We start from the raw sequence: 115,343 nt of genomic DNA on the forward strand, positions 1-115,343 counted from the left end.
TATCGACCCCTCCGGAGAGGCCGACAACTACTCTTGGTCTTTCTTTCATACGCTGTAATAAGTAATGGATTCAAGGTCCATTAGGTTACAATGAGGGCAGAACAACATTTAATTAGAAAATGGTTCTGATTGGGACAAAGTTAAGGGAAATCTATTGTTGTGTAATTTGTTTAAAGTACTCAAATAAAAAAGTCGTTCGTGATGACACGAACGACGGCAAGAGAAATCTAATGAGCAAAGATTTTATTTCGATCCTGATGACATGAACGGTGGCTTAGCTGATTTTAATTAGAGGCGGTAGGCTGATATTTTCCATAAACCGCATCTTTGAACTTCTTGTGAAGCTTAATCTGGTCGTATGGGAAAAGCTGAACAAAGAGAACGGCTGTAATTTCATTGACCGGATCCACCCAGAAAAGTGTACTGGCAGCTCCATCCCAAAAGAACTCACCCACTATTCCATTCATTTCTTCAGCACTTGCTGGAGGAGCTACTCGAACTGCGAAATCAATCCCAAATCCAACATTCCCTTTACTAGGTAGCCAAGACCTCTCCGCCACCGAGTCAGGAAGTTGATTGGTACTCATTAGTTCAACTGTCTCAGGTTTTAAAACACGTACGCCATCAAATTCCCCTTTCTGAACCAGCATTCTTGCAAAAGTCATGTAATCGTCCAAAGTCGAAGTAAATCCAAATCCACCCGGAGTCAATGGCCACTCGTTGATATTGAACCGGTGTGCTTCCTCATTTGGCATTTGCTCGAGTTGACCTTCTCCTGTTCTTCGGTAGGAAGCAGACATTCTTGCTCTTTCACTTTCTGGGACAAAATACCTTGTATCCGTCATTTTAAGTGGATCGAGTACATGTTCTTGTACATATTGCTTGTAAGGAACTCCAGAGATTCTCTCTACTAAAAAAGCTTGAACGTCAACGGATTGTCCGTATTCCCATTGGGTGCCAGGCTGAAACCAAAGCGGAATTTCTCCAATTCTTTTTGCCATTTCTGTCAAATCAAAATCATAGCTTCTAGGGTCTTTTTCCGCTAGAATATCACTTAAGCCAGGAATATCAGCTCTGTTTGGAAAGCCAGCGGTATGCCGGGTTATATCTCGAATAGTAACTGGTCTGTCCGCATCAACGAGTTGGATATCTCCATTTTCATCTATACCATCATAGACTTTCATGTCTGCAAACTCAGGTGCATATTTTGAAAGTGGATCATCCAGCTGGAATTTCCCATCTTCATAAAGCGTCATAAGTGCCGTGCCTGTGATCGGTTTAGTCATTGAGTAGATCTGCACGATGGTATTTCTATCCATCTTCACTTGATTTTCCAGATCAGCATAGCCAAAAGCATTGTAATAGACTTCCCGATCCTTTTCATAAATCAATGCTGAGACTCCTGCAAGATTTCCGCTTTCTACAAAGCTTGAAAGAGTAGAGTCAATTCTTGCCCGGACTTGCTCATTTACCAGTAGTGTTTCAGTGTTGTCTTCTGCCTGCCTTTTTTCACAACTTGAAAAAATAAGGATGGCAAAGGCATAAAGGAATAGGTGTTTCATAGGTATAGGTTATTGGGAACTAGGGTGAATTGAAGTCTACGAAAAATGAAGAGGCTGGTAAAGTAGGATTTAGAGCTTAAAATCCTCTTCCCAGAACTTGAATCCGCCTGTGAAAGCATTTTGATTTGTGCCTAATCTGCAACCTTCAGGTATTTCCGAAAGTAATTTCGAGTTTCCACCACCGAGTAGAATGTCATCAGGCTGGAAAGTGGCACGGAAGATCTCAACAGTTTTCTGTACGTTTTTCTCCCATCTCTTTGATCCGCTTTTGGTCAGATACTCCTTATTCACATATTCTTCAAAAGTCTTTTTCTTAAAAGGTAGGTGTCCGCCTTCTAGTGGAACAATGACATTGTGGATTACCATAGCTGTTCCAAGTCCAGTTCCTAAACCAAGAAAAAGCAATTTTTTACCCTCATATCCACCAAGTGCCTGCATAGCAGCGTCATTTATTATTTTAACTGGGCAATTGAAAGCTGCATGAAAATCAAATTTATTCCATCCTTCGCCAAGGTTTACAGGCTCGGAAACAATTCTGTTTTCTTTGACCATACCTGGGAAACCCATGGTAATCATGTCATAGTCCCATTGAGCGGCATTTTCTTTGACTAATTCGACCATCTCTTCAGGCTTGAAATCAGCCCCAGATGGGATTTTAATTCTTTCTTCAGCACCTGTAGCCAGGATTTTTACATTTGAACCCCCTATGTCGATTACGAGGATTTTCTTTTTCTTTTTTTCCATCCATTGAAACTAAATAGAAATGTTTACTTACAGAAGAAGAAATTGATTCAATTCTCAATTTTGAGAAAAAATAGTAGGGAGTTAATACAAAAGTAATTTCTCCTTTATATGATTTTTCTAGTGCCAAATGCAGAAATCTCCCTTTTCTTACTTTAAATTACAAGTATTACGAGCAGCCCAGATAATCTAAATCGTTTGTAAATATTAAATGATTTGATCTTTTTGAAGTAAAATTTTCAACCTAGCCTATGTCTATCAAAGTTGCCATCCGGCACTATACAAAGTACGAGTACGATCGTCACATTACCCTGAGTCCACAAGTAATTAGGCTGCGGCCTGCACCTCATTCACGAACTCATATTAAGGGATATTCACTGAATATTAAGCCGGAAAATCATTTTATCAATTGGCAGCAAGACCCATTTGGTAATTATTTGGCCAGAGTAGTTTTTCCTGAGAAAGTCAAGTTTTTTGAAATTGACGTGGAAGTGATAGCTGATATGGTGGTGATCAATCCCTTTGATTTTTTTGTGGAGGATTACGCAGGAAATTTCCCTTTTGAGTATGATGAAAATGTAAAAAGACAGCTAGGACCTTATTTGGAGATCAAAGAGTCAGATCCACTTCTGATGAAATTAGTAGAAAAGGCGAAAGCTTTAATTACTAAAGATATTGTCACAGTGGATTATCTAGTTGCGATAAATTCTATGATTAATCAGGAGCTCCGTTATAATTTAAGAATGGAGCCAGGTGTTCAATCTTGTGAAGAAACACTAACATTAGGATCTGGTTCTTGTAGAGACTTTGCTTGGCTGATGGTTCTGGTTTTACGACATGTTGGCTTAGCTTCTAGATTTGCCTCTGGCTATTTGGTACAATTGAAATCAGACGAGAAATCTCTTGACGGCCCATCTGGTCCAGAGGAGGATTTTACTGATTTACATGCTTGGACAGAAGTTTACGTACCAGGAGCTGGTTGGATAGGATTGGATTCCACCTCCGGTTTATTTGCAGGAGAGGGACATATTCCACTTGCCTGTACGCCAAGCCCGCAGGATGCAGCACCAATCACCGGGATGTCAGAACCTGCTGAGACGGAGTTTTTCTTCAAAAATGAAGTAACTAGAATTGAAGAGACTCCTCGAGTGACCAAGCCATACTCTGAGGAACAATGGGAGAAAATATTGGCAGTTGGAGATAGAGTAGATGAAGATTTGGACGCAAATGATGTGCGGTTAACAATGGGAGGGGAACCAACTTTTGTTTCTGTCGATAATCAGGATGCTCCTGAATGGAATACTGACGCTGATGGAGAACACAAGCGCAGTCTATCTAATATTCTTTTTCATAAACTCAAAGGTGAATTTGGAACTGGCGCTTTGATGCAATATGGTCAGGGCAAATGGTATCCTGGAGAGCCTTTACCTAGATGGAAATTAGCGTGTTTCTGGAGAAAAGATGGAGAACCAATGTGGCATAATGATGCCTTAATGGCTGATCTTTCTGTTGATTATAAACTTACCAGTAAGAAAGCTAAAAGTTTTATGAATACGCTGGTCAAGGAAATAAGTGTTGATCCGTTAAATGTGACACCACTTTATGAAGATCCATTTTATTTCATTTGGCAGGAAGGAAAAGTCCCTGTCAATATCAATCCTGCGAAATACAATCTAAAATCTTCCTTAGAGCGTCAAAAGCTTGCGAAGCTCCTCAAAAAAGGACTTGGTAAACCCGTTGGGTATTCGGTTCCTTTGGAATGGGAATATGAAAAAGAAATGTGGCAAAGTTGTCGTTGGAAGTTCCGTAATAAGGATTTGTATTTGGTTCCTGGGAATTCTCCCGCAGGCTTGCGATTGCCATTGGACTCTATTGAGTTTACGCCTCCAGAGGACGAGCCTCTCAAGCCTGAGAATGACTTATTCGCAGAAGTGCAAGCGCTTTCTTCTGGTAAAAAAGCGAAGCGTGTCAAACGAAATCCAATTAATTCCAAGCGAATTTTCAAGACATCGTTGGTAGTGGAAATTCGTGAGGGGAAACTCTTTGTGTTTTTCCCACCAGTCTCTTTCATTGAGCACTATTTGGATTTAGTGCGTGCGGTGGAGCGAACTGCACAAAAACTCAAAGTGCCAATCCTCATTGAAGGTTATGATCCGCCGTCAGATAAGCGAATAGAAAAGATGATGATAACTCCAGACCCTGGAGTGATTGAGGTAAACGTGCAGCCAGCGAAAAGCTGGAAGGAGGTAACTCATAATTATGCGGTGCTTTACGAAAAGGCCCGTGAATCCCGTTTGATCTCTGAGAAATTCAATGTAGATGGAAAGCATACCGGTACAGGTGGGGGAAACCATATTACACTTGGTGGCTCATCTCCAGAAAACAGTCCGTTGTTGAGAAGACCAGATGTATTAAAAAGTTTTATTACTTATTGGCAACATCATCCAGCCCTGTCTTACTTGTTTTCCACACAATTTATAGGACCGACAAGTCAGGCTCCGCGAGTGGATGAGGGTAGAGACGACATGCTTTATGAATTGGAGCTAGCTTTTCAGCAGGTTCCAAATGGAAAAGAGAATGAGATTCCATTTTGGATGGTAGATCGGGTTTTTAGGAATTTACTTGTAGATATTACTGGTAACACTCATAGAGCTGAGTTTTGTATTGACAAACTGTATTCACCGGACTCCAGTAGCGGACGCTTAGGGATTTTGGAATTCCGAGGCTTTGATATGCCACCTCATTACAGAATGAGTATGGTGCAACTTTTACTGATTCGGGCGCTGATGAGCTGGTTTTGGAGAGAGCCGTATGATCATAAATTGGTGCGATGGGGCACTTCTCTTCACGATAAGTTTTTACTTCCTCACTACTGCGAAAAAGATATGCTAGAAGTGGTAAATGACTTGAAAGGAGCAGGCTATGACTTTGATTTGTCCTGGTTTGACCCATTCTTTTCATTCCGTTTTCCATTTATTGGAGAGCTTCAAGTGGATGATATCCATGTGGACTTGAAAATGGCCATTGAACCTTGGCATGTGTTAGGAGAGGAAATGTCTAGCTCGGGAACAGCTCGATATGTAGATTCTTCTTTAGAGCGACTTCAGGTGAAAATCTCAGGATTGACTGAATCCCGCTATCACTTGCTATGCAATGGTCATAGAATTCCTTTGAAAAATACAGGAGTTCAAGGAGAATTCGTAGCAGGAATTCGATATAGAGCTTGGCAACCATATTCTGCCTTGCATCCTACCATTGGAATTGATACACCTCTAGTGATAGATTTGTATGATACCTGGACTAAGAAATCTATTGCTGCCTGCCAATACCATGTAGTGCACCCGGGAGGCAGGAGTTATGATAATTTCCCTATCAATAGCAATGAAGCTGAGTCGAGGAGAATATCTAGGTTTTTTGACTTTGGTCATACGATTAATCCATCTCCAGATGCACCTTTGACTGTTCAGGATGATCAGAAGTCTGGCAGATATATCACTAAACTCGATTTGAAAACAACCTATGATCCTTCACCTGAAATTGTCAATCCAGAATTCCCTTATACGATGGATTTAAGGCGATATAAAAAACGATGATTTTATATTATTTCAGGGTTAATAAGTTCATTTTTGAGGCATGATTGAGTCTTATCTTATTGACAAAATGTTCAATAATGAGCCGTTTCTGGATGAAATGGCCACCGACCAAGGTAAAATACATCCACATTGGGAAAGAATAGCCAAATACTATGAGCAAATAGGCTCGGGTCGTATGGGGCAATTCCACGAGGAAGTTGGTCGTCAACTCCGTGAAAATGGCGTAACATACAATGTTTACGGTGATCCAAATGGGATGAACAGACCTTGGATATTGGACCCAGTTCCGATGGTTTTCAGCAGCGAGGAATGGGAGGGAATAGAGAAAGGCTTACTTCAACGTACAGAGTTACTTAACCTGATTTTAGGTGATTTGTATGGGGATCAGACATTGATCAAAGAGGGAAAGATTCCATTTGAGTTAATATATAATCATGGGGGATTCCTCAGGCAAGCGCACCACATAAAGCTAGGCGGAGAGCAACAGCTCATACAGTATTCATCCGATTTGGCGAGAGGCCCCAATGGAAAGATGTGGGTGCTTCATGATCGCACCGATGCTCCTTCAGGTGCGGGATATACTTTTGAGAATAGAGCTGCAATGACGCGGGTTTTCCCGGATTTGATCCGTGAAAATCATGCGAGAAAAATCACATCTTATTACCAAACATTCAAAAACACACTTACAAACCTTACAAATAACAAGGAAAACCCACGGGTGGTGTTACTGTCACCTGGTCCGACGAATGAAACATTTTTCGAACATGCCTACATATCCTCTTTTATGGGATTTACGCTGGCTTTTGGTGAAGACCTTACAGTAAGTGATGGCTATGTATGGCTAAAAACGATCAAGGGACTCGAGAAAGTTGATGTAATTATCCGCCGTGTTGACGATGTTTTTTGTGATCCTTTGGAATATAAAAGCAACTCCCATCTGGGAGTTGTCGGGCTAATGGAAGCTGTAAGGCAACGCAAAGTATTAGTCATTAATCCATTGGGGTGTAGGGTGTTAGAGAACCCAGGCTTAATGGCATTCTTACCGAAAATCAGTAAACATCTATTAGGTGAAGACTTGATTTTACCTTCTGTAGCTACATGGTGGTGCGGGCAACCAACCGAGATGAAATATGTCTTTGAGCATATAGAATCCTTGGTAATTCGAAATATCTATAGAGGCACACACAAGAAATCTGTTTTTGGTGGCAACCTCAGCAAGGAGGAAATAGAAAAGTTAAAGCGGGAAATCAGACGCAGTCCATACATGTATGTTGGGCAGGAAATGGTTGATTTTTCTACTACGCCATCTTGGATAAATAATAAGCTGGTTGCTAGAAATGCTGTTTTTCGAAGTTATGTAGTCGCAGACACTGAAAATAAAAACTATAAAGTAATGCCTGGAGGGTTGTCCAGAAGCTCTCCAGAGAAGGGGGCATTTTTAGTTTCAAATCAAACAGGCGGAATTAGCAAGGATACTTGGGTTTTAGGTAAAGGAAAAGAAGTTGCAACGCCAGTCGCTAAGGCAATTAAAATTCAGCCTTTGGTTCGAAATGTCCTCCCAAGTCGTACTGGCGAGCGGTTATTTTGGCTTGGTAGGTATTTGGAGCGCGCTGCATATTCTGTACGTTTGATGAGAATGACGCTTCTTTCTTACAATGAAGCGGATGAAGATATTCATGTTCATGATAATCCAGTACTTAGCACTTTGCTGCAAACACTCACCGTAATGACCGGGACATTACCTGGCTTTACGGTAAAAAAGAATCTCAAAAATCCAGAGGTTCAGCTTTTATCTTTAGTTCATGATGTGAAAAAGATGGGGAGTTTGGCCTATTCAATTCAGTCTTTTCTTACGAATGCATATTCCGTACGGGACAGATTGAGCTTGGATACATGGAGGATTCTGGATAGCATTTCTGAAGAACTCGCCAAAATGCGAAATGCAGATACCACCCTGATGCAAGCTTATCAAAGCTTAGATAATATGGTGGTGAAGTTGATGGCCTTTTACGGGTTGAATATTGATAATATGACCCGTGAACCGACTTGGCACTTATTGAACATTGGAAGATTTATAGAATCGGCATCAAACAACTGTTTGATCCTTAAGGGAATGCTGACCAAATCTTTTGATTCTGAATCAAATAAAGAGCTGATGGAGGATACTTTGCGCTGCAATGAAAGTTTGGTGACGTATCGCTATCGATACCGATCTAATTTGGAAATGCATGGGGTGTTGAGCTTGTTGATTCTGCATGAAGACAACCCAAGGTCCTTGATTTTCCAGTTATTAGAAATTGATAATCATTTGAGTACACTGCCAAATCAAGATGAAAAGGAGCTATTTAGCATAGAGCGTAAGAAACTGCTTCAGGCTATCACTAAAATCAGATTGTGCGATATAGACGAAATTTCTATTCCAAATGTAGTAACCCAAGAATTTGTAGAGTTGCGTGTGCTTCTGGATGAGATCATTGGCCTATTGCATGAAACTTCCGATTCTATTTATGAGAAATACTTTAGTCATACAGATACCAGGTATAGTATGATTCAATCTTCTGTTATTCCTGAGATATGAGGTATAAGGTCACACATATCACAAATTATATTTACGATTTTCCTGCGGTGCTCTGTCACAATTTGATGTTCCAGATTCCGCCAGATCTTCCTTTTCAGAATGTTGAAGAATACCTTTGCGAGATCAGTCCAAAGCCAAGTACCGAGATTGAGCGGGTTGATTTTTTCGGAAATAAGTACCTTTATTTTTCTGTGGAAAGATCACACAAGAATCTCACCGTGACCTCTAAAAGTGTTGTTGAGCTCTCTTCTCCATCTTGGGTTTCGGTCAAGCCGGATGAAACAATGCCTTGGGAAAAAGTGGTCGCGTTGCTTCATACCACAAAGACCTCGACAGATGTTCGACAATATTACTTGGAGTCAAAGCATGTGAATTTCATAGATGGGATAGGTGACTATGCTTTAGAATCTTTTACTCCGGGACGGCCGATCATGGAAGCAATGCTAGACTTGAATACACGAATATTCAATGACTTTGCTTTTACACCTGGATTCTCTGATATCAGTACGCCACTGGAGAAAGTGTTCAAGCACAAAAAAGGGGTTTGTCAGGATTTTGCCCATTTTTCCTTAGCGTGCTTAAGAGTGCTAGGTTTGTCCGCACGCTATGTCAGCGGCTATCTTGAGACTTTACCGCCTCCAGGCAAGCCGAAAATGATAGGAGCAGATGCTTCGCATGCTTGGATTGCCGTATATATTCCTGGACATAACTGGGTAGAGTTTGATGCTACTAATAATCTATTGGTAAATGATAAGCATATCCGAGTGGCTGTAGGTCGTGATTTTGCAGATGTCACACCTCTCAAAGGAATTGTCTATAGTGGAAGTAAACAGGAGATGAAGGTGAGTGTGGATGTGAGGAATTTGGAAGAGGTGGAGTAATCTAAGGAGGATTATCCTCCTGACTTCTTTGCCTTGTATCCTGCTGACTGAAGCACTTGAACTACTTTATCCCGATGATCTCCCTGAATGAGGATTTCTCCGTCTTTAGCTGAACCGCCGACGCCACATTTGTTTTTCAGCATTTTTCCCAACTCTTTCAAGTCGTCATCACTTCCTAAGAACCCTTCTATGAGAGTGACTTTCTTGCCTGCGCGGGCTTTTTTATCAAGTAATACTTTCAAATTCTGTTGATTTGGGGCAAGTGTTTCTTCACTTCCTGCATCCTCAGTTTGAAACTCAAAATCATCGCTAGTTGAATAAACAACTCCATCTCGCTTTTTCCAATCGTTATTTTTTTTCGCCATATCAAATGAAAATACCCACCCCGAAGAGTAGGTATTCTTTAATTAATTCTTGTTTTATTTTACTTTAAATGTCCATACTGGTCGCTTGGCGTGATTTACCACATCTTCTGCGATAGATCCTGTAAATAAATGAATAAGGCCGGTACGACCGTGAGTAGCCATTGCAATCAGATCTGCATCTATATCTTCCGCAAACTCCACAATTCCTTCTTCCTCGGAATTTGAATTGTAAATCTCTGCAACAGCATGTCTGATTTCATATTTATTTACGAACATCTTGATTCGTGATGCTGATCTTCGAGTCGTTTCAAAATTCCCAGGAGTATTGATAACCACAAGATAAAGATTTGCATCAAACCATTTTTGAAGGGTTTTTAGCCGAGCTGCCAGCTCATCTTGATTTTCTTTGAAGTCACTTGCAAATACGATCTTCTTAAATTTAGTTGGATCAGTAGCAGCTTTGACAGTAACCACCGGACAGTGGGCTGTTCTCACCACTTTTTCCGTATTGCTTCCAATCAATATTTCCTCAAGCCCACTACTTCCTTTTGACCCCATGATGACCAAGTCTGGATCTTCTTCAATGATAGACGAGGAAATATTTTTAAAAGCATTTCCTAAAACGATTTTAGTGGAAAATGAAAAGCTGCTCTCTTTATATTTTTGCTCCAACTCTTTGAACTGCTCTTTGCGCCGATTTATCAGCTCTATGAAAAAAATCTGATTTTCCATTTCAGGCATCATTTCCCCTCCACCCATTGTACCCATGCCAGATCCGGAAGGGACTTCTACTACATTTAAAATAGAAATTTCTACACTATCGAATTTGCTGGCTATGGCAGTCGAGAAATCAAGCGCATTCTGGGCTTGTTCTGAGAAATCGAAAGGGACGAGTATTTTAGTCATGGTCAAGTTAAATTGGTTAACCCCAAATTACCTTTATTTAAAAGAATAGAAAAGGACTTTGTTTACCTTTTTCCTAAAAAAACTAAACCAATTCCGAATAATATCACCCAAACCAAGGTGCTGAGTGCCATTTTTTTCAAGTTGGGATCAATCGACTGCGAATCTTTACCTTTTTGCACATTAATACCAATGCGGATCATTAGTGGGAAAAGTGCCAATGCCAATAAAGAAGTCCATTCTTTGGTGATAAAGGCAAATACCAACAAGCAATAGTTACCCCCCAAAATCAAAATCCAATTGTAAATATTGGCAGCTTTTCTACCTATTCTCACGGGAATAGATTTTTTTCCTGCTGTAGTGTCTGATTCTATATCCCGGATATTATTTATGTTCAGGACAGCTGTGCTGAAAAGTCCCAATGCGATTCCTATCCAAATTATGGAGTTGTCCCAATCCAAACTATGGAGGAAAAAGGTGCCAAAAACACCCAGCAATCCAAAGAATATAAACACCGAAATGTCTCCAAATCCTGCATAGCCGTATGGATTATTTCCTGAAGTATATGAAATAGCCGCCCAAATAGCGACCAAACCTAATCCTAAGAATATCCCGAAAAGTACCCAATCCTGAATCGCAAAATAGAGTAAAAGTAAACCTGATGCTAAGGCTAATATCCCAAAAAGATACATTGCCTTTTTCATTTCAGGTAAAGAAATTAAACCAGATTGGACCGCACGCATAGGGCCCTGACGTTCTTGATGGTCAGCCCCATGAATGGTGTCTCCATAGTCATTGGAAAGATTTGAGAGTATTTGCAAAAATATGGTGGTCAATGAAGCTAGTAATAAGATCTCCCAGCGGAAAACTTGCTTATATACTGCCAAAAATGAACCTGCAAAGATGCTAGCTAGGGCTAGTGGTAATGTACGAAGCCTGACCGCATGGAGCCAGGCTTCTTTTTTTGTTTGAATGGCTTGTTTCACTCAGTCCGAAATCTTCTTATTAAGCGTTGATTAGATCTAGAATTTCCTGATCCAATGGTGATACTTTGGAAGGAAAATAGTTGATAAGTTCGCCTTTTTCATTTAGGATGTACTTGCAGAAATTCCAGCTTGGCTCTTCGTTGTTCCAGCCATTTAAATTTGCGTCTGTTAGCCATCTGTAAATTGGATGTTTATCGAATCCTTTCACTGAAACTTTCTCAAACATGGGGAATGTAACGCCATAATTCTCAGAGCAGAAAGATTTAATTTCCTCGTTGGACCCTGGTTCTTGACCTCCAAAATTGTTTGCAGGAAAGCCTAAAATGACGATTTTGTCACTATGCTTGGCATAAAGTTTCTGTAATTCTTCGTATTGAGGTGTGTAGCCACATTTAGAAGCGACATTGACTACCATCACTTTCTTTCCTTTGAAGTTGCTAAAATCAACGACATCTCCATTCAAGTCTTTCATGGTGAATTCATAAAATGATGGTGCCATAGTTTCTTTGGTTATAGAGGTGTTTTTAGCTTTTAAAACATGAGTTTTGCTGATAGAGTAGGCACTCATTAGCAATAAAAAACAGCCTAGGAATAATAAATTTTTCATGTGGGTATATTTTGATTTTTTAGGGTCACCCCGAATATTCGGGGCTGGCTATGGAATCTCGCATGGTCTAAAACCGAATAAATTTGTGACTTTGGAGTCATGTTTGATTTCATAATTACATTCGGTCAGGTACAGTGATTCCAAGCAACTGCATTCCTTTTTTCAGTGTCTTTGCAGTATGACCTGAGAGTGCTACTCGGAAAGCAAGAATTGATGAGTCATTTTCAAGAAATATAGGCAGATCTGCATAGAATCTATTGTATTCTTTAGCTAAATCGAAAAGGTATTGTGCTAAAATTGCTGGAGAATAATCCAACCCAGCTTGGGAAATTTTCTTTTCAAAATCATTAAGCAGATAAATTAAGCTCGATTCTGAATCTTCAATTTTACTAACTAAAGAGAAGTCCGCTTGTTTGTAATCAACACCAATTTGTTCGGCCTTTCTTAGGATAGATGCTATTCGAGCATGTGAATACTGAATAAAAGGACCAGTATTTCCTTGAAATTCTATAGACTCCTGAGGGTTGAAAAGCATGCGTTTCTTAGGATCGACTTTCAGCAAGAAGTATTTCAAAGCTCCCATTCCAAGTGTTTCATAAAGTTCAGTGGCTTGAGCCTCATTGAAGCCATCGATTTTACCTAACTCCTTTGTGTGCTGTGCGGCTGTATCGACCATTTCCTGCATCAGGTCGTCGGCATCTACCACAGTTCCCTCGCGGGACTTCATTTTGCCTGTTGGCAGATCTACCATTCCATAGGACAAATGATACAAACCTTCGCCGTATGGTCTGCCTAATTTTCGCATGATCTTAAACAATACATCAAAGTGGTAATCCTGCTCATTACCAACAACATATACAGACTTGCTAATTCCAAAATCATCATATTTCAGATCAGCCGTTCCCATATCTTGGGTGATGTAAACAGAAGTTCCGTCTCCACGGAGAACCAGCTTTTCGTCCAGTCCTTCATCAGTTAAGTCCACCCATACTGAGCCATTCTCCTTTTTGAAAAATACGCCTTTTTCCAAGCCTTCAATTACTATGTCCTTTCCTAAAAGGTAGGTGTCTGACTCGTAATAATACTTGTCAAAGCTAACCCCCATCCGTTGGTAAGTCTTTTCGAAACCTGCATATACCCAGGTATTCATTTGCTTCCAAAGCGAAACAACTTCCTGATCATTTGCTTCCCATTTGCGAAGCATATCCTGTGCTTCTAAGAAGAGCGGTGCATTCTTTTTTGCTTCATCTTCGGATTGTCCTTTCTCCGTGAGTTCAGCGATTTGTTCTTTGTACTTCTGGTCAAAGATCACATAATACTTTCCTGCCAAGTGATCGCCCTTCAATCCAGAGGATTCAGGCGTTTCTCCCTTACCAAAATGCTGATAGGCCACCATGGACTTACAAATATGAATTCCGCGGTCATTTACCAAATTGGCTTTGATGACTTCGTACCCATTTGCCTCCAGAATGTATGCTACAGAAAAGCCCAAAAAGTTATTTCTTAGGTGACCCAGGTGAAGCGGTTTATTGGTGTTCGGGGAAGAGTATTCCACCATTACTTTTTGACCATTTGCAGGGAGTTGGCCTATGTTTTCATTAGCAAAAAGCTTTTGGAAAACATCCACCCAAATCATGTTGTTGAGTTCCAGATTCAGGAAGCCTTTCACCACATTGAAACCGGCAACTTCCGCCACGTTTTCTTTCAGATAGTCACCGATCAGATTGGCTGTTGCTTCAGGAGTTGCTTTGGATACTTTCAGGTAAGGGAAAACTACGAAGGTATAAGTTCCTTCAAATTCCTTCCGCGTAGGAGCGAGGCTGATCTGCTCCAAAGGCAAGTCGTGGTTGAAAATATTCTGAAAGGCAAGCTGAATGCCGTTATGTATTGATTCTTGTATGTTCATGTTTTTTTATCTGAGCCACAAAGAGCACGAAGCTTCGCAAAGGGTAAAATTAAAAAGATCTTGGACCTTTAGTGTTGATTACTCTTTTGATACCGTATCTTAATTTTGAAACATTAAAGTTTATGATTAGACCTAATTTATATTTACCCATTTTTAAATAATTAATTGCCTGGGCAACATGTACATCGGAATTCCCTTAACTGATTTTAATTCAATGACCAGTTTTTCTTCAACTAGTAAGTCGATTTTATAACCCAGGTCAATTGAAACTCCATCAATCATAATTGGCATTGTCTTTTCCACTTCTACATGCAAACCTAAGTTTTGTAGTTTTATTGCTAAAACTTTTTTGTAAACATTTTCAAGTAAGCCTGGATCAAGTTGAGTATGAACATCAATTGCCGCACCTAATAAGATGTTTGATAATTCGTCTTCATTGAGATCTTTCTTCAGCTCCATCTTAGTGTCACCTTGTGCTCTTTGTGGCTATATTATTCAAAAATTATCTACCAAACTTTTCGTAGTCGCTTCGAGGACTTCAAAAGCGTTTTCGGCCATCACATTCTCAGAGTCTAGCGTAGGATTCACTTCTACTATTTCCCAGCAACAGACACGCTTATCCTGAATCAATTTTACATTCAATTCTATAGCCTCTTGTACAGTCAGTCCATCTGGAACTGGAGTTCCAGTTCCCACAGAAATTGAGCTGTCTAAGCTGTCCACGTCAAAGGAAATATAGATTTGATCGCATCCTTTCAAGGTTTCCAGTGCTTCAGCAGCGATTTGATCAATTCCCTTCGATCGAACTTCCTGAGTACTGAAGTTTTTGATGCCGTAGTTTTTGATCAAATGATCTTCCGGTGCTTCAGTATCACGAACTGTGATGAAAACAATATCACTGGGATTTATTTTAGGAGATTCTCCACCTATGGTTTTTATACGTTTCCAAAATGCCAAAGTCTCTTCAGATGGTTCATTCACTTGACAATCCATGTTATCCAGCTGTGCCACCATCGCCAATGGCATTCCATGCATATTTCCAGAAGGAGTCGTGAAAGGCGTGTGTAAATCAGCATGCGCATCGATCCAAATAACCCCTAAACGCTTATCAGGATCTGCGGCTTTTATACCCATGATCGTTCCTGCCGCAGTACTATGATCTCCAGCCAAAACGATAGGGAATTTCTTTTCCATCCTTAGTGACTCGATGGTGGAATAGACATTTTTCAATACCTGATAAACGCCATCGATGTATTTAGCATAAGGGAAATTGTTTCCCTTCCACAAGTAATTATTCGCATCAGGAACGTTGATCGGATCAAACTGTGTGAAAAAATCAGACTTCTTGTCCAGGCTGGCAATTTTCAAAGCATCAATCCCCAAACTGGCTCCGCGGGTTCCTGCGGCAATCTCTGATCGTACTTCTACTAGGGTTATATCACGCATTTTTAGCAGTAGTTAAAGTTATTTTGGGTTGGCTAAAGCGAGTCAAAAGTAGTTAAAAATGCCTTTAAATGATCACTATTCAAAGTTCAATTGACAATAGACAGTGGTCAAGTTTGAAAATTATGGTAGGTGGTTTTATATAATTCTCCGCTTTTTTCCCGCAGATTCTCGCTGATAAGGTTCGCAGATTCCCGCAGATCTATTAGTCAGATAGGTAAGAACTTTTTATCGAAAAAATCCGCGTAAGTCAGCGCTATTTTTCTGCGCAAATCTGCGGGAAATGAAATTACTCAAAAAATACTAACTCAAAATCAATAGTTTTGACCTATGCCTATTTCATCCAAACTGCCCAATGTAGGGACGACGATTTTTACTGTAATGTCCAAGCTTGCTTCTGATTGTGGAGCAATTAACCTTTCCCAAGGATTTCCTGGATTTGATTGTGACCATGAATTGTTGGATTTGGTGACCAAATACATGAAGGCAGGACATAATCAGTACGCTCCTATGAGCGGGATCCCTATTTTTCGTGATAGAATAGCTGAAAAAACTAAGTTGGTTTACGGAGTTGAACTGGATTCAGAAACTGAGGTAACTGTTGTTTCTGGAGCGACTGAGGCTCTTTATGCTGCAGTGTCTGCAGTGGTGAAGCTTGGGGATGAGGTCATTTTATTTGATCCTGCGTATGATTCTTATGCTCCAGCTGTAGAGTTGAATGGGGGGAAACCTGTCTTTGTACCGTTGGAAATGCCAGATTTTTCAGTGAATTGGAATAGGGTAAAATCAGCAATCACGGATAGGACTAGGTTGATTATGGTCAATACTCCTCACAATCCAAGTGGCTATGTATGGACAACCAAAGATCTTGATACACTTGCTGAATTGATTCAGGATAAAGATATATATGTCGTAAGTGACGAGGTTTATGAGCACATCACTTTTGATGGAAGAAAACACTTATCGCTTTTGACTAATTCGCTTTTGAGGGAAAGAACATTTGTTTGCGGTTCTTTTGGCAAGACTTTTCATGTGACTGGGTGGAAAATCGGCTACTGTTTGGCCCCGCCGCAACTCACAGATGAATTTAGAAAAGTCCACCAGTTTTTGACCTTTAGTACAGCAACTCCTCTACAATATGCTTTAGCAGATTTTTTGGCTGAGCCATCACGGTATTTGACCTTGCCTGATTTTTATCAAGAAAAACGGGATTTATTCTGTGAAGGATTGAAGGAAACCTCCTTTAAATTTACTCCGGCTCAAGGAAGCTTTTTTCAAATGGTATCGTATGGCCATCTTTCTCAGGAATATGACTACGATTTAGCAGTTAGGTTAACCAAAGAAATTGGTGTAGCTAGCATTCCTATATCAGTGTTTTTTTCAGATAAGAAGGACCATAAAATTCTTCGTTTTTGCTTCGCAAAGGAAAATAAAGACCTTCTTATAGCTTTGGACAAATTACAGAACATAAAATTCTAATCTTTCTAGCTGAAATATCCCATACTCGATCAAGAGTTTTTATAAACCCTATAAAAATTATAGGGAATGTAGGATAATAAGAAAAACCCTTTTACATTTGAAGCGTAATAGAACTTTAAACTTGCAACAATGAGCGCATTACCACAAACTAGCCCAATTCCAGAAGAGCAATTGATTAGCTTTTCCAACGGTATTTCCAGCATTTCAGTAAATCAACAGGAAATCGTGAAGATTTTTAGTCAAAAATCAGGTTTGATGATGCAGGGTATTTGCAGGTTTGAGTCTCCCTTTGAAATCCTCTTCCCACTTTTCAAAGGCCTTAGCGAGTCGGGGAAGCCAAAAAGTTTGAATTTGAGATTTTCTTCAGAGGAAAAAACAGCTTTTTTTTATTATCCTGAAGCCAATCACGTAGCAGTATCGCAGTTCTTTTCGGAATTGGTTTTACTTCTGCAAAAGGAAGTAAAGTTCAAGAAAGTACTCAAGGAGGTAATTATCAATAGAAACCGATTCAGGTCTGAGCAGTTTTTACTTCAGCATGCAATGATGGATTGAATGAATAATTAACATATCATTACTATTAACTAATATTGGGACAGTCCGAAGGGATTTGTCCCTTTTTCATTTGAATTCCCCTAATAAAAAGCAATTTTTGCAGGGCTTTAACACCAATTATTTTTGCTAATGAATACTTACAAAGATCTGATTGAGCAGACATTTGACTTTCCTACCAAGGAATTTGAGGTAGAAAACAATGAACTGCATTTCAATGGAGTGAACATGATGGAGATTATAGAAACCTATGGTACTCCGCTTAAACTTACCTATTTACCTAAAATCTCCGAGAGTATTCAGAACGCAAAGACGTATTTTAAGAATGCGATGGAGCAGCATGATTACAAGGGTAAATACACTTATTGTTATTGCACCAAGTCATCTCACTTCAGTTTTGTGCTCAACGAAGCGCTAAAAAATGACATTCATATTGAGACTTCATCGACTTTTGATATTCCATTGGTTCGAAGTCTCTATGCGAAAGGAAAGATCACCAAGAAGACTTTTATAGTCTGTAATGGCTTCAAACGTGAGCTGTACAAGAAATACATCACCGAATTGCTTAACGACGGTTTTGTGAACTGTGTGCCGATTTTGGATAACATCACGGAAATCGACTATTATTTGGAGCATGTTAAAGTTCCTTTCCAAGTTGGAATAAGAATCGCTGCAGACGAGGAGCCAAAGTTTGGTTTCTACACATCTAGACTTGGTGTGAGATACAATGACATCATCAAGCTGTATGAAGATAAAATCAAGGATAATCCGAATGTAAGCCTGAAAATGTTGCATTTCTTTATCAATTCCGGGATTAGAGATACGGCTTATTATTGGTCTGAATTGACGCGATTTATTCAGAAATACGTGGATTTGAAAAAGATCTCTCCTACGTTGGACTCGATGGATATTGGTGGCGGATGGCCGATTAAGACCAATGTCTTTTTCGATTATGACTACCAGTATATGGCTGAGCAAATCGTGAAGAATATCAAGTGGATGTGTGGCAAAAACAATACGGACGAGCCAAATATTTTCACGGAGTTTGGAAGCTATACCGTCGGAGAGAGTGGGGCTGTGCTTTATTCAGTTTTGGAAGAAAAGCTTCAAAATGACAAAGAGCTTTGGTATATGATCGACGGGTCCTTTATCACGCAATTGCCAGATAGCTGGGGGTTGAATCAGAAGTATATTATGCTAGCTGTCAATAATTGGGATGCAGAATATCATAATATCAATCTTGGTGGACTTACCTGTGATAGCATGGATTATTATAACTCTGAGGCTCACCAATACAATATTTACCTCCCAAAACCTGAGAAGACAGTTCAGTATTTGGGCTTTTTCCATACGGGTGCTTATCAGGAATCGCTAGGTGGATACGGCGGAATTCAGCATTGTCTGATCCCTGCTCCAAAGCATGTGCTGATCGATCGAGATAAAGATGGAAATGTGACCCACAGACTTTTCGCAGAAGATCAGACGGAAGAAAGTATGTTAAAGACTCTAGGATATTAAAACAAAAACGGCTGTTAAAATTTTAACAGCCGTTTTTTTCTGAGGATATTTTCACTTACTCTGGCAATCTGCTTCTGAGCATATTGATCTGGCCCATGTGATTTGCCTGGTGCTCCATCACATGAAACCATGCCCAGTGATTATCTGCTTGCCCACCTTTTGCTAATTTTGCAAACCACTCATCGTCTTTATCTTTTAGCATTTCCAAAGTTTTTTGGCGGACTTGTGCCCAAGTGTCCAAGTAGTACTGAATCGGTTTTCCAACATATTCAGCTCTTGCTTCATCCCCAAGATTCAACGCAGTTTCCCATTTCGCTTTTTCCTCCTCGTTAAAGCTTCTTTTTTCAAAAGTGAAAGCTTGGTAATAGACCTCTGTAGCTGCCAAATGCATTATCATAGCACCAATACGATTGGCTTTGTCGTCCAATAAGAAGTCAGTCTGCTCTTGATTGAGATCTGTTGTACTGTAGATGATTCTAGTCCTCAAGTTTTCAAGCATGGAGACCATTGTGCCTATATCATGATCGTACCCTTTAGGAGAGTTCATTGTATTCTGTCCAAAGCTAACAGTACAATTGACCAAGAGTAAGGTTAGAATTACAAGCGATTGGAGTTGTATTTTCATTTTACTAAAAGTTTGTGAATAGGGAAAATGAGAATTAAAATACAGAGTTAGTAGTCAATAATTGTTAATTACTCTCCAGACTTGAAGATTCTCTCCATCAGAACCCATTTTTCTCCAGGCTTTGCCCAGGGAATTGGCTGCTGATATTTCCACATTAAAGCTTCCCATTCCGCAATCTTAGGATTGGTCTGATCGAATTTGGCTTTTGTCGAAAAGTCAAATTCATCTACTGTTTCCAGCAGCATAAACATGCGGTTACCCGTACGAAAGATTTCAATATTCAGAATTCCAGCATCTTTGTCGTGCTGGGTTACTTCTGGCCAAGCAGCTCCAGGAGAATGATGCTGCTCGTATTCTTTGATGGATTCCTCATCATCAATGAGGTCAAGAGTAAGTGCGAAACGTTTCATTTTTTTAGTATCAAGTTGCTAGATGTAAGTATCAAAATATAGATTTAAGATATTAGACTTAAGACATTAGACATAAGATTTTAGAGATTAGAGCCAAGAGTCTAGACAGAAGCAAGTCCTCCTTGGAATTGAAAGCTGCGTGGAATAAGAAATACTTGTAAAAGGGGGGGTGGGGTACCTCATTTTCAATGCGTTTTGGGCTTTACGATGGAGGTTCAAAAATCTCAAATCTCAAATCTCAAATCACCGAAACCATTTCCTAAACTCCCCAATCGTCTGCTCAGCCGCTTCATCAGGACTTGGGAAGGGGAAAGCTTCTGCAGAAACAAAACCGCTGTAGCCAATAGTTTTGATAGATTCAGCAATTTTCTTCATGGATGTATGTCCAAAGCCCATCGGCCTTCTATTGCTATCCGCAAAGTGAATGTGCCCTATGTATTTTCCCCAATTCAAAATACTTTCTTCCAAATTGCCTTCTTCAATATTCATATGAAATAGGTCAGCTAAAAGCTTTACAGACTTGGTTTCCAGCGTATCCAAGAATTTTGACCCAGCTTCAATAGTATTGAGCAGGTTGGTTTCGTAGCGATTTAATGGCTCGTAGATTAGAGAAACACCTTTTGATTCGGCATGCTTTCCAAGTTGATTTAATGCTTTAGCTAGCCAAGACATGGTTTCTTCTCGCCCATTTCCTGGAAGTATATTTCCTTGCATAGAACCTATAATTGCCGGTGCATCGAAAGCAGCCCCAAAGTCCATCATATCTTTGATAAAGGAAATGGCTTTTTTTCTGATTTCTGAATTAGGATCGGTAAGCGTCAAGCCATGAATGACCTTCCCAGCACCGGTTCCCACAGCTGCAAGTTCTAAGTTATATTTTTTTAGAAGTTCTTTTAGTTTTGGAATTTCGATTGCATCTGGAGAAGCTGTGAAAAGCTCAATTGCATCAAAGCCGAGCTTTGATGCTTTTGCCATTCCAGTTTCCAGATCCTCCCAAAATATCCAAGGTCCAGTTTTGATTTGAGGTACTAGAGCTATCGTTACGCAGGATTTTATCATTTTCTTATTTGTCAAAATCTATCATTATTTTAATTATACCCTCTTGATCTTTAGACCAATCCGCGAGAGCTTGCTCTGATTCATCAATGCTCACCACTTTACTGATGACCTCATCTACCGGGAATTTTCCTTGCCCCAAATAGTCAATTACCTCCGGAAATTCGGTGGTGCAATTTCTAGAACCGAGGATTTCAATTTCCTTTTGTACGAAGAGCGAAGTGTTGAATTCTACAGGTGCTTTTGCGTAGCCTATGCACACAACTCGCCCGGTAAAAGCCACTTCTTCTACAGCCTGGCGGTAGGTGATAGGACTTCCAACAGCTTCTATGATCACGTCAGGGCCATCATTGGTAGTCATATCTTGAAGTGCCTGATGAAGATCCACCTTCTTAGGATTGATGGTGTGTTTTACTCCAATCATCTTAGCGATTTCAAGCTTTGCATCGTCCAAATCAATTGCGATCACTTCCGCTCCTTTATTAACTGCTGATGCCACAGCACCTAATCCTACGATTCCACATCCAATTACTGCTACGCGATCTTCAGCACTTACCTTTGCACGGTTTACAGAGTGAAAACCAACGGTAAGTGGCTCTGCCAAAGCTAGCTCGCGAAGAGATAATTTTTCCGATGGAAAAATATCCTGCCAAGGCAAAGTAATATATCGGCACATAGCTCCAGGTCGACGAACTCCCATAGTCTTATTTTCCTTGCAGGCATTACGTGCTCCTTTTCTGCAGGCGATACATTTCCCGCAATTCAAGTAAGGATATACCGTCACTTTCATCCCAACTTTGACGGACTCAGGAACGTCAGTTCCCAGCTCCTCGATAGTTCCTCCAACCTCATGCCCGAGAATATTTGGATATTCTTGCAGGGGAAAAAGTCCTCGATAGCTATTCAGATCACCACCGCAAAAGCCAACCATGCCAACTTTGAGGAGAACTTCACCAGCTTTTGGACTAGGTTTTTCTACTTCCCGGAGTTCTGTTTTGCCGATATCTGTTAGGACTAATGCTTTCATAAGGTTTGAGTTATTTTGTTGAATATTTTACTTCCAAATTTATTTTGTGTTGACTTCGACTTCGCTCAGTCTGACAAGGTCTTAGGGCTTCACTAAATCAAATTGGACTTCGACTTCGCTCATTCTGACTAGATTGTAATGCTGAACGGAGTATGACGTCGCCCTGAGCGAAGTCGAAGGGTTACTTCTTAAAAACAGATTGCTTCACTTCCCGACGAATCGGGACAGGCTCTCTGTCGTTTGCAATGACGCTGTATACTGTAATCTGATCACTGCTACCTGTCTCCTAAATATTATTCTCAGGCTTTCCTTCGTACCACATTTGGTTTTTGATGGGTGCGACGAGGGTTTCTATTTCTTCCAAAAGCCCATCAGGAATTTTGAAATCGAGTACGCTTACGTTTTGGGAAATAGTAGCAAGGTCACACATGCCAACGATAGTCGTAGTGATGTCCTGATGATCCAAAGCATAGCGGATCGCTACATCACTTAGTTTTACATTATATTTGGCACATAGAGAAAGTAACTTCGATTGCATATCCTTCATGGCTTGCGGAGATCTATGCCATTCCGGCAAGGGGGCATCTGAAAGTATTCGCTGCATCAAAGGCGCTGCATTCATCAGACCAAAGCCTTTTTCCTTTGAAAGGGGAACGAGTTCTCGGTTGATTTCATCTTCCAGTAAATTGTAATGAGCCCAAGAAAGTACCGTGTCCACCTCTATATTTCGTGTGATTTCAGCCAAGTAGTTTACCGGTAATCCAGTGATTCCAATAAACCTTGCTTTTCCGGATTCTTTGAGTTTGACTAAAGTTGGCCAGGCTTCATTGAGGATTTGTTCTTTATATACAAACTCAATGTCGTGAAGCTGAAGTAGATCGACGTAATCTGTTTTTAGTCTAACAAGTGATTCATCGACAGATTTAAGAATTCGCTTTTCGGAGAAATCAAATTCCTGCAAATCATATCTTCCACATTTAGTAGCCAGAATCACTTGGTCACGCTTTCCTTCTAGCGCATTTCCCAGTCGCTTTTCCGCTAAAGTAATTCCGTAGAAAGGAGAAACATCGAAAAAATTAACTCCGTGGTCTATTGCATAGTGAACGGCTCGATAGCCATCTTTTTCGTCAGAAACATCAAAAACATCACCCATAGGCGATGCTCCAAATCCAAGATTTGACAAGTCTAAGCCTGTCTTTCCTAATTTTCTGTATTCCATTTCTTGGGTTATTTGTGGGGGAAATGATAATCAAACCAATATATTGAGTATTTCTGGGGGAGACAATTTATCAGATAGATCAATAATACTTTAGGTGGAATTTTAATAAATGAAGTGTTTTCAAAAAATGGCCGAGTCGAAATGGCTAAAGTGAAATAATGTGAAAATACTGCTTTTTGGAATCCTATTCTGCTTTCAAAATCCTTCACTCGTGTATTTATCCCTGTTTTTTACAGCTAAAAATAGTATCATCGCATCTAGAATAAACTTAACCCGAATATATATGAAGCATAAGTTCTTCTTTACCATGGCTGCAGCTTTGGTTACTTCCATTTCTATCTCACATGCTCAGGATAAGCTCAAAAACATGCCTGGCTATGAGCAATACCAAAAAATAGCACCACAAATTAGGTCTTCTGTAATACCTGGAAGTCTAAATGTAAATTGGGCTGAGGATGGCAAATCCTTTGAATACGCAGAAAACGGCAAGCTTCAGTCTTTCTCAGTAAAAACGAAAAAAGTAACAGAAGTTGGAGAAATCCCAACTCCCGAGCGAAGAGCTTGGAATCGTCCTGCGCGAGGTCGCCAGTTTGATTCGGCAGAGTCACCAGATGGTAAATTCAAAGCATACACAAAGGATCGCAATATGTACCTCAGCAATGCTGATGGCAGCAATATGATCGCCATCACTACCGATGGAAATGAAGAAAATCAAATAAAATACGGTATTGCAACTTGGGTTTATGGAGAGGAATTAAGCCAGAATACTGCCATGTGGTGGTCTCCTGATGGAAGTAAAATCGCTTTCTATAGATTTGATGAACAGGATGTAAAGAAATACTACGTCCTGTTGAATCAATTAAGTTTATATGATTCACTTGAGATCGAAGCCTATCCTAAAGTGGGAGAGCCAAATCTTCCCGTGGATCTGATGGTCTATGATCTGGCTACCAAAAAAATGACAGAATTGGATATCAGAGATGGTAAGCCGTACAGCGATGGAGATTTGGGAACATATATTTATGACTTGTCTTGGACTCCGGACGGCAAAGAATTGCTTTATCACAGCACCAATAGACGTCAGAATATTCTTGAACTTCGTGCTGCAAATCCAGAGACTGGCAAAAGCAGAACAGTAATCCGTGAAGAGTGGCTTCCAAGTTTTGTGGAGAATTCTCCAGAAATGGAAGTATTGGCTGACGGTGAGCACTTTATCTGGGCATCAGAAAGATCCGGTTTCAATAACTATTACCTCTATAATTTTGACGGAACACTGGTAAATGCGATTACCACTCATCCTTTCGAAGTTTCCAATATTGTAAAGGTAGATGAAGAGGATAAGACCTTGTATTACATGGCTCGCAGTGGTGAAAATCACATGCTGATGCAGCTACATCGCGTAAATCTTGATGGTACAAAAGACACACGATTAACAGATCCAGCGTTTAATCACTCCGTGACTATTTCTCCTGATGGGAAATACTTTGTAGATATAGCTCAAACTCATGACATTCCTCCATTTACCAATTTGGTGGACGCCAAAGGCAAAGTAGTGGCAGAATTGGCGAAAAGTGATATGAGTAAGTTTGAGGAGTTAGGTCTTAAAAAAGTTGAGGTCTTTACTTTTACTTCAAAAGATGGAGTGACTGAGTTGCACGGAATGATTCATTTCCCGTCAGATTTTGACCCAAGTAAAAAGTACCCTGTAATCCTCAGTAATTATGGTGGGCCCGCTACGAATGCATTTCGTGAGAATTTCACACTTCCAGATCCATTGACTGAATATGGGTTTTTGATATTGAATATTGATGGTAGAAATGTAAAAGGTCGTGGTAAAGAGTTACTTGATCAGTTGTACGGAAATCTAGGTTTGGTAGAAATGGATGATTTTGCCGAAGGCATCAAATCACTTCATGACAGGCCTTATTTTGATAAAGATAGAGTAGGCGTATTTGGAACTTCTTATGGAGGAACTACGGCTGCTTCCATGCTCCTTAGATTTCCAGACTTGGTTCATGCGGCTGTGGCAAACTCTTCAGTAACGGACTGGAGATTATATGACAATATCTACACAGAACGCTTTATGAGTACGCTTGAGAATAATGAAGAAGGCTATAACAGATTTAGTTTGATGAATATGGCGGATCAACTTGAGGGCGAGTTGTTAATATTCTATGGCACAGCCGATAACAATGTGCATCCATCCAATTCATTGATGTTGATCAAAGCGTTTCAAGATGCCGGCAAAAGCATAGAAGTGCAAGTAGCTCCAGATGGGGGTCACACCGCCTTGAACAGAGATAGAATGATGGAGTTTTTCATCGAGCATTTGGTGACAGATTACAAAAAAGACGTTCGTTAATCAGGCATAGATTTCATGCAAAAACCACCCGCTGAGTGATTGGCAGGTGGTTTTTTTGTTTTAGCCGCTAAGTCCACTGAGATTTTGGTAGAGGACTCAGTTGGTATTCTAGATAAAATCTAATAATTACCGTCTTTGTGAGGCACGAAGCAATTTAAACTTCAATAATGGTTAGTACTATCATTTCTATTTAAAGCTAGTCACATCAAGCTTGAATAATTCGGCAGCGTTTTTCCATAGGATCAATTCTTTCTTTTCCTGTGGTAAATCAAGGTTCTTCATGAAATTCAAATAGGATTTCATCGAAGAAATTGGCCAATCTGTTCCATAAAGAAGGTATTTGGGGTTACCTGCATAAGTGATCATTTGTTCCAGTTCGTTCTTCATCCAGCGCTCAAATTTCTCAGAGAAATCACCTAGCACCAGGCCTGAAAAGTCTGCATGAACATTCTTGTTTTTGTAAGTGACCTCCATACAGTCTTTGATCCATGGGTTACCCACGTGACAAATCACAATTTTTAAATCCGGATAATCCACCGCCAAATCATCGTGATGAATAGGATGGGAATATTTTACCCGACCTGTGGGCGCATAGGTATCACCTGAGTGAAACATCACAGGTACATCATACTCTATAGCCATGTCATAAACGACCTTCAGACGTGCATCACTAGGGTAAAAGGGCTCGTAACCAGGATAGAGTTTTAAACCTTTAATTAGGCCGGCTGCGAGATATTCACCGATTTCCCTTAAATCATGATGATTGTAATTTAGGTAGCTGATCCCAGCCACAACACCTAGGTTTTTCCTGTTTTCAATAGCTTCAACCACTTTTTTGGTACTTGGCCTGTGTTCATTGACTTTGTATGAAGTGAGTACCAGAGAATAGTCAACGTGGTTTTCCTCCATGGTTTCAGTCAGTTTATTCAGGCAGTCTTCAAGAGAAACTACGCGATCTTCATGGTAATTATTGATGTGTGTGTGTACGTCTATGATCATGTTTCAAAAATTGGTTTTTGTAAAATGTACCAATAATTTGACCAAGAGAAAAAGGGAAACTATAGTTTAGCGAGGATTTCCAGTTTTGAGCAGATCTATTCTATGAGTTTAATAAGCAGTTTTTCACATACTTTTTCAGATAATGTTTCACTTGAGTGATCTTGATAACTGACAACTATACTTTGATCATAAGCCTCTTTTGATAGGATTTTTAGTTCAGCACCCAAGCTGAGATCTCTACCATTCAGGAATTCCAAAAATTCGGTGGATGAATTTGTCAAAGCCGCGAGGATGACGGTTTGCCCAGCTTTACATTTTGAAAGTGTTAAGTAATTGATCTCTTGAATACGCCCTTGCTTATCAGGAATCGGAGAACCGTGAGGATCGATGGTTGGGAAACCCATCATTTCATCCATTCGTTCGAAAAACTTCGGCGCATGAATATGCTCTACCTGCTCAGCTATCTCGTGGACTTCCTCCCAGCCAAATCCCATTTTATTTACTAGAAACATTTCCGTCAATCTATGCTTGCGGATAATCAGTGCCGCTTCTTTTTTGCCTTTTTGGGTGAGTATAACGGGCTTGTACTTTTCATAAATCAGCCAATCATTCTTCTGGAGAGTTTTCACCATACTATTAACAGTTGGTAGGCTTACCTGCATCTGGGCTGCCAGTTCTGAGATGTTTACCTCATTCTTATCATTTGCGAGATTGAAAAGTGATTTCAGATAGTTCTCTTCTGTCTGTGACGCCATATCCTATTGCTTTAGTGTTCAAATATGATAAAATATTTGTGAAAACAATTTTGTTAGGGTAATCTAACATTTTATATTTGTCGTATCTAATTTGAAATTAACTCCATGTTTATGAGCTATAAGTACCTGCTTCTTTTATTTTTTGGTCTGTTGTCAACTGCATCATTTGGACAAAAATATTTGCTCAGTGGCAAAGTTGTTTTCCAGAATGAGCCGGTAGAATTTGCTAATGTATTCGTGAAAGGATTGGGAATAGGAGCAGTAACCGATGCAAATGGAGGTTTTGAAATTGCAATAACAAAAACAGGAACATTCACTATTCAGGCTTCGATGGTAGGATTTCAAACTGCCCAACAAGTTGTGAAAGTACCGAATGAGAATTCGACAGCATTGGTTTTTACACTTCAGGAAATGGATGGGGGACTGGATGAAGTAGTAGTCAGTGGTACCATGCAGGAAGTGTCCAAATTGGATAGTCCAGTTCCAGTAGAAGTTTATTCTGCCAACTTTTTTCGGGCTAATCCAACGCCATCAATTTTTGAATCCTTACAAAATGTGAACGGTGTACGTCCTCAGATCAACTGTAATGTCTGCAATACCGGCGATATTCATATCAATGGTTTGGAAGGACCGTACACTATGGTGCTCATCGATGGGATGCCAATTGTTAGTGGCTTGGCAACAGTTTATGGTTTGACTGGAATTCCTCAAGCACTGATCGACAGAGTAGAAGTAGTGAAAGGTCCAGCCTCCACACTTTATGGCTCGGAAGCTGTAGGTGGATTGATCAATGTGATCACTAAAAAGCCAGAATCAGCCCCTCTGGTGTCTACAGACTTCTTTGCAACTGGGTGGGGAGAGATGAACTTGGATTTAGGTTTGCGATCTAATTGGGGTAAAAATGTACAGTCTCTTACTGGTATAAATGCTTTTTATTACGATAATCCGATTGACAATAATGGCGATGGATTTACAGATGTGACGCTTTCTAAGCGCATTTCATTTTTCCAAAAAATCAATGTGAAACGACCTGAAAACAGGGTATTCACTATGGCTGGCAGGTATGTATATGAAGATCGATGGGGTGGGGAGATGAACTGGACTAGTGCAGACCGCGGTGGAGATGAAGTGTACGGTGAGAGTATCTATACCAGTCGCTGGGAGACTTTTGGTACCTGGCAATTACCTACCACGGAAACGATGAATTTTCAGTTTTCTTTGAATGGTCATAACCAAAACTCAGTTTATGGAACGACCATTTATACTGCAGAGCAATACATAGGTTTCGGTCAGTTGACTTGGGCGAAATCAGTAGAGAAACATAGTCTATTGCTCGGTACAGCATATAGGTACACCTATTATGATGATAATACTTCGGCTACTTCTGACCTACTGACGGATAAAAACACCCCTTCAGTTATCCATTTGCCGGGAGTTTTTCTGCAAGATGAAATAAAACTGACTCCTAGTCAGAGCTTATTGCTTGGTGCCAGATACGATTATAATTCCATCCATGGTTCCATCTTTTCCCCTCGTGTGAATTACAAACTTTCATCAGCTGACAAGAACACGGTGTTTAGGCTATCTGCAGGAAATGGTTTCCGTGTAGCGAATGTGTTTACAGAAGATCATGCAGCGTTGACAGGAGCTCGGGAGGTCATTTTTACGGAGGAGTTGAAACCAGAGCAAAGTTGGAATGGGAATTTGAATTTGGTGAAGAAAATATATACTGATAAGGGCATTTTCATAGGTCTTGATGGTTCAGCTTTTTACACCTATTTCTCCAATCGGATTATTCCTGATTATGAAACGAATCCCAATCAAATCATTTATTCAAATTTAGAGGGTTCGGCAGTTTCAAAAGGAGTTTCTCTAAATATCGATGCTGCCTGGCCAAACGGATTTACAGTGACGGCTGGAGGAACGCTTATGGATGTGAGTATAGAAGAAGAGGGAGTCAAAACTCGTCAATTACTTACAGAGAGATTTTCGGGAGTCTGGTCTGTAGGGTATGAGTTTTTTCGCTTGGGATTGACAGTGGATTATACAGGAAATGTTTATAGCCCAATGCGACTTCCTTTATTGGGAGAGCTGGACGATAGACCTGCCTTCTCTCCTTGGTATAGCATTCAAAATATTCAGCTTACAAAGAAACTAGGGGATAGATGGGAGATCTATGGAGGAGTGAAAAATCTGTTGAATTTCACTCCCGCAGCAAATTCTATCGCTAGAGCTTTTGATCCTTTTGATCGGGGAGTAGACTTTGCTCCAGATGGTTCTGTGATTCCTACAGCTGGCAATCCTAATGCATTAACATTTGATCCGACCTACGTTTACGCTCCCAATCAGGGTATTAGAGGGTTCTTAGGATTGAGATTTACAATTTCAAATTGATGTAGGGGCGAAAAATCTTTCGCCCCTACACTTGAATTATTTACTAGATTTTTTCAGTGACAGAACCACATGTCATCATTTTGTCCCCGAAGTATGGATTTCTGATTTCTTCAGACAAACTAATCCAATTTGCTCCTTTGTTGCCATTTGCCATAGGGCAATGCTGAAGGAAAAGGTTTCCTGAAGCCAACTCGCTGCTTTTAGCCAATTCAATCATTTGCTCTGAAAGCTCATCAAATGCATCACGCTGAATTGCTGTGTCAGTTGTCCCAGCGATTTTCTGGACCTCTTCTTTCATAGAATTGTACTTTTCGTCAGTCAGAAGTGCTTCTAATTTTTTTGCTTCCTCACTTACTTTTTCACCATTAGTTTCTACCAAGGCATCTTTCAACCCAAAATAGGTATTGAAAATCTGTGTAGTTGACTCTTCTTTAAAAGAAATTATTGTTGCAGGAGTTGAGTCTAATTCATCAGAAGTAGCAGATGACATTTCCTGAGATGTCTCATTTTCCATGTGATCTTCATGAGTAGACTTGCTAGAGCAAGCCATAGATAGTGCTATTAAAACTGAGACTGCAATTGGTAATCTTAGATTTTTCATTGATTTAAGTTTTATTATTTGATTTATTTTTTTTGGGTTTTGTCATAAAGAATAAGGTGAATCCAGAACCTACTGCTGCTAATCCCGCTAGGGAAAATACCCGCAAAAGTAGGTTGTTGAAGTTATCTCTACCAGCGTAATCCATGGTGTGAAACATCCATAAGAAGTCAAACCAACGCCAGGCCCGGTGTCTTACTTTAGTGAATTCACCACTTTTCGCATCTACATAGGCGACTAGATTCTCTGAGTCATCGAAATGCACAGCCCAAACAGGTAGCGCTGAATCTCTATATTCGTGATGAGGTCCAGTTTCGGTGAGGTATTCCATTTCTCTGATTTGCAGATCATCTTTAATGTAGATTTGGGCAATTTCCCGCGCCTCGGTTTCAGAGATTTCCGAATGTAGAACTCCTGACTGTGCATCAAATAATTTGCTCTCATTCACCCAGAAATAAGGTTTATGATTAACAAATCTGAGTTCAAGGGAAGCTATCAAGAGCGTGGAATCCAGTTTTGATAGATCAATCAATTCAGTTGCATTTTCATGCATCATATGATCCGTTCGGAAATGATCTCCATGAATCTCATCGATATCCGTCCAGCTGAAATACAAACCGGAAATGGTCCAAAAGATGAATTGGATACCGATAAAAACGCCCAAGAACCGATGTATTCTCCTAGCGTAGAATTGATTGTTTTTTCTCATTTACTCTGCATTCACGACTTCGAAGCTGATTTTGGTTTTATCCCAAGCCATACTGATTGAAGTGGTTTTTGGGTCTTTTTCTTTCACTTCGAAAGTTAAAGCTTCTACTGTTTCTGACAAGGTTTCAGGCTTTACGGTGAATCGAATCACGTCTTTGCTCTGATCATAGTCGTCAGCAAGATGCATATCCCACACTTGGTTGACGATGACAGTCCACTCATTTTCCCCTGGGATGGTAAAGAAGCCATATTTTCCAATCTCGATTCGTTTTCCGTTGATCATTACCGGCTTGTCAATCTGAATTGAGGTGGCTTTATGCGCACCGGTCACCCATACTTCATTCATGCCAACTAGGCCACCGAAAACTTGCCTTCCTCGGACACTGGGTGAGGAATAATCAATGTGGATATGGTTTCCACCGACCATTGCCATAGCTGCTGTTCGAGGACTTTTGGAAGCCTCTGGTTTTGGAGTATGCATGGAATGGTCCATAGTGGTAGAATCCATGTTATTCATGTCATGATCAGATTGATCCGTTGATTTTTCAGAAGAGCAGGCTACTGCTGCCAAAACGCTGAGTGATAAAAGGTATTTTTTCATTTGTATTGGGTTGGAGTTTATGATTAGTTAAGTTGTTTTTTTAATAACTGTGCATTGAATGCCACAATTACGGTACTCATACTCATAAGCACCGCACCAATGGCTGGGCTGAGAATGATTCCTGCTCCGGCAAAAACGCCTGCAGCCAGTGGGACGGCGACGATATTATATCCGGCAGCCCACCATAAGTTTTGAATGATCTTTTTATAAGTAGCTGTACCGAAAAGGATGAGATTAGAAATATCCTGTGGATTGCTATTGACTAAGATAATGTCTGCCGTCTCTGCGGCTACATCAGTTCCTGAGCCTACAGCGATACCCACGTCTGCCTGAGCCAAAGCCGGAGCATCGTTCACGCCATCACCTGTCATGGCAACGAATTCACCTTTGTCCTGGAGATCCTTTATGATCTTTTGCTTGTCTTCGGGTAAAACTTCTGCGTAATAATCATCCAATCCCAACGATTTGCTGACTGCCTCCGCGACTTGTTTATTGTCACCTGTAGCCATAAGCACCTTGATTCCTTGTTTCTTCAGGGTATCTATGGCGTCTTGGGATTCGGGTCGAATCTTATCCGATAAGGCTAAATACCCAAGGATTTTACCATCCTTAAGCACAAACACCACCGTTTCTGACTCATCCTTGAAAGCTCCTTCCGGTTGCTCAAGATCTTTTTCCTTCAGCATTCCCGGACTTACAATGGAAATTTCATTTCCATTCAATTTAGCCTTTATTCCTTTCCCAGTGATATTTTGAAAATTCGTCGGTTCATCAAGTTTTAACTCCAATTCTTTGGCTTTGAGAAGTATTCCCGCAGCAATGGGGTGTTCAGAATTTCGCTCTAAGGACGCGGCAACTTGTAGCAGCTCATCCTTTGATAAACTTTCATCCAAACTTTCGTAGCGGGTCACGCCAAAATCTCCTTTGGTGAGCGTCCCAGTCTTATCGAATAGAATAGTGGTAATCTTTCTGGAATTTTCAAAGGCAGTTCGATTGCGGATCAGCAAACCTCGTTTTGCGCTTTCGGAAGTTGAAATAGCCACTACCAGAGGAACAGCCAAGCCCAAAGCATGTGGGCATGAAATAATCATGACCGTGACCATCCGCTCTAAAGAATACTCGAAGTCTTTGCCAAGCGAAAGCCAGACAATGAGGGTGATGATACCTGAACCCAAAGCAATATAGAAAAGCCAGCCCGCAGCCTTATTCGCCAGATCCTGAGTTTTGGATTTGCTATCTTGAGCGCCTTTGACCATTCCGATTACTTTGGAGAGGTAATTTTCTTCTCCGGTATGCTTCACTTCGATCTTAAGTGCGCCACTATCATTGACGGATCCACCGATCACTTCCTGACCTTTGGATTTGGACACAGGTTTGGATTCTCCGGTTAGCATGGATTCATTGACATGACTTTCGCCTTCAATGATTTTTCCGTCTGCAGGTATTTTCTCACCCGGTTTGACTAGGATGATATCTCCTCCTTTTAATTCTTCAACAGGAATTTCGGTGCCATTCCCGTTTTCATCGATTACTCTGGCTTCTGAGGGCATCATTTTAGCCAGTTCTTGAAGGGCATTGGAAGCACCCATGACTGACTTCATTTCAATCCAATGACCTAAAAGCATTATGTCGATCAAGCTGACAAGCTCCCAAAAAAAGATCTTTCCCCCTAAACCAAAAATCACTGCCGAGCTGTAAAAATAAGCGACGGAGATTGCTAAAGCGATTAAGGTCATCATTCCAGGTGCCTTCTTCTTGATTTCGTCCGCAAGACCTGTTAGAAAAGGCCAACCTCCATAAAAGAAAACCACGGTAGCCAGTGCAAATTGGATATAACGATCGCCGGTAAAAGTGAATTCATAGCCCAGCAGGTCCTGAATCATCGGGGCTAAAACAATAATAGGCAAGGTGATTACCAGCGAAACCCAAAACCGTTTCTTGAAATCGGCAATCATATGCTGATGATGGTTAGAATGATCCTGATGATCCTTTTTACCTTTCATTGAAGAATGATTGACTTGTTGGTCATTGGAATGATGTTGATGAGAAGAAGAATGATCCATACTTAGTTTATTTGCTTTGTGAAAAATTATCTATTAAAACCGGACTGTCAATCCTCCGCCTGCTCCAAAGCGATTGTCATAGCTTCCCATGACAGAGAAATTTCTCGAGAAAATATAACTGACCCCAGCTGCCCAAGTGGTTTCTCCCTTAAAGTCGGTGTTTTCGCCGGTTTCAGGTAGGGTATTGGTCCAGCCTAAATCCATTTGGTATTCATATACACCGAAAATTGAGGTACGTGGGAAAATCATGATTTCACGATTGATCCGGATTTCAGGTCGCAGCTTGTGATCTAGTCTAACATCAAGGTTAAAGAGGTAAGGAGTCAAGAAGCGAATACCCACAATAGCAGTAGTGCTGATTTCATCCAGGCTTTCAGGTATCTCATTTTCCATATTTACTCCCGCAAAAACCCTGAAATAATCATATAGGTAGCGCTCGTAAGTAAACTCCGCTTCCATATTCTGATTGTAGCCATATTCCATATTCAGATTAAATTGATTCCGAATATTCGAAGACATTAGGTTGATCTCAGTCATGTGCGAGGCGACCTCGGCAGTTCCCCAATTGTAAAAATGATTTCCTTCTTGGAGTAAATTCTTCAAGGGAAATCCTTTTAATCTTGGATCTCTCGGCGTATCGTAGGAGAACACCCGTGCCATTCCACCCATCATATGATAAAGCACATGGCAATGAAAGAACCAATCTCCAGATTCAGTTCCCTCAAACTCGATGGTAATTTTTTGCATCGGAGGGACATTTACGGTATGTTTTAGCGGGGAGTATTCTCCTTTGTCATTAATCACTCGGAAGAAATGGCCATGTAGGTGCATCGGGTGATGCATCATTGTGAGGTTGTTTAGTGTGATTCGAGTGACTTTTCCGCCTTCAATTTTAATCTTGTCTGCTTCAGCAAGCGGCACCCCGTTCATGCTCCAGATATATCGCCACATATTTCCCGTGAGATTTAGGAGTACTTCATTGACCGGGATATCTTCTCCGAAGTTGGTTTTCTCGGTTGATTTCAAGTAATCGTAATTGTATTCTGCAAACATGTCCATTCCTGGCATTTCTCCCCTCGAATCCTTCATTCCCATTTTCTGATCATTAGCCATAGACTTTTCCATACCTGCATCATGATTCATTTTGGAGTGATCCATCTGATTCATGCTACTGTCTGTCTTGGACATTTTCATTTCAGATTTGGACGCTGGTTCCATTTCCATTTTTGAATGATCCATCCCCGCATGATCCATTTTCATCCCTTCCATCTTTCCGTCCATTTTCATACCCCAGTTATCCATCATTTCCTGCGGCTTTTCCTCGGAAGGATTCAATTTCATAGCTGGTGCTCCCATTCGCATATTCATTTCTGCCATTTTCATCATCATCCCGATCTTATCAGGACGTGGCAACACTTCTGCTAAGATTGCATTTCCACTTCCAAGGTATGCTGAGGTAGTACCGGAACCATCTTGAGCCATAGCTCGGATTTCTACTTTTCCAGCAGGGGGAATAGTCACTATAAAATCATAAGTCTCAGCGATTGCAATGAAGGTTTTGTTTCGGGAAATAGGTTCTATATTCAAACCATCTGCAGAAACTAAAAGTGGATCCTCGTCTCCAAACGTCAACCAGAATTGCGAGGAGCCCGAACCGTTGATTATTCGAACCCGAACTTTTTCACCGGGCTTAAATTCGGGGTATTCGCTCGTGATTTGACCGTTATTTAAAAAAGCATTATAATAAATATCTGCGATGTCAGCTCCTTCCATGCGTTGTTTCCAGAAGTTGAGCTGGGCTCCAAGCCCACCTCTACCTATCACCATATTTAAAGGCGTTGCTGTACCTTTTTTGATGTTGTACCATTCATTTCCCCGTTTTAGATTTCGCAAGACGTTCATGGGTTTCTGCTCAGTCCAGTCCGAAAGAACAATGACTAGATCCGAGTCATATTCCAAAGTTTTTTCTTTAGGTTCAATGATTATAGAGCCATATACTCCGCTTTGCTCTTGCAGCATCGTATGCGAATGATACCAATAAGTACCCGATTGGATCAAAGGAAATTCATACTTCTGAGTTTCCCCTGGCATTATGGGAGGAGTGTTGAGGTAAGGAACTCCATCAAAGAAATTTGGCAGCAAGATCCCGTGCCAGTGCACAGAGGTCTCGACATCCATTTCGTTTTTGACGTAGATCACCGCGTATCCTCCTTCCTGAAAAGTCAGAGTAGGTCCGGGAATACCACCATTTACCGTCATTGCCGCAACCGGTTTTCCGGTTTTTGATACCATTTCCTGCTTTAGGGTAATCGTATAAACAGCTGTATCGCTAGGTATCTGTTCTGCTATTACAATCGTATGCACAAAGCACAACCACATAAGCAGCGTAATTTTTCTTAGTAATTTGTCTGTCTTAATGGTCATGGTTTTTTAGTCTTGGTTCTGTAATCTTTCAATCATCGCTTCCATCTGAGCGATTTCCTTTTTCTGAGCTTCGATGATGTCTATAGCTAATTGCTGTGCCTCCGGATCTTGTAAGTGTGCTTTTTGGCTGACCATGATGGCTGAGGAGTGATGTGGAATCATCGCTTTCATCCACTGTACATCAGCGATCAGCGTTTGATTTCTAAGCATGGTAAAAGTGGCTACGAAAATCACCAAGGCTGCAGTGATGATGATATAATTGGCTTTCTTGTTTTCGTACATTCCCCACATAAACAGCATCATGGAAACCGCCATAGGAGCGATCATCAAAATGGTCATATAAGTTCGGGTAGTACTAAGCATGACATGATCGAAAATGTCAGCATTTAAAAACATCACTCCATACATGATGACAAAAGAAACAGCCATCATCAATGCGAATTTTTGATAGGATTTGTTTTTCATGGTTTTGGGGTTTAGTTATTGGTTGTCAGTTCTCTGTTATCGGTTTTCAGTTGTCCGAGGACAGTCAGGCCATCTGCTCACTTCCTACTGTCCACTGCCTACTTTTATCTCAAAACCTTCGAGGTTAAAAAGAAACCTCAAAGGTTGACACTGCTCACTTCTATCTGCTCACTGCCAACTGTTAATGCTTATGTGCTGCAGAATTGGTTGCAGACATAGTGCCAGCAAAATCCATCACCGGCTGACCCTTCAGATAAGTCGTGGTTACTTCCCCGCAAGTCAGCATCGCTTTACCGTAATAAGGGTTGCGGATCTGTTCTGATTCACTTAGCCAATAGGCTCCTTTATTGTCAAAAGCCATTGGACAAAATTCCTTATACACCTTGTCTTTCGTCAACCCAAAGGTTTCTGTCAGATCCAAAAAAGCCTGGGAAAGGGGAGCAAAGTGTATTCGCTGTTTTGCGATATCAGTTTCCTTTGTTATCATTTCTGCAGCTTTTTCGACCTCAGTTCGGATCGACATCCACCGATCGTGAGCGGTGCCTTTGACCAAATTCATGTCCACTTTTGAAAGGCTACTTTTTAGTGAAGCCGCGGCTTTCTGAGTTGCCGCTGCGTCGTCGTTGACCAGACTGTTTTTTACTTTGAAATACTCCTCTGTCAACTGAGTCAATTGGGATTGAAAAGCCGTAGAAACTTCCAGGGTTTTTGTTTCCGGACGATTCATCATGCTGTAGCCTCCAGCCAATTGTGAAGCCGCGTCAATAGCAAATACGCCGTTGGTAACAATCTCCTCTCCAATCTCTAAACCTGACTCAACAGCATACATATCGCCCATTTTCGAACCTATAGTAATCTCTCGCATTTCAAAAGCAGGGTATTCGGAATTCGGAACTTTGACATAAACAATGGAACGCTTGCCCGACCAAAGTAAAGCAGTGCGAGGTATCGCAATCCCTGCATTTTGAGACTTCGTATTCGTTTTCACTTTTGCTGAGACAAACATCTCTGGCAGAAGCTTTCCACCAGGATTATTCATTTCTGCACGCAGGGAGACCGCTCGCGTATTCGGGTTCAAAATCGGATCGATATAAGTGACTTTCGCTTGATAGGTTTGACCGGGAATACCTGAAGCCGTGAATGAAATAGGATTGCCCACAGCTACCATCGATAAATCCGATTCGTAGGCATCGAGCATCACCCATATTTTATCCAGATCTACAATGTTGAAAAGCACTGTACCGGTATTGACATAATCACCCACGGCGATATTCCGCTGGGTCACGACACCGCTATGTTCGGCCAAAACATCAAATTCAGTTTTAGGCGTTCCGGAATTTTCTATAGTCGAGATTTGTGTCTCTGATAATTTCCAAAGCCTTAATTTCTCGCGTGCTGCTTGGTACAATTCTGGGAAAACTTGCCTCGTTTTAGCAGCTTCCAAAAGCTCTTTCTGAGCTGTAACCAACTCTGGCGAATAGACAGCCGCGAGACGCTGACCGGCTTTTACTTTTTCCCCCGTAAAACTCACAAAAAGCTTTTCAATTCTACCTGGAAATTTTGCTGTTACAGAGGTATTCTGGCGTTCATCAGCCTGAATTTTCCCAGTCAATAGCAACTCTCCACTATTATTCATCCCCCCAACAATGGAGGTCTGTACGTTTGCCAATGCAATTGCCTCGGGCGTCATCTCATGAACCATTGGATTGGTAGATTCAGAAGTTTTCGCAGTGGCTACAGGAATCAAATCCATTCCACAGATAGGACAATCTCCCGGTTCATTTAGTTTGATCTGTGGGTGCATAGAGCAGGTCCAGAGTTGATCGGCAAGGGATTCCACGTTGTGATTGTGTTCTGTATCGACAGTTTCTGGTGCAGAAGGACTGATAAGCCAGCCGATTGTGATTCCGAGGACAAACAGCAATCCTCCAAATAGATATAACTTTTTAGTTTTAGTTTCCATGTGATTACTTAGAATAGGGTTGAATCCCAGTAGCTGAAAGCATATCCAGCATGGCTAGGGAAGTGTATTGTCTGGTGATCGCCTTGATTTTTGAAAATTCGTAGTCTAAAATCAGTTGCTGTGCTCTGAGTACTTCTTCGAAATCTTCCCCATTAGTAGCGTAGGCAGTTAGTAATAGGCTGAGGTTTTGGTTTGCCAGCTCTAGTTGTTGTTCGAAGAGTCGGACTTTTCGATTTGCATCTTCGAGATCCCGGAAAGCTTTTGCCCAACCTATCTCCAGTTGATTTAGTGTATTTTCTTTGTTGAATTGTACCGCTTCCTGACGGAGTTCAGCTTCTTTGATCTTGGCAGTAGTCTTCTTTCTATAAATAGGCAAGGTCACCGTCACCATGGGCATAATCATATCTTTGCCACCCATAGACATGCCATCCTCAATTCTAGGCTGAAAGGGCATGTAATTCACCCCGGCACCGAGCATCGGTCTGCCATCCAGTTTTGCCATTTTCTTTTGAGATTCCAGTGCCAAAAGCTCTGCATCATACATCGCTAGCATGGGGTTATTTGCAGAGATGCTATCTAGAATGGCTTGTTTTTCCAGATTCATTAGAAATGGAATTAACGGTTCTGGATTGGAAAGCTGAGCTTCACGAGGGGAATTCATCAGTTTATTTAATTCTACCTGAAGCGGAATTTTATTTGCTTTAAGCAATTCCAACTCATTTTCCAATGTGTTGATTTGTAGTCGAATTCGTAGCACGTCTGTCATGCCCGGCCCAGTGGATCCCATAGCATCCGGAGATGCCATGGCAGAAGATTTTGTTTGGTTTGCCATGCCCTGAGATTGATTCCCCATGGTATTCATTCCTCCTGAACCTGCAGAAACGCTGGAGCTTGAAGAAGAAGCCATAGGAGCGGTACTTGGACTTGCAGATGATGTCGACGCACTTTCGAAGCGGATCAGGGCCATACGCTCGTATTTGCGAAGGATTTCCAGATTTTCTTCGGTGATTCGGATTTCATGTTCCAATTCTGCCAATGCATACCAAGTAGTTTTGACTCGGTAAAACAGGTTGTTTTTGGCATCCAGGAAAAGCTGATAGCGAGCCAATGCCATTTGATTGGCTTCTGACTCTTGAGCTTTCAGCATTCCAAACCAAGGAAACATCTGCATCAAGCGGATATCTGCCTGCTGATTTCCCATAAATCGCTCCATTGGTCGAAAGAAGAATCCAATTTGAAGCTCAGGATTGGGAAGGCTGACTTGATTACCAATTTCAGCTGCAGCCAAATATTCGTTGTAATAGGCTTTCAGCTCAGGATTATTTTCCGCCGCTTTGACCAAATATTCATCGAGATTTTGTGAAAGAGCAAAATGCCCAACACTCGCCCAGAGAATCACTAATGTGAATAGCTTTTTCATGCGTTCGTATTTTTTAATTTTCGCTCAGCCCACCAGCTGAAAAGTACTGGAACTAGGAATAAGGTGATCAACTCAATCGTCATTCCCCCAAAAGAAGGAATCGCCATAGGGATCATGATGTCAGATCCTCTTCCTGAGGAGAAAAGCACCGGAATCAATGCCAACAGGGTAGTGGCAGTGGTCATGAGACATGGCAAAACACGCCTGCTTCCCGCTTCCAAAACTGCTTCTCGAATTTCTTTAACTGTTTCAGGACTGTTGGATTCAAAGCTTTGCTTGAGATAGGAGGCTACTACAACTCCGTCGTCCGTAGCTATTCCGAACAGGGCAATAAAACCTACCCAAACAGCCACAGAGAGATTGTAGCTTTTCATTTGAAATAAGTCACGCATTTCAGTACCGAAGAAGGAGAAATTTAAGAACCAATCCTGTCCATATAACCAAAGCATCAGGAATCCTCCGGAAAAAGCCATTGCTATACCTGAAAACACAAATATTGTGGTAGAAACCGATTTGAACTGAAAGTATAAAATCAGGAAAATTGCTATCAGACAGAGCGGAACTACTATCGCTAAGCGTTGCTCTGCTCGTACCTGATTTTCGTAAGAACCTGAAAAGACGTAACGGACACCGGCAGGAACTATCAATTCACCTGAGTCTATCTTGCTTTTCAGGTAGCGTTGTGCATCTTCTACTACCGTAACTTCTGCAAAACCAGGCATTTTATCCAAAAGCACATAGCCCACCAGAAAACTGTTTTCCGCCCGAATCATATCTGGTCCAGGTCTATAGGTGATATTCGCCAATTGTCCAAGTGGAATATAATTGCCAAGTGGCGTAGGGACTTGGATGTTTTCTATTGCCGATGGATCATCACGGAATTCCCGGGCATAGCGGACCCGGATAGGGAATCGCTCTCTACCTTCTACAGTTGTGCTGACTTTCATTCCGCCAATAGCCGTTTCAATGAAATCCTGCACATCGACCACATTCATTCCATAGCGGGAAATTTGCTCCCGATCAATGTCAAGTTCGAGGTATGGCTTACCTACAATCCGATCTGCAAAGACAGCTTCTTTCTTGACTGATGGCACTTCCTTGAGGTATTGCTCCAGCTTCATCCCAAACTCTTCTATGGTTTGAAGATCAGGTCCATATACTTTGATTCCCATAGGAGCTCTCATGCCAGTTTGAAGCATGACCAGTCGAGTCTCGATTGGTTGAAGCTTAGGCGAGGAGGTTACTCCTGGAATATTGATGACCCCAATTATCTCTTCCCAGATATCGTCAGGAGAAGTGATTTCAGTTCGCCATTGACGAAAGTACTCACCGTCTTCGTCGGGAATCATAGTGGAAGGATTGATTTTACTTGGGGTGTTTAAACTAGGATCGTAAAATTCTCCCGACTGCAATTCATAAAATCCATCCTTATTTGTTTTAAAACGGAGGCGATTCCCATCTGCGTCTGTGGCATATTCTGATTTGTAGTTGATTGTATTTTCAAACATGGAAATAGGAGCAGGGTCAATGGCAGTCTCGGCCCGACCTGCTTTCCCTACAACCAAATCAACTTCAGGAATCGCTGTCACCAGCATATCTAATTGCGCAAGTACCTCTTTGTTCTCAGTGAGACCCGAATGCGGCATGGTAGTCGGCATCAACAGAAAAGAACCCTCATTCAGCGAAGGCATAAACTCCTTTCCTAACCCCGGAAAGTTATGCGTCATACTTGACCAGAATCCTGTCGCACGAAGATTCCAGCCGACTCGGTCTGCGGTGTTGGAGAAAACTCCAAATACCCGATCGAAACCCAACCAGACATTCATACCCAAAAGGAAAATGACTAAAGGCAGGATTAAAAATTTGCCCTTATTATTCAAACACCAAAGGAGAATCCTAGGATAGTAGTGAAGGAATATCGAGAAGGTTCCTAAGACCAACCCGATAATTAAAGCGATAAAGATGAAATTCGTCAAGAGGCTATTGGAAACACCAAGTGGGAGCCATTTGATGGTTAATAACCAGGAAATCGCAATCACTGTGATTCCAACGCGGATATAATCCTGATACTTTCCAACTCGCTCTGGATAATAATTGATGAGCAAATTAGCTACGCCAAATGCGAACAAAACCCAGCCAGCCCAAGCCCAAACTGTAAAAGCGATGATTGGGCCCAAAATCACCAAGGCAAAATTCAGATAAAGCCCTCTTTGCTTGCTAGCGCTTTTCAACGAGAAAATCCAATGAGAAAATGCCGGCATGATCAATAATGTGAAGATCAAGGCCGAAATCAATGCAAAGGATTTGGTGTACGCCAAAGGACCAAAGAGCTTTCCTTCTGCTGCCTGTAGCGTAAATACCGGTAGAAAACTGACGATGGTCGTACTTACTGCTGTAAGTATGGCAGAAGATACCTCTGATGTAGCCAAGTAAACCGTCTTCAACTTTGACTGTCCTGCAGGAGCATCTTCAAGATGGCGGAGGACATTCTCATTGAGAATAATTCCCAAATCCACCATGGTCCCAATCGCTATCGCAATTCCTGATAGTGCTACGATATTAGCATCTACTCCAAAGTATTTCATGAAAATGAAGCACATTAATACTGCCAACGGCAGAAGTGCAGAAATCAGGAATGAGGCTCGGAGATTTGATACCATTACCACGATTACGATAATGGTGATTAGAATTTGCAAAGAAATAGCTTCGTAGAGCGTACCCAAAGTCTCGAAAATCAATCCCGAACGGTCATAGAAAGGAACTATGGTCACTTTGGAAACTCGTCCATCAGCAAGTGTTTTTGATGGTAGACCTTCCGAAAGCTTTTCAATCTCTGCTTTTACACCTTCAATGACTGCCAATGGATTGTCTCCATAGCGTGCGATGACTACGCCACCAACAGCTTCGGCACCAGACTTATCCAGAATGCCGCCCATATTTCTGACTTGCGGACCAATATTTACCTTAGCGACATCCTTGATGCGAATTGGAACATTATCGGTGACTTTAACTACCGCCTGATCCAAATCGGAGAGTTCTTCTACATAACCTAGACCTCGGACGAAGTAGTCCACTTTATTTACCTCAATGGTATTGGCACTGACATCTAGATTACTTTTCCGGACAGCTTGCATCACATCCATCAGTGTGACACCATAGGCTTTTAGAGCCGTTGGATCCACATCTACCTGATATTCTTTCACATAGCCACCTACTGAAGCCACTTCGGAAACTCCTTCGACAGCAGTCAGCGAATATCGGACGTAATAATCCTGGATAGTTCGGAGTTCGTGAAGATCCCAACCACCGACTGGATTTCCATCTGCATCTCTACCTTCCAAGGTGTACCAAAATACCTGACCCAAAGCGGTGGCATCAGGTCCAAGTTTGGGCTGGACGTCCTCAGGTAGCAATCCTGCTGGAAGCGAGTTGAGTTTCTCCAAAACCCTGGATCTACTCCAATAGAATTCAGTATCCTCGTCGAAAATGATGTATATACTGGAAAAGCCAAAAGCAGAGCTACTCCGCACACTTTTCACGCCAGGTAATCCCAGCAGTGAAGTCGTCAGTGGATAGGTAATTTGGTCTTCCACGTCTTGTGGAGATCTCCCCATCCATTCAGTAAAGACGATTTGTTGATTTTCTCCGATATCTGGAATGGCATCCACGGGTACAGGGTCCCTTGGTAGAAATCCAGTGTCCCAGTTGAACGGAGCAGTCACTACTCCCCATGCTATGATCAACAGTAGCAGAAGTACGGTGACTAATTTATTTTCAAGAAAAAACTTGATGATTTTATTAAGCATAATCGTATCCGGTAAGGAAAAAAGAAAGAATCAATTGCCCAAATCAGGCAATCGCTTATTCTCCCAACTCAATTGAATTGGGCTACCGGAAAGATTAAATTAAGAAGGATTGATGAAGTACTTGAAGGTCTTGCCTTAGAACTGGAGGGGGATAATCGTTATAATTTTCGTTTTTCTCAGTCGGAAAAACTGATACCCCGAAGAAGGTATAAACTAAGGAAAGAACGAATTCTGGCGAGTAATCAAGGTTGAGTGATGACTTCTGTAAATCTTGGTCTAAAACGAGCAATTCAAACTTCTCATCACAGCAATCTTTTTCTTCGTGTTTGCTTGATTCTTTTTCAGAATGACAACTGGGCTTCTTTTTAGCCATCTCGCATTCAATATGAGAAGTGGAAAAACCAATTGCGCTCTCCGTCTCTGTACCCATGCAGAGGTGAATAGTCTTAGCTAATCCTACACTACTTAGGAGGATCATCAAAGAAAACGCTATGGAAAGAATCTTTTTCAACAGGACAAACTTACGAAATAAACGGTATAGAGTTTAACTATTTAAAATTACATTTAGCTAACTAGCTATAAATCAGATTTTTTAGGAGTATCTGTTTCAAAATATAAGTGATAATGCTTGCTACATCCAGGGTTGAAAGCAGCAGTGCAATTAGGACAGGTATTGCCGCTTGCTTGGTAAGCTTCGATTGTCAATTCCGAACCACAAACTCCGCAGAGTATAGCTTTCGTATCAAACTCGGACTTTGGCCACACTTCTGGTTTGTGATCAGCTTCCTCTTCATGACAGGAAAAGCAAGGATAGTACTTTTCACAGCACTTGAACTTGATCGCAATTACATCCAAATCCGAATGCCAGTGCTGGCAACGGGTCTGGTTATCAACCGTTTTTCCGTAAATATTGATTCCTTTGATGCTGGATTTCACTAAGGGTAGAACTTCATTTTGTTGTGCCAAAATAGTACCTGAAAGGAATACAAATCCGAAAATGAATGCGAGGCATAGAATTGATTTCATTTGGTGAATTTCTGAAATTATTTTGGTTTGGCGATAAAACCAGCTTTTAATACTGTTTTGAATACTTCATCGGCTGTAATATCCTCAGATTCTACAGTGAGAATTCTTTCATCACTTTTCAAATCCACTTCCCAAGAGTTGATTCTTGGTTCAGCATTGAGAATAGGAGTGACCTTTGCCAAGCAGTTGCCACAATTGATGTTGGTTTTGAATTTTTGAGTTTTCATTAGAATCTAATTGAGATATTGGAAAATTTTAAGATTGGAAAATTAGAGTTTGATGGTTTTAAGGTGGTAAGGTTGTTAAGTAGAATCATTTATTAAATTAATATGGTTTGTAAGGCTGAGCATCCGTTATAGTTATCGGGATCGAAGGCTTTTCCGTAACAGTAGGTCCTCGACTTCGCTCGGACAGACAACTTACTAATAAGTATTAATGTCTAAAATCTAGCTTTTTGATATCAAAGTCTCGATTCTTGGCTCTAGTATCTTGATTCTTGTGTCTTGCTACTAAATTCTTTTTCCTTTCAACCGCAAGCTATTCAATACCACCGATACCGAACTAAAGGCCATCGCAGCACCTGCAATCATGGGATCGAGAAGGAAGCCATTGATGGGATAGAGGACACCTGCAGCAATTGGAATTCCTATCAAATTGTAAATAAATGCCCAAAAGAGGTTTTCTTTGATTCCTCTTACGGTCAAGTCAGATAAATTCAGTGCTTTCGGAATTACTTCAAGATCTGAGGATATAATAGTCATCTTCGCCACATCCATGGCGATATCTGAGCCGTGCCCCATTGCGATGCTGACATCGGCTTGTGCCAAAGCTTCTGAGTCGTTGATACCATCACCGACCATTGCGACGATTTTTCCTTTAGCTTGAAGTTCTTTGACAAAGTCTGATTTGTCAGAAGGCATCACTTCAGCTGTAAAATCAGTCAAACCCACCTGCTTTGCCACTGCGGCCGCAGTTTGCTCATTATCGCCTGTCAGCATGTAGACATCAATTCCTTTTTCTTTGAGTTTACTTATAGCTGATTTCGAACTAGGTTTGATCTCGTCTGAAATTGCAATAATGGAAAGAACAGATTCTTTATTTGCAAAGAAAACAACAGTCTTGGCTTCATTACTCCAAGCTTGTGCGATGTGTTGCATATCCGGATTTAATGAAATTCCTTGTGCTTCGATCAGACTTAAGTTTCCTATATAAAATGATTCGCCAGAATTGTTTTTAGCTTTTACACCTTTTCCGGTCAAGCTTTGGAAGTCTTTAATTGATGCAGCTTTGATATTTTCTTCACTCAATTTTTTATTCACCGCATCTGCTAACGGATGTTCTGACTTGGATTCAATAGCTAATAGGATTGGAGCAAATTTGTTTTTTTGTTCCTCAGTTTCCCAATGAATATTGGATACAGTTGGCTTTCCGGCGGTTATTGTTCCGGTTTTATCCAGTATAACTGCGTTGACTTTATGAGCTATTTCCAAGCTTTCTGCGTCTTTGATCAGAATGTTGTTTTCAGCACCTTTTCCTATTCCGACCATTATTGCCGTCGGCGTAGCCAAACCCAAAGCACAGGGACAGGCAATGACCAAGACAGCCACAGCATTTAATATCGCGTGAGAGAGTGCATCTTCACCACCCACAATCATCCATACCGCGAAGGTTACAATAGAGATTGCAATTACCGTAGGGACAAAGATGGAGGCAATTTTATCCACCAACTTCTGAACTGGCGCTTTAGATCCCTGGGCTTCCTGAACGCGTTTTATGATCTGCGAAAGCAATGTTTCGCTTCCCACTTTTTCAGCTTTGAAATGAAAACTTCCTTTTTGATTGATGGTACCAGCGAAAACGGCATCTTTTTCTGATTTCTCTACAGCAATCGGTTCTCCGCTGATCATACTTTCGTCCACAAAGGAGTTTCCTGAGATCACTTTTCCATCCACCGGGATTTTTTCTCCTGGACGAACGATGATTTCATAGCCTTTTTGAACTTCAGAGATCGGAATTTCTTTCTCCTCTCCATCAATCAGGGCTTTCAAAGTCTTTGGCTGAAGTCCCATGAGGTTTTTGAGTGCAGTGGAAGTTTTTGACTTTGCTTTTTCCTCCAGCATTTTGCCGAAAAGAATGAAGGTAATAATCACCGTAGCTGCCTCGTAATACACATGAGATTCAAAGCCTCTGCTGATCCAAAACTCAGGAAATACGGTGTTGAACAGACTGAAGACAAAAGCAATTCCAGTGCTCAATGCCACAAGCGTGTCCATATTGACACTTCTGTTTTTTGCTTGCTTCCAGGCACTGATAAAGAACCTTCTTCCAAAAACTGCAAGAACTGGGGTCGCCAAAGCCAAAGAAATCCATGCGCCTGGATGCCAGTGCATAAAAAACATACCGATAATAAAAATTGGAAGCGTCAAAATAGCAGCTCCTATGGTATCCCTTTTCAGTTCTTTGTAATGTTCCTTTTGGTTACTAGAGACCTTTTCTTCTACATTTTCTTTCTCTGTGATCAAGCCGTAGCCAATTGCAGTAAGTGCATCATTCAAGCCTTCAGGATTGATTTCATCAGTATATTCTACCAAAACAGTGTTACTGGCAAAGTTTACCTGAGCGGATTTAACCCCGTCGGTATATTCGAGTATTGTTTCCACTGAGGAGGCGCAGGCTGCGCAAGTCATTCCGGTGACGGGAAAAGTTTCTTTATATACGGATTGGGTTGATTCTTTCATAAGTTCTTTTGTCTTTATTCGACTTTACAAACTTAGCAAGATGATAGGAGGGAGTTGTTATGGAATTTTGAGTAAATGTTATGAGATTTTGTGGTCGGGTTTAACCGCAGAGTTAGCAGAGGATGACTCAGACAGCGCAATATCGTATATTGTCCTGCTTCTCCAGAAGCAGGACTTGTTCGTTTGTTCTTGTGGTAGAGATAAATATGGATTGTGGGTAAGCGTTCCATCGGAATGCATGGTAAAGATAAATACACGAATCGTTCCTACGGAGCGAGGATTTCTTTTGGATCTCAATTAGCTATAGATGTGCCGTTCTATGGTACGATCACATGAACTACAATAGCCAAAAAAAAGGCCTAGCGATTTATTTCGCTAAGCCTTTTACATCAAAACTTCTGTTTACAGTTGTCTGTCGACTGTGGACCAAATTTATCTCAATGAATTAATCCACTTGGCAATTTTCATTGCATCTTCTTTGGATACCTGTGCCATCGGAGGCATTGGAGTCGCATAATCTGGCCAGTTTTGAGGCTCTGGATTATAGATCAATTCAACAATTCTTTCGTCAGAATATCTTCTCTTCGCAACATCTTGGTATGCTGGACCAATTACCTTCTTGTCTTTCATGTGACAAGCTGAGCACGTATTTTTTGCCAAAATAGATTTAATCTCTGCATCAGTTGGGATTGCTGAGGCAACAGCTTTTGGGGAAGCTTGTTTAGCTGGAGCAGGTTTTGCCACAACTTCTTTTACCGGATCCGGAGTTGGCGTTTTGATTGCCATTTTTGCTCCAGCAGGAATTTTGTGAAGGGTGTAGTACGCATCTGGATGGACTAAAGAGAAGCTCCCGTCTACAGCTCTTATTCCATTTAGGCTTAGCTTGTGAACATAGTCTTCTCTCAAACCTTCCACGGCAATTCTTGCGGACATACCATCTGCCGCCACTTCAACTCCCAGAACTTTCAATGTTTTATTATCAACTGGTGGACTTCCATATACTGGATAGTACTTGTAAGTGAAGCTTTCAACCGAATAAGAAGTCAAATCCTCAGCAGTTGCTTTATTGACTGGCTTGGTAAACTCAATTAAGAATCCATCTGGCTGAGCTTTAACAGTTCTCATTTCGAAAGGAATGTTATGATTCCAAACTAAGCGCTGCAAACCTTCATTAGCCTCGCCAGCGGAACCCCAACCACGGTTGGTCTCTCCGATGAACAAGGATTTGTCTGCTGCCCAAGCCATTCTTAAGATTCCTGACTGGAAACCAGATCTAAAATCAATCGAAGCACCTTGCATCACACCATCTACTTCTTCAAGAACTACTCGCATGATTTTACTTTGACCTTGGTCACCAATCAAAACTTGTCCCTCAAATGGTCCAAAAGTGCCTTCAGGGATCAAAACTGGTTCGGCGTTGGAAATACCCTGAATACCATGTGGCAACCATACTGCCGGAAGCTTCAAATCAGGAAGTTTCTCTTTGGCTTGAGCCATGGTGAGGTAAGGTGCATCGATTACGTTTTCTGGCTTTAGAAATCCACCGTTACCATTTGGTACTTTTTGTGGATCCACTACTTTGTTGAATTCCTCTGTGGTTAATTTCAAAGGAGAATCTGGGCGTCCAGTCCATACCAACCCGGCTGGATGACCTGTGAAATCGCCTTTTTCGATAAACCAAAGCCCACCTGAACCCATGTAATCACCTTGGTTTTCTGTGTAAACCAACTGATCGCCTAGCATTCCCAATCCAGCTGGAGATCTCATCCCAGTAGCATAAGGCTCCATGCTTCCATCACGGTTTATTTTCATGATCCAGCCTCTCATTGGTTCGCGGCTTTCGCCTCTCCACCATTCCTGATCGCCAAAAGCGACGTTGGCAGAAACGAAGAATGAGCCGTCAGGACCTACTTTAGGACCGAAGCTATATTCATGATAATGTGCGGAAATAGGCCAAGCATAAACTGTTTCATATAAATCAGCAGTTCCGTCTTGGTCTGTATCCACCAATTTGGTCAACTCACCTCTCTGAGCCATGTAGAATGCTCCGTCTTCGTAATGAAGACCTAAGATCTCATGAAGACCGGAGGCGAACTTTCTGAAGAAAGGCTTAGAACTCGTAGGGTTCTCCACTATAAATACGTCGCCTCTACGCGTAGCTACGCCGAGGTCACCATTTGGCAAAACGGTCATGCCACCAACTTCCAGAAGGGTGCCTTCTGGAGCTGTAACTCGCATTATTTTAAAGAAATCCTCTTCTTTTGGAGATTCCTGTGCATCTACTTGCCCTGGAAAAAGCTGAATTGCAGCTGCTATTCCAAAGGCAATTTTTGTGAATTTATTCTTTAGTAGTTTTTTCATCTTTGCGCTGTCTTTGGATTAAAAGAGAAGATTGTAAACGATGTTTCCCTTTGCAGGCAAGAAAATCCCAGCAGTACCATCAACGGAATGGGCCACTGGAGCTCCGAAAGTCGCTTCATCGTATTGCAGGTAGACACCGGTTTCAGGCAATAAATAATAGCCTTTATTGATTTTTTGAATCTCTGTACCCGCAGCTACTTTGTAATAGCCTGTGCCAATTCCAGAGACGGATCTATTGATTCCTTTTCCTGATTCCAGAATTTTTATTTCATCCTTTACAGCTTGACTAGCAAGAAGATATGAGAAAACAATGTCTTCTGAACCATCTATTAACTGATAACCTTTGGTTCGGAATTCTTCTGAAGCGGAGTAGTCGCTTTTTACTGCATTGACTGCTGGTGCGCTCAGGTTAATTACTGCACCACGAGGAACAGAAACACCGTTTCCACGGCTATTCCACATAGGGGTAGCGTCTAGGAATTCACCTCTCCACACTTGAATCAGCGTACCTGTTTCCATATCGTACGCATAGTTTACCAACTCCTCACTGGCAACTGAAACTACGTGACTCAATCTTTTTGAACCAGGATAGTCACGGAAGCTTCGCAAAACTGGAGTTTCGTCAGCGTCTACCAATATCGGATCAGTAGCTTGCGAAGCTCCAACTTCTGAAACCAAAAGATCAGTGCTTCTAAGTCCAGGCCCTGAAATTGAAAGATTGAATCCATCTACTGACCAATTTCTGTTTTTGGAAGCAATAATCTGAATAGGGTTATCTCCAGCTTTTAATTGCTTTCGAACTCGCACTCCTCTATCAGATAGACTAGATATGCTTTCAGCTCCTGCAGCAAAACCAGCAAGTCCGCCTGGAACTTGAAGTGTGATTTGGTATTCACCAGGCTCATCCACATTCAAGTTTGCAGTATACTTTGTCAAGTTCACATCAGAAACTGATGCTGGAACTTCACTTAAAGTAGCAACAGTCCCTTTGGCTACGGCTGTTTTTCCTGCTAGCTCTTCCAGGTTATTGATGGAACCTTGATATGTCTCATAACTTACGTTAGAAACGGTTGGAGTTTTAGCATTGAATGGGATGATTTCAACGTTTCTGAATGCTACAGCACCGTGATCACCTTGGATTCTCAAAGGGCCTTCTGCCACATCTTTGCCAGTCATAGAGCCTCGTGTAGGGCCAAAAACTTCCAGATTTTCGTGAATAATTACGCCATTGAGTCTCACCGAAAGGAAACGTGCGTTTTCGATTTTGCTACCTGATGCGTCGAATTTCGCAGCTTGAAAAGAGACTTCCAGTTTTTGCCAAACACCAGGAGCTTTACTAGCATTTTGTCTTGGAGCATATCCTTGGTAACCTTTTTGGCCTTCAGGCTTGCTTTCGTCCCAGCGCTGATAGATTCCACCGTTGTCACCAGGTTTGGTGGTGGTAGTAGTCCAGCTATCCAGGATTTGAATTTCATAATTTCCTTGAAGGTAAACGCCAGAGTTAGACCCTGGAGCTACCATGTACTCTAATGAAAGATCTAGATCGCCATACTTGTCTTTGGTAACTATGTCGGCTCCTGGATTTTTCTTGGTAGGAAGATTTGCAAAAACTCCGGAGCCATCTGCAGCTTGAAGTTCATTAGGAATAGCCGGGTTAGCCCAGACTTTTCCTACTTCTGTCCAGCTGCCTTTGTTTCCTTCAAAGGAACTCAGGTCAAGCGTGACAGGATTTTGCTGTGCTTGCACAATACCAAGCTGTAAGGCAAGGGCAGTGGCAAACAAGCCTACATGTTTGTTCAAAATCATGTGAATTGGAGGGTTATTTGATAGTATGAGGTTTGATTGGAAAATTGAGAATTATTAAATAATCATTGAATTTTCTTTCAAGTCCAAAGATAAACGCTCAGGTTTTAACTACAAGGCAAACTCGCTCGATTGACTATTAGCTTTCATTCAAAAAATGGCAAAAAATCATCAAATGGGAAGAATTTAGAGTTTAGAAGCAGGATTAGATCTGATCTAGGCTTTTTCTTCCGGATTTTATTTGTTTTCTGAATTCAGAAGGCGTCATCCCAGTCTCTTTCTTAAACTGTGCTGAAAGGTAAGCAACACTACTGTAATTGAGGAGATCAGCGATTTCTGACAGACTTTTTTCATTGTATGAAATCAATTCCTTCACCCGCTCAATTTTTAATTTAGTGATATACTTTTCGATGGTAATGCCTTCTACCTGCGAAAAAAGTTTACTCAAATACGAGTATTCATGATTTAGCTTTTCTGCGATAAAGTTTGAGTAGTTTTCAGCCAAGTATTCCTTTGAATGTTGAATTTGATCAACCAAGAGACTCTTGATCTGAGAAATTAAAGCTGACTTTCCGTCTTCAAGCAGTTCGAAACCATCTGCTTTCAATTTCTCAGCGAATTGTATTTTCTGCGTATCGCTTAGAGGTGATTCCAATAATACTTTACCCAATTCAACAGAGGAATAACAGATTCCCATCTGATCCATTATCTCAGATACCGAGGCGATGCATCGGGGACAAACCATGTTTTTGACGTATAGAAGTGGCATGTTCTTGCAATGTTTAGCTTATAATGGATTGTGCTAATTTAAAGTTCTTTATAAGACTAGGTACTTTTAGCAGGTAAATAGTTTGCTTGTTTAGGATCAAAGCAAAAAGTAAGGCTACTATTAGCGACACCTGCAATTAGGGCTGAAAATTATTTTTAAATTTAAGTTCTGTATTTGCAGAACTAACTGAACTTTGATTATCTTTGTCCCGTTACTAGCCCATAACCCAAATAGAACTAAGATGGTATTGACTGAAAGACATAAAGAACTGATTGAGCGAATTGGGGTTTTCCATGAGCATAAGGGCATGCAGCCTTTGGTGGGAAGAATCATTGGTTTGCTTTTGGTTCATGAAGATGGGGAGGTTTCATTTGATGAGATAGTGGAGCAACTCGGAGTCAGTAAAAGTGCAGTTAGTAATGCATTGACTTTTCTACAAGCAAAAGATAGATGTATCTATTCAACCCGCCCTGGTGATCGTAAAAGGTATTTTGCGCTGAAACTAAGTGATTGGAGAGAAGACTTTGCCAAGGAATTGGAAAACATTGCCGAAATCCAAAAATTCATCGATGAGGTGCTTGAAGTCAGAACTGAAAAGAATCATGAATTCAATTGTAAAATGAAAGATTTTTCTGAGTTCTTGGGCTTCTTCAAAAAGGAAATCCCTGCGCTATTTGAACGATTCAAGCGACAACAAGCATAAAAAAAAATTTGAACAGTAAGTTCATTAAAAACAGAACCAACTATATATTTTATAACTAACTATTATTCAACGACATGTTAAAGAAGTATTTAACCTATGCATTTTTCCTGATGGCTCCAGCTATGGCTATGGGTCAAGAAGCAGCGCAGGATTTCAGCTTGCCAGATACGCTTACTTTGAAAGAAAGTATTCAGATTGGTTTGGAAAATAACCGCACGCTGAAAAAAGCTGTGCTAGATGAGGAAAAGGCAACCTATCAGCGAAACGAAATACGTGGAGCCGGCCTTCCTCAGTTTTCTGCTTACGGGCAATACAACAATTTTCTGGATGTATTTCCTCAGGCAGTACCGGGTGGGATTTTCGGTGGTGACCCAAATGAAATTCAGGTGATTGCGCTTGGCGTGCCGCAGTCATTAAAAGCTGGCTTTGAATTGAACCAGTTGATCTTTAGCAATTCCTATCTCATTGGTTTGAAAGCAGCAAAGACGGGAGAAGAGTTTTACCGCATTCTGTCTGAGCAGTCGGAAGAAAATGTGATCCACGAAATCTCCATGAATTTCTTGGGCGTGATTCAGCTGGAACTTCAGAAAGAAAATCTTCAGGCCAATATAGATCAATTGGAAAGTCTTCAAAGTATTCTACAATCTCAATACGATAATGACCTAGCCAGAAAAGTAGACTTGAATCGTGTGAAAGTAAATTTGACCTCAATTCAAAGCGAACTGGAAAATCTGGAGATAGCTATTTTTCAACGGGAAGGTTACCTGAAGTTACTAATGGGAATACCGATAGATGCTGAGATCAATTTGGATCAATCTGTAGCAGATATGGATGAGAAAATAAAGGATTTTCAGCTGCAGGATTTCAACATTTTCGACAGAAAAGATATTCAGGTTTTGGGCGTACAAGAGAAATTGTATGAATTCGAATACAAGAACATCAAGGCAGCTCATCAGCCTCAGTTGGTTGGTTTCGCTGATTGGAACAAAAATGCTTTTTCTTCTGAATTTGATTTTTTAAGTCAGGGAAGAGTTTGGTATCAGGGGTTTTTAATTGGTTTGAAACTACAGATCCCAATTTTCGATGGGATGCAGACTAAATACAAAGCAGCTCAATCCAAAGTCAGCGCTCAGCAATTGAGTCTAGATCGCTTACAGGCAGAAGACGCAGCTGAGTTGGAATATAAAAATGCGCTGAACAAATACTACAATTCTTTAAATACCCTAGCGTCTCTGGACAGCAATCTGGACCTGGCAAATGATGTTTTTAAGGAAACCACTCTGCTATACAAAGAAGGGTTAAGTCCACTTACAGATTTGCTAGATTCCGAGACAACACAGCGTGAGGCTCAGGCCAACTACAACAATCAAATTATCCAGGTTCGAATTGCCCAATTGGAGATTCTGAATTCTTCTGGGAAAATCAAAAATCTTTTACTCTAATAGAAAACTCATACCAACGAAACGATGAAAAAGTTAATCATTATAGCCTTGCTCCTGGTTGGGGTAGGAGCAGTAGCTTTCACGCTTTACAATAACAAGGAAGAAATGAACGAAGCAGCCACACTTGCCATGAAGTCCAGCGAGTTTATCTCTGTGACTGTGGACAAAGTGGAAGAAAATACTGTCAACAGGAATTTCGAAGCAAATGGGGTTTTTGAACCTTCTCAGGAATTGAAATTAATGTCTGAGACCTCTGGAGCGATTGTGAAAATCCAGAGAAGAAAAGGCGATTACGTGAGAAAAGGAGATTTAATCGTGCAAATCGATGATCGTTTGATCCGATCCGATTATACGATTGCCAAACTAAAAAGAGATCAAGCCGAGAAAGACTTGAAGCGTTTTGAAAATCTGGCTGCGACTGATGCGATCACTAAAAAACAGTTTGAAGAAAGTGAGAATGCATTCAAAATCGCTGATGCACAACTTTCAGCTTTGAAAAAGAGACTGGACGACACGCAGGTGACTGCTCCGATTGCAGGTTTTATCAATGAAGATTATTACGAATTGGGCGCTTTAGTGAGCCCAGGAATGCCTTTGGCAGATATTATCAATAAGTCTCCTCTGAAATTGTCGGTGAACGTCACAGAAAGTGAAATAGCCAAAGTAACTAAAGGCGAAGAGATCGCAGTGAAAGTGAATGCCATTTCCAATCAGGAATTTACAGGTAAAGTACATTTCATATCTGATATGGCAGATGCTTCTTTCAAATACCAAGTTGAATTGATCATGAACAGTAAAAATCAAGATCAAATCAAGCCGGGTATGTTTGGAACGGCTCAATTCAAATTTTCTCAGGATGAGAAAGTGCTGAAAATTGACAGGAAATCCATCTCCGGAAGCTTGAAAAATCCAGGTGTTTACCTCATCAAAGATGGTACAGCTGTTTACCAGCCTGTAAAAATTAATCCTCTAGATGATGGAACAGTAGAGATCTTGGATGGCTTGAAAGCTGGTGACGAAGTGATTGCATCAGGGTTGATCAATGTGAAAGAAGGTACAAAAGTGAAAGTTCAGTAAACTATGCAAATCACTAAAATATCCATACAACGGTCGACCATGGTGGTCGTGCTGTTTACCGTACTGACTTTATTGGGGATTTTTTCCTATACGCAGTTGTCTTACGAGCTTTTACCAAAAATGGAAACTAACGTAGTGACCATTTCCACGGTATATCCTGGCGCAGCGCCTTCTGAAGTGGAGACTTCGGTAACAAAGAAAATTGAGGATGCTGTAGCCTCCTTGGAAGGGATTAAATCTATGAATTCGATTTCTCAAGAGAGCGTTTCTATCATCACTATTGAATTGGAAGCAGGAGCAGACGTGGATTATTCCATGCAAGATGCGCAGCGTAAAATCAATGCGATCTTGGGTGATCTTCCTGAAGATGCAGATCCTCCAAGCTTGGGCAAGTTTGACTTGGATGATTTGCCTATCATGCAATTGGCAGTTTATTCCAGTCTGAATCCGTCTGAGTTTTATGATTTGATCAAAAATAAGATTCAGCCTTCTTTGGCTCAGATCAAAGGTGTGGCTCAGGTCAACATGCTCGGTGGTACAGAGCGTGAGATTAAAGTGAATTTGGATAGAAACAAGCTGGACGGGTATGGTATCTCGCCCATTGCTGTAGCCCAGACGATCAATGCAAGTAACTTGGATTTTCCTACAGGAAGACTGAAGGACAATGAAGGACAGGTTTTAATTCGTCTTGCCGGTAAGTTTCAAAACATTCAGGATATAGAGAATCTGGTAATTGCTTACCGTGACGATGAATCGCCAATACAGCTGAAAGAAGTTGCAGAGGTGGAGGATTCCTATAAAGACGAGGATATTTTGACACGACTAAACGGCAAATCTGCAATTGGCTTGACTATACAAAAACAGTCTGATGCCAATGCCGTGGAGGTTTCTGAGGTTTTGGTAAATGAGCTCAACACCCTAGAGCAGACCTACGCTAAAGAGGGAGTTTCATTCCAAATCTCTCAAAACACTTCTGAGTTTACATTGGAGGCAGCGAATCACGTGATCACAGATTTGATAATTGCGATTGTGCTGGTGGCGTTGATTATGCTTTTGTTCCTGCATAGTATCCGAAATGCGATCATCGTAATGGTGGCTGTGCCGGCATCTATCGTCGCTACATTTACGGTAATGTTTTTAGCTGGTTTTACGCTAAACCTGATGTCTTTACTTGCACTTTCCCTAGTGGTAGGTATTCTGGTGGATGATGCGATTGTAGTCATTGAGAACATTTATCGTCACTTGGAAATGGGCAAGACGATTGCGCAGGCCTCTTATGATGGAATCCGCGAAATCGGCGCAACTGTAGTTTCCATCACCCTGGTAATTATTGTGGTATTTGTACCTCTGGCGATGACTGGAGGGTTGATTGGAGGGATTTTGGCTCAGTTCAGTATTACCGTTGCCACAGCGACTTTGATCAGTTTACTGGTAGCTTTTACCTTGATTCCACTGCTTACATCACGATTTTCCAAGTTGGAGCATTTGGATAAGAATTCCTTTTTTGGAAAAATCGTCTATGGTTTTGAGGCAGGCTTGGATGCTTTTGTGGATTGGCTTGTTGGTATTTTGAGATGGGGATTTGCACATAAAGTTGCTTTGTTGGGGATCACATTTGTACTCTTTATTTCTTCTTTCTTTTTAGTCATACAAGGTTTTATCGGCTCCGAATTCGTATCTGAAGGGGATAGAGGTGAATTTTTGCTTAGACTGGAACTTCCAAAGGATGCAACACTGGAGCAAACTAACTTCAAGACCCGTGAGGTGGAGGATTACTTAAGAACCCTACCGGAAGTCACTGAAGTATTTACCACCGTGGGTGTAGCAAGTGGGCAGTTTACTGGTTCTCAATCTTCTCCATTTACCTCTGAGATTTTGGTGAAACTGGTTGCTCCTGAGTTTAGAGCTATGACTGGACCGGATTATGCCAGAAATCTTGAAAACTACTTGGAGGAGAATATCACTGGAGCTGAATACACAGGTGTTCCGATTTCTATCATGGGTACTGCTAACGATGCACCGATCCAGGTGATTGTTTCCGGTCCGGACAAGGATTCTATTCGGGTAGTTTCCGAAAAAATCGAAGGAATTTTAGCTGGATTGAAAGGCACAAGGAAGATTGAAAGCTCTCTGGAAGATGGTAATCCAGAAATCCGCGTAGAAGTGGATCGTTTTAAAATGAATGAGCTGGGACTTTCCATGGATATGGTGGGGGGAGCGCTTCAGGTGGCATTCAACGGTAATGACGATTCTAAGTACACTGATGGTGATTACGAATATGATATCCTAGTGAAGCTGAATGAGTTTGATAGAAAGTCAATTTCGGATGTTCAGAACCTTACTTTTCTCAATAGAAAAGGTCAGCTGGTGAAGCTTGAGCAATTCGCGACAGTAAATCAGTCGGAAGGCCCGACTAAGTTAGAGCGTAGAGATCGGGTTTCTTCTGTGAAAATCACCTCTCAGGTAGCTGGTGTTCCTTCAGGAACAGTTGGCGCCGAGTTGACAGCAGCTATCGATGCAATTGATCTTCCACAGCAGGTTCAGATCAACTACGATGGTGATATGAAGAATCAAGCAGAAGGTTTTGGTTCCTTGGGGATTGCGTTGTTGGCATCCATCATTTTGATCTATCTGATTATGGTAGCCTTGTATGATTCTTATGTTTATCCATTGGTGGTGATGTTCTCACTGCCGATGGCATTGATCGGTTCCTTGCTTGCTTTGGCACTGACGAAAGGAACGCTAAGTATCTTTTCTATCATGGGTCTGATCATGCTGATGGGGCTTGTAGCTAAGAATGCGATCCTTTTGGTCGATTTCACCAATCAACTTAAAGAAGAAGGAGTTGCCGTGAAGGAAGCCTTGGAGAAAGCTGTGAAGATTCGTTTCCGACCAATTCTGATGACTACCATAGCAATGGTGATCGGTATGATGCCAATTGCCTTGGCAACCGGTGCAGGTGCTGAGTGGAAAAATAGCTTGGCTTGGGTGATCATCGGCGGTTTGCTTTCTTCCATGTTCCTGACTTTAGTCGTGGTTCCGGTGATTTACTATCTGTTTGACAGATTTATGGTGAAAATCGGTAAAGGAGAGAAGAAGCAAATCGAACTCGAGGACACCAATGTGGAAGAGTTTGAATCCGAAGCTGCTGCCTACGTCTAAAAATTGAATAAATAACCCTTGCTGCTCGGCAAGATTAGCAAGGGTTTAAACTACATACTCAATAAAATCGAGCATGTCTTTTTCGATATTAATCGAGATGAGAACGTCATGCGAGATTCTCCCGAATTAAACTCGGGACAGGCTATGTAGCCTTTGAAAAAAAATTAAAGCACATGAAAAATTATACTGATTTACGCAAAATTTCAAAGGTTTTCCATCAATATGGAATTGACCTGACGGGAAAAAGAAAATACGCTTCGTTTGAAAGCGATCTGAGAATGGACAAAGTATTTGTCTCTGGTTTGATTTTCGAATTGGAATATGAATTAAGAAAACAGATTGAGGATGATAAGGTTGAGGGTGTGAAAGCACCCGCCCAGATTATTGAATTGTTGATGAGTTAATTAATGAAAAAGAGTCCCGGATGTCCGGGACTCTTTTTTTATAAGTTCTTTTTTAACCACAGAGTTCGCAGTGGTTTCGCTGAGAGCGCGGTATAGATTTAGGGTTTCAGCGACATAGGAACAGCCAATTTTCTTAAACTATTTTCATACCCTCACAGTAAATGTTTTAAAATCTTCTCCCATCTCATTAGGTTGTTTTTCACACAAAAAAAATGGCTGATCGATAGACCAACCACTATTTTTTTCTGAGAATTGAATTTTTACTCTTCCAATAAGGTGCTATTAAACAACTTCAAAATACGCTTATACTCATCCGTCCATGAACTTGGTTCTACAAATCCGTGATCTTCTACTGGATAGATTGCCATTTCCCAGTTGTCTTTACCAAGCTCAATAAAACGCTGAGATAATCGAACTACATCCTGGAAGTGTACATTCACATCCACCATTCCATGCGCCATTAGTAAGTTTCCTTTCAGGCCTTCCGCAAAGTAAATAGGAGAGGAACGTCGGTAAGCAATTGGATCTTCTTCCGGAGTATTCAGAATGTTGGCTGTATAGCCGTGATTGTAATGTGCCCAATCCGTAACAGATCGAAGCGCTGCACCAGACTTGAAAGTTTCAGAAGCATTGAAAAGTGCCATCAGCGTGATAAATCCACCGTAGCTACCGCCATATAAGCCAACTCGATCTGGGTCAACGCCATGGTTAGCCACGAGGTATTTAACGCCGTCAACTTGATCAGAAAGGTCTTTTCCTCCCATGTGACGATAAATTCCCGTTCTCCAATCCCGTCCATATCCAGCAGATCCTCTGTAATCAATATCCAAGACAGTATAACCTAGATCAGTGAGTAAGTTGTGGAACATATATTCTCTAAAGTAGCTACTCCACCATTTATGAACGTTTTGCAAGTAACCAGCACCATGAACGAAAACTACAGCTGCACCATTCTTTTTGGCTGGATCTGGCTTATATAATCTCGCTGGAACTTGTGCCCCATCTTTAGCTGTGAATCGTATGATTTCAGGATCTTTCCAATTATATGCTTTGAATTCTTCGCTTTGACCTGAAGTCAGTTGTTCGGCTTTGGCGCCAACTTTATTGTCTTGAAGGAAAAGCTCAGCTGGTTTGTTACTGTATGAATAAATTATAGCAAGTTTTTTCTCATCTGGAGAGAGAGCCACCTCATTATTACCAGTCATTGAGGTAAGCTTTTCCATTTTTCCACCCATCACTGGCATCTTGTAGAAATGTCGCTCTCCCGGATCTACTTCTGAAGTGGTTAAATACCATGATTTTTTGTCCTTGGAAAGGAATGGGTCGAATACTTCATAGTTTCCTGAGGTTAAAGCTTTCTTTTCATTGGTAGTTACATCCAATAAATAGAGGTGAGAATAGCCACTTTCCTCGGATTGGAAAAAAATATGGGTACTGTTAGGAAGCCATCCCAAAGTGCCACCGAAGAATGATCTTCCTATTCCAGGGCCAGCAATCCAAGCCTCATCACGCTGTCTATCTAGGGTATTCAGCTTTCCAGTTTGCAAATCGATCGCCGCAATCCATCGGTCTTTATTGTCTACAGATCCTATATTGACAATTGCCTTTTTTCCATCAGGAGAGAAATAAGGACTAGAAATCATGACATCTCTTTCCTTTTCTCCCCAGGTTTTGTCAGGATAGTCAGTGACGTAATCTGGTAAATCCTTAATACCAGGTAGATCTGAGGAACTGATAAAATAGACTGTGTCGCGATTAAGATCGTAGATTCCGACCTCCATTTTTGTAGGCGTTGTACCTACCTTAGATCGCGTGTTGAGGTCTGTTGTATAGCCTGATGCGTCCACATAGTCAGGAACTATGGTATTCTTGTTACTTGAAGAAGTGTAAATGGAAAATGTAGCGTAATTACCGTCTGGAGACAGTTGAAGATTCACTGGACTTTTACCTTCAGTATAATAAGTGAATTCCTCTTCCCCAGCATCGCGAAAAGCTTCACGATATTCTCGGCGCATTTTATCATTTTCTTTACGCTCTTTTACTACGTCTAGGAGTTCCAGGTTTTCGGATTCCAACCTAGCTACTTTTCCATCTTCAGTATTGGACTTATCCTTTGGTTTTGATTCTGTGGAGATATTAGTGACTTTTCTGGTCGTTTTGGAAGTTCTGTTGAGGACATAAAGATTGTTCTTTGATGCAAAGGAGATCTCATTTTCATTTGCCATGAATTTGGCATTTGAGAAGTTTTCAGGCCACTCAATTAATGTGGTTGATATGCCTGTCGCCATCACTTCTAGCATTAGTTTTTTGTCTTTCTGATATAATCTGAGTGATTTGTCTGAATTGAATTCTTCTCCACTACGTTCGTTGGCTCTCATTTCTGCCCAACTTAATTTTGAAATATCCCCTTTTTTAGACAGTGCAAGTTTATATAAGGAATCTGCAGGATCATTTGCTTGATTGTAACGGAAGTAGATCGTTTGAGAGTCATCACTCCATGATGCCGAAGATGGGAAAGTCCCCATCCACAAGGGATCTCGCATGATGTACTCTACACTTAAAGTGGACTGTGCCTGAGCTTGCAAAAAAGCAATGCAAAGCAAAGGCAGAAACAGTAGTTTTCGCTGAATTTTCATTAGGGTTTTTTATTCTGTGATTTAATTTAGAGACTCTAGAAACTCATTAAGCTCCTTTTCTATTGCAGATAATTGAGTTTGTAGGTTGACATTCAGTACTAGGAAATCATTAGGGTTATTCTCCATTTCTTCTAATAATTTACGAGTTTTTTGAGCTCCTATATAGCTCATGCTAGGTTTAGCTTTGTGACATCGTTTTTTAATTGTAGGGAAATCATTCAGATTGTAAAATTTATCCAACTCGGTTAAATCTTTGATGTTGGTTTCTAAAATGATCTCAATCATCTCCTTTATCATTTCTGGCTCATCTTCGCCAAAGAACTGGTAAATTGATTGCTCGCTAATGGATTGATACATGATTGGGTGAAAAGGGATATTAAAGTAAAAAGTACATTCGTCACTCTCTTCATAAAATTAAACACAATTTTGAAAAAGTATACTTTTCCGACTGGTTCATTCAATATTTCATGAACAATGGTCTGAGATTTCTTATGATTGGTTAATTTTGTGTCCAATCGAATTAAATTTAAATGCAAATGCAGCGGAATAAGAAGATCTTTTTAATCCTATTTGTGATTTTCATGTTAATCATGTGTTGGATCGGATATGATATTTCTCAGAGAACAACTTTCCCTGGATCGAAAGGGAATCTAGAACAACGCATAGGAGACGACCTTGAAAAAGATTCAAAGTAAGTAACCTAACTCCAGCGTTTTTATTTGCATAGACTTATACAGCAATCCCGCTGTGATAAAATCAACCTAATGGATAATTTAATGACCCGCCAACTTGACCTTATTTTACGTGAGGGAGAGGTGGATTTTGAGCGGGATTTTGATTTGAAAATAGAACCAAAATACTTAGATTCTAAAGGTCGAACTTGGCTTACTGAAATCTATTCTGAGCTTGGTGGCACTGGAGAAATTCCTTTGTTGCAAAAGCTCAAGTTTGATTTTAAAATTGGAAGAAATCTTTTCGTTTATGATGAGGAATTGCACTTTAATAGATATCGACTAATTACTTTTAGATCAGATCTTTATTCTGAATTGAATTATCCTTTTGTAGAAACTCAAAAAAGGCTTTGCAGAACTTATGAGAAGGAATGCCTGAAAGTTGGTCTGCAGGAAAGAATATGGAATGGTGCACCAGTGGCAAAGCATTGTTTTGGCGCGGCAAGTGAGCCTGGGGACTTTTCTGGAAATGGAGCAATAGGATGGAAGCTGACAGCTTATAACGATGCTCAGTTTGACTTACAAACAAGAATTCACGGGTATAAACTCTTTAGAATTACTCCCTTTGAAACCTTGATGACAGGTGGATCACTCAAGCGTTTGGATCAGTTACTTATAAATCCAAAAGAAGAACAACGGGTTATGCTTTTGAATTGGTTTAATCGGAAATATCAATCTTAAACTAAAAAGAGTCGGTGGTTGCACCGACTCTTTTTAGTTACTTATAGAAGTAATCGAACTAGGAAAACAACCCAAAAATCTCTCGCTCCACTTTTTCCACCACATATGAGAAGTCAGCTGGATTTTCTACAAAATCAAGGTTGTTGACATCAATTATCAACAGGTTGCCTTCAGTATACCCAGCAATCCATTCTTCATAATGCGTATTCAGATTTTTAAGGTAATCTATGCGCATAGTTGTCTCATAGCTTCTTCCTCGTTTTTCTATTTGTCCTACCAATTTTGGAATATCCGCTTTAAGATAAATCAACAAATCAGGAGCTTTCACATGAGAAATCATACTTGAAAACAAGCTCTGGTAGTTCTCATAATCCCGCTCAGTCAAAAGCTGACTTTTATAAAGATTAGCTGCGAAAATGTATGCATCCTCATAGATAGTTCTATCCTGAATAGTAGGGATATCACTCTCCTGAATCTTCTTAATTTGATTGAATCGAGAATTGAGAAAATATACCTGTAAGTGAAAAGCCCATCGTTTCATATCTTCATAAAAATCAGGGAGATAGGGGTTGTTATCTACAGCTTCAAATTCAGCCTTCCATCCATAATGTTTGGCCAGTTTTTCGGTAAGGGTAGTTTTTCCGCTACCTATATTTCCGGATACAGCAATGTGCATTTTTTCTTATTTTGAGAATCGTGGCGACACAATAGAATCCTTACTTCCCGGGGTGTATTTGTAAAAACCCTCACCAGATTTCACGCCTTTGTAACCAGCTTGAACCATATTAACTAATAAAGGGCAAGGAGCGTATTTTGGATTGCCAAATCCGTCATGAAGGACTTTGAGAATAGAAAGACACACGTCTAAACCAATGAAATCGGCAAGTTGCAGCGGCCCCATAGGATGAGCCATTCCGAGTTTCATTACCGTATCAATTTCATTTACGCCTGCCACACCTTCAAATAGGGAGTAGATCGCCTCATTGATCATCGGCATTAGTATTCTGTTTGCTACAAAGCCAGGGTAGTCATTTACTTCCACAGGATCTTTGGAAAGGTTGGTCGATAAGGTCATGATTTTAGCAGTGACCTCATCTGAAGTGGCGTATCCTCGAATAACTTCTACCAACTTCATCACCGGCACTGGATTCATAAAGTGCATTCCTATTACTTGCTCTGGTCTTTTAGTAGCGGCAGCGATTTTGGTAATGGAAATAGAAGAAGTATTACTTGCTAGGATGGCAGAATCAGGGCTGAACTGATCGATTTGTCTAAAAAGATCCAATTTAATGTCCATATTTTCGGTGGCAGCTTCCACTACCAAATCAGCTGTATTCACTCCCTTTTCCAAAACTGTAAATGTTTGGATTCTAGCTAAAGCTGCGCTTTTATCTTCTTCGGAAATCAGCCCTTTTCCTACTTGTCTATCTAGGTTTTTGGTGATGGTTGCCAATGATTTGTCTAAGAATTCCTGCTTGATATCTATCAAGCTGACGTCATAGCCATGCTGCGCAAAAACATGCGCAATGCCATTTCCCATGGTACCGGAACCAATAACTGAGATATTTTTCATATTAATGTGATTAAAAATTAAAGTTAGAATTTGGGTTTGGAATCAACGGTATTTATCTGTTGAAGAGTTCAAAGCTACTCCTGCCATGTAGTAAATCCAATTTTTTAACTTTCGATCTCCGACTTTGTTTGTCACAAAAGTTAAGATTCAAACTGCGATTATTAGCTACCTTTGCCACATGCAAGAACTAGGTCTAATTTCAAAATTACCCATCAATAGATTTACAGATTTCGGAGCTTACTTAGCCTTGAGCTCTGGGGAAGAACTTTTACTGCCGAAAGGATACCTTAAAGGTGAAGAAAAGGAAGGAGATGAAATCGAAGTATTTGTATATACAGATAGTGAAGATCGTCCAGTAGCAGTAACTCAAAAGCCCTTGGCACTTCTTGACGAATTTGCTGTTTTGGAAGCTAAAGAAGTAACTTCATTTGGTGCATTTGTGGACTGGGGCTTGCCAAAAGATCTTTTTGTGCCCAAATCAGAAATGGGTAAAAATATGGAAGTTGGCCAGAAATACTTGGTCAAGGTTTGTGTTGACTTTAAGACCAATAGATTGATTGGGGTAAATAAGTATAGAGATTTTCTACGTTTAGCTCCTTTTGATTGGGAAGAAGGGAAAGAGCTTGACGGAGTAATTTTCGAGGAAACCGATTTAGGATTCAAAGTACTTATCGACAATGAATATGAAGGCTTACTTTTTAAAAATGAAGTTTTCCAGCCTTTGGAGCTTGGTGAAAAACGGAAGGTTTATATCAAAAAGAATCGTGAGGATGGGAAGCTGGATTTGCAGCTATTGCCTCCTGGTCGAGTAAAATACGACGAGGGCTCGGAAAAAATCCTTGCCATATTAGAGGCTAAAGGTTTCTTGCCATTGCATGATAAATCTGCTCCTGAGGAAATTCAGCAGCAATTGGGAATGAGCAAAAAGCATTTCAAACAATGCATAGGTCAATTGTATAAAGCCAGAATGATTCAGATCGAACCAGATGGCATTAGACTAAATGCATCGAATTAAGCTTTAAAATATCTGTTGGAGTAGTACACAAAATTGCCCTGTTACGAAGTGTGGCAATTGGTGCCTTGATGAGGTTGGGAGATTTGATTAAGATATTTAGCCAGCTTTCATCATCCCAGTTCTTTCCAGCGATGAATCGTTGATAGTCCGGATGAGCTCGGTTAAGTAAGTCCTTCGCCCTTAAGTTTAATTTAGTCAAAAGACTGTGCCATTGGGTGGCTGTGAGTCTTTCTTTAGTTAGGTCTATTGAGTTGACAAATTTGGAAATCGATTTGGCATAAGCTAAGGTTTGCTTATCCACCGGCTGCGCCGGAGAATGGTAGAAGTACAGTTCAGAAGGATGTGTTTTCATGGCGTTTCAGAGTTTATTTACCTTTTAAGATACTGAAAATCTATGTTTTATAAAAGAATTAATTTTCTCAAAGTGAATACTTTCATAAGTTAACTTTTCTAAATTTTGGAAATAGACCTTAAAAATTTTAATAAAGAGAGTAAATCAGAATATTCTTCTAATCAAAAATTGAAGGCTAGACTTAAGAAAGTAAAGCCTAAAGTATTGGATGAAAAATTCGAAGAACTGCATCAAGAAGCATTTCGAGAAATAGATTGTTTGGACTGTGCAAATTGCTGTAAAACAACAAGCCCGATTTTTTTGAATACAGACATTGACCGGTTGGCGAGAGTATTTCGAATGAAAAGTAGCGCCTTCATTGACGAATATTTACACCGGGATGAGGATGGAGATTTTGTATTAAATTCTTCGCCTTGCACTTTTTTGGGTGCAGATAATAAGTGTTTGGTTTATGAAGATCGGCCCAAGGCATGCCGGGAGTATCCACATACCGATCGTAAAAAAATGCATGGTATTTTGGACCTTTCACTTAAAAATACACTCGTTTGTCCTGCAGTTTTCAAAATTTTCCAGCAGATTGGGAAGGATTATAGGAAGTAATACTTTTCTTTTGCTTTTTTGAAACCATAAACCTATAGATAATATCATGCAAAATCAGGAAGCACATTTCCTTGGAGTGGACGTGGGGGGAACTCACTTGAAAATCGGCCTTGTTGACAGAGAGGGCAATATTTTAGACTTTGTAAAGGAAGACACCACTTCATATCGTGACCATCCTGAAGGTTTTGGGCCAGCGTTTATAGCAGGTTTGGGCAAATATTTCACCAAATATCCACAAGTTAAAGAGGTAGGAATTGGCTTGCCTGGAATGATATCAAAAGACAGAACTACACCTTTGGAGATCCCGGCTATTCCTAGTTTAAATGGGTTTGACCTTAAAGGAAACCTACTAGCGAAATACCCAAAATATTCCTTTGCTCTAGAAAATGATGCTGCTGCTGCTGCCATTGGGGAATTTTATTTTGGAAAGGATGATCCTCCTCAAAATTTCCTTTTTATCACTATGGGAACAGGAATAGGAAGCGCCTTGGTTTTAGATGGACAAGTGTTCAAAGGCTCCAGAGGCAACGCCATGGAAATGGGGCATATGCTTTCAAAAGGTGCAGCCAGACTTGAAACTCTCATAGGAAGACAAGGCATATTGAATATCATGGCTCGACTGATCGATGCGTATCCGGAAAAAGCCGGTGTCTTGGTAGGTGCGGAGCTAGGGACGCATTTGCTGGTGGATACTGCCAAAGCTGGAAACCCAGTTTCTCTGATGGTTTTTGAAGAAGTAGCTCGGATTCTTGGAGAAGCAATTGTATCTGCAATCAGAATATTAGATGTGACGGATGTTTACTTTGGAGGAGGAATTTCTGCAGGTTTAGAATTCATGATGCCTACACTTGACCGTACGATCAAGCAATATTTAACGCAATATTATGGTAAGGATTTGGTCTTGAAAAAAGCCACTTTGGAAAACAATGCAGGAACTCTGGGCGCCGCAGCGCTTTGTTTTATGGGTTCAGGGTTGTAATAGTAACTTCCGAAACTTTACTTATAGCATTCAGGCGAAAAAGAACTCTTAGGGGTTCTTTTTCTATTTCTACCCCTTCGCAAGCATTGCTTGGCTCTAGAAAGTAGAAGAAAAAAGTCTGACTTTTGTCCACCAACTCTACCCGGTCTGGTCGTCCAAAAGTTTTGATCAAGGCTTGATTGTCAACTCCCAAAAATGAATTTTTGAGTCGCTCCAGTTCTTCCAAATCCTGTATTCTTAATCCTTTGCATCCATAATGATCTGCTTTCCAGTTTTCCATATTCATACTGCCTGTGTCTCTTTTTGAGCTACAGGATAAAGAAATGGATAGAATGAGTACTGAAAAAAGAAAAAGTGATTTAGTCATAATCTACAGGGAGATAGAAGGTATTTGTGATTTAAGCTGCTGATTTTTCCAGAGCCAAAATAAGGAAGCAAGCGAATAAGCACTTAAAATTCCAATTAGAATCGGCAAAGGTAGGAGAGATTGAATTAGGAAAAAGACAACTCCAGCAAAAGCTAATATTCTTATCAGCTCCTGAGGTAAATACCAGTTTCTTTTTTCAAAAACCCCAGAAAAACTTACCGTAGTCCAAATGATTAAGACACTGACAAGCACTTTTGGAATCCAAGTGAAAGATTCAACTTTGAACAGGAAAAAACCTGTCAGTAGTAAAACGAAAATGTACTGGGTAAATACATACCAATTTAATGACGGGGGCACTACGGTGTCGAACTTTTGATAATCATCCTCAACCTCCATGGGAGCCCGATATCCACCCATATAATCTGGCAACCAACCAGGTTTATTGAAAAGATATTTCAATCGATCTGACCAATTTGGGATCATTTTGAGCTCCTCCTTCATATTAGAATAGTGTGCCAAATTTACCCAAACAGGATTCCAGCTTTTGACTGGAGTGGTAATGCCGTAAGTAGGTCTTTCTTCCTCTTCCTGAAAAGTGCCAAACCATTTATCGAATATGATGAATGTACCTGCGTGATTTTTATCAATATACTTAGGATTTCGACCATGATGCACACGATGATGTGATGGGGTATTCATGAATTTTTCCAAGAAACCCATTCTATCAATTGCCTCCGTATGAATCCAGAATTGGTACAATAGATTAATCCCCGAGGCCAAAACCAACATAACCGGATCAAAACCCAACAGGGCAAGCGGAAAATAAAAGAAGAATGTCCAAATAGTTTGTGTGCTACTTTGCCGAAGTGCAACTGATAGATTGTACTCCTCGCTGGAGTGATGCACTACGTGGCCTCCCCAGAATAAATTGACCTCATGACTCATTCGATGTGCCCAATAGTAGCAAAAGTCATATAAGAAGAAGAGTAAGAAAAATGTCCAAACGTTATTAGGGATTTGAAAGAATGCAAAGTGCTGATAAATCAAGGTGTAAATTCCGATGGAAAGGATTTTGATAAATACACCTGTGACTTGTGAGATTACCCCACAATTGATGTTCGTAACGGCATCATTGAGTCTATATCCGGGATGTTTTTGAAATCTGAGTGCAATCATTTCTATTGCCATCAAGATGAAATACATCGGGATCGCGATCACTACTGGACTGAGGTTCATTATTTTGGGTGTTTTTCTGAAGCTACTTGTCAAAGATAATGATAAAAGGAACATCGAGAAGTCGAATTCTGTTTGCTCAAATCCTTTATATTAGCACATTCAATTCCCCTCAATTATGTATTACCGATTCGGAAAAGCCTTTTATTTCCTTAGTGTCACCCTCTTCATTTTCTTCCTGCTTTATTTCTATTCTGCGTTGCCTGAAAATGTCAGCTATAGTTACGATGAAAACGGGTTATCGCCTGAAAAGCTTGAAAAGGGCGTGTTTTTCTATGGAATGATTGCCATTTTTATAATTATGAATGTGGTGGTCTTGCTTCCTCCAAAGTTGCTAGAAACCAAAAATCACAAAGGATTGATCCGTGTTTTCCCAATTGGCGATAGGTTTCGCGATTATTATTTGGCTTGGTTTTATTCCTTTGGTGGCATTCTAAATCTGAGTTTAGGATTGTTGGTGTTTTACACCCACGCTATCAACAATCAGGAAGTAATCGCAGCAAGTCAATTTAATTTCTTTTTCTACCTCATTCCAGGCCTTTTTGTGCTCTGGGTATTAGGGTTGTTTGGTATTCTAGTGGGAAAATTCAATCAGGTAAAAAATAATTCTTGAGCAGAATAAGCGTCAATAAAATTATGGCTGGAGAAGTAAAATATACAGAAGACAGTATTAAATCCCTTGATTGGAGGGAGCACATCCGACTAAGACCGGGTATGTATATCGGTAAATTAGGTGACGGAAGTGCCCAGGATGACGGTATCTATGTATTGGTAAAAGAAGTACTTGATAATTCCATTGATGAACACATGATGGGATATGGAAGAACCATTGACGTCAAAATCTCGGAGCATAAAGTGGAAGTTCGTGATTATGGTCGAGGTATTCCACTAGGAAAAGTGATAGACTGCGTATCAAAAATCAATACCGGTGGTAAATATGATTCAGGTGCATTTCAAAAGTCGGTAGGACTAAATGGTGTTGGTACAAAAGCTGTCAACGCACTTTCTGATTTTTTTAAAGTTCAGGCTTATCGTGAAGGAGAAACCAAAGTTGCTGAATTCGAAAAAGGGATTTTGGTCAATGACGCACCAATTGGAAAGTCATCAGATCGGAACGGGACCAAAGTGGTTTTTTCACCGGACGCAAGCATTTTCAAAAACTATCATTTCATTCCCGAATACTTAGAAAATCAAATCTGGAATTACGCTTACCTTAATGCTGGTCTCACGATTAATTATAATGGTAAAAAGTACTTTTCAGATCGAGGACTTTTCGACCTTCTTTCCAATAAAATAGATGAAGAAAGCCAGCGCTACCCGATCATTCACCTGAAAGGGAATGATATAGAAATGGCACTAACTCACTCCAATCAGTATGGAGAAGAGTATTATTCCTTCGTTAATGGGCAATACACCACGCAAGGTGGAACGCACTTGGCAGCTTTCCGTGAGGCTGTTGTTAAGACGGTGAGAGAATTCTTTAAGAAGGATTATGATGCCTCTGATATTCGTCAAAGTGTCGTTGCTGCTATTTCCATTCGTGTTCAAGAACCAGTTTTCGAATCTCAAACTAAGACTAAACTTGGTTCTCAATCTGTTGGACCAGATGGGCCCACTGTCCGCACGTTTATTAACGATTTCTTAAAAACAGAGCTAGATAATTACCTTCATAAAAATCCGGCAGTTGCAGATGCACTCTTGAAGAGAATCCTTCAATCTGAACGAGAACGAAAGGAGATTTCCGGCATTAAGAAATTGGCGAATGAGCGAGCCAAAAAAGCCAATCTTCATAATAAAAAGCTCAGAGATTGCCGAGTTCATTACGATGATCCAAAGGCAAATGAAGACGTGAAAGCGAATACTATGCTTTTCCTCACAGAGGGGGATTCTGCCTCCGGGTCTATTACCAAATCCCGTGATGTGCAGACTCAGGCTGTTTTTTCTCTTAGAGGGAAACCGTTGAATTGCTTCGGTATGACCAAAAAAGTAGTGTATGAAAATGAGGAATTCAACTTGCTCCAGCATGCTTTGAATATTGAAGACGGAATCGAAAACCTTCGCTATAGAAAGATTGTAATCGCTACTGATGCGGATGTGGATGGCATGCACATTCGCTTGCTAATCATGACTTACTTCTTGCAGTTTTTCCCTGACTTGGTGAAAAACGGCCATTTATTCATTTTGGAAACACCTCTTTTCCGGGTTAGAAATAAGAAGGAAACCATTTACTGCTACACCGACGAAGAAAGACAGCGAGCTATTCATAAACTTGGAAATAAGCCAGAGATTACCAGATTTAAAGGGTTAGGGGAGATTTCTCCGGAGGAATTTGGTGGGTTTATCGGAGAAGACATTCGCTTGGAGCCGATCATTCTCAATAAAGAAACTAAGATTGCTGACTTGCTTACTTTCTACATGGGCAAAAACACACCAAACCGCCAGAACTTTATCATCAAAAACTTGAAGATAGAGAAGGATTTGGCTCTGGAAGATCCTAAAAAAGAGGAAGAGCCTGAAGAGGACAATGAAGCAGCCTAACTGACAATCAGCTAATAGTGGATTTACAATTAATGACTTAGATTTTGAGTTGAATGGTTCTATACCCATCAGCTTAAAAAATACTGTACAACAATATGAGTGACGAAAACAATTTACCTACGAACGGAGACGACTCCCTGCACACATCAGTCCCGGTGACGGGAATGTATAAGGAATGGTTTTTGGATTATGCTTCCTATGTAATTCTAGAACGGGCTGTTCCGGCAATCGAAGATGGATTGAAACCTGTTCAGCGTAGAATTATGCACGCCATGAAGGAGATGGATGATGGTCGATTTAATAAAGTCGCGAATATCATCGGTCAATCCATGCAATTTCACCCGCACGGGGATGCTTCCATTGGTGATGCAATTGTAAATATTGGTCAAAAAGAGCTTCTCATAGAAACTCAAGGAAACTGGGGGGACGTGCGTACAGGCGATCGTGCTGCAGCTGCTAGGTATATTGAGGCTAGACTTTCCAAGTTTGCACTGGAAGTATTGTTTAATTCACAGACTACTGAATGGCAACTTTCATACGATGGTAGAAAACGGGAACCAGTTACTCTTCCAGTCAAATTCCCACTTTTATTAGCACAAGGTGTGGAAGGTATCGCAGTAGGGCTTTCTACAAAGATACTTCCTCACAATTTTTGTGAGTTGATTTTGGCATCTATTGAAATCCTCAGAGGGAATAAAACCAATGTGCTTCCGGATTTTATCACAGGTGGATTTGCGGATTTTTCTGAATATAATGAAGGTCTGAGAGGTGGTAAGGTGAAGGTTAGAGCAAGAATTGAAGAAGAGGATAGTAAAACGCTATTAATTAAGGATATACCGTTTGGTGTGACTACGGATACTTTGATAGATTCTATTCTGAAAGCAAATGATAAAGGTAAGATTAAGATCAAGAAAGTCGTAGATAATACGGCCAAGGACGTTGAGATAGCCATTCAATTGGCACCTGGTGTTTCGCCGGATGTTACAATTGATGCGCTGTATGCTTTCACAGATTGTGAAGTATCAATTTCGCCAAATGCCTGTGTGATTATTAAGGATACTCCGGTTTTTCTCACAGTAAATGAAATTCTAGAATATAACACCAAGCAGACCAAAGCACTTCTCAAGCGGGAGTTGGAAATCCGTAAAGGTGAATTGATGGAGAAGCTCCTTTTCTCCTCACTTGAAAAAATATTCATAGAAAACAGAATCTACAGGGATATAGAGGAATGTGAGACTTGGGATGATGTGTTGAAAGCTATAGACGATGGTTTGGAGCCTTATAAACCTGATTTTTATAGAGAGATTACGACAGACGATTTGGTTCGTTTGACAGAGATTAAGATCAAGCGTATTTCCAAGTTTGATACCTTCAAAGCTGACGAGCTGATGAAACGTCTTCAGGATGAATTGAAAGAAGTAAACCATCACTTAAGGCATTTGACAGATTATGCGATTCAGTACTATGAAAATCTCCTTACCAAATATGGTAAAGGCAGAGAGCGAAAGACTGAAATCAGAACATTTGATGCCATTCAGGCTAATGTGGTAGCTGCAAACAATGCAAAGCTTTATGTGAATCGCGCAGATGGCTTTGTAGGATATGCTTTGAAAAAAGATGAGTTCGTCTGCGATTGTTCTGATTTGGATGATATCATCGTGATTCGCAAAGATGGTGTTTGCATGGTTTCCAAGATCCAGGAAAAGAATTTCATGGGCAAGGATATTTTGCATGTGGCTGTATTTCGCAAAGGAGACGAACGCATGGTGTATAACTTCATCTATTTGGATGGAGGAACAGGTCGTGCGATGGTGAAACGCTTCCAAGTCTTAGCTGTCACGCGAGATAAGGAGTATATGCTTACCAAAGGGAGTAAAGGGAGTAAAACCCTCTACCTAACCGCCAATGCTAATGGTGAGGCAGAAATTATTACCGTGTACTTGACTCAGGGAGCAAAAGCTCGAGTGAAGGTTTTTGATTTTGACTTTGCTTCCATAGACATTAAAGGAAGAGGAGCTGGCGGAAATATTCTCACTAGACACCCCATTCGAAAGATCCAATTGAAAATGGAGGGTGTATCGACTTTGGGTGGGTTGAATATTTATTACGACCCTATTGTCGGTAGATTAAACACCGACGAGCGAGGTAAATTAATTGGGAATTTCCTCGGTGATGATCGAATTTTGGTGTGTTACAAAAGCGGTGATTACGAATTGACGAGTTTTGAAACTACCAATAGGTATGATGCACCAAATGTTGTATTAATTGAAAAGTTTAATTCAGATAAGGTACTGTCAGCCATATATTTTGATGGTGCTAGTAAAAGTTATTATATAAAGCGTTTCCAGATCGAAACTACGACGTTGAATAAGAATTTCAATTTCATTTCTGATCACAAAAATTCTTATCTGAAACTTATTTCCTCTGAAAAGCAGCCTCAGGCTCGTGTTACTTTAATCAAAGGAAAAGAAGAGGAGGAGATGGAATATGATTTGGATATGCTGATCGATGTCAAAGGTTGGAAAGCCCTGGGTAATAAGTTGAGTACCTATGAAATCAAAAGTCTCAGCTTGATTGAATCCAAAAAATCAGACAAATCAGATGATACTGAATCTGAACAAGATGAAGATGATTCCGACGCTGATGATGATTTGGAAGTAGGATCTACTATTGATTTATCCGTTAAGAAAGATGATGAAGAACAATTGGGGTTATTTTAGTCCCCTCTTTTTTAGATGGACACAAAGAATCAATTGAAAATAATAGATCAGGATTGGCTGGATTATTTGAGCCAATACATCACCGATAACAAGAAGTCAGTGATGGAAAAAGTCCTTGCTCAAAGAACGAAGTTTTTCACTGTAGTGCTGGAGGATATATTCAAGCCTCATAATGCCAGTGCAGTTCTGCGGACCTGTGATTGTTTCGGACTTCAGGATGTGCATGTCATCGAAAAAATGAATGCTTATAAGGTAAATCCTTTTGTGACCAGAGGAGCCTCTCAATGGATTGATTTACATAAATATTACAATAAAGAAGGATCTGCAGTTCAAGATTGCTTTTCAGTGCTTAGAGAAAAGGGGTATAAAATCTATGGGACTAGTCCGCTACCAGGTTCTATTTCCATTTATGACTTGGAACCTTCTGAGAAGATTGCTCTGGTATTCGGAAACGAACACGATGGAATCAGTCAAGAAGTACATGAAAATGTGGATGGACTTGTTCATATTCCCATGCTAGGCTTCACTGAGAGCTTTAATATTTCTGTAGCAGCTTCAATTTCTCTATACGAATTGGTGAAAAAAGTAAAAAACTACGATCATCCTGATTTTTATTTGACTGAAGAGGAGAAGCAACTTCTTCGTATGAAGTGGTATCGATCTGTCGTCAAGCGAGATGATTTACATGAAAAAGCATACTTGAAGTCAAAAAATTCTTAGTTCTTTTTATTGAAAAAATCATATATTTTTTCGTTTAAAGGCACTTTTTGAGATTTGTTTTTAGCGCGTTGTTTTTGTCTCTGCTTTTTCTTTTGCTCTTTACTTTTTACCAGAACCATTCGAGCAGATATCCCAACTTGACCTCTATAGAATTCCTCACGTCCCACCAGGTTAATATTGGGCTTGTAATCAAGAGAAATTACCGTATTTAGAACAGTCAGCTCCAAACCTCCGATAAGATCTATTCCCGCTGTTGTATTTCCGTAGGTATGTGTTATTTGCTTGTTTTCTTCGTCTTTGACAAAGCTTTCCTCAACGCCAAAAGAAGCTCCAGCTCCGTAATAGTAATTAAATCGTTTTGAGATAATTGGGTGATGTTTTTCCAACAGTACAGAAAGTGTAGTATTTAGTTTAAAATCAGACTGCACGATTCCTTCGATAGAAAGCCGCTTAGTGATACGCTGTTGAGCAGTGAGTCCTACTGTTCGGTATTGATTACTATTCCCAAATCTAAGTCCTACAGCAGTTCCATATCGCTGGGCTTGAGCCAAAGAAACGAAGAAGAATGTAAAGAGAACAAGGAGAGTTAGACGAGTATTCATATGTTATTCCAAAAAGAAATGACCCTTGTTCAATAACCATTCCAACCTTTGATTTTTATAAAAACATCCAAGAAAAATGCCCTCAAAAGCCAGATGCTAATGAGGGCATTATTACGTATAGTCTTTTTGAATTAGGACTCTGATACCACTATCTTTTCAATCTTATCACCTGCTTTGATCTCGTCGATGATATCCAGACCTTCTACTACTTTACCAAAGCAAGTATGGTTTCTGTCTAAATGAGCAGTGTTATCACGGCTATGACAAATGAAAAACTGAGATCCACCGGTATTTCTACCTGCATGCGCCATAGATAGGACTCCACGATCATGGTACTGATTCTCACCGTCTAATTCACATTTGATGTGGTAACCCGGTCCACCAGTTCCATTTCCTTTTGGACAGCCACCTTGTATCACAAAATTTGGAATAACTCTGTGGAAAGTTAAACCATCGTAAAATCCTTTATTAGCAAGGTCAATGAAATTTTGAACTGCGATAGGTGCGTCCTTTTCATAAAACTCCACTTTCATTGTTCCTTTCTCTGTAATAAATTCTGCTGTCTTCATCATTTCAGGTTTTCGATAGAAATTTTTATTGAGGTAAAAATAGCTCTTACTTTGAATTTATTGTACAGAAAAAAGCTTTTAAAAACTTATTACTTCTTTTCCCTGAAACTTGCCTATTTCAATTTCACTGTTACACCTAGGTTCAATACTGAAATACCATAGCCAATTTCGCCGAATGCCCCGATTTTTTCAGTAAAATGGTAACGCGCTCCAGCAAATAAGCTATAAGTAAATCCACCTGCAGCATCAGGCTCTGGCATACCTGGTGTAGAATTCTCTAAACTTACAGAAGCTATATTATAGCCTAGAAGTAAGCCGGCATACGTATCGAGCTTTTCTGTTAAATCAAAATGGTATGCTCCTCTTGCTCCAAAAATCAAATAGGTATAAGAAATTTTACCTAAGAATGGAATGTTGTCATTAGAACCTGCATAGCCAAGGTAGCCTCCTAGAGAAATTTGGTCATTAAAACCGTAATCAAGAGAAACACTGAGAGGAATCCCCACATCACCTGCTCCAAAAGTAGGAACTAAACCTACCCCAACATTTAGATCTACTTGTCCTTGCTGAAATTGTTGGGCTTGAACTTCATTGATAAGTGTGATTGCAAAAAGAAATGCAATAGCTGATAAAATAATTTTTTTCATAATTTTTGAATAGTTAGAGATTATTATATCCAAAAGTATGGTCCTATAAACAGCCTATCAATACGTTAAATGCCCTATAAAAAAAAGGAGTCTGCATTTTGAATGCAGACTCCAAAGGTATCCGGATTTATAACTTTTACAGGAGAGGTGCTCCTTCTAAAATATCAGCTGATGCATAATTCTTGAATTTCTCAAAGTTGGCCCTGAATGCCTCAGCCAAAATTTCCGCTTGCTTATCGTAGCCTTCCTTATCTGACCAGGTGTTTCTTGGATTAAGTATCTCAGCAGGCACATTTGGACATTCTTGAGGAATTTCAAACCCAAAAACTTGATGTTTTCGATAAGCAACTTGCTCTAGTTTTCCTTCTAATGCAGCGGTGATCATTGCACGGGTATAGGCTAATTTCATTCTGGAGCCTACTCCGTATGTACCACCAGTCCATCCTGTGTTGATCAGCCAAACATTTGTTTCGTATTTCTCCATTTTCTCACCAAATAAAGTTGCATACTCAGTCGGATGGAGCGGTAGGAATGCGGCTCCGAAACAGGCTGAAAATGTCAGTTTGGGTTCTGTAACCCCCATTTCTGTACCTGCTACTTTTGCTGTGTAGCCTGAAATGAAATGGTACATCGCCTGGCTTTTGTTTAGCTTAGAAATAGGAGGGATTACTCCAAATGCATCTGCCGTTAGGAAAAATATATTTTTTGGAACTCCAGCTTTGGATGGTTCCAAAGCATTTGGGATATAATTAATCGGATAAGCCGTTCTGGTATTTTCAGTTACAGATTTGTTCGCAAAATCAACCTCTCTGGAGTTTGCTTTGAATCGGGTGTTTTCCACAATAGAACCAAACCTGATTGCATCCCAAATTTCAGGCTCTTTCTCTCTGGTCAGGTCTATGACTTTTGCATAGCAACCTCCTTCAAAATTAAATACCCCGTTTTCTGTCCAGCCATGCTCATCATCTCCAATTAAGTTTCTATTTGGGTCCGCAGAAAGAGTGGTTTTACCAGTTCCAGAAAGCCCAAAAAAGATAGCTGTATCACCTTTTGAGCCAACATTTGCGGAGCAATGCATGGAAAGGATATTCTTATCGTGTGGCAGGATAAAATTGAGGACAGAGAAAATTCCTTTTTTCATTTCTCCTGCATAGCCTGTTCCCCCAATCAAAATAATTCGTTCGGTGAGGTTGATAATGGCGAAATTTGGATTTTTAGTCCCGTCAGTTTCAGGATCAGCTTCAAATTCCGGTGCACAGATGATTGTAAAGTCATGCTCGAAGTCCTTCAATTCGGATTCAGAGGGTCTCAAAAACATGTTGTAACAAAAGAGGTTATGCCATGCTTTTGTATTTACCACCTTCAATTTGAGCCTATGATTTTCATCTGCTCCTGCGTAGGCATCTCTTACGAAAAGCTCCTTGTCGGCCAGAAATGCTTTCATTTTTCCCAAAAGCAAATTGAATTTCACGGAATCAAAAGGGATATTAATGTCACCCCACCAGATAGTGTCTTTGGTTTTGTCGTCAAGTACTATGTAGCGGTCTTTTGGTGATCTACCGGTGAATTTGCCTGTATCAGCCATCAAAGCACCGGTTGATGTGAGGTTTCCTTCTTTTCGCACTAAAGCAAATTCCACCAGTTCTGCTGGTGGAAGATTTGAATGAACTTTTCTTTCTGTGGTAGATTGAAGAAAAGCCAGGGGTGAAGTCTGGTTTGCCAGATCTAGTTCCTGCATAAATATTTGGGTTTACAATCTGAAAATTGTCTGTACAAAACTACTCAAATCCATGCTATATAAACCAACAAAAAGTGCTTTATTTTTCAATACAATCGGTTGCGTACAAAAAACAGATGTTTATTCTGTTTGATATTCAGGACGATGCTCATGTCCTATTATTGCTTTTTTCCAATAGTGTAATTTTTAAACGTAAGCCTATAATTCAGCAGCTTTAACTTTGGAAACAAGGCTGAAAAAGGTTTATCATTGTAAAATTTATTTCACCCAAATAAAACTATCCTTGGAAAAAGACCTTAATTCCGAATTGACCGAGCCAACAATTTTTGGCCACCCTAGAGGTTTATTTTACTTATTTTTTGCAGAAATGTGGGAACGATTCAGTTTCTACGGCATGCGGGCATTGCTGACCCTCTATATGGTTGATGTCATATTTGAGGCATTAAGCGATCGGGATTATGCTACAGCAGCAGTTTATGCATCTTATGGATCTTTAGTTTATGCCTCTACTGTAATCGGAGGAAGGATTTCTGATAAAATACTGGGAATGCGTAATTCCATTTTTCTGGGTGGAATATTGATGTCACTTGGGCATTTTGTTTTGGCAATTGAAAATAACGTTGCCTTTTTTCTTGCCCTGTCTCTTATAATAGTAGGAAACGGATTCTTCAAACCAAACATATCGACTTTTGTAGGCACTCTCTATCCCGATGGTGATGCCCGAAAAGATTCTGGATTCACTATTTTTTATATGGGGATTAATATTGGAGGTTGGATTGCACCTCTGTTATGTGGTTGGCTAGCGGTGACCTATGGTTGGCATTATGGTTTTGCTTTGGCAGGATTTGGTATGCTATCAGGCCTTATTTTCTTTTGGAGTGGGATTCGCAATGGCGTTTTTGGTGACAAAGGGATGCCTCCGGCAACAGGGGAGATTGAGCGTAAAGTGGCCGGTATCAAAAATAGATACTTGATCCCGTTACTATCGTTTTTGGCTGTACCGGTAGTAGCGTATTTGCTGTCCGCATACAAGCCACTTGGTAGCGATGGAGATTTCTTTGGAGACCAGAATATTGTGAATATTATCTTCAAGATAATTGGTGTGAGTATTTTGGGTTATTTGGCTTATATCATTTTCCAATCCACTAAAGAAGAAAGAGGTAAATTAATTGTAGCAGTTCTTATTACAGTTTTCATGACCATTTTCTGGGGCTTTCATGAACTTTCAGGTAGCGTAATCACCCTTTTTGCCGCTAGAAATATTGATTTGGGAGGTATTATGACTGCTTCGCAAACAAATTCATTAAACTCGATGTGGATTATCATTCTAGCCATTCCTATTTCACTTTTGTGGACTTCTCTGGCCAAAAAGAACTTGAATCCACGAACTCCATTCAAATTTGGAATGGGGCTTTTATTTGCAGGACTCAGCTTCTACATCCTACACATCAGTAAGACTAGCGCTAATGAAGCTGGATTAGTGCCCTTTGCCTACTTACTTCTCATGTACTTTTTGATCTCGATAGGCGAGTTATTTATGTCTCCAGTTGGACTTTCTAAGATCACAGATTTATCCCCAAAACGTATTGTAGCATTTATGATGGGGGTTTGGTTTTTGTCCTCCGCTTTTGCTTTTCAGGTAGTTGGATTTATTGGAAAGCAGTTGGCAATAGAAAGCACGGATAAAAATATTGGGGGTTTTGACACCTTGGAAGTTTATACCGACGGGTTTTTATTAATCGCCATGTACTCAGTAGGTGCTGGTCTTATAATTTTGCTGGCGTCTCCATTTATCAAAAAGTTGATGGGCGATGTGCATTAGGCAAGCGCTACCAGATTTATTTTATAACCAAAAGAGGCAATCGAATTCGATTGCCTCTTTTGGTTTTTACTTGCTGCTGAATAGACTTATTAAAATAGACTTGTTTGTACGGTAGTTTTCTTAGTTGCCTGAATAGTTCCTTTCAGCATTTCCTGCATTAATCGCAAAAAACCAGGCTCCCAATTTTCTGAGTGAATTTTGAGGTCTTTACCTTCGTATTCTATTGGACCAAGCATTTTTTCATAGCCAATAATCATACTCCAAACGGTGTAGAAGGTGATTTCTGGCTGAAGTTCCGCTCGAATACTTCCATCTTTTATTCCTTGGCTCACCATCATGATTCCGATTTTTGCTGGCTCATGATGAATTTCCAAAAGCTTTTGAAAGTGAGTGGATTCCAGTGTTTTTGGGTCTATCAATTTTCTCGTTTCTGGATTATTGTACTTTTTCAAAAGATCCAAGAAATTCAATATGGCATCGTAATAGACTTGATTGGCTTTCGCAAAAACAACGATTTTCACCAAAAGATCACTTAGCATTTCCAAGCCAGACTTGCCTTTGGATCGGTAAACATCCCGGAATTCATCTTTAAATTGGTCGAAGGCTTTTTTGGTCAGGGCCATGAAAAGATCCTCTTTATTCTTGTAATAGAAGTAGGTGAGGCCTTTACTGATTCCTGCGGTCTTTGCTACATCTTCCATTCGAGTAGCCAAATAGCCTTTGGAAGTGAAAAGCGAAACTGCTGAATCTAAAATGAGTTTTTCTTTATTTTTCTCTCCTGCCATGGGGTATATTCATTTTCTAAAAATCGAATTCAAAGATATTAAACTTGGGTCAAAAACTGGGTTTTGTATCTTTATATTTTAGAAAAATCTCATAAAAAAAGGCTTTAGGATAATCCTAAGGCCTTTTCTGTGGTGAGTATCATTGACTTACTTCACTTCAACTATGTAGTAATTTTTCTTTCCTTTTTGTACCAAAAGGTATTTATTTTGAAGAAGAGTCAAGTTTATAGAAGCATTCGGATCAGACAATTTTTCTTTGTTAATACTTACTCCGCCGCCCTGAATCATTTTTCGAGCCTCACCTTTTGAAGCAAACACCACTCCCTGAGTAATTTCTCCAAAGAGGTCTAAAATTGAAGTTAATTCGGAATATTCCTCTTTACTAACCTGAACTTGTGGAACTCCATCAAATACTTGCAAGAAAGTACGCTCATTCAAAGCAGCTAGATCTTCTGTAGAAGATTTACCAAAAAGAATATCAGAAGCTTTAATAGCCATTTCTAATTCTATTTCGCCATGAACCATAGTTGTGATTTGCTTAGCGATCTCCTTCTGCAATACACGAAGGTGAGGAGCTTCTGCATGTTCAGCTTCTAGTTTTTCGATCGTTTCCTGATCCAAAATCGTAAAAATCCTGATGTATTTTGAAGCATCTGCATCGGATACATTGAGCCAAAACTGGTAGAATGCATAAGGAGAAGTTTTCTCTGGATCCAGCCAAACAGAACCGCCTTCAGTTTTACCGAACTTCGTACCGTCAGCTTTGGTGATCAAAGGAACAGTCAGCGCATAGGCTGATCCTCCACCCATTCTTCTGATCAATTCTGTTCCCGTGACGATATTTCCCCATTGGTCAGAACCACCCAGCTGAATGGAGCAATTTTCATTTTTCCACAAATGATAAAAATCATATCCCTGAATCAGCTGATAGGTGAATTCGGTAAAAGAAAGGCCGTTTCCATCCTCTAGACGTCTTTTTACAGAATCTTTGGACATCATGTAGTTCACCGTGATGTGCTTACCGATATCTCTGATAAAGTCCAAAAAGCTAAACTTAGACATCCAGTCGTAGTTATTGACCAGCTCGGCTTTGTTTGTAGTAGTACCAGCGAAATCAAGAAATTTGGCTAATTGTTCCTGAATACAAGAGATATTGTGATCCAGGGTGGCTTTGTCTAAAAGATTACGTTCTGCAGACTTAAAAGAAGGATCACCGATCATGCCAGTTGCACCACCTACCAAAGCAAATGGTTTATGTCCAGCACGTTGAAAGTGTAATAAAGTCATAACTCCGACCAGATGACCTATATGCAGAGAATCTGCCGTCGGATCAAATCCTAGATAGGCAGAAGTCATTCCTTCAATAAGGTGTTCTTCAATATCGGGAGTCATGTCCTGAAGCATGCCTCTCCAGCGTAATTCTTCTATGAATGAATTCATCTAATGAGTTGATTTTTCGAGGTGCAAATATAGGTCTGTCAGCCTAAGGAATGAAGTAAACCTGTAATCCTTTGAAGTATTTTAATGGCTTAGGCGGGGAAAAGTACCGATCAAAAAATGTCGTCTAATAAAATTTACGATTTTGATTACTTTAATGGCCAAATCCCAACCATATGACTACTAGACTTAAGATTTTTGCAATTCTTTTGAGTTGCTTATTTGGCCACTCCATTTTGGCTCAGAATTCACCCCAATGGATGCGATATCCAGCTATTTCTCCGGATGGTAGCCAAATTGTATTTACGTTCAAAGGAGACTTATATGTAGTTCCTAGTGCTGGTGGGTCTGCTCGACAGGTTACTTTTCATGAGGCTCACGATTATCAAGCTGTGTGGAGTAGAGATGGAAAAACCTTGGCTTTCGCTTCAGATCGCTATGGCAACTTTGACATATTTGCGATGAGCCCCGAAGGTGGACCAGCCACAAGGCTTACATACCATTCCAATGATGAACAACCCTTTGAATTCTCGGCAGATGATCAATATGTTATTTTTGGAAGTCAGCGAATGGATATTGCAGAACACAGACAATACCCTACAGGATCGCAGCCAGAGCTATATTCAGTGCCAAAAAATGGTGGTAGAGTCGATCAGGTATTTACAATTCCTGCCGAATACGTGTCTGTCAGTAAGGATGGGGGCAAAATGCTTTACCATGATAAAAAAGGAGGAGAAAATGAATGGAGGAAGCATCATCAATCTGGAATTGCTCGGGATGTATGGATGTATGATACCAAAGCCAATACCCATAAAATGCTCACTACTTTTTATGGAGAAGACAGAAACCCAGTTTTTTCTCCTGACGAATCAGAGATTTATTATCTGAGCGAGACAAATGGGAGCTTCAATGTTTTTTCAATGAATGCTTCCAATCCTGCTCAAACTGAAGCACTCACAACACTTAAGACTTTTCCTGTTCGCTTTCTCAGTATTTCAAATGATGGGTTGATGAGTTTTGGGTACGATGGTGAGCTCTATACGCTGCGCAAAGGTGAAACTCCAAAGAAAGTTGCCGTTTCCATCCAAACACAGGCGATTTCTAATTCCGATAATTACATCGCTATAAATGGTGGAGTCCGGGAAATGTCAATTTCCCCTGACGGCAAAGAAATAGCTTTTGTAGCCAGAGGAGAGGTTTTTGTAACTTCTGTGGATGGTTCTTTGACCAAGCGAATCACAAATACACCTGAGCAAGAGAGATTCGTGGAATTTGCTCCAGATGGGAAATCATTGGTTTATGCCAGCGAAAGAAACGGTAAATGGCAGATTTTTAAAAGTACCAAAATGAGGTCAGAAGAGCCATTTTTCTTTGCTTCTACTTTATTACAAGAGGTGGCACTATTAAGCATAGAAGGCGAGGCGTATTTGCCAAAACTTTCTCCCGATGGTAAAAAACTAGCTTTTGTAGAAGATAGAAGAACTCTTAAAGTTTTTGATCTCGATACTAAGGAGACAGTGACTCTACTGACACCCGATGAGCTATTTCACATGAGAGATGGTGATCAATATTTTACTTGGAGTCCAGACAGCAAGTGGCTTTTAGCTACGTATAGACCTACCATGGTTAATTCTGAGGTGGTTCTGCTCGATGCTTCCGGCAAAGAGAAAATGAAAAATCTTACCAACAGCGGATTTGGAGATAGCGAAGCAAAATGGGTGAATGATGGTAAACAGATGCTTTGGTTTTCAAACCGTGACGGTCTGAAAAGTTATGCAACTAGTGGTCAAAGTCAAAATGATGTTTACACGCTCTTCTTTGATAAAACGGCATGGGAAAAATTCACACTATCTAAGGAAGATTTTGATTTGATGAAAGAGATCGAAAAAGCCAATAAAAAGGATGAGAAGACCGATAAACCGAAAGATGAAAAGGAGGGAGATAAGGCTAAGAAAGTTGAAGATTTGAGATTTGATTGGGATGGTTTTGATGATAGAAAGGCTAGACTTACCATCCATTCCTCTTCTTTGGGAGATGCTGTTTTGTCTAAAGACGGTGAGAAACTTTATTATTTGGCAGCATTCGAAAAAGGTATGAATCTATGGAGCACTAACCTTAGGACAAAAGAAACCAAGCAGGAAATATCCTTGGATGCCAGTTCTGCAAGTTTGGCCTGGGATAAAGATCAGAAATACTTGTATTTACTTAGTAATGGCAGTATTTCTAAGATCAATCCTGAAGGAATGAAAAGGGAGTCAATCAAGATTTCTGGGGAAATGACCTATGACAAGAAAGCGGAAATGGCTTATATGTTTGAGCACGTTTGGCTTCGTACTAAAGGGATTTTTTATACCCCAACCATGCACGGCATTGACTGGGAAGAATCCAAAGTGAACTATGAAAAATATCTACCATCTATAGGCAATAGCTACGAATTTGCTGAAATGATTTCCGAAATGATAGGAGAATTGAATGTATCACATGCAGGTTCAAGGTATTCCAGATCAGTGGAAATGGCGGATGCTACCGCAGCGCTAGGCATATTTTGGGATTATGGTTTTGAAGGGGATGGTATCAAAATTACTGAAGTGATTGCAGGAGGTCCGTTGGATAAAGCCGATTTGGATATCAAAAAAGGGATGATCATCGAGAAAATTGATGGAATTGCCTTAACGGCTGAAAATGACCTTGCTAAGTTTCTCAATAGAAAATCTGACACGTTTACGCTGATTGAACTTTTCAATCCTGAAACCAATAAAAGAAAACAACTAACTATCAAGCCTATTTCTCTAAGGGCAGAAAATCAATTGCTCTATAAGCGCTGGGTGAAAATGAATCAAGCTGAGGTGGATAGCTTGTCAGGCGGTAAACTTGGCTATGTGCATATTCCGGGGATGAGTGATGGCCCTTACCGAAATGTATATGAAGAGATGATGGGTAAATACCACGATCGCGAAGCTGTAGTCGTAGATACTAGATTTAATGGTGGTGGAGATTTGGTAGCTGATTTAGCTATGTTCTTTACTGGGGAAAAGTTTTTAACCTATGCTACCGAAGCTAGGTCGGTAGGATATGAGCCTACTGCTCGCTGGACTAAGCCAACAATTGCGTTGTTCAATGAAGCCAATTATTCGGACGGGCATTGTTTTGCTTGTGGATATACTGACTTGAATATAGGTAAGACGGTAGGAATGCCTACGCCTGGTACCTGTTCATTTGCAGGCTGGGAAGGATTGCCAGATGGATCTCGATGGGGAGTAGTGCCAATTTCTGCTAAAAATAAAGCCGGAGAATGGCTGGAGAATAATGAAACTAGGCCGGAATTTGTAGTAAAAAATATGCCAGGAAAAATCGACCAAGGCATAGATCAACAGCTTGAAAAAGCAATTGAAGAATTGCTTAAAGAAGTAAATTGAATTCTTTAGCGACAAAAAAAACCTGGTAGCAATACCAGGTTTTTTCATTTGCTTTTTATCAATAGTGCTTATTGATATGACTTTGTGTTCAATGTTTCGTCATTCTTGAAGAAATCAGTAAGCTTTCCGAAAGAATTTTCGAAATAACCATCCAACATTTTTTTGATGATGAAAGAACGATATTCGTCTTTTGATACTATTGGAAAGTATTCATGACTCTTACCGTAGGATTTGTGACTTACAAACCCTTTGCGTTCTAATATCCTAACAATGGTAGAAACAGTGTTGTATGCAGGCTTGGGCTCGGTCATGGGTGTAAGGATGTCTTTGACGAACCCTCGTTCGATTTGCCAGAGGATCTGCATGATCTCCTCTTCGGCTCTTGTTAATGGTTTCATAAATAAGGCGTTAAGTTTTAATTAAAAGAAAATTATTCGTTTAGTTTCACAATTGCAAAAAAAACCACCTTTACTTTTAATATTTTTTAACAAACTAGAAAATTGGTTTGCATTTTGAACTACAGATTTCAACAAAAAATGACCTCAATTGAGGTCATTTTAACTTATACAGTTCTTAATTTTATTATCCTAGTTAGGTGAAGTAATTTGACGATAGGATAGGTTGGATCAAACTCGTACCATTTCACAGCAAAATTTGGACGGTTTGGAAGTTTGTGATGGTTGTTTTGGAATAATTCCCCAAGCATCAACACGTCGAGTAGCAAACTGTTTTTTGAATGATCATTATTGTCAAAATTTGAATAGCCGTATTTATGACCACTCCAATTGACTATAGCTCCATGCACTGGACCCATTAAAAAATGGATAGGAAGAAGGAAATACATCCACCAATGCGTGCCAGGCAAATCGAAAACTGAGATGCAAAGAACATAAATTGTCACATATAATAAGCCCCAGCCGACTCTTACCAGCATCGTATCAGCAAATTTATCAAACTTGTTCCAATCAGGAATATCCTTTGAAAACCGCTCTTCAGGCTTTAAACGGAAAGAAAAATATTCGTTATAAATATTTTTAGTCTTCCACATCATCGTGAACAAGTTCTCTGTGTGATGTGGGCTATGCGGATCTTTCGGAGTATCACTGTAGGCATGATGCATTCTATGAAGAATCGCATAGGCTCTTGGTGATAGATAAGAACTGCCTTGCCACATCCAAGTAAAGAAGTAAAAGAATTTCTCCCAATACTTATTCATAGAGAACATTTGATGGGCGGCGTAACGGTGCAAGAAGAAGCTTTGGCAAAACAAAGAGAAATACCAATGCAGAAGAAAGAAAATGATGATTATCACTCGGTCTAGTTTTTATGTTAGAGCTGCAAATATAATGTTTCGTGATTCAGAGAACGAATTCTGATCCTATTCCATTCCAATTAGGTAGATGATATTTATCAGGTTTTAAGGATTATTGAGGTAAATCTGTATTTTTAGTCCTATGGAAAACAAAAATAAACCTTTGAATTTTTTAGTTAAAATTCTTTTGGGAGGCATTTCTGTCCTAATCGCAGAATTCTTTTTGTCGGGTATTTACATTGACACGTTTATTACCGGATTTATATTAGCTGCTGTCATTATTTTAATCAATGTTACCCTTAAACCACTATTGGTTGTTTTGACTTTTCCTATTACGATAGTGACTTTAGGCTTGTTTTTACTGGTAATCAATGCTTTGATGATCATGCTTGCTGATCGAATTATTCCGGGATTTCAAGTTGATAGTTTTTGGTGGGCAATTTTATTTGCCATCGTACTAAGTATTATCAATGCTCTCTTTGGAAATAATTTGAATGCTGCAGATTAAACCAAAGTATTATAAATATTTGATTACCAATGATTAATATTTATGTTTAGGTAAAGTTTTTGATCAAATAAAAATTATTTGATATCAGCCTAACTCTTTTAGCTCATCTTTTGTTAGGTGAGTGATCACAATTGGAAAAGGTAGAATTTGGTAATTATAATTCTAACTCCTAAGATTCAAAAATAAAACTTACTCATATTCAAATTTGCAACGGCTTAATAACTCAATTTGGGTTAAGGCTTTGTTCAATTGGTAAAATTCGATTAGATTTTGGTATTATATTACTATTTCCTTTATTACTATTGAATTTCTAATCACTTAACATTTTAATATTCTTTAAATAATTGCCCCATGTCAATATCAAATCCAGGTTTTGATCCTACTCGAATAGCAGAGTTGAAGGAAGAGCTGGGGAAGCTCGATAAAAAGTTCAAAATTATTCCCGACGAAGAAAATTCTGATGAATTTGTCAATTTCTATTTCATAGGAATGTATCAAGGTAAAGAAGTGATTTATGATGCAGCATTGTACACGTTAAGACTGCACCACGCAAGCGAAGTGTATGAATTAGCAGAGCATAAAGCCGCTCAAAAATTCCCGAATTTCAAAGGAATATCCTATGAAGAAGATGAAAATGGAAATTTGAAACCATTAACGAGCGAAGAAGAGGAGATCGGCTGGTTTATCACAGAGATAATAATGGAAATAGAGGAGGATGAGAGTGTGAAAGTTCAGGAATTTGTAGATATAGATACCCATCATGATTATGGGATAGGGCTTGATGGAGCTTTGAATATTGAGCATATCAATGAGAAGGTGATTTCAAATTTTATTAAGGAGTTTAATGACGATACCTTGGAATTGGATGACACGATGTATGCATTCCAATCTGAGGAAGAGGATATTGAGGATTAACTCAGGTCAACAGAAATTCACCTAACTAACGCTTGTGATTCCCAAGCGTTTTTTTATGCTAAAAATTGCTTATTCATCAATTTACAAACACCCGCTGCCGGAGGGGCATAGATTTCCAATGGAAAAATATGAGTTGCTTCCTGGTCAGTTACTACATGAAGGGATCGTACAGGAGGATAACTTTTTCGAACCAAAACCAATCGATGAAAAATGGATTTTGAATACACATACTGAGGAATATTGGAACAAACTTCAATACTTAGGTTTGACAAAATCTGAAGTGAGGGCTACTGGATTTCCATTATCCAAGGAGCTTGTGCTACGGGAAATAACAATATTAAAAGGTTCTGTCCAAGCAGCAGAGTATGCTATGCAATATGGAATAGCCATGAATATAGCCGGCGGTACCCACCATGCCTATGCTGACAAAGGAGAAGGTTTTTGCTTGTTAAATGATATTGGTGTCACTGCTAATTATTTGATTGATAATCAGTTGTTTAAAAAAGTTCTAGTGATTGATTTGGATGTTCATCAAGGAAATGGAACGGCTAGTTTGTTCGCGGAAAATCCAAACGTATTTACATTCAGTATGCATGGAGAAAAGAATTATCCGATGCGAAAGGAAGTTTCTGATTTGGATTGTGCTATACCGGATGGAACAAAAGATGAAGAATACCTTAGGACTCTTGAAGTTCAGCTTAATTGTATTTTAAAAGATTTTTCTCCTGACTTTATAATTTATCAATCTGGAGTGGATGTTTTGGAGACAGATAAATTAGGAAGACTGGCTCTGACTGTAGATGGTGTGAAACGACGCGACGCTTTAGTCCTAAATCTGGCCAAATCACTCCGATCGCCCATTATGTGCTGTATGGGGGGAGGATATTCTTCGAAAATATCCCAAATCGTAGATGCCCACACCCAAGTTTACAGACTGGCACAGGATATCTATTTTTAGTCAGCAAATCTTTATTTTATCCATTGATCACCTCATGATTCTTGTAAAATCAATACTTTCTTTATATTTGCGCCCTTGTAATCAATAACATCAACAAAGTGAAAAGAGGACTAAATCTAATCGGTGCATTGAGCCTTGCTACAGTGCTTTTATACAGCTGCGAAACTGCAGGAACTGCTGACTCTTCTGAAAGCAGCACTTCATCTGAAGTAACACAAGGTGATTTAACTATTGCTTTTGTTTACACAGATAGTGTAATCAACAAATATGATTACTTCAAAACTAAGTCTGCAGAGCTTACTGAGAAAGGAAAGAAATTCGAAGGGGATCTTCAGGGAAGAGCTTCTGGGTTTCAGCAGGAAGTGCAAACTTTCCAACAGACTGGCGGTAACATGACTCCGAATCAAGCTAGAGCTAAGCAGGAAGAATTGGCAAAGAAAGAGCAAAATTTGATGACTTACCGTGATAATTTGATGCAAGAATTATCAGCCGACGAAGCAGCACTTTACAGCGAAGTTTACGATAGAGTTCAATCTTATATTAAGACCTATGCTGAAACGAATGAGCTAACAATGGTTTTGAGCTACACTAGAGGTGGTGCTGTATGGTATGGTAATGATGCTTTGGATATCACTGAGTCGGTTATTGAAGGTTTGAATAAAGATTATACTGCAGCTCCTGCAGATACAGTGAAATAAACTGAGATACATTTTCCAAATATTGAAACCCGGCCTTGGCTGGGTTTTTTTGTGGGGAAAAATTGGGTAATTTTAACCTTCCAACGATAATTTATAGAATGAAAATCACTGAATTTTTAAAGCACAATTATAGACACTTCAACGCAGCTGCATTGATCGATGCAGCAGAAGGATACAAAAGCCATTTGGATAATGGTGGTAAGATGATGGTAACTTTAGCGGGTGCTATGTCCACAGCTGAGCTTGGTATTTCCCTTGCAGAGATGATCCGTCAAGATAAAATCCAAATTATTACCTGTACTGGCGCAAACTTGGAAGAAGATGTATTCAATTTGGTTGCTCACGACTATTATGAGCGAATTCCAAATTACCGTGAGCTAACTCCAGCGCAAGAGCAGGATTTGGTGGAAAGACACATGAATCGTGTTACGGATACCTGCATTCCAGAGATGGAAGCCATGAGAAGAATTGAAAATGTCATTTTGGAAGAGTGGGTGAAAGCTGATCAAGCTGGAGAGGCATTTTTTCCTCATGAATTTTTCTATAAAATTTTACTTTCAGGAAAGCTTGAAGATTCTTATCAAATTGACCCGAAGGACAGTTGGTTGCTAGAAGCAGCTAAAAAGAATATTCCAATCATAGTACCAGGATGGGAAGATTCCACTTTGGGAAACATGTTTGCAGGACATGTGATCTCTGGAGATGTGAAGAATGTGCATACGGTCAGAAGTGGAATTGAGTACATGATGTACCTAGCAGAGTGGTATACAAATACAGCAACTGACGAAAGTACCATCGGATTTTTCCAGATTGGCGGGGGAATTGCAGGAGACTTCCCTATATGTGTGGTGCCGATGTTGCACCAGGATTTGCAAAGAGACAATGTGCCGCTTTGGGGTTATTTCTGCCAGATCTCTGATTCGACCACATCTTATGGTTCATATTCTGGAGCTGTTCCAAATGAAAAGATCACGTGGGGCAAATTAGGAATCGATACTCCGAAATTCATTATCGAATCTGATGCAACGATCGTAGCACCACTGGTATTTGCCATTGTGCTGGATCAATAAATTATGAGAAAATTTAATAACGTATTTCAAAAAGCAAGTGGCGCGATGCTACTTGCTTTTTGCTTTTCATTTAATCTTCAAGCTCAGCAGGTCGTTTCTCTTTCTGGTGCAAATAGCCCTCAGGATGACATGAATCCTGTTTGGATTGGAGATAATACCTTGCTTTTCACCCGTGCTTTTCACCCTGATAATATAGGTGGAGTCACGGACCCAGGAGATATTTGGATGACCAAAAAATCTGAAGCTGGAGAGTGGCAAGAGGCTGTCCATCGTGCTGATTTGAGCACAGATGGCTATGATTTTTCACTTGGGCTAGAGGATCTACTTACACTTTTGGTGTATCACACTGGAGGAGAGAGATTCGGAGTTTATCAATATTCCAAATTTGGTAAGGACTGGAATTTTCTTCGTCAAGTGTCTATGCCAGGTTTAGAAGAACTCGCAGGGCAAGTATCTGGACGAGTAGGATCCGCAGGAAAAGTGATTTTTTTATCTGCGAAAGGAAAGGATTCTATGGGAAATGAAGATATCTACGTTAGTGAGAAACTAGGACCTGTAGAGTGGTCAAAACCTGTTAATATAGGATCAGGTGTCAATACTATTGGGCAGGAGATGAGTCCTTATTACAATAACAAATCAGGAGAATTATACTTCTCTTCTAACATGCATGAAGGTGCAAGTGGAAAGGATATTTTTATAGCAAAACGCCTAGGTGATGGCTGGAATAAATGGAGTAAACCTATGATTTGGCAGCAAGTGAGTTCGCCAGGATCTGAAGTCTCGGTGACCTTTATTAACGAAGGAGAAGTGGTCTGGACTAGTACTCAGAATAGTGATGGCTTCGCTGATTTGTTGACTTTCGAGACACTTGTTCCTCTCGAAATTCCCGATGCAATTATTACCAAAGACCCCGATCCTGTAGCAGCTATTGAAAAGCAAACCAAAGCAAAGACCGTTTCTATTGTGCCTATTTATCCTTCTTCAGCAGTTGGCTTTCCAGAAGTAAAGGTTACAGAACAGGAAATAGAGCAGGAAGAAAATCCTATTTCTTGGTTTGTAGTAGATGCTAAAAATAAGACCTTGGTTCCTTTTTCTATTAGTTGGAAAGTAGGCGAAACAACAGTTTCTAAGAATGCTTCTGACTCTCTTATGTTATCAGAACTAACAGGGTCACAGCTGAAAGAGGTGAAGATCAATGCTGAAGGATATTTTCCAAAGACTGTTTTAATCAGTCAAATTAAAACAGATGAGCCAACAGTAGTGCTCATGACCAAAGCTGAGTCTGGGAGTATGATATTACTTGAAAATGTAAGTTTCAAGCGAGGAACAGCAGAACTGGAAGGAGAGGATACCAAAGCAACTTTGACTGAACTAGCGGGATTCCTATTGGAAAATCCAGCTATGAAACTTAGAATTCATGGGCACACAGACAGCGCTGGAGACCCAGGATTGAATAAGGCGCTTTCGTTGGATAGAGCGAGCAGTGTAAGGGATTTCTTAATTGAGCAAGGAGTGCCATTTGAAAGCTTAAGGATATCAGGATGGGGAGGCACTAGGCCAACTGCTTCTAACTCAACTGAAGTCGGAAGGTCTAAAAATAGACGGGTAGAGCTGGAAGTAGAACGATAAGAATAATTCAGCCTCAGTGATCAGTAACAGTTTTATATCTGATTTAACTAATTTCAGATAAAAAGTAAAACGGCTTTGAAATAACTTTCAAAGCCGTTTTACTTTTTAAAGGGAGAAGTCTCCTCGATAATCCCTTCGTACAAATTGATTAGCAGGCTCAAAGTTCGTCACCTTCATATTTGGACCATCCCAAACCAGTTTGATTCCTCTTCCAGGGTAGTCAAATTCATTGGCGTTATCCGGTTTTGGTGTTCTATACTCATAGCTTCTAATGGCAAGATTTCCCATCAAAACTGATTCAGTAAGTGGGCCAGCGATAGAGAAAGGAGAGCTCAAGTTTTTAAATTCCTTAGAGCCATAACCCGCAATACAAGCTTCAACCCAGTTATTATAATGCCCATTATCTCCTCCAGGTACTCGGTAAAGGGTTTCTGGTACATTGATATCCTTTGTTTTTGAGGTAGGAAGAAGCTGAGGGTTAATACCATAGGTCGAGCACATCATTTTTCCTTTTGTGCCCTCTATGATTACACCATTTCCACCATCACCCATTTGCTCATTTGGAGCAAGTTCCTCAGGTCTATTCGGTTGAATTCCGCCGTCCATCCAGTGGAATTCAAGGTCTTCCTTTCCAGGTCTATCGAACCGCAATGTGATGTGCGAAGAAGGAGGACAGCTTTCAGGGAAATATCCTCTTTGAAATTCACCTACATAAACTGACCCAACGGAACATTCGGCAGATACCGGATAACCGAGATCTAATACTCGGAATGGAGGCTCCATGATATGGCAGGCCATGTCACCAAGTGCTCCAGTACCATAATCCCACCAACCTCTCCAGTTGAATGGCACTAGATTACCTACATAATCTTTGTAGGGGGCTGTACCAAGCCATAGGTCCCAATCCAAATCGGTTGGAGGTGTGACAGGCTCTTTTGGCCATTGGATACCTTGAGGCCAAACAGGTCTATTAGTCCAAGTATATACCTTAGTAGCTTCGCCAATCAATCCTGCATCATACCATTCTACCATTTTACGAACCCCATCTCCAGAGGAACCCTGATTACCCATTTGAGTTACTACTTTATATTTTTCGGCAGCTTGTGTGAGCATTCTAGCCTCGTAGATATCGTGAGCAAGAGGTTTTTGAACATAGACATGTTTTCCCATTTTCATAGCTGCCATAGCGGCTACAGCATGTGTATGGTCAGGAGTTGACACAGTGACTGCATCAATATTGTTTCCTTCTTTGTCCAGCATCTCTCGGAAGTCCTTATAGTATTTTGCTTTAGGATGCAATTCTCTACTTCCTTTTGCTCTGCTATCATCCACATCACAGAGGGCGATAAAATCTGCCTTTTCAGTTCTGGTAATTCCTCGCACGTCACCACCACCCATACCGCCAACACCTATACTGGCAACTCGAAGCTTGTCACTTGGTGCTATAAATCCTGGTCCGCCTAAAACATTTCTTGGTACAATGTAAAATCCGGCGGCAGCTAATGCACTGCCTTTAAGGAACTTTCTCCGGGAGCTCCCAGAACCTGAGCTATTATTTTTCATTTTTTTGTTGATTATGTTAAAAGGGTTTTTTGTCTTTTTGTGGGAAAGTAGGTCAAATAAAACATTCTTTTCACCGTGAGAAATTTGAAATTATTAAAAACTCCTCACATTCTTGAACCCATTTATAAAAATACTGGCTGTATTCCATGCAAGGTTGTATAAGAGACGTGGATTATTTGTTTTATTATAAATTCAATTTGATTGAATAAACTTATTAAAAAAAATAGATTAAGTTTACTTAAATCTTTACTCTATGAAATATTCTCTTTGGACATTTGCTGTACTTGCAGCATTTTCTATTAGTTCGTGCCAAGTTCCAAATTCAGTTAAAATAGATGAAGCGGGCATCATTCCAATTCCCACTTCGATTTCCTCATCTGCGGGAGTTTTCGAATTAGCGCCTACTTCTTCTATTCAATTAATTGGTGAGGGAGACGATTTGTCTCGTGTTGGAAATTTTTTAGCCGATAAGTTACGTCCTGCTACTGGTTTCGAAATTCCAGTTTCGAATGAAAATGGTGATTTGATTTTGGAGTTGGTAAGCGGATCTGCTTCAGAAAAATACAATATTAATATCAGCAGTGATCAAGTGAAAATCACTTCAACTTCTGCAGCTGGCCTGTATTATGGAATGCAAACGCTGATTAAAGCATTACCCGTCGAGATTGAAAATACTTCAAAAGTAGATGCGGAGTGGATGATTGGAAATGGTATCATTGAGGACCAACCCGAGTTTTCTTATAGAGGAGCAATGCTTGATGTAGCTAGGCATTTTATAAGCATAGAAGATGTGAAGCATTACATCGATCAGATGGGAAGCTTGAAATTAAATTACTTGCATCTTCATTTATCCGATGACCAAGGGTGGAGAATTGAAATCAAATCTTGGCCGAAATTAACTGAGATCGGAGGGAAGACTGAAGTTGGAGGGACTGAGGGTGGCTTTTTCACACAAGAGGATTACAAAGAGATAATCCAATATGCAGCAGATAGATTTATTACCATAGTGCCTGAAATTGACATGCCCGGTCACACAAATGCTGCTCTGGCTGCCTATGCAGAGCTAAACCCAGGAGTGAATTTGCCAGATGGAGATTTTGCCACGATGACTGAGGGTAAAATTGATTTTGATATCCTTGATAAAAACCCTCAACCAGCCGAGCTTTATACTGGAATTGAAGTGGGGTTCAGCACATTTGCGACGAATAAAGAGATCACTTACACTTTTGTAGAAGATGTGATTAAGGAGCTTGTTGCACTCACGCCTGGCCCGTACATTCATATTGGAGGGGATGAGTCTCATGTTACTGAGAAGGACGATTACATCTACTTCGTGGAGCGAGTTCAGGAAATTGTTATCAAATATGGTAAGACTAGCATAGGCTGGGATGAAATAGCTACTGCTAAATTGGCTCCAGGAACTGTAGCTCAGTTTTGGGCTTTGGAAGAAAATGCCAAGTTGGCGAAAGAACAAGGAAATCAAATTCTGATGTCACCAGCTAAAAGAGCTTATTTAGATATGCAGTATGATTCTACATCTAGACTTGGACTACATTGGGCTGCCTATATAGAGCTAGATGATTCTTATAATTGGGATCCAGCTACCTATGCAGATGGCATAAATAAATCTGACATCCTTGGAGTAGAAGCTCCACTATGGACCGAAACGATTACTAATCGTTCCGATATCGAATATATGGCCTTTCCAAGATTGGCAGCTTTGGCTGAAGTAGCATGGTCAAGTAGTGAAAGGAGAAATTGGGATGATTTCAAAAAGAGAGTCGCTTTGCAAGGTAAACGTTGGGATATCAATGGAATAGAATTCTATAGATCTCCAAAAGTCGATTGGTAATTATATTCAGTGAATTTTAAAACCCGGCTTCTGTCGGGTTTTTGTTTGCATAGCCGTCTATATTCTTTGATTTTCATTAAAATGAACCTAATATGGATGTTAATTTTAAAATCATACAGTCAATCAATTTGATTGCTTTAACTAGAATATTTTAATGGGCGATTACATTATATCCTTCGCAGATTGGATTTGGGGTACTCCAATGCTTGTCATTTTAATGGGAGGTGGGCTTCTACTACTGGTGCATTCTGGATTTGTTCCTTTTCGAAAAATTGGACATGCCGTAGGTTTGCTGAGAGGAAAATATGATGATAGTTTAATGCCTGGACAGATATCCTCTTTTCAAGCCTTGTCTTCGGCAATCGCAGCAACTGTAGGACTGGGGAATATTAGCGGTGTTGCCATTGCAATTAATATGGGAGGACCGGGAGCTATTTTTTGGATGTGGGTATCAGCATTTGTGGGAATGGCTACCAAGTTTTACACTTGTAGCCTAGCCATCATGTATCGTGGTAAAGATTCCGAGGGGCAAATACAAGGAGGTCCCATGTATGTAATTGAAGAGGGGATGGGTAAAAAATGGAAATTCCTTTCTGTGATTTTTTGTACAGCAGGAGTCTTAGGCTTGCTTGCTATTTTCCAAGCTAATCAATTAACAGCAGTACTAAGAACGGTAATTTTGGAGCCGGCAGGCTTAGATGAAGGAGATAAAACGCGTTGGATTATAGGAATTACTATGATGGTACTAGTCGCGATTGTTATTCTAGGAGGCATCAAGAGAATCGCTGGAGTAGCTTCTAAGATGGTTCCTTTTATGGTTGGTCTTTATTTTGTGACAGTGATCATTATTGTTTTCAAATACATTGGTGATGTGCCTGAAATGCTTTTGAGAATAGTTACTGATGCATTTACCGGCGAGGCAATGGCGGGTGGTGCAGTAGGAGCGGTAATAGTCATTGGTGCCCGAAGAGCCGCATTTTCTAACGAAGCTGGGATAGGAACTGCACCTATGGTCCATGGCGCTTCCAAAAATAACGAACCTATTCGTGAGGGTTTGATAGCAATGTTAGGTCCATTTATAGATACGATTGTAGTTTGTACCCTTACTGCATTGGTGATTATGCTCACGGGTGTTTGGGAATCCACCGAAAAAGATGGTGTCAGACTTACTTTGGCTGCTTTTGATTTGGCTATCCCTCAGTATGGTAGATATCTATTGATGATCGCCGTTTTAGTTTTTGCATTATCTACTATGTTTACCTATTCATACTATGGACATAAGTGCTTTGGTTATTTATTTGGAGCCAAAAAAGCAGATTATTACAATTACTTCTATTTGATTACAATTGTAGCAGGTGCCGTAGCATCGCTCGATGTAGTGATAAGTTTGGTGGATGGAATGTATGCGATTATGGCTGTACCTACGATGATTTCGACAATTTACCTTGCTCCAAAAGTGCGGATTGCGATGAAGGATTATTTTGTAAGAATGAAAAAAGCCTAAGCTATGAATGTCTTGATTTCTCCAAATGCATTTAAAGGCACTATGACTGCCCGGGAAGCTGGAGAAATTATAAGAGAATACATAAAAGCTGAATTTCCTTATGTCGCTACTACATTACTTCCTATTGCAGATGGAGGTGACGGGACTTGTGAGCTTTTAACAGAAATACTACAGTTGGAGAAAAAGTCAGTATTGGCCCTAGATTCTATCGGTAGACCTATTCCTAGTTCTTACGGGTGGGATGAAAATTTAAAAAAAGCTTATATAGACGTTTCTACGGCTTCAGGTATTGCTTCACTGCAACAGAATGAGCTAGACCCGTTTGTGTCTTCAAGTTATGGTACTGGGCTGCTGGTAGGTCATGCAATAGAACTTGGAGCTAAGGAGATAATTTTAGGTTTGGGTGGTAGTGCTACTGTTGATCTAGGAGTTGGGATATTGGCCGCATTAGGAATTGTGTTTTTGGATGATAGCGGAAGAGAAATAACTAAGTATTCTCCTCATTTTCTTTCCAAAATCAAGCATATCCAAAAATCCATTAAAATACCAAAAGTTAAATTCACCTGCCTTTGTGATGTGAAAAACACTTTTTTTGGGGATAGAGGAGCTATTCCGGTATTTGGACCTCAGAAAGGAATCTTATCTGATCAGATTGCATCCTATGAATCAGTTTGTAAGTCTACGGTTAAGCGGCTTTTCAAAAAACAAAGAAAGGTTTTCATAGATAAGCCAGGTTTCGGTGCAGCAGGCGGAATTGCGCTGGGCTTATCATCTTTTTTCGAAACTGAAATTAACTTTGGCTCAACATATTTTTTTGAAAAAGTAGATTTAGAATCTAAAGTGCAATCTGCAGATGTCATAATAACGGGCGAAGGCAAGTATGATGATCAATCTGCTGAAGGTAAAGCATGCTTCGAATTAATGCAGCTAGCACATCAAAAAGATAGAAAAATAGCCTTGATTACGTCAGGAAAAGACTTTGGAACCAAAAAATTCGATCTAGTACTTACTTTGCCTGATCTAGATTTTTCCAAGAATGATTATAGAAAAAAGTCCAGAGAAAACCTGAGAGCTGTACTCAAAAAGGAATTTATCCTGAACTTTTAATTCAGACAGATTAAACCCGATGACGATCGGCTTTCCAATTTTTAATGCTTTTCTTAATCTCCTTTGGCGCTGTTTTCTCTTTAATAGTTTTGTCTATCAATGCTAGTATTTCATCATCACCTGCAAATCTCAATGCAATAAGTTGGGCAGAAGTAAGCTGGCTCTCTTTTTCGTAAAACGATGTGCCAGTTAGGTGGTAGTAGTGCTGTCGCATTTCTAATCTGATGATTCTATTCTGATTTTTTAAAGCATAGATTCGCGGTAGATATGAGATAAAAAAAAGAATAAGCCCTAATAAAAGGAAATATGTGCTTTCAGCTGCTGACTGAGTGGTACTGAAATCTATTCTGCCAATTGTCCATCCCACGAACAAAAGAGTTAATGGCAAAATCACAAAGTGATGTAAGGGGTAATATTTTGCGTGGTTCTGGAAATTCTGAGTATCTGACATAATTTAGGGCATAAAAAAAGGAGGCTTGAGCCTCCTTTAAAGTAAGATATAAGATATTAATGATCAGCTTTTTTCTTCTTAGTGAAGGTGCTTCTCGTATCGACAGCAGTGATACCGGCCCCAAGACCGATTAATACACATACAATCACTAGGAAAGTTTGAGCCCCTCCAGCAAGTGGAGAAGTGAATACGTCTAATAGTATCATGATCAATTTTTTGAAATTCTAAAGATGCCCGAAGATAAATTCTTATCTACAAATAACCAAGTTAATCGAATTGATCATCATCGAAATCTTCTTCTTCCTCATCGTCTTCGTCGAAATCCACGATACTATCATCGTCAAATTTACTTTCTTCGTCTAGATCATATTCGTCTTCGAAGTCATTACCGAAATCATCATCATCATTGAAGTTGTCGTCATCTTCGAAATCGTCGTCAAAATCCTCCATAGTAGTTTAGATAGGGGTTTTTAATAGTTGAACGTCACGAATTAAAGTAAAAAATCATTTCGCACCACACAGTTGGTATTTTTTTTTCAAACTTTTTTTAAGCTTGTCTTATTTGAATAGTTAGTTATTTCACATAAGCTTAGTACAAATTAGTTCTAAGATGTCCACCGTGCTAAATGGTGCAGCTGCTAGGTGATTTTTTTTAAAATCGAATTTAGAACTTGAAAAGAGATGTATAAAATAGACCCAAGCTATTGGGTCAGTTGAAAATAGATTTGATATACTTTTTAATCAGTGGTTTTGACAAGTAATCTTTAACGACACTATACCTGCTTGCCTTATTTATGTCGCGTTCATCTACAGAACTACTCAAAATGTATATTTGTGCCTCGTTTTTATCGGAATTAAACGAATCTAAGAAATCCCAGCCAGTCATTTCAGGCATATTGAGATCTAAAAAAAGATAGTTAGCCTTTATGGAGTAAATTTCTTGCAGAGCCGCTCGGGCGCTCTGATATTTATAAAATTGACATGGCTCTTTCACATTTCGCGAAATGAGTTTTTCAGTAACAAAGGTACTGATCGGATCATCATCTATTAGGACAATTGTTAGCATTAAGTGCAAAAATTCGTGGCTGAAATACAATATAGCTAGTACAAAAGTAGTAGTTAATTGTACTTTTACAAATATTTTGCCAAATAAGACGCGAAAAGAATTTATAATTTCTTGTGAAATAGTATTTGGATTAGTGTAAGTGCCTCCTAATCTATTTTTCTACCATACTCAAATCAATCCAATTTATTCACAAGTAGAGTTCTATGTTTGAATTCTTATTCAGTATCCTTTAGTTCATATAGAAAGTATTCTACAATCTTATCGGTAGTTTTTAGCACTTTCTTACTTTTTGTTTTTAGGCTACTGACTTCAGTCACGCCGGTTAAAGTCATCAAGAGTTTATCTTCTTTTTGGTCGATAAAATCTACAATTACCTGAACTAGCTCATAGTTGCTAGTCGTTGGACTATTGTTTCGGTTGTTAAAATAGGGGTCATATGGATTATAAATCCATGGTCCTAATACTCTTGACCCCCAGTATGGATAATAATTATTGCTTGAATAGGTATCTCGCTTTCTCAGGTCTTCATTTGATGTATATCGAATAATTAATTCAGGTTCACTTTTATCATAAATTAGACCTTTTGCTTCTAGTGCTTCTCGGAGATGTATCTGAACCTGTTCGTCTATGAATTGTGAGGAAAAACCTCTGATCCCTACTTCCTGATTAATGATTACAAATGACTTATATGGTCTGCGAACTGGCACTTCAGTATTTTCCTTGAATATCTCTATTGAATTACATGAACTGAGAACTAAAAGGGAAAATGTTACTAGGAATAGGTTTTTTATGTGAATTGGGTTCATTGTGTTATTATTTTATTTGTATTTCCGCTTTGTTACCAGTAAATAGATGAAAGGGACTTAATAGATGGTATACTCTAGCTTTGAGGCCGCTTCGGTCTTCGGTCATACCCGCCTGTAGTTCGGGCAGGGGTCTACCAGCCAACCAAGCAAAGAATCTAAGGTGACTGGCATCATTTCGGATAATCATATTCTTTTATTTTAAAAACGGGGGAGGAATTAGAAAGTTAGCTTTTACTAGTTAACGAAAATCTTGGAGTTAATATTTAAGTATTCTTGCAAGCCTTTACTATCTAATGCTAATTTTGGCGAAAGTTTAAGATATGAGTAGACCTGATTTTGATGATATTTTTATGGAGCTGGCAGTCAATTTGGCTAAACGTTCCCATTGTATAAAGAAGCATGTGGGAGCGGTGCTCACAAAAGATACGCGTATAATTTCGATAGGATATAATGGCCCACCTGCTGGCACACATAATTGTGACGTGGAATTTCCGGAAGTTGGATGTGCAAGAGATAGTAAGGGAAGTTGCTCTTTGGCCCTTCATGCTGAGCAAAATGCGATTTTGTACGCAGTAAAAAATAATACTTCTGTAGAAGGGTCCACGCTGTTTGTCACCTTGTCGCCTTGTCTTGCTTGCTCTAGGATTATTTTTTCAATGGGAATATCTAGAGTAATTTACCTATTTTCCTATGCAGAGTACAAAGGAATAGGTTCTGACGAAGGGGTTGATTTCTTGAGAAAATTTGGAGTTCAAGTAGATAAATACGAGAAGACTCTAGAAGTAAATGACCGGTTGGTCTAGAGGAAATTTACTTCGGGATGGATGTTTATTTTGAATTTTTCGAAAACTGAATGCTGAATTTTTTCTGCTAGATTTTTGATATCATTTCCATCTCCAGCTCCGTAATTCACTAAAACCAATGGTTGTTTACTGTGGACTCCAATTTCTCCAAACCGCTGTCCTTTCCAACCACATTGCTCGATAAGCCATGCTGCCGGGACTTTTATCCCTTCTTCATTAGGGTAGCCAGGAATTATTGGGTACTCATCTTTTAAGTTCTGGAAATGTACAGCTGAAATAGTAGGGTTTTTGAAAAAGGAACCAGAGTTTCCAATTTCCTTTGGATCAGGTAATTTGGATTGACGTATTTCTATCACAGCATCAGAGATAGCTTTAATACTTAACTCTTGGATTCCGTTGGCTTCCAAAGTTTCTTGGATAGCGCCATATTCTGTATGGAAAATAGGCTTTTTTCGGAGTCTAAATACAACGGAACAAATCACGTATTTTCCTTTCAGTTCATGCTTGAAAATACTTTCTCTATACCCAAATTGGCACTGCTCAGCATTGAACTCTTCAATCTCCAACGTTTCTCTGTTCAAAGCCTTTAGGCTAGAAAAAACATCCTTTATTTCCACTCCGTAAGCACCGATATTTTGCATGGGCGAAGCGCCGACAGTCCCAGGAATTAAGGATAAATTTTCTATTCCCGCCCAACCATTTTCAATTGCTATCAGTACAAACTGATGCCAGTTGACACCAGCACCTGCTTCGATCAAATAAAACTTCTCTTCTTCTAAAGCAATATTTATCCCCTCAATTTCAATTTTGATTACTAGATTTTCCTGATTTTTTGTGAGAAGGATATTGCTTCCTCCTCCTAATATCAAAGGTTTGATATTCTGATATTTAGCCCATTCTAACGCCTCTTTTAATTGGTTTATTGATTTTACGGCAACAAAAAAACGAGCTGTTTTATCAATTCCAAAGGTGTTAAATGGCTTAAGGGAGATGTTTTCTAGTATATTCATATGCGGAGACTGCCTTGCGAAATAAGCAAGATTTTGTTCGAATACGAAATGAAATCACCCAATTGAATTTTATTGCATTCAATCGTCCATGTGAAAGTTCTCTCGGTAGCTATCGAGATGGACATTGAAAATCAACTAATATATAGATGAAGGAATTAGTCATAAATGGTGTACGGATCAGACCCGGCCAGTCGATGAATATAGAAATTGCGATAGCTAAACTTCCAACCCACACCCTAATTGATCTCCCAATATTTATTCGCTCTTCCAAAGAGGATGGCCCTGTGGTATTAATTAGCGGTGGAGTTCATGGAGATGAAATAAATGGGGTTGTAACAGCTAAGAGGTTACTGGAAGAAGTAGATGAAGGTCTTGAGCTGCTAAAAGGAACCTTGATTTTTATTCCTCTGGTGAATATTTATGGTTTCTTGTCTAATAGCAGAACCTTTCCTGATGGAAGGGACCTAAACCGTAGCTTCCCTGGCAGCAAAAAAGGATCTTTAGCAGGTAGTATTGCCTATATTTTAAGCAGTGAAATCATACCTCAGATTGATTTTGGAATAGACTTTCATACGGGTGGGCGAATGCTTACCAATTTCCCTCAAGTACGAGTAGACTATAAGGATAAAGTGGCGGTGGAACTCGCTAAGGCTTTTGGAACTCATTATGTGGTGAACTCAAAGTACATAGAGAAGTCATTCAGAAAAGAGGCCTTTAAAGCCAGAAAACACATTCTGGTATTTGAAGGCGGAGAGTCAATGCGGTTGGATGAATACGGTATAGAAGAAGGTGTGAATGGTACTAAGCGGATGTTGGCAAGTTTAGGTATGCTAGCAGATGCTCCAGCGCCGCAAGAAAGTATTTTCTTGAAAGAGAGTAGCTGGGTCAGAGCAAAGGCTTCTGGGATTTTTAACTCTAGTGTGAAGGTAGGTGAGTCCGTCAAAAAAGGCCAAATCTTGGCACGGATTTCGGATCCGTATGGTCATGTGAAAATCCCTGTAAAGGCTCCTACAAATGGGCACATAATAGGAATGAATAATATGCCTGTCATTAATGCGGGAGATGCTTTGGTGCATATCGGCAAGGAATAGTATTCTTAAACCTTTATCTTGAAGCTTAGTTATCAGATGTATATGAACTTATCAGAAACTTTCCATCGTGTAAGAAACCACTCTCTTCACCTATGTAAGAATTTGATCACCGAGGATTTTAGCTTGCAGGCTTCGGAAGAGGTAAGCCCTCCTAAATGGCACTTAGCCCACACAACTTGGTTTTTTGAGCAATTTATTTTGGTGCCAAATGACCCCAGCTATGTGGTAAAACATCCCCAATTTAATTTTCTTTTTAATTCTTATTACAATTCCCTTGGTGCAAGAACAGCACGAAATCAGCGTGGTCTAATGTCCCGTCCATCAGTGGAAGAAGTGAAAACCTACCGAGGCTACGTGGATGCGGCTATGATAAATTTAATCGGCAGACAAGATTCTAAGATTGATGAGCTGGTAACGCTAGGCTTGAACCACGAGCAGCAACATCAGGAATTGTTAATTACAGATTTAAAGTACAGTCTTTGGTTTAATCCGCTGAATCCAAGCGTGATGGATATTCAGGAATATAGTGCTGAACCCAAGTCAAAATGGGTGAATGTAAATGCTGGAGTTTATGAAATAGGCTATAAAGACAAAGATTTCTGCTACGATAATGAGCTCAATCCTCACAAGGTTTATATCAATGATTTTGCCGTTTCAACTGCTTTGGTCACAAATCAAGAATACCTGGAATTTATTGAGGCTGGAGGTTATGAGAATCCAACATACTGGCATGATGAAGGATGGGCTTGGGCCAAAGAGCTTGAAGTAAAAGCTCCTTTATATTGGGAGCAGCAAGACGGAGCTTGGTTTTATTACACGTTGGATGGAATAAAACCAATTAACCTTGATGCTGCTGTCGCTCATGTGAATTTCTACGAAGCCTCTGCTTTTGCATCTTGGAAAGGCGTGAGATTGCCAACAGAATTTGAATGGGAAGTGGCCCAAAGTCAATTTGAGTGGGGAAAACGGTGGGAGTGGACAAACTCGGCTTATTTGCCTTATCCGGGTTTTGAAGTTGCTCCTGGAGCAATAGGAGAGTACAATGGGAAATTTATGATTAATCAAATGGTTTTGCGTGGTGCTTCAGTTGCGACTTCTGAAGGCCATTCAAGACCTACCTATAGAAACTTTTTTCACCCTAAATACAGATGGCAATTTATGGGCATTCGCCTGGCCAAATCACTTTAATTTATGAATGCAAAAAATACCGATTTCGGGACTTTCGCCCAAGACGTAATGCTTGGTCTCAATTCAAGTCCGAAAACTTTACCATCAAAATATTTCTATGACGCTAAAGGAGATAAACTGTTTCAGCAAATCATGGCCTTGCCTGAATATTACCTTACCAGAAAAGAATATGAAGTACTGGAGGGTCAACACAAGCAGATCCTCGCACCAATTCTTGCCTTAGAAAAACCATTTAATTTGGTAGAACTAGGAGCTGGCGATGGGATGAAAACAAAAATCCTACTGAGATACCTTGCGCAATTGAAGGTGGAATTCACTTATTATCCAGTTGATTTCTCCGGTTCAGTATTGGAAGAATTAGAGGAAAGCTTGTCGTCGGAATTTCCATCTATGAAAGTCCATCCAATTCAGGATACTTATAGAGATTCTCTGAAGAAACAAGTTTGGGAAGATGGTAAACCTAACCTGATTTTATTTTTGGGTGCAAATATTGGGAATTTTGGAGTCGATGAAGCTAAAAATATCATAGATCACCTACGAGTAGGAACAAAAAAAGGAGACCTTGTATTAATTGGTTTTGACCTTAAAAAAGACCCACAAATTATTCTGAATGCCTATCACGATGAGCAGGGAGTGACGCGTGAGTTCAACATGAATTTACTTGATAGAATTAACCGTGAGCTGGACGCAGACTTTGACAGAGAGTCCTTTATCCATTGGCCTACTTATGATCCGGTGAGCGGTGAATGCAGAAGCTATTTGGTTTCCCAAAAATCACAGGAAGTCACTATTGGAGCACTAAATCAAACCTTCGAATTTGAAGCGTTTGAGTCGATTTTCACAGAAATTTCCAAAAAGTACAGCTTGTCAGAAATCAGTTCCTTGGCATCATTAGGAGGTTTTGAAGTGAAGGAAAATTTTATGGATTCAGAAGGTTATTTTTCGGATGTGTTGTGGGAAAAGCAATAAAAAAGCACCGATTTCTCAGTGCTTTCATTTTGTGATAGTTAGATTTTTAACTAAAGTATCGCTTCAAGCCTTCTATTCTTTCGTCTAACTCAGCTTCTACTTTTCTGTAGTTATTTATAGTTGATAGCGGAGCATTTACCGAGAAATAATACTTGATTTTTGGTTCAGTACCGGAAGGTCTTGCAGAAATCTTACTTCCGTCAGCGAGGTAGAATTGCATCACGTTGGACTTGTCCATATCCAGCTTTTCTGTCTTGCCGGATTTTACATCTTTTATCGTGCTTTCCTTTACATCAACGATTTTGGCAACTGCAATTCCATTCATTTCTGCAGGTGGATGATGACGGAAATCAGTCATCAAAGCCTGGATTTGCTCTGCCCCATCTTTTCCTTTTTTGGTCACGGAAATCAGCGATTCCTTATAAAATCCAAATTGATTGTAAATCTCCGCAAGCACATCAAAAACGGTCTTGCCCTGAGTCTTATAATATGCGATTACTTCAGCCACCATGGCGCAGGCACTGACCCCATCTTTATCACGGACAAAGTCACCAACCAAATATCCGTATGACTCTTCACCACCGCCAATGAAGGTTTCTTTGCCCTCGAGATCTTTGATAATGGCTGCGATATTTTTAAATCCAGTCAAGACTGAGAAGCATTTCACTCCAAAACCTTCACAAATTCTATCTATCAATTCAGTGGTTACAATCGTGTTAACCATGAATTGTTTTCCATCAAGCTTACCAGCTTTTTTCCACTGACTTAGTAAATAATAGGTAAGCAACGCCCCAGTTTGGTTTCCATTCAATAATTCAAATTCACCAGAAGCATTAGGAACGGCAGCTGCATAGCGATCACCATCCGGATCACAGGCCAAAACCAATTCAGCTCCAACTTCTTTTCCTAGCTTCAACGAGAGCGTCAAAGCCTCCGCTTCTTCTGGATTTGGATAAATTACAGTGGGGAAAGTTCCATCTGGTTCAGCTTGTTCTTTTACGATGTTCACATTGTTGAATCCAAAAGCATTTAATGCTGCTGGAACCATTTTGCCGGAGGCTCCATGAATAGGAGAGAAAACAATCGGCATATCTTTTTGCGCAGCGATAGCCTCAGGAGACAAGCTCAAACTTTTGACAAGCTTCATGTAGATCTCATCAAAGTCTTCTTCTATGTATTGAAAAAGAGCATCGTTCTTATCCCAGTTTACATCATCAAAGGAAGTGATTTTCTTAACCTCATCGATAATGTTTTTATCATGCGGAGCCACTACCTGCGCACCATCATCCCAATAAGCTTTGTAGCCATTGTATTCCTTCGGATTGTGAGAAGCAGTGATCATCACGCCACTTTTGCAGTCGAAATGTCTCACGGCAAAAGATAGCATTGGAGTAGGACGCATTTCTTTAAAATACAGCACATGAATACCATTGGCTGTGAGCACATTCGCCGTGGTCATGGCGAAAAGCGTATTGTTAATTCTGCTGTCGTGAGTGATTGCTACTCGTATTGTTTCTCCTGGAAAACATTTCAGCAGGTAATTAGCAAGGCCTTGAGTGGCCATACCAATCGTGTAAACGTTCATTCTATTCGTTCCAACGCCCATTAGACCTCTAAGTCCACCAGTACCAAACTCGAGATCTTGGTAGAATGAATCTGTTAACTCAGTTGGGTTTTTGTCAATAAGGGTACGGATTTGGGCTTTCGAATCTTCGTCGATATTGCCACTAAGCCAATAATCTGCTTTGGCTAGGATACTAGGGTCTATGGTAGTCATATTTTAAAAATTGTTTAAGTTCTAAGATATAGAAAATCATAAAAAATGCCACCTGTTAAATCGTTAGGTATTGAAGATGTGCATTTTAATTTTTAGAATGAATATGATTTTAATAGCTGCATGCATTCTATTTCTATTTTTTTTAGCAACTAGATTCATTTACTTTTAGACCGATTACAATTTCAAAGGAAAATAAAATGAAGCATAGTGGTGGCCGATTGATTGGCTTATTTGGTCTGTATTTTATCACATTAATCCATACAAATGCACAAACAGACCATAATGTCCAACCTGTTTTTGAACCTGTATCATTAAGCACTCCTGTTTACATACAACCTTTTGATCTCAATGAATCCTTTGATGGCATAATTCAGCTCATCACTCATGACCCACAGTATGATTTAAATGGTTATGCACTGAAATGGTCAATTGAAAAAATTGATGCCTGGAATGGCACACAAACGCTTTTCACAAATAGCATAGCCGTTGGCAAAAACGATATAGGCCTCCGCAACAAGGTTTCCTTGGACCTTCCAGCTAATTGGACAGCAGGAGATTTGCTTAATTTATCTTTGTTAGATAGTAACGCTGTGGTTTTGTATTCTATTTCTGAGCCTATTCGAATGCCAAAAGAAGGAAATCAAAGCTATTTTAAGCAACGATCAGTTCTAGATAATCAAAGGATTCGTGTACGTGAATCTACTCTTGATTTTCAGGTAGTAGTAGGGGAGACCTTGTATATTTTTGGTAAAGAATATGGGAACCTTCAGCTGGTAAAGATTGGAATGAGATTTATCAATTTCAGCCAAAATATTGAGGTCGGTCATTTTTCATCGGCTGTTCAAAAATTAACTTGGAAGCGCCTAAAGGATGGTGCAATTCAGATAAAATCAACTTATCAGGCTAATTCTAACGTCCTTACCTGGACAGTTTTCCCTAATGGAGAATTGAAAATGGAAATTTCCTCTTTAGAATCAATTGCTGATTTGGAGGGAATAGAATTTTCCTTTCCTGCTGAAAAAGTAGAGAAAACCCAATGGATTGGTGAGGGTTCGCATGAGTTGAGTGAAGTCGGTACTTTTGGACTTTGGAGAACTAATCCTGAGGAACTATTAGCAGAATCAACAATTGACTCACGGTTAAAAGTAGCGTTAGGCATACACGCTTTACTGCTAGATACTGATGAAGGTTCTATTGAAGTAAGAAGTGAAACACCAAATATTTTTTTAAGACTCGATCGGGTTGGAGAAAAATTTGATACTATGGAAAATGGCTCGCTGTTAGATTCAGCTTCTGCGATAAATTTTCACTTTAATATTCAAAATGAGTATTCGCAGTATTACTCCTTATCTGAGACAAGAGCTCCTATTGATGTAAAAACTTCTGAAGAAACTCCTCCTCATATGGTATTGTTGATGAGGTTCAATTGAACTGGCATTTTGATAAAACGAAGGTGAAAAAATTGCGATACTTCAGAGATTTTAGCCTCTATTTTACACTTTTTTGACCGAAAGAAATCAGTCTATTTGTCTGGAAGAATTCCCTCATACTAAGCATCCTTTTTCATATCATCCTCGAGATCATCCTCCTCACCTACGGGTAATGGGTCTTTTGGGTCCGGAGTGAAATCACCTTTGAGTACTACTTCTTTTTTTTTTATCCTAGAATAATGCTTTTTAGGAATTATGCCATAACCATATCTAATGGAAAATACTTTGGTAAACTCTGCTCCATAAAAGAAGATTAAACACGAATAGGAAACCCAAAGTAATACCAAAATAACTGATCCTGCGGCTCCGTAGGTAGATCCAGGCTCGGCTGCGCCAAAATATATTCCCAATAGAAATTTAGAAATTGAAAACAGGAATGAGGTCAATAAGGCACCAATCCAAACAGATTTCCACTTGATTTTAGCATCAGGTAAGTACTTGAATATTAGTGCAAACAGAAGAGTAACAACCCCATAGGATATGGCGAAATCTACTACAAAAGCAAATACAACGACAAAGTCCGGTAATATGCTTTTGATAAAATCACTGAAGAATGACAGTAAGGCTGTTAATACAAAACTTATTAGAAGTAAAAACCCTAGCACTAATACAAACCCAAAACTTACTGCCCGTTCGACTAAAGTATAATACCATTTAACATCATCCGTCTGCTTCAGGCCCCAGATTGAATTGATAGAAATTTTCAGGTGAAAGAAAACCCCTGAAGCACCAAAAATAAGGATTCCGATTCCTATAACCGATGCCACTATAGACTTGCCGCTTGTTTGAGTTTCTTCTATCATAGACCTCAGAAACTCTGCAGTCTCAGGTCCTAATGCGGAAGATAACTCATTGGTTAATTGACCTGTTACGATATCCACTCCCCAAATTGCACCTACTGTATTGATCACAATAACCAATAAAGCAGGCATAGAAAGTACTGCATAATAGGCAATCACAGCACTAAGTCTCCAAGGATCTGCATTATTCCATTGCTTGAAACTTTCCAGCATTAAACTGGGGATATGTGTTATCTTAAAACGCGAGGGCGTAATTTTTGTCATTGTTTTTTCAGTTTCCATAAGCTCTTTACTTATTGCTAGAGCCATTCTGTGGAGAAATTGAGAGTCCTGATAGTTGTTTATTCAGCTGTGTCCCACCTTTGATTCCAAAGTCCAACGTACGGATTGGGAATGGAATCGTAATGCCATTTTTATCAAATGCTTTTTTGAGAGTGACAATTGCCTCATTCCTAACTGGTATAAAATCCTTATTGTTATCATTAAAGGCACACCAGATGTTCAATGTGAAATTAATTGAGCTATCACCGAACCCAGTCCAAAAAAGTGTTGGCTCCTCTGACTTTAGACGAGTGGTAACATTCATAGCAGCTTCTAACGCTATTTTTTCTACTTGTTCCAGATCTTCACCATAGCTTACGCCACATTCAATTTGAACTCTTCGTTTTTCAAATTCAGTAAAGTTGGTAAAGCATTCTTGGAATAAATACCTATTTGGAACATATACGATTGGACCGTTGTAGGTCCTTACTTTCGTGACACGAAGGTTGATATCTATTACTTCGCCTTCATGTCCATCGTGTGTCCGAATTATATCGCCGATCTTGTAAGGCTGATTAAAAGTGATATACACACCGGAAATGAAATTGGCAGCAGTATCCTGAAACGCGAAACCTAAAGCCAAGCCAATAATACCCAATCCAGCTAAAATAGATGAAACAGTTTTGGATAAATCCATAGCTGATAAGGCTAGCATGATTCCTAATACAAGTACTCCGATGTATATAAGTTGCCCAAGAAATCTGGAAATAGTTTCATTTGTGCCAATTCTCTGGATATAGGTAGTTGATAATCTCTTTATTGATTTTGCAATAAAAATTGTAGAGACTAGGAGAATTATGGCTAGGACAAAATTCGGTAGGTTACTAATCAGAATATCTAGCCATCCATTTAATTTTTCTAAAAGTTTATTGAATATTTTTTCGGTATCGTATCCTAGAATTTCTGCTATTCTCATATTTCACTTCTTTTTTCTATTTAGGTCAAAAAAACATGCCAAGAAGAAGATTTGAGGATATAGCTGGGGTTTGAGGAGAGATTTGGAGGTTGTAAAGATGGATTAGGTCTTTGGAGTTCACTTAATTGCCTTCTAGAGAACTGAAGTAAGGCTAATCTTTTTTCTTAAGAAAAAATTCTCCTTTAGGTTTAGTTGAATTTCATCTCGCAGTTTGGGAAAATAAAACCCAAATTTGAGATGACCCTAAGATTTCATTGTTCAAGAATAGGATTAAAATGCAAGGATAACTTTCTGGCTTTTTGGATAAGAAAGTTTCTGAAATGCTTTTCTAACTCACTTTTCAAGGGGATTTGCCAGTATTTCTGATGAATTATTACCTAGCCTTCTGATATTCAACAGACCTTCCTTTTGACTTAGATTACTTGCTTTGATTTGTTCTACTTCAATAACCACCACATTTCTTTCCCCATCTATCAATAACCCCCAGACCGAACCCGGAGGCCGAGCGAAATCTAGGCCATTTTGAACTATTGGTAGCATTGTAGAAAATCATTTTGTTTTTAAAATAGTATACCTTTTCCCACAGAATTAAAATAAAAAAAGGCCGGTTTAAAGAAACCGACCTTGCCTTGATTTTATAAATTTCCTCTTAATCCTTGTTCTCGTTCTATGGCTTCGAAGAGTGCTTTGAAATTGCCTTTTCCAAAGGATTTTGCTCCTTTTCGCTGGATAATCTCAAAGAAAAGTGTTGGTCTATCCTGTACAGGTTTGGTGAAAATCTGAAGTAAATATCCCTCATCATCTCGATCCACCAGGATATTCAGATCTTTCAAAGGCTGCAGATCTTCATCTATTTTGCCCACACGATCCAGTAAATCATCGTAGTAGGAGGAAGGGACCTCCAGAAATTCTACTCCTCTTTTTCGCAATTCTGTTACGGTATGAATGATGTCATCCGTCGCAATCGCCATGTGCTGTACACCTGGGCCGCGATAGAAATCAAGGTATTCTTCGATCTGAGATTTCTTTTTGCCAGCGGCAGGTTCATTGATCGGGAATTTGACGTAGCCATTTCCATTGGAAACTACCTTGGACATCAGAGCTGAATATTCAGTTGAAATATCTTCATCGTCAAACGTGATCAGCAGTTTGAATCCCATGACATTTTCATAGAATTCCACCCAACGATTCATTTCACCTAGTTCTACATTTCCTACGCAGTGATCTATGTATTTCAGCCCAATTGATTGAGGAGTATATGCACTTGATCTAGGTTGATATCCTGGTAGGAAAATGCCCGTATAGTTAGTTCTATCCACAAAAGTATGGATGGTTTCGCCATAAGTTTTGATTGAAGATACCACTACATGGCCATGTTCATCACTAATCTTTTTGGGTTCGGAAGCTGATTTTGCGCCTCTTTTGGTGGTCTCCTTCCAAGATTGTTCTGCATCATCCACCCATAGGGCTAATACTTTCACCCCATCGCCATGTTTTTTTATGTGCTCAGCGATTTCTCCCTCTGGATGAAGAGGTGAGGTGAGGACCAGTCTGATTTTATCCTGCTTTAGGACATAGGACGCTCTATCCTTAATACCCGTTTCCGGGCCAGCATAGGCAATCAACTCATATCCAAATGCATACTGATAGTATAATGCAGATTGTTTGGCGTTGCCTACATACAATTCTACATAATCGGTGCCTTTTAAAGGCAAGAAGTCTTGACTCATGGTTAGTTATAATTTGGGTTATTCTCTTCTTTCAAAGTTATAAAATATCCCAAAGAATATTTGGTCAAACCGGTCTTTATTCCTGAGGGTTCTTATTAATGATGACAGAAACTAACGCCATTATCAAAAATGCCAATGCCCAAGAACCCAGCGAGCTGCTCGTTGCAAGCCAGATTAACATTAAATAATAGGCGGGGGCTAGCGCAAAACCTATCAAAAACTTCCATGTAGACGAGAATACTGGATCTTTCACTCCTGGTTTTTTCAATAGCCAAAGCCAGTATAAAGGAAAGTTGAAAATCTTCATCAATTTATTCGTCAATCCTGTTGCTGGTTTCACTGGCTTTGGAACCTGACCAGTTTTCAAAAATACTTCTACATCTTCTCTGGAACTTACATCTACTTGATTTTCAATCAGTTTTTCTAGTTGTGCATCATAATTTTCATCAGGAATCTCGACCACTAGATTTGCAAGTGCTGCTTGGACTGATTTGGTAAGCAAACCAGATTTTGCTGGCGGCATATCCACCGGAATCACTTTTCCTATGCTGACTCTGGCTATACTTCCTGATCTTTTATGTGCGCTATAATCCAAGGCTACCGGCAGGATCACGGGAGTTGTTCCAGGATATTTTTCTTTGAAACCAAAAGCTATTCTGGTAAAACCTTTACTAAGTGGGCGTAGATTTCTGTTTAGACTATGGCTGCCTTCGGCAAAAATAATTACAGATCCGTTTTTACGAAGGACTTCATAGGTTTGGTCAAATGTCCCTTGGTTTTGTTGTATAGTTGAAAATCCATCACGAACCCGGTAAACAGGTAACATGTGGATGAAATTGAGCAATTTGGCTACAAAGGATTTTTTAAAGACTGATGCACGAGTCAAAAAAGAAGGCTTAAGACCAGTGTGAGTAGCTAAAAGGAGCGGGTCAATCAATGCATTTTGGTGGTTTGCAACGAGTAGGATGGGAGTGTTTTTTGGAATGTTTTCCTTTCCTTCGATGACTATTTTATTGAAGTATCCCTTCAAAGAAATCATTACCAGGGTGCGAAGGAATTCATTAATTAAATATTGCATTGATTATTTAGCGTTTCACAGCCTGTTTTATTCAGCTTTTTGATTTCCAAAGACTTGCGATGGTCATACCTGATATTAG

Annotated in this window: 101 protein-coding genes (2 of these 101 only partly in view); 38 read left to right on the plus strand and 63 right to left on the minus strand. The window is 39.9% G+C overall.

Features of this window, described 5'->3' with window-relative positions:
* From mnmA to ACPUEN_RS03695, 3 genes are all read right to left on the minus strand, one after another.
* Positions 1-49 carry the start of a tRNA 2-thiouridine(34) synthase MnmA gene (mnmA, locus tag ACPUEN_RS03685; RefSeq protein WP_425638573.1) on the minus strand. 1,166 nt of this gene lie to the left of the window's left edge, so the window shows 49 of its 1,215 coding nt (coding positions 1-49); the start codon lies at positions 47-49; the stop codon falls past the left edge of the window.
* Positions 50-284: 235 nt separating this feature from the next.
* Complete coding sequence (locus tag ACPUEN_RS03690) at positions 285-1,562, minus strand: serine hydrolase domain-containing protein (RefSeq protein WP_425638574.1); 1,278 nt, start codon at positions 1,560-1,562, stop codon at positions 285-287.
* 69 nt (positions 1,563-1,631) lie between these two features.
* Positions 1,632-2,306: an ROK family protein gene (locus tag ACPUEN_RS03695; RefSeq protein ID WP_425638576.1), complete on the minus strand. Its 675-nt coding sequence runs from the start codon at positions 2,304-2,306 to the stop codon at positions 1,632-1,634.
* 248 nt (positions 2,307-2,554) lie between these two features.
* Between ACPUEN_RS03695 and ACPUEN_RS03700 the strand changes: the two genes are divergently transcribed.
* From ACPUEN_RS03700 to ACPUEN_RS03710, 3 genes are read left to right on the plus strand one after another with little or no spacing between them, the layout of a single operon-like run.
* Positions 2,555-5,896 carry a DUF2126 domain-containing protein gene (locus ACPUEN_RS03700; protein ID WP_425638578.1) on the plus strand — a complete coding sequence of 1,114 codons (3,342 nt, stop codon included), beginning with the start codon at positions 2,555-2,557 and terminating at the stop codon, positions 5,894-5,896.
* Positions 5,897-5,936: 40 nt separating this feature from the next.
* Positions 5,937-8,474, plus strand: coding sequence for a circularly permuted type 2 ATP-grasp protein (locus tag ACPUEN_RS03705; protein ID WP_425638580.1), 2,538 nt, complete (start codon positions 5,937-5,939; stop codon positions 8,472-8,474).
* Positions 8,471-9,355, plus strand: a complete 885-nt coding sequence (locus tag ACPUEN_RS03710; protein WP_425638581.1) for a transglutaminase family protein — start codon at positions 8,471-8,473, stop codon at positions 9,353-9,355. The genes ACPUEN_RS03705 and ACPUEN_RS03710 overlap by 4 nt, the downstream gene beginning before the upstream one ends.
* A gap of 11 nt (positions 9,356-9,366) precedes the next feature.
* On the opposite strand, the gene ACPUEN_RS03715 is transcribed toward ACPUEN_RS03710, so the two are convergent.
* The 8 genes from ACPUEN_RS03715 to ACPUEN_RS03750 form a co-directional block, all read right to left on the minus strand.
* Positions 9,367-9,720 carry a translation initiation factor gene (locus ACPUEN_RS03715; RefSeq protein WP_425638583.1) on the minus strand — a complete coding sequence of 118 codons (354 nt, stop codon included), beginning with the start codon at positions 9,718-9,720 and terminating at the stop codon, positions 9,367-9,369.
* Positions 9,721-9,774: 54 nt separating this feature from the next.
* Positions 9,775-10,626, minus strand: coding sequence for a universal stress protein (locus tag ACPUEN_RS03720; protein ID WP_425638585.1), 852 nt, complete (start codon positions 10,624-10,626; stop codon positions 9,775-9,777).
* A gap of 62 nt (positions 10,627-10,688) precedes the next feature.
* Complete coding sequence (locus tag ACPUEN_RS03725) at positions 10,689-11,609, minus strand: 1,4-dihydroxy-2-naphthoate polyprenyltransferase (protein ID WP_425638588.1); 921 nt, start codon at positions 11,607-11,609, stop codon at positions 10,689-10,691.
* 19 nt (positions 11,610-11,628) lie between these two features.
* A complete protein-coding gene (locus tag ACPUEN_RS03730) occupies positions 11,629-12,216 on the minus strand; it encodes a glutathione peroxidase (protein WP_425638590.1) in 588 nt (195 codons plus the stop codon).
* Positions 12,217-12,331: 115 nt separating this feature from the next.
* Positions 12,332-14,122 carry an arginine--tRNA ligase gene (gene argS / locus ACPUEN_RS03735; RefSeq protein WP_425638592.1) on the minus strand — a complete coding sequence of 597 codons (1,791 nt, stop codon included), beginning with the start codon at positions 14,120-14,122 and terminating at the stop codon, positions 12,332-12,334.
* 49 nt (positions 14,123-14,171) lie between these two features.
* Positions 14,172-14,273 (minus strand): hypothetical protein, encoded by a 102-nt coding sequence (locus ACPUEN_RS03740; RefSeq protein ID WP_425638594.1) that lies wholly within the window; start codon positions 14,271-14,273, stop codon positions 14,172-14,174.
* Between the two features lie 2 nt (positions 14,274-14,275).
* Positions 14,276-14,581 carry a GxxExxY protein gene (locus ACPUEN_RS03745; protein ID WP_425638596.1) on the minus strand — a complete coding sequence of 102 codons (306 nt, stop codon included), beginning with the start codon at positions 14,579-14,581 and terminating at the stop codon, positions 14,276-14,278.
* 36 nt (positions 14,582-14,617) lie between these two features.
* Positions 14,618-15,568, minus strand: coding sequence for an arginase (locus tag ACPUEN_RS03750; RefSeq protein ID WP_425638599.1), 951 nt, complete (start codon positions 15,566-15,568; stop codon positions 14,618-14,620).
* Positions 15,569-15,895: 327 nt separating this feature from the next.
* On the opposite strand from ACPUEN_RS03750, the gene ACPUEN_RS03755 reads away from it, so the two are divergent.
* From ACPUEN_RS03755 to ACPUEN_RS03765, 3 genes are all read left to right on the plus strand, one after another.
* Entirely contained in the window at positions 15,896-17,044 is a 1,149-nt protein-coding gene (locus ACPUEN_RS03755; RefSeq protein ID WP_425638601.1) for a methionine aminotransferase, read from the plus strand.
* 129 nt (positions 17,045-17,173) lie between these two features.
* The gene (locus ACPUEN_RS03760) at positions 17,174-17,596 is read left to right on the plus strand and encodes a hypothetical protein (protein WP_425638603.1); all 423 of its coding nucleotides are present in this window, start codon (positions 17,174-17,176) and stop codon (positions 17,594-17,596) included.
* Positions 17,597-17,725: 129 nt separating this feature from the next.
* Positions 17,726-19,111, plus strand: coding sequence for an arginine decarboxylase (locus tag ACPUEN_RS03765; RefSeq protein WP_111610297.1), 1,386 nt, complete (start codon positions 17,726-17,728; stop codon positions 19,109-19,111).
* Between the two features lie 55 nt (positions 19,112-19,166).
* On the opposite strand, the gene ACPUEN_RS03770 is transcribed toward ACPUEN_RS03765, so the two are convergent.
* The 5 genes from ACPUEN_RS03770 to ACPUEN_RS03790 all read right to left on the minus strand — a co-directional run bounded on the left by ACPUEN_RS03770 (position 19,167) and on the right by ACPUEN_RS03790 (position 23,448).
* The gene (locus ACPUEN_RS03770) at positions 19,167-19,736 is read right to left on the minus strand and encodes a DUF664 domain-containing protein (RefSeq protein WP_425638606.1); all 570 of its coding nucleotides are present in this window, start codon (positions 19,734-19,736) and stop codon (positions 19,167-19,169) included.
* A gap of 68 nt (positions 19,737-19,804) precedes the next feature.
* Entirely contained in the window at positions 19,805-20,146 is a 342-nt protein-coding gene (locus ACPUEN_RS03775) for an L-rhamnose mutarotase (RefSeq protein ID WP_425638609.1), read from the minus strand.
* Positions 20,147-20,389: 243 nt separating this feature from the next.
* Complete coding sequence (locus tag ACPUEN_RS03780; protein ID WP_425638610.1) at positions 20,390-21,205, minus strand: TIM barrel protein; 816 nt, start codon at positions 21,203-21,205, stop codon at positions 20,390-20,392.
* Between the two features lie 4 nt (positions 21,206-21,209).
* Complete coding sequence (locus ACPUEN_RS03785) at positions 21,210-22,229, minus strand: zinc-binding alcohol dehydrogenase family protein (RefSeq protein WP_425638612.1); 1,020 nt, start codon at positions 22,227-22,229, stop codon at positions 21,210-21,212.
* Positions 22,230-22,515: 286 nt separating this feature from the next.
* Entirely contained in the window at positions 22,516-23,448 is a 933-nt protein-coding gene (locus ACPUEN_RS03790; protein WP_425638613.1) for an aldo/keto reductase, read from the minus strand.
* 283 nt (positions 23,449-23,731) lie between these two features.
* On the opposite strand from ACPUEN_RS03790, the gene ACPUEN_RS03795 reads away from it, so the two are divergent.
* On the plus strand, positions 23,732-25,810 hold the full coding sequence (locus ACPUEN_RS03795; RefSeq protein WP_425638615.1) for a DPP IV N-terminal domain-containing protein: 2,079 nt from the start codon (positions 23,732-23,734) through the stop codon (positions 25,808-25,810).
* 186 nt (positions 25,811-25,996) lie between these two features.
* On the opposite strand, the gene ACPUEN_RS03800 is transcribed toward ACPUEN_RS03795, so the two are convergent.
* Both ACPUEN_RS03800 and ACPUEN_RS03805 read right to left on the minus strand, forming a co-directional pair.
* Complete coding sequence (locus ACPUEN_RS03800; RefSeq protein ID WP_425638617.1) at positions 25,997-26,809, minus strand: amidohydrolase family protein; 813 nt, start codon at positions 26,807-26,809, stop codon at positions 25,997-25,999.
* Positions 26,810-26,904: 95 nt separating this feature from the next.
* The gene (locus ACPUEN_RS03805; protein WP_425638620.1) at positions 26,905-27,564 is read right to left on the minus strand and encodes an iron dependent repressor, metal binding and dimerization domain protein; all 660 of its coding nucleotides are present in this window, start codon (positions 27,562-27,564) and stop codon (positions 26,905-26,907) included.
* A gap of 111 nt (positions 27,565-27,675) precedes the next feature.
* On the opposite strand from ACPUEN_RS03805, the gene ACPUEN_RS03810 reads away from it, so the two are divergent.
* The gene (locus ACPUEN_RS03810) at positions 27,676-29,958 is read left to right on the plus strand and encodes a TonB-dependent receptor (protein WP_425638622.1); all 2,283 of its coding nucleotides are present in this window, start codon (positions 27,676-27,678) and stop codon (positions 29,956-29,958) included.
* 43 nt (positions 29,959-30,001) lie between these two features.
* Here ACPUEN_RS03810 and ACPUEN_RS03815 read toward each other — a convergent pair whose 3' ends face one another.
* From ACPUEN_RS03815 to ACPUEN_RS03875, 13 genes are all read right to left on the minus strand, one after another.
* Entirely contained in the window at positions 30,002-30,559 is a 558-nt protein-coding gene (locus ACPUEN_RS03815; RefSeq protein ID WP_425638624.1) for a DUF3347 domain-containing protein, read from the minus strand.
* A 4-nt stretch (positions 30,560-30,563) separates the two neighbouring features.
* Complete coding sequence (locus ACPUEN_RS03820) at positions 30,564-31,265, minus strand: PepSY domain-containing protein (RefSeq protein WP_425638625.1); 702 nt, start codon at positions 31,263-31,265, stop codon at positions 30,564-30,566.
* Complete coding sequence (locus ACPUEN_RS03825) at positions 31,266-31,865, minus strand: DUF2911 domain-containing protein (RefSeq protein ID WP_425638627.1); 600 nt, start codon at positions 31,863-31,865, stop codon at positions 31,266-31,268.
* A 23-nt stretch (positions 31,866-31,888) separates the two neighbouring features.
* Entirely contained in the window at positions 31,889-33,868 is a 1,980-nt protein-coding gene (locus ACPUEN_RS03830; RefSeq protein ID WP_425638628.1) for a copper-translocating P-type ATPase, read from the minus strand.
* Positions 33,869-33,961: 93 nt separating this feature from the next.
* Positions 33,962-36,352, minus strand: a complete 2,391-nt coding sequence (locus ACPUEN_RS03835; protein WP_425638630.1) for a multicopper oxidase domain-containing protein — start codon at positions 36,350-36,352, stop codon at positions 33,962-33,964.
* Between the two features lie 6 nt (positions 36,353-36,358).
* Complete coding sequence (locus ACPUEN_RS03840) at positions 36,359-36,817, minus strand: DUF305 domain-containing protein (RefSeq protein ID WP_425638633.1); 459 nt, start codon at positions 36,815-36,817, stop codon at positions 36,359-36,361.
* A gap of 181 nt (positions 36,818-36,998) precedes the next feature.
* A complete protein-coding gene (locus tag ACPUEN_RS03845) occupies positions 36,999-38,780 on the minus strand; it encodes an efflux RND transporter periplasmic adaptor subunit (RefSeq protein WP_425638636.1) in 1,782 nt (593 codons plus the stop codon).
* A 4-nt stretch (positions 38,781-38,784) separates the two neighbouring features.
* Entirely contained in the window at positions 38,785-40,200 is a 1,416-nt protein-coding gene (locus ACPUEN_RS03850; RefSeq protein WP_425638637.1) for a TolC family protein, read from the minus strand.
* Positions 40,197-44,006, minus strand: coding sequence for an efflux RND transporter permease subunit (locus tag ACPUEN_RS03855; protein WP_425638639.1), 3,810 nt, complete (start codon positions 44,004-44,006; stop codon positions 40,197-40,199). Before ACPUEN_RS03855 ends, ACPUEN_RS03850 begins: the two co-directional genes overlap by 4 nt.
* Before the next feature lie 94 nt (positions 44,007-44,100).
* The gene (locus tag ACPUEN_RS03860) at positions 44,101-44,517 is read right to left on the minus strand and encodes an HYC_CC_PP family protein (RefSeq protein WP_425638641.1); all 417 of its coding nucleotides are present in this window, start codon (positions 44,515-44,517) and stop codon (positions 44,101-44,103) included.
* A gap of 65 nt (positions 44,518-44,582) precedes the next feature.
* Positions 44,583-45,032 (minus strand): CHY zinc finger protein, encoded by a 450-nt coding sequence (locus ACPUEN_RS03865; protein WP_425638644.1) that lies wholly within the window; start codon positions 45,030-45,032, stop codon positions 44,583-44,585.
* 17 nt (positions 45,033-45,049) lie between these two features.
* Positions 45,050-45,259, minus strand: coding sequence for a heavy-metal-associated domain-containing protein (locus ACPUEN_RS03870; RefSeq protein ID WP_425638646.1), 210 nt, complete (start codon positions 45,257-45,259; stop codon positions 45,050-45,052).
* Between the two features lie 282 nt (positions 45,260-45,541).
* Positions 45,542-47,770, minus strand: a complete 2,229-nt coding sequence (locus tag ACPUEN_RS03875) for a heavy metal translocating P-type ATPase (RefSeq protein ID WP_425638648.1) — start codon at positions 47,768-47,770, stop codon at positions 45,542-45,544.
* Positions 47,771-47,983: 213 nt separating this feature from the next.
* Here ACPUEN_RS03875 and ACPUEN_RS03880 point away from each other — a divergent pair, with 213 nt between their 5' ends.
* Positions 47,984-48,106, plus strand: a complete 123-nt coding sequence (locus ACPUEN_RS03880) for a hypothetical protein (protein ID WP_425638651.1) — start codon at positions 47,984-47,986, stop codon at positions 48,104-48,106.
* 96 nt (positions 48,107-48,202) lie between these two features.
* On the opposite strand, the gene ACPUEN_RS03885 is transcribed toward ACPUEN_RS03880, so the two are convergent.
* The 3 genes from ACPUEN_RS03885 to ACPUEN_RS03895 all read right to left on the minus strand — a co-directional run bounded on the left by ACPUEN_RS03885 (position 48,203) and on the right by ACPUEN_RS03895 (position 52,703).
* A complete protein-coding gene (locus ACPUEN_RS03885) occupies positions 48,203-50,131 on the minus strand; it encodes a c-type cytochrome (protein WP_425638654.1) in 1,929 nt (642 codons plus the stop codon).
* A gap of 18 nt (positions 50,132-50,149) precedes the next feature.
* Positions 50,150-51,937, minus strand: coding sequence for a 3-keto-disaccharide hydrolase (locus ACPUEN_RS03890; RefSeq protein ID WP_425638655.1), 1,788 nt, complete (start codon positions 51,935-51,937; stop codon positions 50,150-50,152).
* Positions 51,938-52,139: 202 nt separating this feature from the next.
* Positions 52,140-52,703, minus strand: coding sequence for a helix-turn-helix domain-containing protein (locus ACPUEN_RS03895; RefSeq protein WP_425638658.1), 564 nt, complete (start codon positions 52,701-52,703; stop codon positions 52,140-52,142).
* Between the two features lie 241 nt (positions 52,704-52,944).
* Between ACPUEN_RS03895 and ACPUEN_RS03900 the strand changes: the two genes are divergently transcribed.
* From ACPUEN_RS03900 to ACPUEN_RS03920, 5 genes are all read left to right on the plus strand, one after another.
* Positions 52,945-53,406, plus strand: a complete 462-nt coding sequence (locus ACPUEN_RS03900; protein ID WP_111610271.1) for a GbsR/MarR family transcriptional regulator — start codon at positions 52,945-52,947, stop codon at positions 53,404-53,406.
* Between the two features lie 74 nt (positions 53,407-53,480).
* Positions 53,481-54,848 (plus strand): TolC family protein, encoded by a 1,368-nt coding sequence (locus tag ACPUEN_RS03905; protein ID WP_425638661.1) that lies wholly within the window; start codon positions 53,481-53,483, stop codon positions 54,846-54,848.
* 24 nt (positions 54,849-54,872) lie between these two features.
* Positions 54,873-55,925, plus strand: a complete 1,053-nt coding sequence (locus ACPUEN_RS03910; protein WP_425638663.1) for an efflux RND transporter periplasmic adaptor subunit — start codon at positions 54,873-54,875, stop codon at positions 55,923-55,925.
* Between the two features lie 3 nt (positions 55,926-55,928).
* Positions 55,929-59,087 (plus strand): efflux RND transporter permease subunit, encoded by a 3,159-nt coding sequence (locus tag ACPUEN_RS03915; protein WP_425638665.1) that lies wholly within the window; start codon positions 55,929-55,931, stop codon positions 59,085-59,087.
* Between the two features lie 173 nt (positions 59,088-59,260).
* On the plus strand, positions 59,261-59,491 hold the full coding sequence (locus ACPUEN_RS03920; protein WP_425638667.1) for an acyl carrier protein: 231 nt from the start codon (positions 59,261-59,263) through the stop codon (positions 59,489-59,491).
* Between the two features lie 260 nt (positions 59,492-59,751).
* On the opposite strand, the gene ACPUEN_RS03925 is transcribed toward ACPUEN_RS03920, so the two are convergent.
* Positions 59,752-62,127: a prolyl oligopeptidase family serine peptidase gene (locus ACPUEN_RS03925; RefSeq protein ID WP_425638670.1), complete on the minus strand. Its 2,376-nt coding sequence runs from the start codon at positions 62,125-62,127 to the stop codon at positions 59,752-59,754.
* Between the two features lie 21 nt (positions 62,128-62,148).
* Entirely contained in the window at positions 62,149-62,484 is a 336-nt protein-coding gene (locus tag ACPUEN_RS03930) for an Hpt domain-containing protein (RefSeq protein WP_425638672.1), read from the minus strand.
* Positions 62,485-62,891: 407 nt separating this feature from the next.
* On the opposite strand from ACPUEN_RS03930, the gene ACPUEN_RS03935 reads away from it, so the two are divergent.
* Positions 62,892-63,539 (plus strand): DUF7255 family protein, encoded by a 648-nt coding sequence (locus ACPUEN_RS03935; RefSeq protein ID WP_425638674.1) that lies wholly within the window; start codon positions 62,892-62,894, stop codon positions 63,537-63,539.
* Between the two features lie 58 nt (positions 63,540-63,597).
* On the opposite strand, the gene ACPUEN_RS03940 is transcribed toward ACPUEN_RS03935, so the two are convergent.
* Together ACPUEN_RS03940 and ACPUEN_RS03945 are read right to left on the minus strand one after the other, a co-directional pair.
* Positions 63,598-64,215 carry a deoxynucleoside kinase gene (locus ACPUEN_RS03940; RefSeq protein ID WP_425638677.1) on the minus strand — a complete coding sequence of 206 codons (618 nt, stop codon included), beginning with the start codon at positions 64,213-64,215 and terminating at the stop codon, positions 63,598-63,600.
* 6 nt (positions 64,216-64,221) lie between these two features.
* Positions 64,222-65,112: a 3-hydroxybutyryl-CoA dehydrogenase gene (locus ACPUEN_RS03945; protein WP_425638680.1), complete on the minus strand. Its 891-nt coding sequence runs from the start codon at positions 65,110-65,112 to the stop codon at positions 64,222-64,224.
* A 178-nt stretch (positions 65,113-65,290) separates the two neighbouring features.
* Here ACPUEN_RS03945 and ACPUEN_RS03950 point away from each other — a divergent pair, with 178 nt between their 5' ends.
* Positions 65,291-66,127: a CvfB family protein gene (locus ACPUEN_RS03950; protein ID WP_425638683.1), complete on the plus strand. Its 837-nt coding sequence runs from the start codon at positions 65,291-65,293 to the stop codon at positions 66,125-66,127.
* Here the strand turns inward: ACPUEN_RS03950 and ACPUEN_RS03955 are convergent.
* Positions 66,105-66,479, minus strand: a complete 375-nt coding sequence (locus ACPUEN_RS03955) for an arsenate reductase family protein (protein WP_425638686.1) — start codon at positions 66,477-66,479, stop codon at positions 66,105-66,107. The genes ACPUEN_RS03950 and ACPUEN_RS03955 overlap by 23 nt on opposite strands.
* A gap of 111 nt (positions 66,480-66,590) precedes the next feature.
* On the opposite strand from ACPUEN_RS03955, the gene ACPUEN_RS03960 reads away from it, so the two are divergent.
* Positions 66,591-67,079 carry a YkgJ family cysteine cluster protein gene (locus ACPUEN_RS03960; protein WP_425640239.1) on the plus strand — a complete coding sequence of 163 codons (489 nt, stop codon included), beginning with the start codon at positions 66,591-66,593 and terminating at the stop codon, positions 67,077-67,079.
* 46 nt (positions 67,080-67,125) lie between these two features.
* Positions 67,126-68,058, plus strand: a complete 933-nt coding sequence (locus tag ACPUEN_RS03965) for an ROK family protein (protein ID WP_425638688.1) — start codon at positions 67,126-67,128, stop codon at positions 68,056-68,058.
* On the opposite strand, the gene ACPUEN_RS03970 is transcribed toward ACPUEN_RS03965, so the two are convergent.
* Together ACPUEN_RS03970 and ACPUEN_RS03975 are read right to left on the minus strand one after the other, a co-directional pair.
* Positions 68,039-68,425: a hypothetical protein gene (locus tag ACPUEN_RS03970; RefSeq protein WP_425638691.1), complete on the minus strand. Its 387-nt coding sequence runs from the start codon at positions 68,423-68,425 to the stop codon at positions 68,039-68,041. The genes ACPUEN_RS03965 and ACPUEN_RS03970 overlap by 20 nt on opposite strands.
* Positions 68,426-68,428: 3 nt before the next feature.
* Complete coding sequence (locus ACPUEN_RS03975; RefSeq protein WP_425638694.1) at positions 68,429-69,661, minus strand: sterol desaturase family protein; 1,233 nt, start codon at positions 69,659-69,661, stop codon at positions 68,429-68,431.
* Between the two features lie 115 nt (positions 69,662-69,776).
* Between ACPUEN_RS03975 and ACPUEN_RS03980 the strand changes: the two genes are divergently transcribed.
* The 4 genes from ACPUEN_RS03980 (at position 69,777) to ACPUEN_RS03995 (ending at position 75,636) form a co-directional block, all read left to right on the plus strand.
* Complete coding sequence (locus ACPUEN_RS03980; protein WP_425638696.1) at positions 69,777-70,271, plus strand: DNA topoisomerase IV; 495 nt, start codon at positions 69,777-69,779, stop codon at positions 70,269-70,271.
* 23 nt (positions 70,272-70,294) lie between these two features.
* Positions 70,295-72,196: a DNA topoisomerase IV subunit B gene (locus tag ACPUEN_RS03985; protein ID WP_425640240.1), complete on the plus strand. Its 1,902-nt coding sequence runs from the start codon at positions 70,295-70,297 to the stop codon at positions 72,194-72,196.
* Positions 72,197-72,291: 95 nt separating this feature from the next.
* Positions 72,292-74,916, plus strand: coding sequence for a DNA gyrase/topoisomerase IV subunit A (locus ACPUEN_RS03990; protein WP_425638698.1), 2,625 nt, complete (start codon positions 72,292-72,294; stop codon positions 74,914-74,916).
* Between the two features lie 15 nt (positions 74,917-74,931).
* Positions 74,932-75,636, plus strand: coding sequence for a TrmH family RNA methyltransferase (locus tag ACPUEN_RS03995; protein ID WP_425638700.1), 705 nt, complete (start codon positions 74,932-74,934; stop codon positions 75,634-75,636).
* On the opposite strand, the gene ACPUEN_RS04000 is transcribed toward ACPUEN_RS03995, so the two are convergent.
* The 4 genes from ACPUEN_RS04000 to pckA form a co-directional block, all read right to left on the minus strand.
* The gene (locus tag ACPUEN_RS04000) at positions 75,633-76,238 is read right to left on the minus strand and encodes a hypothetical protein (RefSeq protein ID WP_425638702.1); all 606 of its coding nucleotides are present in this window, start codon (positions 76,236-76,238) and stop codon (positions 75,633-75,635) included. The genes ACPUEN_RS03995 and ACPUEN_RS04000 overlap by 4 nt on opposite strands.
* A gap of 131 nt (positions 76,239-76,369) precedes the next feature.
* The gene (locus tag ACPUEN_RS04005) at positions 76,370-76,807 is read right to left on the minus strand and encodes a peptidylprolyl isomerase (protein ID WP_425640243.1); all 438 of its coding nucleotides are present in this window, start codon (positions 76,805-76,807) and stop codon (positions 76,370-76,372) included.
* 113 nt (positions 76,808-76,920) lie between these two features.
* Positions 76,921-77,454 carry an outer membrane beta-barrel protein gene (locus ACPUEN_RS04010; protein WP_111610251.1) on the minus strand — a complete coding sequence of 178 codons (534 nt, stop codon included), beginning with the start codon at positions 77,452-77,454 and terminating at the stop codon, positions 76,921-76,923.
* Between the two features lie 136 nt (positions 77,455-77,590).
* Complete coding sequence (gene pckA / locus ACPUEN_RS04015) at positions 77,591-79,192, minus strand: phosphoenolpyruvate carboxykinase (ATP) (RefSeq protein ID WP_425638704.1); 1,602 nt, start codon at positions 79,190-79,192, stop codon at positions 77,591-77,593.
* A gap of 283 nt (positions 79,193-79,475) precedes the next feature.
* Here pckA and ACPUEN_RS04020 point away from each other — a divergent pair, with 283 nt between their 5' ends.
* A complete protein-coding gene (locus ACPUEN_RS04020; protein ID WP_111610523.1) occupies positions 79,476-81,014 on the plus strand; it encodes a peptide MFS transporter in 1,539 nt (512 codons plus the stop codon).
* An 89-nt stretch (positions 81,015-81,103) separates the two neighbouring features.
* Here the strand turns inward: ACPUEN_RS04020 and ACPUEN_RS04025 are convergent, their stop codons facing one another.
* Positions 81,104-81,799 (minus strand): TetR/AcrR family transcriptional regulator, encoded by a 696-nt coding sequence (locus ACPUEN_RS04025; protein ID WP_425638707.1) that lies wholly within the window; start codon positions 81,797-81,799, stop codon positions 81,104-81,106.
* A 147-nt stretch (positions 81,800-81,946) separates the two neighbouring features.
* Positions 81,947-83,239 (minus strand): tyrosine--tRNA ligase, encoded by a 1,293-nt coding sequence (gene tyrS / locus ACPUEN_RS04030; protein WP_425638709.1) that lies wholly within the window; start codon positions 83,237-83,239, stop codon positions 81,947-81,949.
* Between the two features lie 173 nt (positions 83,240-83,412).
* On the opposite strand from tyrS, the gene ACPUEN_RS04035 reads away from it, so the two are divergent.
* Positions 83,413-86,652, plus strand: a complete 3,240-nt coding sequence (locus ACPUEN_RS04035) for a S41 family peptidase (RefSeq protein ID WP_425638710.1) — start codon at positions 83,413-83,415, stop codon at positions 86,650-86,652.
* Between the two features lie 68 nt (positions 86,653-86,720).
* On the opposite strand, the gene ACPUEN_RS04040 is transcribed toward ACPUEN_RS04035, so the two are convergent.
* Both ACPUEN_RS04040 and ACPUEN_RS04045 read right to left on the minus strand, forming a co-directional pair.
* Positions 86,721-87,050: a BlaI/MecI/CopY family transcriptional regulator gene (locus tag ACPUEN_RS04040; RefSeq protein ID WP_425638712.1), complete on the minus strand. Its 330-nt coding sequence runs from the start codon at positions 87,048-87,050 to the stop codon at positions 86,721-86,723.
* A gap of 164 nt (positions 87,051-87,214) precedes the next feature.
* Positions 87,215-87,964, minus strand: a complete 750-nt coding sequence (locus tag ACPUEN_RS04045) for an acyl-CoA desaturase (RefSeq protein ID WP_425638713.1) — start codon at positions 87,962-87,964, stop codon at positions 87,215-87,217.
* 163 nt (positions 87,965-88,127) lie between these two features.
* On the opposite strand from ACPUEN_RS04045, the gene ACPUEN_RS04050 reads away from it, so the two are divergent.
* From ACPUEN_RS04050 to ACPUEN_RS04075, 6 genes are all read left to right on the plus strand, one after another.
* Positions 88,128-88,472 carry a phage holin family protein gene (locus ACPUEN_RS04050; RefSeq protein ID WP_425638714.1) on the plus strand — a complete coding sequence of 115 codons (345 nt, stop codon included), beginning with the start codon at positions 88,128-88,130 and terminating at the stop codon, positions 88,470-88,472.
* Between the two features lie 351 nt (positions 88,473-88,823).
* Complete coding sequence (locus ACPUEN_RS04055; protein ID WP_425638715.1) at positions 88,824-89,387, plus strand: hypothetical protein; 564 nt, start codon at positions 88,824-88,826, stop codon at positions 89,385-89,387.
* Positions 89,388-89,442: 55 nt separating this feature from the next.
* Positions 89,443-90,345: a histone deacetylase family protein gene (locus ACPUEN_RS04060; protein WP_425638716.1), complete on the plus strand. Its 903-nt coding sequence runs from the start codon at positions 89,443-89,445 to the stop codon at positions 90,343-90,345.
* A gap of 98 nt (positions 90,346-90,443) precedes the next feature.
* Positions 90,444-91,043, plus strand: coding sequence for an OmpH family outer membrane protein (locus ACPUEN_RS04065; protein WP_425638717.1), 600 nt, complete (start codon positions 90,444-90,446; stop codon positions 91,041-91,043).
* Positions 91,044-91,141: 98 nt separating this feature from the next.
* Complete coding sequence (locus tag ACPUEN_RS04070; RefSeq protein ID WP_425638718.1) at positions 91,142-92,113, plus strand: deoxyhypusine synthase family protein; 972 nt, start codon at positions 91,142-91,144, stop codon at positions 92,111-92,113.
* Between the two features lie 3 nt (positions 92,114-92,116).
* Positions 92,117-93,742, plus strand: a complete 1,626-nt coding sequence (locus tag ACPUEN_RS04075) for an OmpA family protein (RefSeq protein WP_425638719.1) — start codon at positions 92,117-92,119, stop codon at positions 93,740-93,742.
* Between the two features lie 105 nt (positions 93,743-93,847).
* Here the strand turns inward: ACPUEN_RS04075 and ACPUEN_RS04080 are convergent, their stop codons facing one another.
* Positions 93,848-95,305, minus strand: coding sequence for a Gfo/Idh/MocA family protein (locus ACPUEN_RS04080; RefSeq protein ID WP_425638721.1), 1,458 nt, complete (start codon positions 95,303-95,305; stop codon positions 93,848-93,850).
* A gap of 253 nt (positions 95,306-95,558) precedes the next feature.
* Between ACPUEN_RS04080 and ACPUEN_RS04085 the strand changes: the two genes are divergently transcribed.
* From ACPUEN_RS04085 to ACPUEN_RS04095, 3 genes are all read left to right on the plus strand, one after another.
* Positions 95,559-97,157, plus strand: a complete 1,599-nt coding sequence (locus ACPUEN_RS04085; RefSeq protein ID WP_425638723.1) for a family 20 glycosylhydrolase — start codon at positions 95,559-95,561, stop codon at positions 97,155-97,157.
* A 154-nt stretch (positions 97,158-97,311) separates the two neighbouring features.
* Complete coding sequence (locus ACPUEN_RS04090) at positions 97,312-98,661, plus strand: alanine/glycine:cation symporter family protein (RefSeq protein ID WP_425638725.1); 1,350 nt, start codon at positions 97,312-97,314, stop codon at positions 98,659-98,661.
* 3 nt (positions 98,662-98,664) lie between these two features.
* Positions 98,665-99,768 carry a glycerate kinase gene (locus tag ACPUEN_RS04095; RefSeq protein WP_425638727.1) on the plus strand — a complete coding sequence of 368 codons (1,104 nt, stop codon included), beginning with the start codon at positions 98,665-98,667 and terminating at the stop codon, positions 99,766-99,768.
* Between the two features lie 10 nt (positions 99,769-99,778).
* On the opposite strand, the gene ACPUEN_RS04100 is transcribed toward ACPUEN_RS04095, so the two are convergent.
* The 5 genes from ACPUEN_RS04100 to ACPUEN_RS04120 form a co-directional block, all read right to left on the minus strand.
* The gene (locus tag ACPUEN_RS04100) at positions 99,779-100,219 is read right to left on the minus strand and encodes a DUF6526 family protein (RefSeq protein WP_425638728.1); all 441 of its coding nucleotides are present in this window, start codon (positions 100,217-100,219) and stop codon (positions 99,779-99,781) included.
* 56 nt (positions 100,220-100,275) lie between these two features.
* The gene (locus ACPUEN_RS04105; RefSeq protein ID WP_425638730.1) at positions 100,276-100,425 is read right to left on the minus strand and encodes a hypothetical protein; all 150 of its coding nucleotides are present in this window, start codon (positions 100,423-100,425) and stop codon (positions 100,276-100,278) included.
* A 61-nt stretch (positions 100,426-100,486) separates the two neighbouring features.
* Positions 100,487-100,669, minus strand: coding sequence for a hypothetical protein (locus ACPUEN_RS04110; RefSeq protein WP_111610234.1), 183 nt, complete (start codon positions 100,667-100,669; stop codon positions 100,487-100,489).
* 259 nt (positions 100,670-100,928) lie between these two features.
* On the minus strand, positions 100,929-101,285 hold the full coding sequence (locus ACPUEN_RS04115; RefSeq protein WP_111610233.1) for a response regulator: 357 nt from the start codon (positions 101,283-101,285) through the stop codon (positions 100,929-100,931).
* A gap of 215 nt (positions 101,286-101,500) precedes the next feature.
* Positions 101,501-102,091, minus strand: coding sequence for a DUF4136 domain-containing protein (locus ACPUEN_RS04120; protein WP_425638732.1), 591 nt, complete (start codon positions 102,089-102,091; stop codon positions 101,501-101,503).
* A 320-nt stretch (positions 102,092-102,411) separates the two neighbouring features.
* On the opposite strand from ACPUEN_RS04120, the gene ACPUEN_RS04125 reads away from it, so the two are divergent.
* Positions 102,412-102,894 carry a deoxycytidylate deaminase gene (locus tag ACPUEN_RS04125; protein ID WP_425638734.1) on the plus strand — a complete coding sequence of 161 codons (483 nt, stop codon included), beginning with the start codon at positions 102,412-102,414 and terminating at the stop codon, positions 102,892-102,894.
* Here ACPUEN_RS04125 and murB read toward each other — a convergent pair.
* Positions 102,891-103,904 carry a UDP-N-acetylmuramate dehydrogenase gene (murB, locus tag ACPUEN_RS04130; protein ID WP_425638736.1) on the minus strand — a complete coding sequence of 338 codons (1,014 nt, stop codon included), beginning with the start codon at positions 103,902-103,904 and terminating at the stop codon, positions 102,891-102,893. The two genes, ACPUEN_RS04125 and murB, sit on opposite strands and share 4 nt — an antisense overlap.
* Positions 103,905-104,050: 146 nt before the next feature.
* On the opposite strand from murB, the gene ACPUEN_RS04135 reads away from it, so the two are divergent.
* Genes ACPUEN_RS04135 through ACPUEN_RS04145 form a run of 3 tightly spaced genes read left to right on the plus strand, consistent with a single transcriptional unit; the run spans position 104,051 to position 107,152 of the window.
* Positions 104,051-104,995 (plus strand): succinylglutamate desuccinylase/aspartoacylase family protein, encoded by a 945-nt coding sequence (locus ACPUEN_RS04135; protein ID WP_425638738.1) that lies wholly within the window; start codon positions 104,051-104,053, stop codon positions 104,993-104,995.
* 42 nt (positions 104,996-105,037) lie between these two features.
* The gene (gene egtB / locus ACPUEN_RS04140) at positions 105,038-106,183 is read left to right on the plus strand and encodes an ergothioneine biosynthesis protein EgtB (protein ID WP_425638740.1); all 1,146 of its coding nucleotides are present in this window, start codon (positions 105,038-105,040) and stop codon (positions 106,181-106,183) included.
* A gap of 3 nt (positions 106,184-106,186) precedes the next feature.
* On the plus strand, positions 106,187-107,152 hold the full coding sequence (locus tag ACPUEN_RS04145) for an L-histidine N(alpha)-methyltransferase (protein ID WP_425638742.1): 966 nt from the start codon (positions 106,187-106,189) through the stop codon (positions 107,150-107,152).
* Between the two features lie 46 nt (positions 107,153-107,198).
* Here the strand turns inward: ACPUEN_RS04145 and ACPUEN_RS04150 are convergent, their stop codons facing one another.
* Positions 107,199-108,929, minus strand: coding sequence for a phospho-sugar mutase (locus ACPUEN_RS04150; RefSeq protein WP_425638743.1), 1,731 nt, complete (start codon positions 108,927-108,929; stop codon positions 107,199-107,201).
* A 197-nt stretch (positions 108,930-109,126) separates the two neighbouring features.
* Between ACPUEN_RS04150 and ACPUEN_RS04155 the strand changes: the two genes are divergently transcribed.
* Positions 109,127-110,359, plus strand: coding sequence for a hypothetical protein (locus ACPUEN_RS04155; protein WP_425638745.1), 1,233 nt, complete (start codon positions 109,127-109,129; stop codon positions 110,357-110,359).
* A 119-nt stretch (positions 110,360-110,478) separates the two neighbouring features.
* Here the strand turns inward: ACPUEN_RS04155 and ACPUEN_RS04160 are convergent, their stop codons facing one another.
* From ACPUEN_RS04160 to ACPUEN_RS04185, 6 genes are all read right to left on the minus strand, one after another.
* Complete coding sequence (locus ACPUEN_RS04160) at positions 110,479-111,432, minus strand: YihY/virulence factor BrkB family protein (protein ID WP_425638747.1); 954 nt, start codon at positions 111,430-111,432, stop codon at positions 110,479-110,481.
* Between the two features lie 76 nt (positions 111,433-111,508).
* On the minus strand, positions 111,509-112,456 hold the full coding sequence (locus ACPUEN_RS04165) for a mechanosensitive ion channel family protein (RefSeq protein ID WP_425638749.1): 948 nt from the start codon (positions 112,454-112,456) through the stop codon (positions 111,509-111,511).
* Positions 112,457-112,789: 333 nt separating this feature from the next.
* On the minus strand, positions 112,790-112,996 hold the full coding sequence (locus tag ACPUEN_RS04170; RefSeq protein ID WP_425638751.1) for a hypothetical protein: 207 nt from the start codon (positions 112,994-112,996) through the stop codon (positions 112,790-112,792).
* A gap of 95 nt (positions 112,997-113,091) precedes the next feature.
* Entirely contained in the window at positions 113,092-114,186 is a 1,095-nt protein-coding gene (gene hppD, locus ACPUEN_RS04175; protein ID WP_425638753.1) for a 4-hydroxyphenylpyruvate dioxygenase, read from the minus strand.
* A gap of 76 nt (positions 114,187-114,262) precedes the next feature.
* Positions 114,263-115,264 (minus strand): 1-acyl-sn-glycerol-3-phosphate acyltransferase, encoded by a 1,002-nt coding sequence (locus tag ACPUEN_RS04180; protein ID WP_425638755.1) that lies wholly within the window; start codon positions 115,262-115,264, stop codon positions 114,263-114,265.
* Between the two features lie 31 nt (positions 115,265-115,295).
* Positions 115,296-115,343: the 3' end of a bile acid:sodium symporter family protein gene (locus ACPUEN_RS04185; RefSeq protein WP_425638756.1), read on the minus strand. Its footprint extends 855 nt past the window's final position; the window shows 48 of its 903 coding nt (coding positions 856-903); its start codon lies beyond the right edge, outside the window; it ends in the stop codon at positions 115,296-115,298.

The organism is Algoriphagus yeomjeoni (genome assembly GCF_049821175.1).
Lineage (GTDB): Bacteria > Bacteroidota > Bacteroidia > Cytophagales > Cyclobacteriaceae > Algoriphagus > Algoriphagus yeomjeoni_A.

Bases quoted from the DNA above. Each gene is read 5' to 3' on its own strand.
- ACPUEN_RS04085 (WP_425638723.1), top strand. From the start codon at position 95,559: ATGAAATATTCTCTTTGGACATTTGCTGTACTTGCAGCATTTTCTATT.
- ACPUEN_RS03950 (WP_425638683.1), top strand. From the start codon at position 65,291: ATGCAAGAACTAGGTCTAATTTCAAAATTACCCATCAATAGATTTACA.
- ACPUEN_RS03915 (WP_425638665.1), top strand. From the start codon at position 55,929: ATGCAAATCACTAAAATATCCATACAACGGTCGACCATGGTGGTCGTG.
- ACPUEN_RS03800 (WP_425638617.1), bottom strand. From the start codon at position 26,809: ATGATCATAGACGTACACACACACATCAATAATTACCATGAAGATCGC.
- ACPUEN_RS04090 (WP_425638725.1), top strand. From the start codon at position 97,312: ATGGGCGATTACATTATATCCTTCGCAGATTGGATTTGGGGTACTCCA.
- ACPUEN_RS03980 (WP_425638696.1), top strand. From the start codon at position 69,777: ATGTATTACCGATTCGGAAAAGCCTTTTATTTCCTTAGTGTCACCCTC.
- ACPUEN_RS03905 (WP_425638661.1), top strand. From the start codon at position 53,481: ATGTTAAAGAAGTATTTAACCTATGCATTTTTCCTGATGGCTCCAGCT.
- ACPUEN_RS03690 (WP_425638574.1), bottom strand. From the start codon at position 1,562: ATGAAACACCTATTCCTTTATGCCTTTGCCATCCTTATTTTTTCAAGT.
- ACPUEN_RS03955 (WP_425638686.1), bottom strand. From the start codon at position 66,479: ATGAAAACACATCCTTCTGAACTGTACTTCTACCATTCTCCGGCGCAG.
- ACPUEN_RS03900 (WP_111610271.1), top strand. From the start codon at position 52,945: ATGGTATTGACTGAAAGACATAAAGAACTGATTGAGCGAATTGGGGTT.
- ACPUEN_RS03930 (WP_425638672.1), bottom strand. From the start codon at position 62,484: ATGTATCAATCCATTAGCGAGCAATCAATTTACCAGTTCTTTGGCGAA.
- ACPUEN_RS03925 (WP_425638670.1), bottom strand. From the start codon at position 62,127: ATGAAAATTCAGCGAAAACTACTGTTTCTGCCTTTGCTTTGCATTGCT.
- ACPUEN_RS03870 (WP_425638646.1), bottom strand. From the start codon at position 45,259: ATGAAAACTCAAAAATTCAAAACCAACATCAATTGTGGCAACTGCTTG.
- ACPUEN_RS04110 (WP_111610234.1), bottom strand. From the start codon at position 100,669: ATGGAGGATTTTGACGACGATTTCGAAGATGACGACAACTTCAATGAT.
- ACPUEN_RS04135 (WP_425638738.1), top strand. From the start codon at position 104,051: ATGAAGGAATTAGTCATAAATGGTGTACGGATCAGACCCGGCCAGTCG.
- ACPUEN_RS03940 (WP_425638677.1), bottom strand. From the start codon at position 64,215: ATGCACATTGCTGTATCCGGAAATATAGGTAGCGGAAAAACTACCCTT.
- pckA (WP_425638704.1), bottom strand. From the start codon at position 79,192: ATGCAGGAACTAGATCTGGCAAACCAGACTTCACCCCTGGCTTTTCTT.
- ACPUEN_RS04120 (WP_425638732.1), bottom strand. From the start codon at position 102,091: ATGAACCCAATTCACATAAAAAACCTATTCCTAGTAACATTTTCCCTT.
- ACPUEN_RS04105 (WP_425638730.1), bottom strand. From the start codon at position 100,425: ATGATACTATTAGACGTATTCACTTCTCCACTTGCTGGAGGGGCTCAA.
- ACPUEN_RS03720 (WP_425638585.1), bottom strand. From the start codon at position 10,626: ATGACTAAAATACTCGTCCCTTTCGATTTCTCAGAACAAGCCCAGAAT.
- ACPUEN_RS03910 (WP_425638663.1), top strand. From the start codon at position 54,873: ATGAAAAAGTTAATCATTATAGCCTTGCTCCTGGTTGGGGTAGGAGCA.
- ACPUEN_RS04150 (WP_425638743.1), bottom strand. From the start codon at position 108,929: ATGACTACCATAGACCCTAGTATCCTAGCCAAAGCAGATTATTGGCTT.
- ACPUEN_RS03875 (WP_425638648.1), bottom strand. From the start codon at position 47,770: ATGAAAGAATCAACCCAATCCGTATATAAAGAAACTTTTCCCGTCACC.
- ACPUEN_RS03755 (WP_425638601.1), top strand. From the start codon at position 15,896: ATGCCTATTTCATCCAAACTGCCCAATGTAGGGACGACGATTTTTACT.
- ACPUEN_RS03945 (WP_425638680.1), bottom strand. From the start codon at position 65,112: ATGAAAAATATCTCAGTTATTGGTTCCGGTACCATGGGAAATGGCATT.
- ACPUEN_RS04000 (WP_425638702.1), bottom strand. From the start codon at position 76,238: ATGAATACTCGTCTAACTCTCCTTGTTCTCTTTACATTCTTCTTCGTT.
- ACPUEN_RS04040 (WP_425638712.1), bottom strand. From the start codon at position 87,050: ATGAAACCATTAACAAGAGCCGAAGAGGAGATCATGCAGATCCTCTGG.
- ACPUEN_RS03840 (WP_425638633.1), bottom strand. From the start codon at position 36,817: ATGAAAAACAAATCCTATCAAAAATTCGCATTGATGATGGCTGTTTCT.
- ACPUEN_RS03760 (WP_425638603.1), top strand. From the start codon at position 17,174: ATGAGCGCATTACCACAAACTAGCCCAATTCCAGAAGAGCAATTGATT.
- ACPUEN_RS03695 (WP_425638576.1), bottom strand. From the start codon at position 2,306: ATGGAAAAAAAGAAAAAGAAAATCCTCGTAATCGACATAGGGGGTTCA.
- tyrS (WP_425638709.1), bottom strand. From the start codon at position 83,239: ATGAATTCATTCATAGAAGAATTACGCTGGAGAGGCATGCTTCAGGAC.
- ACPUEN_RS04160 (WP_425638747.1), bottom strand. From the start codon at position 111,432: ATGCTGGAAAGTTTCAAGCAATGGAATAATGCAGATCCTTGGAGACTT.
- ACPUEN_RS04170 (WP_425638751.1), bottom strand. From the start codon at position 112,996: ATGCTACCAATAGTTCAAAATGGCCTAGATTTCGCTCGGCCTCCGGGT.
- ACPUEN_RS03935 (WP_425638674.1), top strand. From the start codon at position 62,892: ATGGATAATTTAATGACCCGCCAACTTGACCTTATTTTACGTGAGGGA.
- ACPUEN_RS03890 (WP_425638655.1), bottom strand. From the start codon at position 51,937: ATGATTTTGAACAAACATGTAGGCTTGTTTGCCACTGCCCTTGCCTTA.
- ACPUEN_RS03740 (WP_425638594.1), bottom strand. From the start codon at position 14,273: ATGGGTAAATATAAATTAGGTCTAATCATAAACTTTAATGTTTCAAAA.
- ACPUEN_RS03700 (WP_425638578.1), top strand. From the start codon at position 2,555: ATGTCTATCAAAGTTGCCATCCGGCACTATACAAAGTACGAGTACGAT.
- ACPUEN_RS03825 (WP_425638627.1), bottom strand. From the start codon at position 31,865: ATGAAAAAATACCTTTTATCACTCAGCGTTTTGGCAGCAGTAGCCTGC.
- ACPUEN_RS04070 (WP_425638718.1), top strand. From the start codon at position 91,142: ATGAAAATCACTGAATTTTTAAAGCACAATTATAGACACTTCAACGCA.
- ACPUEN_RS03815 (WP_425638624.1), bottom strand. From the start codon at position 30,559: ATGAAAAATCTAAGATTACCAATTGCAGTCTCAGTTTTAATAGCACTA.
- ACPUEN_RS03995 (WP_425638700.1), top strand. From the start codon at position 74,932: ATGGACACAAAGAATCAATTGAAAATAATAGATCAGGATTGGCTGGAT.
- ACPUEN_RS04035 (WP_425638710.1), top strand. From the start codon at position 83,413: ATGACTACTAGACTTAAGATTTTTGCAATTCTTTTGAGTTGCTTATTT.
- ACPUEN_RS03830 (WP_425638628.1), bottom strand. From the start codon at position 33,868: ATGAAAGGTAAAAAGGATCATCAGGATCATTCTAACCATCATCAGCAT.
- ACPUEN_RS03750 (WP_425638599.1), bottom strand. From the start codon at position 15,568: ATGCGTGATATAACCCTAGTAGAAGTACGATCAGAGATTGCCGCAGGA.
- egtB (WP_425638740.1), top strand. From the start codon at position 105,038: ATGAACTTATCAGAAACTTTCCATCGTGTAAGAAACCACTCTCTTCAC.
- murB (WP_425638736.1), bottom strand. From the start codon at position 103,904: ATGAATATACTAGAAAACATCTCCCTTAAGCCATTTAACACCTTTGGA.
- ACPUEN_RS03785 (WP_425638612.1), bottom strand. From the start codon at position 22,229: ATGAAAGCATTAGTCCTAACAGATATCGGCAAAACAGAACTCCGGGAA.
- ACPUEN_RS03895 (WP_425638658.1), bottom strand. From the start codon at position 52,703: ATGCCACTTCTATACGTCAAAAACATGGTTTGTCCCCGATGCATCGCC.
- ACPUEN_RS04115 (WP_111610233.1), bottom strand. From the start codon at position 101,285: ATGCTAACAATTGTCCTAATAGATGATGATCCGATCAGTACCTTTGTT.
- ACPUEN_RS04060 (WP_425638716.1), top strand. From the start codon at position 89,443: ATGCTAAAAATTGCTTATTCATCAATTTACAAACACCCGCTGCCGGAG.
- ACPUEN_RS03970 (WP_425638691.1), bottom strand. From the start codon at position 68,425: ATGACTAAATCACTTTTTCTTTTTTCAGTACTCATTCTATCCATTTCT.
- ACPUEN_RS03865 (WP_425638644.1), bottom strand. From the start codon at position 45,032: ATGAAATCAATTCTATGCCTCGCATTCATTTTCGGATTTGTATTCCTT.
- ACPUEN_RS04075 (WP_425638719.1), top strand. From the start codon at position 92,117: ATGAGAAAATTTAATAACGTATTTCAAAAAGCAAGTGGCGCGATGCTA.
- ACPUEN_RS04125 (WP_425638734.1), top strand. From the start codon at position 102,412: ATGAGTAGACCTGATTTTGATGATATTTTTATGGAGCTGGCAGTCAAT.
- ACPUEN_RS04055 (WP_425638715.1), top strand. From the start codon at position 88,824: ATGTCAATATCAAATCCAGGTTTTGATCCTACTCGAATAGCAGAGTTG.
- ACPUEN_RS04010 (WP_111610251.1), bottom strand. From the start codon at position 77,454: ATGAAAAAAATTATTTTATCAGCTATTGCATTTCTTTTTGCAATCACA.
- ACPUEN_RS04155 (WP_425638745.1), top strand. From the start codon at position 109,127: ATGAAGCATAGTGGTGGCCGATTGATTGGCTTATTTGGTCTGTATTTT.
- ACPUEN_RS03990 (WP_425638698.1), top strand. From the start codon at position 72,292: ATGAGTGACGAAAACAATTTACCTACGAACGGAGACGACTCCCTGCAC.
- ACPUEN_RS03850 (WP_425638637.1), bottom strand. From the start codon at position 40,200: ATGAAAAAGCTATTCACATTAGTGATTCTCTGGGCGAGTGTTGGGCAT.
- ACPUEN_RS04165 (WP_425638749.1), bottom strand. From the start codon at position 112,456: ATGAGAATAGCAGAAATTCTAGGATACGATACCGAAAAAATATTCAAT.
- ACPUEN_RS04080 (WP_425638721.1), bottom strand. From the start codon at position 95,305: ATGAAAAATAATAGCTCAGGTTCTGGGAGCTCCCGGAGAAAGTTCCTT.
- ACPUEN_RS04145 (WP_425638742.1), top strand. From the start codon at position 106,187: ATGAATGCAAAAAATACCGATTTCGGGACTTTCGCCCAAGACGTAATG.
- ACPUEN_RS03855 (WP_425638639.1), bottom strand. From the start codon at position 44,006: ATGCTTAATAAAATCATCAAGTTTTTTCTTGAAAATAAATTAGTCACC.
- ACPUEN_RS04005 (WP_425640243.1), bottom strand. From the start codon at position 76,807: ATGAAGACAGCAGAATTTATTACAGAGAAAGGAACAATGAAAGTGGAG.
- ACPUEN_RS03705 (WP_425638580.1), top strand. From the start codon at position 5,937: ATGATTGAGTCTTATCTTATTGACAAAATGTTCAATAATGAGCCGTTT.
- ACPUEN_RS04095 (WP_425638727.1), top strand. From the start codon at position 98,665: ATGAATGTCTTGATTTCTCCAAATGCATTTAAAGGCACTATGACTGCC.
- ACPUEN_RS04100 (WP_425638728.1), bottom strand. From the start codon at position 100,219: ATGTCAGATACTCAGAATTTCCAGAACCACGCAAAATATTACCCCTTA.
- ACPUEN_RS03770 (WP_425638606.1), bottom strand. From the start codon at position 19,736: ATGAAAATACAACTCCAATCGCTTGTAATTCTAACCTTACTCTTGGTC.
- ACPUEN_RS03790 (WP_425638613.1), bottom strand. From the start codon at position 23,448: ATGGAATACAGAAAATTAGGAAAGACAGGCTTAGACTTGTCAAATCTT.
- ACPUEN_RS03975 (WP_425638694.1), bottom strand. From the start codon at position 69,661: ATGAACCTCAGTCCAGTAGTGATCGCGATCCCGATGTATTTCATCTTG.
- ACPUEN_RS03780 (WP_425638610.1), bottom strand. From the start codon at position 21,205: ATGATAAAATCCTGCGTAACGATAGCTCTAGTACCTCAAATCAAAACT.
- ACPUEN_RS03710 (WP_425638581.1), top strand. From the start codon at position 8,471: ATGAGGTATAAGGTCACACATATCACAAATTATATTTACGATTTTCCT.
- ACPUEN_RS03810 (WP_425638622.1), top strand. From the start codon at position 27,676: ATGAGCTATAAGTACCTGCTTCTTTTATTTTTTGGTCTGTTGTCAACT.
- ACPUEN_RS04025 (WP_425638707.1), bottom strand. From the start codon at position 81,799: ATGGCAGGAGAGAAAAATAAAGAAAAACTCATTTTAGATTCAGCAGTT.
- ACPUEN_RS03715 (WP_425638583.1), bottom strand. From the start codon at position 9,720: ATGGCGAAAAAAAATAACGATTGGAAAAAGCGAGATGGAGTTGTTTAT.
- ACPUEN_RS03765 (WP_111610297.1), top strand. From the start codon at position 17,726: ATGAATACTTACAAAGATCTGATTGAGCAGACATTTGACTTTCCTACC.
- hppD (WP_425638753.1), bottom strand. From the start codon at position 114,186: ATGAGTCAAGACTTCTTGCCTTTAAAAGGCACCGATTATGTAGAATTG.
- ACPUEN_RS03745 (WP_425638596.1), bottom strand. From the start codon at position 14,581: ATGGAGCTGAAGAAAGATCTCAATGAAGACGAATTATCAAACATCTTA.
- ACPUEN_RS03820 (WP_425638625.1), bottom strand. From the start codon at position 31,265: ATGAGAAAAAACAATCAATTCTACGCTAGGAGAATACATCGGTTCTTG.
- ACPUEN_RS03805 (WP_425638620.1), bottom strand. From the start codon at position 27,564: ATGGCGTCACAGACAGAAGAGAACTATCTGAAATCACTTTTCAATCTC.
- ACPUEN_RS03965 (WP_425638688.1), top strand. From the start codon at position 67,126: ATGCAAAATCAGGAAGCACATTTCCTTGGAGTGGACGTGGGGGGAACT.
- ACPUEN_RS03845 (WP_425638636.1), bottom strand. From the start codon at position 38,780: ATGGAAACTAAAACTAAAAAGTTATATCTATTTGGAGGATTGCTGTTT.
- argS (WP_425638592.1), bottom strand. From the start codon at position 14,122: ATGAACATACAAGAATCAATACATAACGGCATTCAGCTTGCCTTTCAG.
- ACPUEN_RS03730 (WP_425638590.1), bottom strand. From the start codon at position 12,216: ATGAAAAATTTATTATTCCTAGGCTGTTTTTTATTGCTAATGAGTGCC.
- ACPUEN_RS03985 (WP_425640240.1), top strand. From the start codon at position 70,295: ATGGCTGGAGAAGTAAAATATACAGAAGACAGTATTAAATCCCTTGAT.
- ACPUEN_RS03885 (WP_425638654.1), bottom strand. From the start codon at position 50,131: ATGAAAAAACTACTAAAGAATAAATTCACAAAAATTGCCTTTGGAATA.
- ACPUEN_RS04180 (WP_425638755.1), bottom strand. From the start codon at position 115,264: ATGCAATATTTAATTAATGAATTCCTTCGCACCCTGGTAATGATTTCT.
- ACPUEN_RS03835 (WP_425638630.1), bottom strand. From the start codon at position 36,352: ATGACCATTAAGACAGACAAATTACTAAGAAAAATTACGCTGCTTATG.
- ACPUEN_RS03920 (WP_425638667.1), top strand. From the start codon at position 59,261: ATGAAAAATTATACTGATTTACGCAAAATTTCAAAGGTTTTCCATCAA.
- ACPUEN_RS03795 (WP_425638615.1), top strand. From the start codon at position 23,732: ATGAAGCATAAGTTCTTCTTTACCATGGCTGCAGCTTTGGTTACTTCC.
- ACPUEN_RS03775 (WP_425638609.1), bottom strand. From the start codon at position 20,146: ATGAAACGTTTCGCACTTACTCTTGACCTCATTGATGATGAGGAATCC.